The organism is Pantoea sp. DY-5, from assembly GCF_019795955.1.
Lineage (GTDB): Bacteria > Pseudomonadota > Gammaproteobacteria > Enterobacterales > Enterobacteriaceae > Pantoea > Pantoea leporis.
The window spans coordinates 228604-343600 of sequence record NZ_JAIMIE010000001.1; the positions used below are offsets into that span (position 1 = coordinate 228604).

The 114997-nt window shown below is 53.3% G+C and carries 111 protein-coding genes and 2 tRNA genes (2 of these 113 running past the window's edge); 63 read left to right on the forward strand and 50 right to left on the reverse strand.

Annotation, left to right across the window (positions count from 1 at the left end; translation table 11 throughout):
* The 3 genes from cmoB to K5Y30_RS01100 all read right to left on the reverse strand — a co-directional run.
* Positions 1–325 carry the 5' portion of a tRNA 5-methoxyuridine(34)/uridine 5-oxyacetic acid(34) synthase CmoB gene (cmoB, locus tag K5Y30_RS01090; RefSeq protein WP_110866314.1) on the reverse strand. It extends 644 nt beyond the left edge of the window, so the window shows 325 of its 969 coding nt (coding positions 1–325); it begins with the start codon at positions 323–325; its stop codon lies off the left edge, out of view.
* Positions 322–1050, reverse strand: coding sequence for a carboxy-S-adenosyl-L-methionine synthase CmoA (gene cmoA / locus K5Y30_RS01095; protein WP_097097065.1), 729 nt, complete (start codon positions 1048–1050; stop codon positions 322–324). The genes cmoB and cmoA overlap by 4 nt, the downstream gene beginning before the upstream one ends.
* A gap of 78 nt (positions 1051–1128) precedes the next feature.
* Positions 1129–1950: a DUF72 domain-containing protein gene (locus K5Y30_RS01100; protein WP_222210305.1), complete on the reverse strand. Its 822-nt coding sequence runs from the start codon at positions 1948–1950 to the stop codon at positions 1129–1131.
* 231 nt (positions 1951–2181) lie between these two features.
* Between K5Y30_RS01100 and aspS the strand changes: the two genes are divergently transcribed.
* From aspS to ruvB, 6 genes are all read left to right on the forward strand, one after another.
* Positions 2182–3963, forward strand: coding sequence for an aspartate--tRNA ligase (gene aspS, locus K5Y30_RS01105; RefSeq protein WP_222210306.1), 1782 nt, complete (start codon positions 2182–2184; stop codon positions 3961–3963).
* Positions 3963–4394, forward strand: a complete 432-nt coding sequence (gene nudB, locus K5Y30_RS01110) for a dihydroneopterin triphosphate diphosphatase (RefSeq protein ID WP_008110490.1) — start codon at positions 3963–3965, stop codon at positions 4392–4394. The genes aspS and nudB overlap by 1 nt, the downstream gene beginning before the upstream one ends.
* A gap of 241 nt (positions 4395–4635) precedes the next feature.
* Positions 4636–5379: a YebC/PmpR family DNA-binding transcriptional regulator gene (locus K5Y30_RS01115; protein ID WP_222182537.1), complete on the forward strand. Its 744-nt coding sequence runs from the start codon at positions 4636–4638 to the stop codon at positions 5377–5379.
* 37 nt (positions 5380–5416) lie between these two features.
* Positions 5417–5944 carry a crossover junction endodeoxyribonuclease RuvC gene (gene ruvC, locus K5Y30_RS01120; protein WP_008110486.1) on the forward strand — a complete coding sequence of 176 codons (528 nt, stop codon included), beginning with the start codon at positions 5417–5419 and terminating at the stop codon, positions 5942–5944.
* A gap of 91 nt (positions 5945–6035) precedes the next feature.
* Positions 6036–6650, forward strand: a complete 615-nt coding sequence (gene ruvA, locus K5Y30_RS01125) for a Holliday junction branch migration protein RuvA (protein ID WP_007889559.1) — start codon at positions 6036–6038, stop codon at positions 6648–6650.
* Between the two features lie 8 nt (positions 6651–6658).
* Positions 6659–7663, forward strand: coding sequence for a Holliday junction branch migration DNA helicase RuvB (gene ruvB / locus K5Y30_RS01130; RefSeq protein ID WP_007889560.1), 1005 nt, complete (start codon positions 6659–6661; stop codon positions 7661–7663).
* 7 nt (positions 7664–7670) lie between these two features.
* On the opposite strand, the gene znuB is transcribed toward ruvB, so the two are convergent.
* Both znuB and znuC read right to left on the reverse strand, forming a co-directional pair.
* Positions 7671–8456, reverse strand: coding sequence for a zinc ABC transporter permease subunit ZnuB (gene znuB, locus K5Y30_RS01135; RefSeq protein ID WP_222182535.1), 786 nt, complete (start codon positions 8454–8456; stop codon positions 7671–7673).
* A complete protein-coding gene (gene znuC, locus K5Y30_RS01140) occupies positions 8453–9208 on the reverse strand; it encodes a zinc ABC transporter ATP-binding protein ZnuC (RefSeq protein WP_222182533.1) in 756 nt (251 codons plus the stop codon). The genes znuB and znuC overlap by 4 nt, the downstream gene beginning before the upstream one ends.
* Before the next feature lie 77 nt (positions 9209–9285).
* On the opposite strand from znuC, the gene znuA reads away from it, so the two are divergent.
* The 3 genes from znuA (at position 9286) to lpxM (ending at position 12703) form a co-directional block, all read left to right on the forward strand.
* Positions 9286–10257: a zinc ABC transporter substrate-binding protein ZnuA gene (gene znuA / locus K5Y30_RS01145; RefSeq protein WP_222210307.1), complete on the forward strand. Its 972-nt coding sequence runs from the start codon at positions 9286–9288 to the stop codon at positions 10255–10257.
* A 13-nt stretch (positions 10258–10270) separates the two neighbouring features.
* Positions 10271–11599, forward strand: a complete 1329-nt coding sequence (gene mepM, locus K5Y30_RS01150) for a murein DD-endopeptidase MepM (protein WP_061718586.1) — start codon at positions 10271–10273, stop codon at positions 11597–11599.
* Positions 11600–11725: 126 nt separating this feature from the next.
* Positions 11726–12703, forward strand: a complete 978-nt coding sequence (lpxM, locus tag K5Y30_RS01155; protein ID WP_222182529.1) for a lauroyl-Kdo(2)-lipid IV(A) myristoyltransferase — start codon at positions 11726–11728, stop codon at positions 12701–12703.
* A 24-nt stretch (positions 12704–12727) separates the two neighbouring features.
* Here lpxM and K5Y30_RS01160 read toward each other — a convergent pair whose 3' ends face one another.
* The 3 genes from K5Y30_RS01160 to K5Y30_RS01170 form a co-directional block, all read right to left on the reverse strand.
* Positions 12728–13963: an MFS transporter gene (locus K5Y30_RS01160; RefSeq protein WP_222210308.1), complete on the reverse strand. Its 1236-nt coding sequence runs from the start codon at positions 13961–13963 to the stop codon at positions 12728–12730.
* A gap of 86 nt (positions 13964–14049) precedes the next feature.
* Positions 14050–15492: a pyruvate kinase gene (gene pyk / locus K5Y30_RS01165; RefSeq protein ID WP_101764163.1), complete on the reverse strand. Its 1443-nt coding sequence runs from the start codon at positions 15490–15492 to the stop codon at positions 14050–14052.
* A 107-nt stretch (positions 15493–15599) separates the two neighbouring features.
* Positions 15600–16454, reverse strand: a complete 855-nt coding sequence (locus K5Y30_RS01170) for a MurR/RpiR family transcriptional regulator (RefSeq protein WP_222210309.1) — start codon at positions 16452–16454, stop codon at positions 15600–15602.
* 372 nt (positions 16455–16826) lie between these two features.
* Here K5Y30_RS01170 and zwf point away from each other — a divergent pair, with 372 nt between their 5' ends.
* Both zwf and K5Y30_RS01180 read left to right on the forward strand, forming a co-directional pair.
* Entirely contained in the window at positions 16827–18302 is a 1476-nt protein-coding gene (zwf, locus tag K5Y30_RS01175) for a glucose-6-phosphate dehydrogenase (protein WP_064738913.1), read from the forward strand.
* Between the two features lie 187 nt (positions 18303–18489).
* Positions 18490–19131, forward strand: a complete 642-nt coding sequence (locus tag K5Y30_RS01180) for a bifunctional 4-hydroxy-2-oxoglutarate aldolase/2-dehydro-3-deoxy-phosphogluconate aldolase (protein ID WP_008110463.1) — start codon at positions 18490–18492, stop codon at positions 19129–19131.
* A 43-nt stretch (positions 19132–19174) separates the two neighbouring features.
* Here K5Y30_RS01180 and purT read toward each other — a convergent pair whose 3' ends face one another.
* Positions 19175–20353, reverse strand: a complete 1179-nt coding sequence (gene purT, locus K5Y30_RS01185) for a formate-dependent phosphoribosylglycinamide formyltransferase (protein ID WP_110866306.1) — start codon at positions 20351–20353, stop codon at positions 19175–19177.
* A gap of 161 nt (positions 20354–20514) precedes the next feature.
* Between purT and K5Y30_RS01190 the strand changes: the two genes are divergently transcribed.
* Both K5Y30_RS01190 and K5Y30_RS01195 read left to right on the forward strand, forming a co-directional pair.
* Positions 20515–21156, forward strand: coding sequence for a tellurite resistance TerB family protein (locus K5Y30_RS01190; RefSeq protein WP_137385935.1), 642 nt, complete (start codon positions 20515–20517; stop codon positions 21154–21156).
* A 139-nt stretch (positions 21157–21295) separates the two neighbouring features.
* Positions 21296–23359: a prolyl oligopeptidase family serine peptidase gene (locus K5Y30_RS01195; protein WP_222182525.1), complete on the forward strand. Its 2064-nt coding sequence runs from the start codon at positions 21296–21298 to the stop codon at positions 23357–23359.
* Here K5Y30_RS01195 and exoX read toward each other — a convergent pair.
* Both exoX and K5Y30_RS01205 read right to left on the reverse strand, forming a co-directional pair.
* Entirely contained in the window at positions 23353–24021 is a 669-nt protein-coding gene (gene exoX, locus K5Y30_RS01200; protein WP_222210310.1) for an exodeoxyribonuclease X, read from the reverse strand. The genes K5Y30_RS01195 and exoX overlap by 7 nt on opposite strands.
* A gap of 3 nt (positions 24022–24024) precedes the next feature.
* Positions 24025–24255, reverse strand: a complete 231-nt coding sequence (locus tag K5Y30_RS01205) for a DNA polymerase III subunit theta (protein ID WP_008110458.1) — start codon at positions 24253–24255, stop codon at positions 24025–24027.
* Between the two features lie 153 nt (positions 24256–24408).
* Between K5Y30_RS01205 and copC the strand changes: the two genes are divergently transcribed.
* The 7 genes from copC to K5Y30_RS01235 all read left to right on the forward strand — a co-directional run bounded on the left by copC (position 24409) and on the right by K5Y30_RS01235 (position 27941).
* Positions 24409–24786: a copper homeostasis periplasmic binding protein CopC gene (gene copC, locus K5Y30_RS01210; RefSeq protein ID WP_110866302.1), complete on the forward strand. Its 378-nt coding sequence runs from the start codon at positions 24409–24411 to the stop codon at positions 24784–24786.
* Between the two features lie 3 nt (positions 24787–24789).
* Positions 24790–25671, forward strand: coding sequence for a copper homeostasis membrane protein CopD (copD, locus tag K5Y30_RS01215; RefSeq protein WP_222182519.1), 882 nt, complete (start codon positions 24790–24792; stop codon positions 25669–25671).
* Positions 25672–25704: 33 nt separating this feature from the next.
* Complete coding sequence (locus tag K5Y30_RS01220) at positions 25705–26052, forward strand: YebY family protein (RefSeq protein ID WP_061718597.1); 348 nt, start codon at positions 25705–25707, stop codon at positions 26050–26052.
* 719 nt (positions 26053–26771) lie between these two features.
* Positions 26772–26984, forward strand: a complete 213-nt coding sequence (locus K5Y30_RS01225) for a cold-shock protein (protein ID WP_007889586.1) — start codon at positions 26772–26774, stop codon at positions 26982–26984.
* Positions 26985–26986: 2 nt separating this feature from the next.
* Positions 26987–27130, forward strand: coding sequence for a cold-shock protein (locus tag K5Y30_RS24805; protein WP_101764610.1), 144 nt, complete (start codon positions 26987–26989; stop codon positions 27128–27130).
* Between the two features lie 202 nt (positions 27131–27332).
* The gene (locus K5Y30_RS01230) at positions 27333–27653 is read left to right on the forward strand and encodes a hypothetical protein (protein ID WP_222182333.1); all 321 of its coding nucleotides are present in this window, start codon (positions 27333–27335) and stop codon (positions 27651–27653) included.
* A 120-nt stretch (positions 27654–27773) separates the two neighbouring features.
* A complete protein-coding gene (locus K5Y30_RS01235) occupies positions 27774–27941 on the forward strand; it encodes a hypothetical protein (RefSeq protein WP_167391209.1) in 168 nt (55 codons plus the stop codon).
* Positions 27942–27977: 36 nt separating this feature from the next.
* On the opposite strand, the gene K5Y30_RS01240 is transcribed toward K5Y30_RS01235, so the two are convergent.
* Both K5Y30_RS01240 and K5Y30_RS01245 read right to left on the reverse strand, forming a co-directional pair.
* The gene (locus tag K5Y30_RS01240) at positions 27978–28751 is read right to left on the reverse strand and encodes a hypothetical protein (protein ID WP_222210311.1); all 774 of its coding nucleotides are present in this window, start codon (positions 28749–28751) and stop codon (positions 27978–27980) included.
* Positions 28752–28865: 114 nt separating this feature from the next.
* Positions 28866–29597 carry a trans-aconitate 2-methyltransferase gene (locus tag K5Y30_RS01245; protein ID WP_101764176.1) on the reverse strand — a complete coding sequence of 244 codons (732 nt, stop codon included), beginning with the start codon at positions 29595–29597 and terminating at the stop codon, positions 28866–28868.
* Positions 29598–29852: 255 nt separating this feature from the next.
* On the opposite strand from K5Y30_RS01245, the gene K5Y30_RS01250 reads away from it, so the two are divergent.
* The gene (locus K5Y30_RS01250) at positions 29853–30500 is read left to right on the forward strand and encodes a metallophosphoesterase (RefSeq protein ID WP_137385928.1); all 648 of its coding nucleotides are present in this window, start codon (positions 29853–29855) and stop codon (positions 30498–30500) included.
* A gap of 3 nt (positions 30501–30503) precedes the next feature.
* On the opposite strand, the gene rsmF is transcribed toward K5Y30_RS01250, so the two are convergent.
* The 3 genes from rsmF to yebS all read right to left on the reverse strand — a co-directional run bounded on the left by rsmF (position 30504) and on the right by yebS (position 35853).
* Positions 30504–31928 carry a 16S rRNA (cytosine(1407)-C(5))-methyltransferase RsmF gene (rsmF, locus tag K5Y30_RS01255; RefSeq protein ID WP_222210312.1) on the reverse strand — a complete coding sequence of 475 codons (1425 nt, stop codon included), beginning with the start codon at positions 31926–31928 and terminating at the stop codon, positions 30504–30506.
* A 72-nt stretch (positions 31929–32000) separates the two neighbouring features.
* Positions 32001–34640, reverse strand: coding sequence for a PqiB family protein (locus K5Y30_RS01260; RefSeq protein ID WP_222210313.1), 2640 nt, complete (start codon positions 34638–34640; stop codon positions 32001–32003).
* Positions 34609–35853: a membrane integrity lipid transport subunit YebS gene (gene yebS, locus K5Y30_RS01265; RefSeq protein ID WP_137385925.1), complete on the reverse strand. Its 1245-nt coding sequence runs from the start codon at positions 35851–35853 to the stop codon at positions 34609–34611. Before yebS ends, K5Y30_RS01260 begins: the two co-directional genes overlap by 32 nt.
* A gap of 217 nt (positions 35854–36070) precedes the next feature.
* Between yebS and K5Y30_RS01270 the strand changes: the two genes are divergently transcribed.
* The 4 genes from K5Y30_RS01270 to htpX all read left to right on the forward strand — a co-directional run bounded on the left by K5Y30_RS01270 (position 36071) and on the right by htpX (position 40509).
* Positions 36071–36571 carry a GAF domain-containing protein gene (locus K5Y30_RS01270; RefSeq protein ID WP_101764180.1) on the forward strand — a complete coding sequence of 167 codons (501 nt, stop codon included), beginning with the start codon at positions 36071–36073 and terminating at the stop codon, positions 36569–36571.
* A 96-nt stretch (positions 36572–36667) separates the two neighbouring features.
* Positions 36668–37348 (forward strand): RNA chaperone ProQ, encoded by a 681-nt coding sequence (proQ, locus tag K5Y30_RS01275; RefSeq protein WP_222210314.1) that lies wholly within the window; start codon positions 36668–36670, stop codon positions 37346–37348.
* A 19-nt stretch (positions 37349–37367) separates the two neighbouring features.
* Complete coding sequence (prc, locus tag K5Y30_RS01280; RefSeq protein ID WP_110866293.1) at positions 37368–39407, forward strand: carboxy terminal-processing peptidase; 2040 nt, start codon at positions 37368–37370, stop codon at positions 39405–39407.
* A gap of 220 nt (positions 39408–39627) precedes the next feature.
* A complete protein-coding gene (htpX, locus tag K5Y30_RS01285) occupies positions 39628–40509 on the forward strand; it encodes a protease HtpX (protein WP_101764183.1) in 882 nt (293 codons plus the stop codon).
* 47 nt (positions 40510–40556) lie between these two features.
* Here the strand turns inward: htpX and K5Y30_RS01290 are convergent, their stop codons facing one another.
* On the reverse strand, positions 40557–41939 hold the full coding sequence (locus K5Y30_RS01290; protein WP_222210315.1) for an MFS transporter: 1383 nt from the start codon (positions 41937–41939) through the stop codon (positions 40557–40559).
* Positions 41940–42131: 192 nt separating this feature from the next.
* On the opposite strand from K5Y30_RS01290, the gene kdgR reads away from it, so the two are divergent.
* Positions 42132–42923 carry a DNA-binding transcriptional regulator KdgR gene (gene kdgR, locus K5Y30_RS01295; protein ID WP_222210316.1) on the forward strand — a complete coding sequence of 264 codons (792 nt, stop codon included), beginning with the start codon at positions 42132–42134 and terminating at the stop codon, positions 42921–42923.
* A gap of 36 nt (positions 42924–42959) precedes the next feature.
* Here the strand turns inward: kdgR and K5Y30_RS01300 are convergent, their stop codons facing one another.
* Entirely contained in the window at positions 42960–43196 is a 237-nt protein-coding gene (locus K5Y30_RS01300; protein WP_008110416.1) for a YobH family protein, read from the reverse strand.
* 216 nt (positions 43197–43412) lie between these two features.
* Here K5Y30_RS01300 and K5Y30_RS01305 point away from each other — a divergent pair, with 216 nt between their 5' ends.
* The 4 genes from K5Y30_RS01305 to rlmA all read left to right on the forward strand — a co-directional run bounded on the left by K5Y30_RS01305 (position 43413) and on the right by rlmA (position 45687).
* Positions 43413–43688 carry a YebO family protein gene (locus K5Y30_RS01305; RefSeq protein WP_222210317.1) on the forward strand — a complete coding sequence of 92 codons (276 nt, stop codon included), beginning with the start codon at positions 43413–43415 and terminating at the stop codon, positions 43686–43688.
* A gap of 683 nt (positions 43689–44371) precedes the next feature.
* Positions 44372–44446 (forward strand): DUF2627 domain-containing protein, encoded by a 75-nt coding sequence (locus tag K5Y30_RS01310; RefSeq protein WP_110866451.1) that lies wholly within the window; start codon positions 44372–44374, stop codon positions 44444–44446.
* A gap of 83 nt (positions 44447–44529) precedes the next feature.
* Positions 44530–44739 (forward strand): transcription antiterminator/RNA stability regulator CspE, encoded by a 210-nt coding sequence (cspE, locus tag K5Y30_RS01315; protein WP_008110414.1) that lies wholly within the window; start codon positions 44530–44532, stop codon positions 44737–44739.
* 141 nt (positions 44740–44880) lie between these two features.
* Positions 44881–45687: a 23S rRNA (guanine(745)-N(1))-methyltransferase gene (gene rlmA, locus K5Y30_RS01320; protein ID WP_222182321.1), complete on the forward strand. Its 807-nt coding sequence runs from the start codon at positions 44881–44883 to the stop codon at positions 45685–45687.
* Here rlmA and K5Y30_RS01325 read toward each other — a convergent pair.
* The 4 genes from K5Y30_RS01325 to manX all read right to left on the reverse strand — a co-directional run bounded on the left by K5Y30_RS01325 (position 45684) and on the right by manX (position 48925).
* The gene (locus K5Y30_RS01325) at positions 45684–46142 is read right to left on the reverse strand and encodes a DUF986 family protein (RefSeq protein ID WP_110866290.1); all 459 of its coding nucleotides are present in this window, start codon (positions 46140–46142) and stop codon (positions 45684–45686) included. The genes rlmA and K5Y30_RS01325 overlap by 4 nt on opposite strands.
* A gap of 92 nt (positions 46143–46234) precedes the next feature.
* Complete coding sequence (locus tag K5Y30_RS01330; RefSeq protein WP_008110411.1) at positions 46235–47080, reverse strand: PTS mannose transporter subunit IID; 846 nt, start codon at positions 47078–47080, stop codon at positions 46235–46237.
* A 14-nt stretch (positions 47081–47094) separates the two neighbouring features.
* Positions 47095–47895, reverse strand: a complete 801-nt coding sequence (locus K5Y30_RS01335; protein WP_064738889.1) for a PTS mannose/fructose/sorbose transporter subunit IIC — start codon at positions 47893–47895, stop codon at positions 47095–47097.
* Positions 47896–47953: 58 nt separating this feature from the next.
* Entirely contained in the window at positions 47954–48925 is a 972-nt protein-coding gene (gene manX, locus K5Y30_RS01340; RefSeq protein WP_222182319.1) for a PTS mannose transporter subunit IIAB, read from the reverse strand.
* 511 nt (positions 48926–49436) lie between these two features.
* Between manX and K5Y30_RS01345 the strand changes: the two genes are divergently transcribed.
* The gene (locus K5Y30_RS01345; RefSeq protein ID WP_101764189.1) at positions 49437–51002 is read left to right on the forward strand and encodes a TerC family protein; all 1566 of its coding nucleotides are present in this window, start codon (positions 49437–49439) and stop codon (positions 51000–51002) included.
* Positions 51003–51056: 54 nt separating this feature from the next.
* Here K5Y30_RS01345 and K5Y30_RS01350 read toward each other — a convergent pair whose 3' ends face one another.
* From K5Y30_RS01350 to pabB, 4 genes are all read right to left on the reverse strand, one after another.
* Positions 51057–52619, reverse strand: a complete 1563-nt coding sequence (locus K5Y30_RS01350) for an EAL domain-containing protein (protein WP_222210318.1) — start codon at positions 52617–52619, stop codon at positions 51057–51059.
* Between the two features lie 219 nt (positions 52620–52838).
* Entirely contained in the window at positions 52839–54203 is a 1365-nt protein-coding gene (locus K5Y30_RS01355; protein ID WP_101764191.1) for an L-serine ammonia-lyase, read from the reverse strand.
* A 322-nt stretch (positions 54204–54525) separates the two neighbouring features.
* Complete coding sequence (locus tag K5Y30_RS01360) at positions 54526–55095, reverse strand: CoA pyrophosphatase (RefSeq protein ID WP_222210319.1); 570 nt, start codon at positions 55093–55095, stop codon at positions 54526–54528.
* Between the two features lies 1 nt (position 55096).
* Positions 55097–56455 (reverse strand): aminodeoxychorismate synthase component 1, encoded by a 1359-nt coding sequence (gene pabB, locus K5Y30_RS01365; RefSeq protein ID WP_222210320.1) that lies wholly within the window; start codon positions 56453–56455, stop codon positions 55097–55099.
* Between the two features lie 110 nt (positions 56456–56565).
* Between pabB and K5Y30_RS01370 the strand changes: the two genes are divergently transcribed.
* A complete protein-coding gene (locus tag K5Y30_RS01370) occupies positions 56566–56760 on the forward strand; it encodes a YoaH family protein (protein ID WP_222210321.1) in 195 nt (64 codons plus the stop codon).
* A gap of 17 nt (positions 56761–56777) precedes the next feature.
* On the opposite strand, the gene K5Y30_RS01375 is transcribed toward K5Y30_RS01370, so the two are convergent.
* Positions 56778–57122, reverse strand: coding sequence for a RidA family protein (locus K5Y30_RS01375; protein WP_061718729.1), 345 nt, complete (start codon positions 57120–57122; stop codon positions 56778–56780).
* 124 nt (positions 57123–57246) lie between these two features.
* Here K5Y30_RS01375 and K5Y30_RS01380 point away from each other — a divergent pair, with 124 nt between their 5' ends.
* The 5 genes from K5Y30_RS01380 to rnd all read left to right on the forward strand — a co-directional run bounded on the left by K5Y30_RS01380 (position 57247) and on the right by rnd (position 63667).
* Positions 57247–59157 (forward strand): ATP-dependent DNA helicase, encoded by a 1911-nt coding sequence (locus tag K5Y30_RS01380; RefSeq protein WP_222210322.1) that lies wholly within the window; start codon positions 57247–57249, stop codon positions 59155–59157.
* A gap of 51 nt (positions 59158–59208) precedes the next feature.
* Complete coding sequence (gene tsaB, locus K5Y30_RS01385; RefSeq protein WP_222210323.1) at positions 59209–59907, forward strand: tRNA (adenosine(37)-N6)-threonylcarbamoyltransferase complex dimerization subunit type 1 TsaB; 699 nt, start codon at positions 59209–59211, stop codon at positions 59905–59907.
* Between the two features lie 60 nt (positions 59908–59967).
* Entirely contained in the window at positions 59968–60561 is a 594-nt protein-coding gene (locus K5Y30_RS01390; protein ID WP_176970028.1) for a Slp family lipoprotein, read from the forward strand.
* Between the two features lie 209 nt (positions 60562–60770).
* Entirely contained in the window at positions 60771–62447 is a 1677-nt protein-coding gene (fadD, locus tag K5Y30_RS01395) for a long-chain-fatty-acid--CoA ligase FadD (protein ID WP_222210324.1), read from the forward strand.
* 98 nt (positions 62448–62545) lie between these two features.
* On the forward strand, positions 62546–63667 hold the full coding sequence (gene rnd / locus K5Y30_RS01400; RefSeq protein WP_222210325.1) for a ribonuclease D: 1122 nt from the start codon (positions 62546–62548) through the stop codon (positions 63665–63667).
* A 55-nt stretch (positions 63668–63722) separates the two neighbouring features.
* Here the strand turns inward: rnd and minE are convergent, their stop codons facing one another.
* Genes minE through minC form a run of 3 tightly spaced genes read right to left on the reverse strand, consistent with a single transcriptional unit; the run spans position 63723 to position 65552 of the window.
* On the reverse strand, positions 63723–63992 hold the full coding sequence (minE, locus tag K5Y30_RS01405; protein WP_007889661.1) for a cell division topological specificity factor MinE: 270 nt from the start codon (positions 63990–63992) through the stop codon (positions 63723–63725).
* A gap of 3 nt (positions 63993–63995) precedes the next feature.
* A complete protein-coding gene (gene minD / locus K5Y30_RS01410; RefSeq protein ID WP_007889662.1) occupies positions 63996–64808 on the reverse strand; it encodes a septum site-determining protein MinD in 813 nt (270 codons plus the stop codon).
* Between the two features lie 33 nt (positions 64809–64841).
* Positions 64842–65552 carry a septum site-determining protein MinC gene (gene minC, locus K5Y30_RS01415; RefSeq protein ID WP_176970025.1) on the reverse strand — a complete coding sequence of 237 codons (711 nt, stop codon included), beginning with the start codon at positions 65550–65552 and terminating at the stop codon, positions 64842–64844.
* A gap of 153 nt (positions 65553–65705) precedes the next feature.
* On the opposite strand from minC, the gene K5Y30_RS01420 reads away from it, so the two are divergent.
* From K5Y30_RS01420 to K5Y30_RS01430, 3 genes are all read left to right on the forward strand, one after another.
* Positions 65706–65981 (forward strand): YcgL domain-containing protein, encoded by a 276-nt coding sequence (locus K5Y30_RS01420; RefSeq protein ID WP_110866280.1) that lies wholly within the window; start codon positions 65706–65708, stop codon positions 65979–65981.
* Positions 65982–66248: 267 nt separating this feature from the next.
* Complete coding sequence (locus tag K5Y30_RS01425; protein WP_101764202.1) at positions 66249–66908, forward strand: fumarylacetoacetate hydrolase family protein; 660 nt, start codon at positions 66249–66251, stop codon at positions 66906–66908.
* Between the two features lie 64 nt (positions 66909–66972).
* Positions 66973–67419 carry a YcgN family cysteine cluster protein gene (locus tag K5Y30_RS01430; protein ID WP_008110381.1) on the forward strand — a complete coding sequence of 149 codons (447 nt, stop codon included), beginning with the start codon at positions 66973–66975 and terminating at the stop codon, positions 67417–67419.
* A gap of 39 nt (positions 67420–67458) precedes the next feature.
* On the opposite strand, the gene dsbB is transcribed toward K5Y30_RS01430, so the two are convergent.
* The gene (gene dsbB / locus K5Y30_RS01435) at positions 67459–67989 is read right to left on the reverse strand and encodes a disulfide bond formation protein DsbB (RefSeq protein ID WP_222210326.1); all 531 of its coding nucleotides are present in this window, start codon (positions 67987–67989) and stop codon (positions 67459–67461) included.
* Between the two features lie 320 nt (positions 67990–68309).
* Between dsbB and fadR the strand changes: the two genes are divergently transcribed.
* Positions 68310–69029: a fatty acid metabolism transcriptional regulator FadR gene (gene fadR, locus K5Y30_RS01440; RefSeq protein WP_101764204.1), complete on the forward strand. Its 720-nt coding sequence runs from the start codon at positions 68310–68312 to the stop codon at positions 69027–69029.
* Between the two features lie 38 nt (positions 69030–69067).
* Here fadR and K5Y30_RS01445 read toward each other — a convergent pair whose 3' ends face one another.
* Positions 69068–70603, reverse strand: coding sequence for a SpoVR family protein (locus tag K5Y30_RS01445; protein WP_101764205.1), 1536 nt, complete (start codon positions 70601–70603; stop codon positions 69068–69070).
* A 493-nt stretch (positions 70604–71096) separates the two neighbouring features.
* On the opposite strand from K5Y30_RS01445, the gene K5Y30_RS01450 reads away from it, so the two are divergent.
* Together K5Y30_RS01450 and dadX are read left to right on the forward strand one after the other, a co-directional pair.
* Positions 71097–72398, forward strand: coding sequence for a D-amino acid dehydrogenase (locus K5Y30_RS01450; protein ID WP_101764206.1), 1302 nt, complete (start codon positions 71097–71099; stop codon positions 72396–72398).
* 21 nt (positions 72399–72419) lie between these two features.
* Positions 72420–73490, forward strand: a complete 1071-nt coding sequence (gene dadX, locus K5Y30_RS01455) for a catabolic alanine racemase DadX (RefSeq protein WP_222210327.1) — start codon at positions 72420–72422, stop codon at positions 73488–73490.
* On the opposite strand, the gene K5Y30_RS01460 is transcribed toward dadX, so the two are convergent.
* The 6 genes from K5Y30_RS01460 to yeaG form a co-directional block, all read right to left on the reverse strand.
* Positions 73483–74676 (reverse strand): multidrug effflux MFS transporter, encoded by a 1194-nt coding sequence (locus K5Y30_RS01460; RefSeq protein WP_222210328.1) that lies wholly within the window; start codon positions 74674–74676, stop codon positions 73483–73485. The genes dadX and K5Y30_RS01460 overlap by 8 nt on opposite strands.
* Before the next feature lie 113 nt (positions 74677–74789).
* Complete coding sequence (wbaP, locus tag K5Y30_RS01465) at positions 74790–76256, reverse strand: undecaprenyl-phosphate galactose phosphotransferase WbaP (RefSeq protein WP_008110368.1); 1467 nt, start codon at positions 76254–76256, stop codon at positions 74790–74792.
* Between the two features lie 377 nt (positions 76257–76633).
* Entirely contained in the window at positions 76634–76867 is a 234-nt protein-coding gene (locus K5Y30_RS01470) for a DUF1480 family protein (RefSeq protein ID WP_110866277.1), read from the reverse strand.
* 77 nt (positions 76868–76944) lie between these two features.
* Positions 76945–78672, reverse strand: a complete 1728-nt coding sequence (locus tag K5Y30_RS01475; RefSeq protein ID WP_101764211.1) for a potassium/proton antiporter — start codon at positions 78670–78672, stop codon at positions 76945–76947.
* 230 nt (positions 78673–78902) lie between these two features.
* Positions 78903–80180: a YeaH/YhbH family protein gene (locus K5Y30_RS01480; protein WP_222182295.1), complete on the reverse strand. Its 1278-nt coding sequence runs from the start codon at positions 80178–80180 to the stop codon at positions 78903–78905.
* Positions 80181–80270: 90 nt separating this feature from the next.
* Positions 80271–82205 carry a protein kinase YeaG gene (yeaG, locus tag K5Y30_RS01485; protein WP_008110364.1) on the reverse strand — a complete coding sequence of 645 codons (1935 nt, stop codon included), beginning with the start codon at positions 82203–82205 and terminating at the stop codon, positions 80271–80273.
* Positions 82206–82613: 408 nt separating this feature from the next.
* Between yeaG and K5Y30_RS01490 the strand changes: the two genes are divergently transcribed.
* The gene (locus K5Y30_RS01490) at positions 82614–83363 is read left to right on the forward strand and encodes a MipA/OmpV family protein (RefSeq protein ID WP_222182285.1); all 750 of its coding nucleotides are present in this window, start codon (positions 82614–82616) and stop codon (positions 83361–83363) included.
* A gap of 80 nt (positions 83364–83443) precedes the next feature.
* Complete coding sequence (locus tag K5Y30_RS01495; protein ID WP_370634168.1) at positions 83444–84295, forward strand: aldo/keto reductase; 852 nt, start codon at positions 83444–83446, stop codon at positions 84293–84295.
* 23 nt (positions 84296–84318) lie between these two features.
* On the opposite strand, the gene K5Y30_RS01500 is transcribed toward K5Y30_RS01495, so the two are convergent.
* A complete protein-coding gene (locus K5Y30_RS01500) occupies positions 84319–85191 on the reverse strand; it encodes a D-hexose-6-phosphate mutarotase (RefSeq protein ID WP_222210330.1) in 873 nt (290 codons plus the stop codon).
* A 75-nt stretch (positions 85192–85266) separates the two neighbouring features.
* Complete coding sequence (gene gapA, locus K5Y30_RS01505) at positions 85267–86265, reverse strand: glyceraldehyde-3-phosphate dehydrogenase (RefSeq protein WP_007889697.1); 999 nt, start codon at positions 86263–86265, stop codon at positions 85267–85269.
* A gap of 338 nt (positions 86266–86603) precedes the next feature.
* Here gapA and msrB point away from each other — a divergent pair, with 338 nt between their 5' ends.
* On the forward strand, positions 86604–87014 hold the full coding sequence (gene msrB, locus K5Y30_RS01510; RefSeq protein ID WP_110866272.1) for a peptide-methionine (R)-S-oxide reductase MsrB: 411 nt from the start codon (positions 86604–86606) through the stop codon (positions 87012–87014).
* A 2-nt stretch (positions 87015–87016) separates the two neighbouring features.
* A complete protein-coding gene (locus K5Y30_RS01515; protein WP_222210331.1) occupies positions 87017–87298 on the forward strand; it encodes a YeaC family protein in 282 nt (93 codons plus the stop codon).
* Positions 87299–87334: 36 nt separating this feature from the next.
* Here the strand turns inward: K5Y30_RS01515 and pncA are convergent, their stop codons facing one another.
* The 3 genes from pncA to sppA all read right to left on the reverse strand — a co-directional run bounded on the left by pncA (position 87335) and on the right by sppA (position 90917).
* Positions 87335–87943, reverse strand: coding sequence for a bifunctional nicotinamidase/pyrazinamidase (gene pncA, locus K5Y30_RS01520; RefSeq protein WP_222210332.1), 609 nt, complete (start codon positions 87941–87943; stop codon positions 87335–87337).
* Between the two features lie 15 nt (positions 87944–87958).
* Positions 87959–88972, reverse strand: coding sequence for an asparaginase (gene ansA / locus K5Y30_RS01525; protein ID WP_101764219.1), 1014 nt, complete (start codon positions 88970–88972; stop codon positions 87959–87961).
* Between the two features lie 85 nt (positions 88973–89057).
* A complete protein-coding gene (gene sppA / locus K5Y30_RS01530) occupies positions 89058–90917 on the reverse strand; it encodes a signal peptide peptidase SppA (RefSeq protein ID WP_222210333.1) in 1860 nt (619 codons plus the stop codon).
* Positions 90918–91086: 169 nt separating this feature from the next.
* On the opposite strand from sppA, the gene K5Y30_RS01535 reads away from it, so the two are divergent.
* From K5Y30_RS01535 to K5Y30_RS01550, 4 genes are all read left to right on the forward strand, one after another.
* Positions 91087–91638, forward strand: coding sequence for an NAD(P)H nitroreductase (locus K5Y30_RS01535; protein ID WP_110866269.1), 552 nt, complete (start codon positions 91087–91089; stop codon positions 91636–91638).
* Positions 91639–91791: 153 nt separating this feature from the next.
* Positions 91792–92835, forward strand: a complete 1044-nt coding sequence (gene selD, locus K5Y30_RS01540) for a selenide, water dikinase SelD (protein ID WP_222210334.1) — start codon at positions 91792–91794, stop codon at positions 92833–92835.
* A 21-nt stretch (positions 92836–92856) separates the two neighbouring features.
* A complete protein-coding gene (locus K5Y30_RS01545) occupies positions 92857–94779 on the forward strand; it encodes a DNA topoisomerase III (protein WP_210080754.1) in 1923 nt (640 codons plus the stop codon).
* A complete protein-coding gene (locus K5Y30_RS01550; protein WP_137386880.1) occupies positions 94779–95075 on the forward strand; it encodes a YnjH family protein in 297 nt (98 codons plus the stop codon). The genes K5Y30_RS01545 and K5Y30_RS01550 overlap by 1 nt, the downstream gene beginning before the upstream one ends.
* Positions 95076–95107: 32 nt before the next feature.
* Here K5Y30_RS01550 and xthA read toward each other — a convergent pair whose 3' ends face one another.
* The 5 genes from xthA to K5Y30_RS01575 all read right to left on the reverse strand — a co-directional run bounded on the left by xthA (position 95108) and on the right by K5Y30_RS01575 (position 97757).
* Complete coding sequence (xthA, locus tag K5Y30_RS01555; protein ID WP_222210335.1) at positions 95108–95914, reverse strand: exodeoxyribonuclease III; 807 nt, start codon at positions 95912–95914, stop codon at positions 95108–95110.
* A gap of 125 nt (positions 95915–96039) precedes the next feature.
* Positions 96040–96124 (reverse strand) — tRNA-Tyr (locus K5Y30_RS01560).
* A gap of 42 nt (positions 96125–96166) precedes the next feature.
* Positions 96167–96251: transfer RNA gene (locus K5Y30_RS01565), tRNA-Tyr, on the reverse strand.
* Between the two features lie 144 nt (positions 96252–96395).
* Positions 96396–97244, reverse strand: coding sequence for a formyltetrahydrofolate deformylase (gene purU / locus K5Y30_RS01570; protein ID WP_101764236.1), 849 nt, complete (start codon positions 97242–97244; stop codon positions 96396–96398).
* A 57-nt stretch (positions 97245–97301) separates the two neighbouring features.
* Entirely contained in the window at positions 97302–97757 is a 456-nt protein-coding gene (locus tag K5Y30_RS01575; protein WP_101764237.1) for a YchJ family metal-binding protein, read from the reverse strand.
* A 96-nt stretch (positions 97758–97853) separates the two neighbouring features.
* On the opposite strand from K5Y30_RS01575, the gene rssA reads away from it, so the two are divergent.
* From rssA to K5Y30_RS01600, 5 genes are all read left to right on the forward strand, one after another.
* The gene (rssA, locus tag K5Y30_RS01580) at positions 97854–98759 is read left to right on the forward strand and encodes a patatin-like phospholipase RssA (protein ID WP_101764238.1); all 906 of its coding nucleotides are present in this window, start codon (positions 97854–97856) and stop codon (positions 98757–98759) included.
* A gap of 102 nt (positions 98760–98861) precedes the next feature.
* Positions 98862–99878 carry a two-component system response regulator RssB gene (gene rssB / locus K5Y30_RS01585; protein ID WP_101764239.1) on the forward strand — a complete coding sequence of 339 codons (1017 nt, stop codon included), beginning with the start codon at positions 98862–98864 and terminating at the stop codon, positions 99876–99878.
* Positions 99879–100072: 194 nt separating this feature from the next.
* Complete coding sequence (galU, locus tag K5Y30_RS01590) at positions 100073–100981, forward strand: UTP--glucose-1-phosphate uridylyltransferase GalU (protein WP_101764240.1); 909 nt, start codon at positions 100073–100075, stop codon at positions 100979–100981.
* A 23-nt stretch (positions 100982–101004) separates the two neighbouring features.
* Positions 101005–102348, forward strand: coding sequence for a UDP-glucose/GDP-mannose dehydrogenase family protein (locus K5Y30_RS01595; RefSeq protein WP_210080753.1), 1344 nt, complete (start codon positions 101005–101007; stop codon positions 102346–102348).
* A gap of 10 nt (positions 102349–102358) precedes the next feature.
* Entirely contained in the window at positions 102359–103366 is a 1008-nt protein-coding gene (locus K5Y30_RS01600; RefSeq protein WP_222210336.1) for an NAD-dependent epimerase, read from the forward strand.
* Between the two features lie 95 nt (positions 103367–103461).
* Here the strand turns inward: K5Y30_RS01600 and hns are convergent, their stop codons facing one another.
* Entirely contained in the window at positions 103462–103869 is a 408-nt protein-coding gene (gene hns, locus K5Y30_RS01605; RefSeq protein WP_101764243.1) for a histone-like nucleoid-structuring protein H-NS, read from the reverse strand.
* A gap of 414 nt (positions 103870–104283) precedes the next feature.
* Between hns and tdk the strand changes: the two genes are divergently transcribed.
* The gene (tdk, locus tag K5Y30_RS01610) at positions 104284–104904 is read left to right on the forward strand and encodes a thymidine kinase (protein ID WP_222182268.1); all 621 of its coding nucleotides are present in this window, start codon (positions 104284–104286) and stop codon (positions 104902–104904) included.
* 55 nt (positions 104905–104959) lie between these two features.
* Here tdk and adhE read toward each other — a convergent pair whose 3' ends face one another.
* Positions 104960–107635, reverse strand: coding sequence for a bifunctional acetaldehyde-CoA/alcohol dehydrogenase (gene adhE / locus K5Y30_RS01615; protein ID WP_222210337.1), 2676 nt, complete (start codon positions 107633–107635; stop codon positions 104960–104962).
* Positions 107636–108081: 446 nt separating this feature from the next.
* Here adhE and K5Y30_RS01620 point away from each other — a divergent pair, with 446 nt between their 5' ends.
* The 6 genes from K5Y30_RS01620 to K5Y30_RS01645 all read left to right on the forward strand — a co-directional run.
* Positions 108082–108729 (forward strand): YchE family NAAT transporter, encoded by a 648-nt coding sequence (locus tag K5Y30_RS01620; protein ID WP_008106584.1) that lies wholly within the window; start codon positions 108082–108084, stop codon positions 108727–108729.
* Positions 108730–109302: 573 nt separating this feature from the next.
* Positions 109303–110937 (forward strand): ABC transporter substrate-binding protein, encoded by a 1635-nt coding sequence (locus K5Y30_RS01625; RefSeq protein WP_222210338.1) that lies wholly within the window; start codon positions 109303–109305, stop codon positions 110935–110937.
* A 159-nt stretch (positions 110938–111096) separates the two neighbouring features.
* A complete protein-coding gene (oppA, locus tag K5Y30_RS01630) occupies positions 111097–112737 on the forward strand; it encodes an oligopeptide ABC transporter substrate-binding protein OppA (protein WP_192234029.1) in 1641 nt (546 codons plus the stop codon).
* Between the two features lie 80 nt (positions 112738–112817).
* A complete protein-coding gene (gene oppB / locus K5Y30_RS01635) occupies positions 112818–113738 on the forward strand; it encodes an oligopeptide ABC transporter permease OppB (RefSeq protein WP_007892378.1) in 921 nt (306 codons plus the stop codon).
* Positions 113739–113753: 15 nt separating this feature from the next.
* The gene (gene oppC, locus K5Y30_RS01640) at positions 113754–114662 is read left to right on the forward strand and encodes an oligopeptide ABC transporter permease OppC (protein ID WP_222210339.1); all 909 of its coding nucleotides are present in this window, start codon (positions 113754–113756) and stop codon (positions 114660–114662) included.
* Positions 114663–114673: 11 nt separating this feature from the next.
* A protein-coding gene (locus tag K5Y30_RS01645; protein ID WP_222210340.1) for an ABC transporter ATP-binding protein crosses the window boundary here: on the forward strand, positions 114674–114997 show its beginning. 696 nt of this gene lie beyond the right edge of the window; 324 of the gene's 1020 nt are visible here — the first part of the coding sequence; the start codon lies at positions 114674–114676; its stop codon lies beyond the right edge, outside the window.

Sequence of the window (114997 nt, forward strand, 5' to 3'; positions counted from 1 at the left end):
TCCAGTCGGAACGCCATTCGGTATCGATCTCAGTACCGTACAGCGAATAAGGACCTTTGCGCCACGGCATCAGATTGCGCAGTAGATTCTCAATGCCAAGACGCTGACGATCGGTCAGATCCTCAACATCCGCGCTCACGCTGTGCAACAAATCCAGCTTCTGCGGCGTCAGCAGCGGCAGATAATCAACTGACTTCTCCCAGTCGCGGAACTTACCGTGCAGATTCTCACGCTGCCATGCGGCGACTTGCGCCGGTAACACTTCCAGCCAACTGGCGAGCGGGCCGGTGGCGATCTGCTGATAAAAACGGCCAAACTCAATCATTTCAACGCCACCAACGAACCAAAATTAAAGCACTGGAACCACAACTCCGCATGTTTGAAACCGGCGGTTTTCAGGCGCGCTTTATGCGCTTCAACGCTATCGGTCAGCATCACGTTCTCCAGCATGCTGCGTTTCTGGCTAATCTCCAGCTCGCTGTAACCGTTAGCGCGTTTGAAATCGTGATGCATGTTAAACAGCAACTCGCCGACATCGGCATCTTCAAAACTGAACTTCTCCGACAACACCAGCGCGCCGCCCGGATTTAATCCGTTAACAATCTTCTTCAGCAGCTCGAGACGTGCCGGTGGCTCAAGGAATTGCAGGGTAAAGTTCAGCACCACCAACGAGGCGTTCTCAATGTGGATGTCCTGAATATCTGCTTCGATCACCTGCACCGGCGTATCCGCGCGGAAGGCGTCGATATGGCGACGGCAGCGCTCCACCATCGCCGGCGAATTATCCACGGCAATAATCTGGCAGCCGGGCACATGAATATTGCGGCGCACCGACAGCGTGGCGGCACCGAGTGAACAGCCGAGATCGTAAACCTGGCTATTCGGCTGAACGAAGCGTTCCGCCAGCATGCCAATCATCGAAATGATGTTGGAATAACCCGGCACCGAGCGCTGAATCATATCGGGAAAAACTTCAGCTACGCGCTCGTCAAAGGTCCAGTCGCCCAGCTTATCGATGGGCGCGGAAAATAGCGTATCGCGATCAGACATAATGAAAGGTCCGGAGAGAAAACGGAAAGGGCGCTATTTTGGCAGAAACGCGGGCAGGCTGCACCCTTTGCGTTGCGTCTAGAACAGGCTCGATTGATGCGGCCAGTCGGGCAGATCGCGTAACCCTGGCTCCAACTGCTGCAACTGTGGCCACAATGCCTGAATCAGCGGAAACACCTCGCCCATATCCGGCGTATGAATAAACAGCAGCGGATCGCTATCCCGCTGCCACGCTTGCAGCTTGCTGTGCCACGGCTGAAACAGCGGCACGCTCTCCGCCACGCTATCACTGCCAATGAAACGCACCATCGGTTGCGCACCGGTACGCACCACATGCAGCGGCACGCGCGGCTTTTGCGATCGAGCGTGCACCGCTGCGGCCGACTGTGAGGTGGAGGCATGCACCGGACGACTATCCAGCATCACCCGATTAATTTGACGCTCCAGCAAACCGCGATTCAGCGCGCGTTCAGCATCTCCTTTGGCGAAAAATGCCTGATGCCGCACCTCAACGCCATAGCGGAAATTGCGCGGCAAACTGTCGAGAAAAGACCATAGATCGCCGAGCTGAGCCGGAGAAAACGCCGCCGGCAGCTGCAGCCAGTATTGACCAATGCGCGTGCTGAGTGGATCGAGCAGGCGGAAAAACTCATTCAGCAACTCATCACAGTCGCGTAGCGCCGCTTTATGGCTGATGCTTTCGGGAAACTTGAAGCAGAAACGGAAATCGTCGTGCGTCATGTCGCGCCAGCGCAGCACCACTTCCGGCTTTGGCAGCGCATACAACGTGGTATTGCCTTCCACACAACCAAACAGCTGCGCGTAATCGGCTAAGGTCTCAATACCGAACTGTTTCCATTGCGCGTGCTGCCATTGCGGTAATCCAATACGAAGTGTCAACGCGAACTCCTGAATCCTTTAGGGCGGGAAAGGGCGGCTTAATGTAACCTGTTTTGATGTCGGCAGGAAAAACAGCGCGATAAAGCATAATGTTTTGTCCGCTTTGATCGGGCTCCACTTATCCTGCCTGGGTTTTTCCATTATAATAGCCGCCTTTTTTGCGACAGCATCTCAGAAGGTTACGCGGCCTGATGTTGTCTGGCAGCAGCGGCGAAGTTAAAAGGATACGTTATGCGTACAGAATATTGCGGACAGCTCAATCTGTCTCACGTGGGTCAGCAAGTCACTCTCTGCGGCTGGGTAAATCGCCGTCGCGATTTGGGTAGCCTGATTTTTATCGATATGCGTGACCGTGAAGGTATCGCTCAGGTGTTCTTCGATGCCGATCGTCAGGACGCTTTCCAGCTGGCATCTGAGCTGCGTAACGAATTCTGTATCCAGATCACCGGCACCGTGCGTGCACGTGACGAAAAGAACAAAAACAGCGACATGGCGACCGGCGAAGTGGAAGTGTTTGCCCATGAGCTGAACATCATCAACCGCGCTGAACCGCTGCCGCTGGACTCTAACCAGGTCAACAGCGAAGAAGCGCGCCTGACTTATCGCTATCTGGACCTGCGTCGTCCGGAAATGGCTCAGCGTTTGAAAACCCGCGCTAAAATTACCAGCTTCGTGCGTCGCTTTATGGACGACCAGGGTTTCCTCGATATCGAAACGCCAATGCTGACCAAAGCCACGCCAGAAGGCGCGCGTGACTATCTGGTGCCAAGCCGTGTGCATAAAGGTAAATTCTACGCGCTGCCGCAGTCGCCACAGCTGTTCAAACAGCTGCTGATGATGTCGGGTTTTGACCGCTACTATCAGATCGTTAAGTGTTTCCGTGACGAAGATCTGCGTGCCGATCGTCAGCCTGAATTCACCCAAATCGACGTGGAAACCTCTTTCATGACCGCCGAGCAGGTGCGTGAAAAGATGGAACGTCTGATTCGTGAACTGTGGATCAACATCAAAGGTGTGGATCTTGGTGACTTCCCGCAGATGACTTTTGCGGAAGCGATGAACCGTTACGGTTCAGATAAACCAGACCTGCGTAACCCAATGGAGCTGGTGGACGTTGCCGATCTGCTGAAAAACGTGGAGTTCCAGGTGTTTGCCGGTCCAGCCAACGATGCCAAAGGCCGCGTGGCTGCCCTGCGTGTACCGGGCGGTGCAGCGCTAACACGTAAGCAAATTGATGAGTACGGCGAATTTGTCAAAATCTACGGCGCCAAAGGTTTGGCGTGGATGAAAATCAACGAACGCGCGAAAGGCTTCGAAGGCGTACAGAGCCCGGTTGCCAAGTTCCTCAGCGCAGAAATTGTTGAAGACATTCTCAACCGCACTGGCGCACAAGATGGCGACCTGATCTTCTTCGGTGCGGACCGCGCCAAAGTGGTGGCGGATGCGCTGGGCGCGCTGCGTCTGAAAGTGGGCCGCGATCTGCAAATCACCGATGATAAAGCCTGGGCGCCGCTGTGGGTGATCGACTTCCCTATGTTTGAGGAAGATGAAGAGGGCGGCCTGGCAGCGATGCACCATCCGTTCACGTCGCCGAAAGACATGAGCGCAGAAGAGCTGGCAACCGATCCAGTTCAAGCGGTGGCCAATGCTTACGATATGGTGATTAACGGCTACGAAGTGGGCGGCGGTTCCGTGCGTATCCACAGCGGTAAAATGCAGCAGACGGTATTCAGCATCCTCGGTATCACCGAAGAAGAGCAGCGTGAGAAGTTTGGCTTCCTGCTTGATGCACTGAAATACGGTACGCCACCGCACGCGGGCCTGGCGTTTGGTCTGGATCGTCTGACCATGTTGTTGACCGGCACCGATAACATTCGTGATGTGATCGCGTTCCCGAAAACCACCGCCGCAGCGTGCATGATGACCGAAGCCCCAAGCGAAGCCAATCCAGCTGCGCTGCTGGACCTCGGCATTCTGGTGGCGCCGAAGAAAGAAAAGACAGAGAACAAGTAATGGGCTTTAAACATCCGGTTTCGGTGTTGGTGGTGATTTTTGCCCGCGATACCGGCCGGGTGTTAATGCTGCAGCGACGTGATGACGACAGCTTCTGGCAATCGGTCACTGGCAGCCTGGAAGCGGGCGAAACCCCGCGCCAGGCAGCTCAGCGCGAAGTGTTAGAAGAACTCGCCATCGATATTGCGCACGAAAAGCTAGTGCTGGACGATTGCCACAAGCAAATCGAGTTTGAGATCTTCCCGCACTATCGTCATCGTTACGCACCGGGCACCACGCACAATCGCGAACACTGGTTCAGGTTGGCTATACCCGCAGAACGCGACCTGCTGCTCACCGAGCATCTCGCCGCGCGCTGGCTCGAACCCGCCGCTGCCGCAGCCCTCACCAAGTCCTGGAGTAACCGCCAGGCGATTGAAGAATTTATCTGAATGCTCGCCGCCGCGCGTTTTTCCGGTGGCGAATGCATTAAGTTTTATGAATCTGGTGAGTTTTCAATGAACGCACCGAACAATATCGAACAGTCAGGCGTAATCGGCGCCGCGAGGTTGTTCACCGCCAGCGCACAGCAACCGGAGCGTACTTATGCACGTGAGGATTGCGAGCACTGCCGGGGGACAAGATCGCAAGTAAGATAGCCTGCACCCAGTAAAAGATCGGAGAATATGTAAGATGGCTGGACACAGTAAATGGGCGAATACTAAGCATCGTAAAGCTGCTCAGGATGCTAAGCGCGGTAAAATCTTCACCAAAATCATTCGTGAGCTGGTCACCGCCGCGAAACTGGGCGGTGGCGATGCGGGTTCTAATCCACGTCTGCGCGCAGCGATGGATAAAGCGCTGTCTAACAACATGACGCGCGACACCATGAACCGTGCCATCGCACGCGGCGTGGGCGGTGAAGATGATTCCAACATGGAAACCATCATTTATGAAGGTTACGGTCCGGGCGGCTCAGCAGTGATGATTGAGTGCCTGAGCGACAACCGCAACCGTACCGTGGGCGAAGTGCGTCATGCCTTCACCAAAACCGGCGGCAACCTCGGTACCGACGGTTCGGTTTCTTACCTGTTCAGCAAGAAGGGCGTGATCTCCTTCGCGCCAGGTCAGGACGAAGATGCGGTGATGGAAGCGGCGCTGGAAGCCGGTGCTGAAGACGTTGTGGCCTATGACGACGGTGCGATTGATGTCTTCACCGCGTGGGAAGAGATGGGTACGGTGCGTGATGCGCTGGAAGCGGGCGGTTTGAAAGCGGACTCGGCTGAAGTCTCGATGATCCCGTCAACCAAAGCTGAAATGGATGCCGAAACCGCGCCGAAACTGCTGCGCCTGATCGACATGCTGGAAGACTGTGACGACGTGCAGGAAGTTTACCATAACGGTGAAATCTCTGATGAGATCGCAGAAACGCTGTAATGGCGTTGCTTAAAACCCCACTCACCGGAGACGCGCCGTGGCGATAATTCTCGGGATCGATCCCGGCTCGCGCGTCACCGGTTACGGTGTTATTCGCCAAACCGGCCGCCAGCTTACCTATCTGGGCAGCGGCTGTATCCGCACCAGCGTCACCGATCTGCCGACGCGCCTCAAACTGATCTACGCGGGCGTCAGCGAAATTATCACCCAGTTCTCACCCGACTATTTTGCCATCGAGCAGGTGTTTATGGCCAAGAATGCGGACTCAGCGCTGAAACTGGGCCAGGCGCGCGGTGCGGCGATTGTCGCGGCTGTGAATCATGATTTGCCGGTGTTTGAATATGCGGCGCGCCAAGTGAAGCAAACCGTTACCGGTACCGGCGGCGCAGAGAAAAGTCAGGTGCAGCATATGGTACGAACCTTGCTAAAACTGCCGGCCAATCCGCAGGCGGATGCCGCCGATGCGCTGGCCATCGCCATTACGCATTGCCATATGAGCCAAAATGCGGCGCGTATCAGCGATACGAAACTGGTGATGACGCGCGGGCGTATGCGATCGGGTTAGCGGAAACGAAATGCTAAGTTAGGCTGGATATTCATCCAGCCTTTTTTATGCTATAAACTCAGGCTTACTAACAGATTAAGGAACTGCTCAGGTGATTGGTCGTTTACGAGGCAACATTCTGGAAAAACAGCCGCCGCTGGTGTTGATTGAGGCGCACGGTGTCGGTTATGAAGTGCACATGCCAATGACCTGCTTTTACGAGCTGCCGGAGATCAATCAGGAAGCGATCATCTTTACGCAGTTTGTGGTACGTGAAGATGCGCAGCTGCTGTTCGGTTTCAATAACAAGCAGGAACGCACGCTGTTCCGCGAGCTGGTTAAGGTGAATGGCGTTGGGCCAAAACTGGCGCTGGCGATTCTGTCTGGCATGTCGGCCCAGCAGTTCGTGACCGCCGTTGAGCGACAAGAGATTGCCTCGCTGATCAAACTGCCGGGCGTGGGTAAAAAAACCGCCGAGCGTTTGATTGTGGAGATGAAAGATCGCTTTATCGGCATGCACGGCGATCTGTTTGGTGGTGATTCAACCTTTACGTTGACCACGCCATCCGCTGCACAAGACAATAACGATGCTGAAGCCGAAGCGGTTTCAGCGCTGGTGGCCCTCGGCTATAAACCGCAGGAAGCCAGCCGTATGATCAGCAAAGTCGGTAAACCGGATGCGGATTGCGAAACCCTGATTCGTGAAGCCCTGCGCGCAGCTATTTGAGGTAAAGCATGATTGAAGCCGATCGTCTGGTCTCGGGCAGTTCCTTTAACGAAGAAGAAACGCTCGACCGTGCCATTCGCCCTAAGCTGCTGACGGAATATGTTGGCCAGCCGCAGGTGCGCGAGCAAATGGAGATTTTCATCCAGGCTGCGAAACTGCGTGGCGATGCACTCGATCATCTGCTGATTTTCGGCCCGCCGGGATTGGGTAAAACCACGCTGGCTAATATCGTCGCTAACGAAATGGGCGTCAATCTGCGTACCACGTCCGGTCCGGTGCTGGAAAAAGCCGGCGATCTGGCGGCGATGCTCACCAACCTTGAACCGCACGATGTGCTGTTTATCGATGAGATCCATCGCCTGTCGCCGGTGGTGGAAGAAGTGCTGTATCCGGCGATGGAAGATTATCAGCTGGATATCATGATTGGTGAAGGTCCGGCGGCGCGTTCGATCAAGCTCGATCTGCCGCCGTTTACCCTGATTGGTGCCACGACGCGCGCCGGTTCTTTAACCTCGCCGCTGCGCGACCGTTTCGGTATCGTGCAGCGCCTTGAGTTCTATAACGTGCCCGATCTGCAGCACATTGTGGGCCGTAGCGCGGCCTGTCTTGGTCTGGCGCTGAGCGAAGAGGGCGCGTTGGAGATAGCGCGTCGTGCACGCGGTACGCCGCGTATCGCTAACCGCCTGCTGCGCCGCGTGCGTGACTTTGCGGAAGTACGAGCGAACGGCAACCTGAGCGGCGAAGTGTCAGCCAGCGCGCTGGATATGCTTAACGTCGACAGCCAGGGTTTCGATTACATGGACCGTAAACTGCTGCTGGCGATTATCGATAAGTTTTCGGGTGGTCCGGTGGGCTTAGATAACCTGGCAGCGGCGATTGGCGAAGAGCGGGAAACTATCGAGGATGTGATTGAACCCTTCCTGATCCAGCAAGGATTCATTCAACGCACGCCGCGTGGCCGAATGGCAACGCAACATGCTTACAAACACTTTGGTATCAGTCGCGAAGAGTAAAACGGCGTTATGCCGCCGGTTTTTTTGCCATGCTGATGATGAACAATACCGCCGCGCATAACACCACCGAAGGACCGGCTGGCGTATCGTAAGTGGCGGAGAAGGTCAGCCCGCCGGTCACCGCGATAATACCGGCAATCACCGCAAAACCGGCCATCTGTTCCGGTGAGCGTGAGAAGCGACGTGCCGTCGCCGCCGGGATAATCAGTAGCGATGTAATAATCAAGGCACCAACAAACTTCATCGCTACGCCGATGGTTAATGCGGTGACCAGCATCAACATCAAACGCGTGCGCTGAATGTTAACGCCATCCACCTGCGCCAGCTCCGGGCTGATGGTCATCGACAACAGCGAATTCCACTGCCACGCCATCACCGCCAGAACAATCGCCACGCCGCCGGCCATCATCCATAAATCATTGGGCGTCACCGCCAGCAGATCGCCAAACAGGTAAGCCATCAGATCGACACGTACGCCTTGCATCAGACTAACGACCACCAAACCCAGCGACAGCGCGCTGTGCGCCATAATGCCGAGCAGGGTATCGATAGCCAGATGCGGGCGACGCTCCAGCCATACCAATCCCAACGCCAGACACACGGTCACCAAAATCACCGCATAGTAAGGATTCACGTTGAGCAGCAAACCAAACGCCACGCCCAGCAAGGATGCATGCGCGAGAGTATCGCCGAAGTAAGACATGCGGCGCCAAACAACAAACGAGCCAAGTGGGCCGGCCGCCAGCGCCAGCAACACGCCGCCCAGCCAGCCAGGCAATAACAGTTCAATCATGACGGGCCATTTCCTTTGCGCAGAACAATACGTCCCTGTAAATCGTGACGGTGATTATGATGATGACGATAAATCGCCAGCTGCTGCGCGCCGCGTGGGCCAAACATCGCGATAAACTCGGGATGTTGTGACACCGCTTCTGGCGTGCCGGAACAGCAGATGTGATGGTTGAGACACAGCACTTCGTCGGTTTTCGCCATCACCAGATGCAGGTCGTGTGAAACCATCAGCACACCGCAGTTCAGTTCGCGGCGCAGCTGATCGATCAAATCGTACAGCGCAACCTGGCCGTTGACGTCAACGCCTTGTGTCGGCTCATCGAGCACCAGCAGTTGCGGGTCATTAAGTAACGCGCGCGCCAGCAGCACACGCTGGGTTTCACCGCCAGAGAGTTTTTGCAGTGTCGCATGCAGCAGATGCCCAGCTTGCACGCGCTTCAGCGCCGGTAAAATGGCATCGCGTTTGGTGCCGCGCGATAGGCGCATAAAACGTTCAACGGTGATCGGCAACGTTGGGTCGATGTGCAGTTTTTGCGGCACGTAACCGATACGCAAATCAGCGGCGCGCTTGACGCTGCCGCTGGTGGGTTTGAGCAGCCCGAGCACCGCGCGAACCAGCGTGGATTTGCCGGCGCCATTCGGGCCGAGCAGGGTGAGAATTTTTCCCGGTTCAAGTGCGAGGCTAATGCCTGCGAGCACCGGACGCTGGGAGAATTTCACAGAAATGTTTTCAAGTGTGACAAGTGGCGGCATGTTATTTACGGGTTGCATTGAATTTCGAATGTTATAATATCACATTCCATCAACGGGTCACGATGGAATGACGTATTATGTTACACAATAAAAAGTGCCTTATTTTCACCCTTACTGCTGCGGCATTTGCCGCCACAAGCACGTTTCCCGCGCACTCTGCGGTGGTTGCTTCAATCAAACCTCTCGGATTTATCGCAGCGGCTATCGCAGATGGCATTACGCCGGTTGAAGTATTGCTGCCCGATGGCGCCTCAGAACATGATTATGCTTTACGTCCTTCCGATGTAAAACGTATTAAAAACGCAGACTTAGTGGTGTGGACAGGCCCAGAGATGGAAGCCTTTCTCACTAAGTCAGCAGCGGAGTTGCCCGCTAACAAAAACCTCGAAATTGCAGCATTGCCAGGCATAAAACCGCTATTGATTAGCGGCGATGATGAAGATGAGGAACATGAGCACGGTCACGATCACGATCATGGCTCAGAAAATTCCGAAGTCCAAGACGGGTCTCATGCGCAGCACCATCACGGACAGTTTAATATGCATCTGTGGATGTCCCCTGACATGGCCTTACAATCTGCGGTTGCAATCCATGGAAAATTATTGGAACTTATGCCGCAAAGCAAAGCCAAACTTGACGCTAATCTGCAGGAGTTTAAAGCAGAATTAGCCGATGCAGACAAACACATCGGCGCGCAACTCGCGCCCGTGCGGAACAAGGGTTATTTCGTTTTTCACGACGCTTACAGCTACTTTGAAAAACATTACGGTTTGTCACCTTTAGGTCATTTTACCGTCAACCCTGAAATCCAGCCGGGCGCCCAGCGTTTACATCAAATACGAACACAGTTGGTTGAGCAGAAAGCCGTTTGCGTTTTCGCTGAACCACAATTCAGACCGGCCGTCATCGATGCCGTGTCCCGTGGAACTTCCGTACGAAAAGGCACGTTAGATCCGTTGGGGATGGACATCAGCTTATCCAAAGACAGTTACGTGAAATTCCTTTCACAGCTGTCTAGCCAGTATGCGAGCTGCCTGAATGGAGCATGAGGAATAGGTAAAAGTGCAGCAGATAGCCCGCTCTGTCGCCCTCGCATTTAATAATTTGCCGCGCCCCCACCGCGTTATGCTGGGTTCATTAACCGTTGTCACGTTGGCCGTCGCAGTATGGCGGCCTTACGTTTACCATCCGCGCGATGTCGCGCCCATCGTGAAAACCATCGCGCTGGATAAAGACGAACTGCGTACGCTATTGCCGGAAGCCAGTGAGCCGATCGATCAGACGACCGAAGAACCGGCCGACGATATTCCTGCTGACGATATTGATAAAGACGTTCCAGATAATCCTAACGTACATGATTACACCGTCTCTTCAGGCGATACGCTTAGCAGCGCGTTAAATCAGTACGGTATTGAGATGGGCGATATCAACGCATTAGTCAGCAGCGATAAAGATCTGCGTAACATGCGCGTTGGTCAGCAACTGAGCTGGACGCTGGATGCAGATGGACAACTGCAAACCTTCAGCTGGGAAATCGATCGTCGTGAAACCCGTACTTATCAGCGCGCCGACAATGGCAGCTTTAAGATGCAGCAGGAGCTGCAAAAGGGTGAGTGGCAAAACAACGTACTAAAAGGTGAAGTGCGCGGCAGCTTTGCTGCCAGCGCCCAGCGTGCGGGCTTGACCAGCGCAGAAACCAGCAACGTGATCAAAGCGATGCAGTGGCAGATGGATTTCCGCAAACTGCGCGCGGGTGATGACTTCAGTGTGTTGATGTCACGTGAAATGCTTGATGGAAAAAGTGCCCAAAGCCAATTACTTGGCGTACGTTTACGCACCGGTGGCAAAGACTATTACGCCTTCCGTGCGGAAGATGGCAAGTTCTACGATCGCAATGCATCTGGGTTAGCACGTGGCTTCATGCGCTTCCCAACTGTTAAGCAGTATCGTGTCTCTTCCAACTTCAATCCGCGTCGCCTTAACCCGGTAACCGGCCGCATCGCACCGCATAAAGGTGTCGATTTCGCTCTGCCCATTGGTACGCCAGTTTTAGCTGTGGGCGATGGTGAAGTGGTAATGGCGAAAAACGGCGGTGCTGCCGGAAATTACGTGGCGATTCGCCACGGTCGTCAATATATGACGCGTTACATGCACTTGAGTAAAGCGCTGGTTAAACCGGGGCAAAAGGTGAAACGTGGCGATCGTATTGCGCTGTCGGGTAACACCGGACGTTCAACCGGCCCGCATCTGCACTATGAAGTGTGGATCAACAATCAGGCAGTGAATCCGTTGACGGCAAAACTGCCGCGCATGGAAGGGTTGACGGGTAAAGATCGCAGCACTTACATGGCGCAAGTGAAAACCTGGTTGCCGCAGTTGACGTTGAAATAACGCATTATTGCGCGTAACACTTAAAAACCGACGGATTCTTCGTCGGTTTTTTGCTATCTGGCGCATGAAGATTGCAAAATTAACCATCGTCACTATTATTGACCGGTCATTGTCAGAGGCGAGTGCATGGAAACCCGAAAGAAAAATAACAGTGAGTTTATTCCCGTTTTTCAACGTTCTTTTTTAAAGCCGAAATACTGGGGAAGTTGGTTGGCGGTTGGCGCGCTGGCCGTCATGGCATTACTTCCTGCAAAAGTGCGCGATCCGATTCTGGGCGGATTGGGCAAGTTCGCCGGTAAGTTGGCGAAAAGTGCGCGCCGCCGTGCGCTGATCAATCTCTATTATTGCCTGCCGGAATTGAGTGAAGCGCAGCGCGAAGAGATTGCTGATCGTATGTTTGCCACCGCACCGCAGGCGATGGCGATGATGGCCGAATTGGGCATTCGTAATCCAGAGCATGTGCGTAAGCGTGTTGACTGGCACGGCCGGGAAATCATTGAGCAGCTGCAGGCCAATAAAGAAAACGTCATATTCTTAGTGCCGCACGGTTGGGGCGTGGATATTCCAGCGATGCTGCTGGCATCTGAAGGTCAGATGATGGCGGCGATGTTCCACAATCAAAGCGATCCGTTAATGGATTTTCTGTGGAATACTGTGCGACGCCGTTTTGGTGGCCGTATGCATGCGCGAAATGACGGGATTAAGCCGTTTATCGCGTCGGTGCGTCAGGGTTATTACGGCTATTATCTGCCGGACCAGGATCACGGCCCGGAACACAGCGAATTTGTGGATTTCTTTGCTACTTACAAAGCCACATTGCCCGCAGTGGGCCGCCTGATGAAAGTATGCCGCGCACGCGTTGTGCCGCTGTTCCCGGTGTATAACAGTGAAACCCATCGTCTGGAAATCTATGTGCGTCCGCCAATGGATGACTTGCTGGATGCCGATGACAATACGCTTGCGCGTCGCATGAATGAAGAAGTTGAAGTGTTCGTGCGACCGCATCCGGAACAGTACACCTGGATTCTGAAGCTGCTGAAAACGCGTAAGGAAGGGGATATCGAACCTTATGCGCGCAAAGATCTTTATCCTCGTAGGAAATAAACATGGGGCCGTCTGGCCCCTTTATCATTCTATTGCCGCCACGTGACTGCGACGTTTACGTTCGCGCAGGAACAGGGTCACCAGACCAAACCACAGTACGCCAGCGGCGAAGTTAATCCCGCTAAACCACGGTGTGCCGCCGCTGAAGTAGCCACTTTTTGCCAGCTCAATGCCTACCGCTAAGGTCAGAATACTGATCATACCGAGCATCGCCGCCACGCTGCCTTTACCTTCGTTGCTTGAGTAAAGCGTCAAACGGTAAAGACCGGCATTCACCATGCCTGCGCCGAAAGCGTACAAGCTTAACCCGGCGGTCAGCAGCAGATAGGTGTGACTATCGAGCAAATTAGCCAGCAGCGAAATACTCAAACCAATCAGAATCGGCCAGGCGGCAAACTTCACCGGCTGCTCAATCGGCACGCGTCCAGCCAGTTTGCCAAGCGTGATGTTGCCGGCAATCATCGCCAGAAACACCGGCAACTGCAGCAGCGCATACTGCATGCGTGACAATCCTTCATCGTGCATCAGAATCACTGGCGACAGCGCTACCCACGTCAGGATCGGAATAAACACTAAACCAATGGCAAAAGATCCGTACATCACCTGACGATCGCGCGCCAAACGCGCATAGCCGCGCGCCAGCTTTGGCAGGGCGATAGAGTGACTGCGATCGCCAGCGGTTTCCGGCATGACGCGCCATAGCAGGGCAAACGCAATCACGCTGCAGATGGCAAACAGCCAGAACATGCTGCGCCACTCGCCAACGGTGAGCCACGCGGCTCCGGCCAGCGGACCCGCGAGCGGTGCCAGCAGCGCGACGTTGGCCATCAGCGCCATCATGCGTACTGCCAACGCTTCATCAAAGGCTTCCTGCACCGCCGCGTAGCTGACGGCGCCAATAAAGCACAGGCTGATGCCCTGAACAAAGCGCAGCGCGACAAACTCTTCAATGCTGCTAACCCACGTTGTGAGAATGCAGGCGGCGGCAAAGAACAAGATGCCAAACAGTAGCACCGGCCGGCGGCCATATTTGTCTGAGAGCGGACCGAGCAGCCATTGCAGCACTACGCCGCCCATCAGATAAGCGGTCAGCGAGGTCGAAACCCATTCCGGGCCGACGCTGAATTCAGACGTCACCAGCAGCATGCCGGGCTGAATCATGTCATGCGCGATGTAGGTGGCGAATTCAAACAGCACCAGCGCGAGCGGAAACAGCAGCACGCGCCCGGTGAGTTGGGTAATAGGTTGATAGCGGGCCATCTGGCCTCCTTGTCAAAAAAATAAAAACGCGACTGCCAGGCAGTCGCGTTTGTCCATGTTGTTACAGCCGCTGTCGGTGCTGCGTATTAGTCTACGCGCAGAACACGGCTGGTGTTGGTGGTGCCGGTGGTCGACATCACGTCACCCTGAGTGACAATCACCAGGTCACCTGAAACCAGGAAACCTTTTTCGCGCAGCAGATTCACTGCATCGTGCGCGGCGGCCACACCATCATTGTTACTGTCGAAGAATACCGGCGTAACACCACGGTACAGCGCTGTCAGGTTCAGCGTCCGCTCGTGACGTGACATGGCGAAGATCGGCAAACCAGAAGTGATACGTGAGGTCATCAGCGCGGTACGGCCCGATTCGGTCATGGTGATGATCGCTGAAACCCCTTGCAGATGGTTGGCAGCATACATCGCCGACATGGCAATCGCTTCTTCGACGTTATCGAACTGCACTTCCAGGCGGTGCTTAGAAACGTTAACGCTCGGGATTTTCTCTGCGCCGAGGCACACTTTCGCCATCGCTGAAACAGTTTCAGCCGGATACTGGCCTGCAGCGGTTTCCGCCGACAGCATCACCGCATCGGTACCATCCAGCACGGCGTTCGCCACATCCATGACTTCGGCACGTGTTGGCATCGGGTTGGTAATCATCGATTCCATCATCTGCGTTGCGGTGATGATGGTGCGGTTCAGTTGGCGCGCACGACGAATCAACGCTTTCTGAATACCCACCAGCTCAGGATCGCCAATCTCTACACCCAAATCGCCACGCGCAACCATCACCACGTCAGAGGCGAGGATGATGTCATCCATCGCTTCCTGTGAGGCAACGGCTTCAGCACGTTCCACTTTCGCCACCAGTTTGGCGTCGCAGCCGGCGTCGCGCGCCAGACGGCGGGCATAATTCATATCTTCGCCGTTACGCGGGAAGGAGACCGCCAGATAATCCACGCCGATTTTCGCGGCGGTAACGATATCAACTTTGTCTTTCTCGGTCAGCGCATCGGCAGAGAGACCGCCGCCGAGTTTGTTGATGCCTTTATTGTTAGAGAGCGGGCCGCCGACGGTGACTTCGGTGAACACTTTTACGCCCTGAACTTCCAGCACTTTCAGCTGAACGCGACCGTCGTCCAGCAGCAGGATATCGCCGGGCACCACATCTTCTGGCAGACCTTTATAGTCGATACCGACTTTTTCTTTATCGCCTTCGCCTTTAGTTAAATCAGCATCCAGCAAGAAACGATCGCCGACGTTGAGGAACACTTTGCCTTCTTTGAAGGTCGATACGCGAATTTTTGGCCCTTGCAGGTCGCCAAGGATCGCCACGTGGCGACCGAGTTTCGCCGCGATTTCACGGACTTTGTTGGCGCGCTGTTGATGATCTTCCGGTGTGCCGTGGGAGAAGTTGAGTCGTACAACGTTAGCACCCGCCGCGATGATTTTTTCGAGGTTGTTGTCGCGATCGGTGGCTGGACCGAGGGTTGTAACGATCTTGGTTCTTCTGAGACGTCTGGACATGAAGGACTCCGTTAGCAAAGTATCGTGCCGCTCTCAAGTGACACGTAGTGTTCATCTATTCTATATGATCGATGGGCTGTGATTCGACTCACATTGTGAATGTGATGTTAATTATTTTCCTGCGCCTGTTTCTCCAGGCGTGAATCTTTCAGCGCTTCTTTCACCCGTTTCAAATTTTCACGGAAAGCAGCGCCGCGCTCAAGGGTAAACCCTGTCGCCAGAACATCAATCACGGTTAATTGTGCGAGGCGGGAAACCATTGGCAGGTAGATATCGGTATCTTCGGGTACGTCGAGCGTCAAAGCCAGCGTGGCTTCCGCCGCCAGCGGGGAACCCGGAGAAGTGATAGCCAGCACAGTGGAAGCGTTTACACGCGCCAGGCGAGCCAGTTCTACCATATTTTTGGTGCGACCAGTATGTGAGATGAGAACAAACACATCGTTTGGACCACTATTTATGCAACTCATGCGCTGGATCACAATATCCTCTGACCAGATGACCGGCAGATTAAATCGCAAAAATTTATTGGTGGCGTCATGTGCCACGACGGCGGAGGCACCAAGGCCGAAAAAGGCAATTTTATGCGCCTTTGACAGCGCCTGAACCGCCTGACGAATCACCTGAGAATCGAGTTGCTGGCGTACGCGGCTGAGGCCGGCTAACGCGGAATCAAAGATTTTGTAGCTGTAGCTTTCCACACTGTCATTTTCTTCCACATCGCGACTCACCCAGTTCGGGCTTTTGACCAGGCTCTGCGCGAGCTGCAATTTGAAGTCAGGGAAGCCGCGCGTGCCCATACGATGGCAGAAGCGATTCACCGTCGGTTCGCTGACGTCAGCGGCGCGTGCCAGCGTGGCGATGCTGGAGTGCATCGCCTGTTGCGGCGCGGCAAGAATCTGCTCTGCGACTTTACGTTCTGATTTGCTTAACGCTTCGAGTTGCGCCTGAATCTGTTCCAGCATGGTTTAACCTAATGAGCGTCAATCACTTTTTCGCGTTCATCAATCAATGAAATCGCTGCCAATTCACAAGAATATACCGTGTAATAGCCCCTCGCACGCAGCGGAGGACAAATGTAAACGCGATTTTTTTGCGATACTTTGATCGCTGACGTGTTTTGCCACGACAAATATCGAAACAGAAAATGTGCTCAAATGGCACGCTACAACACACTTAACACCTTTATTACGTTCACAGTTAACGCCAGCAAAACACTGCGTTCGGGTTGTCCTAAACCCGCTAAAAACGTACATTGTGCTGTAAGAAAATTACAATAAGGACCTGGCGTGATGAGAACGCTCAAGCCGGGTATATCCTGCAACGAGGAGAGGAAAATGGCGGTTACACAAACAGCCCAGGCATGCGATCTGGTGATTTTCGGTGCCAAAGGCGATCTCGCGCGCCGTAAACTGTTGCCATCACTGTATCAGCTGGAAAAAGCCGGTCAGATTCATGAAACCACTCGCATTATTGGCGTAGGTCGCGCGGATTGGGATAAAGCCGCGTATACCAAAGTGGTACGTGAAGCGCTGGAAACCTTCATGAAAGAGAAGATCGATGAAGCGCTGTGGGATACCCTCAGCAGCCGTCTCGACTTCTGTAACCTCGACGTAAATGACACCTCGCATTTCACCAAACTGGGCAAAATGCTTGACCAGAAAAACCGCGTCACCATTAACTACTTCGCCATGCCGCCAAGCACCTTTGGCGCGATTTGCGACGGTCTGGGCGCCGCCAAGCTGAACGCCAAACCGGCACGCGTAGTAATGGAAAAGCCGCTCGGCACCTCATTGGAAACCTCACAAGAGATCAATGACAGCGTCGGCAAATACTTCGAAGAAGGCCAGGTTTTCCGTATTGACCACTATCTCGGTAAAGAGACGGTGCTCAACCTGCTGGCGCTGCGTTTTGCCAACTCCATCTTCGTCAACAACTGGGACAATCGCACCATCGATCACGTGCAGATCACCGTGGCAGAAGAGGTGGGCATCGAAGGCCGTTGGGGTTACTTCGACAAAGCCGGCCAGATGCGTGACATGATTCAGAACCACCTGTTGCAGATCCTCACCATGATTGCCATGTCGCCGCCATCCGATCTGAGCGCGGATGCGATTCGTGATGAAAAAGTCAAAGTGCTGCGCTCACTGCGTCGTATTGATCAAACCAACGTGCGCGAGAAAACCGTACGCGGTCAGTACACCGCCGGCTTTGTGCAGGGCAAGAAAGTGCCTGGTTATCTGGAAGAAGAGGGCGCTAACAAGCAGAGCGCCACGGAAAGCTTTGTTGCTATTCGCGTGGATATCGATAACTGGCGTTGGGCTGGCGTGCCGTTCTATCTGCGTACCGGCAAGCGCTTGCCAACCAAATGCTCTGAAGTGGTGGTGTACTTCAAGAATCCTGAGATGAACCTGTTTAAGGATTCGTACGCTGAACTGCCGCAGAACAAGCTGACCATTCGTCTGCAGCCGGACGAAGGCGTGGATATCGAAATCCTGAACAAAGTGCCCGGACTCGACCACAAGCATAAACTGCAGACCACCAAGCTGGATCTGAGCTATTCCGAAACCTTCAACCAGTCGCATCTGGCCGATGCTTACGAGCGTCTGCTGCTGGAAACCATGCGCGGTATTCAGGCGCTGTTTGTGCGTCGTGATGAAGTTGAAGCAGCGTGGGGCTGGGTGGATTCGATCATTGATGCCTGGAGCGCCGATGCCGAAGCGCCGAAGCCGTATCAGGCGGGAACATGGGGACCGGTTGCCTCTGTCGCGATGATTACTCGCGATGGCCGTTCCTGGAACGAGTTCGAATAGAAACCTAATATTGAGCCCGCCAAATGTGCGGGCTTTTTTACGTCCAGAATTCATTTTTCTGAAAAGTGAACCAGAGTTTCAAAAAATTCTGATATCCGATGGACGCCGCTCCAGACGATCTTGTATGGTAGAGCCCAATTATTGACAGCGTGGCTAAACGCCGGGCTGATGCAACTAAGGAAACGTGATGAAGAACTGGAAAACAAGTGCTGAACAGATCCTGAAAACTGGCCCGGTCGTGCCGGTCATCGTGGTGAACAAGCTGGAACACGCGGTGCCGATGGCGAAAGCGCTGGTGGCTGGCGGTGTGCGCGTGCTGGAAGTGACGCTGCGTACGCCGGTGGCGATGGACGCGCTGCGTGCAATGATTAAAGAAGTACCGGAGGCGATTGTCGGTGCGGGCACGGTGATCAACACCCAGCAACTGAAAGAAGTCACTGACGCCGGTGCGCAGTTTGTCATCAGCCCAGGATTGACGGAATCGCTGCTGAAAGCCGCGGTTGAAGGTCCGGTGCCATTGATTCCAGGTATCAGCACGGTTTCAGAACTGATGACCGGCATGGATTACGGCCTACGTGAGTTCAAATTCTTCCCGGCGGAAGCCAATGGTGGCGTGAAAGCATTATCCGCGATTGGCGGTCCGTTCCCGCAGGTGCGTTTCTGTCCAACCGGCGGCATCTCGCCAGCCAACTATCGGGATTATCTGGCGCTGAAAAGCGTGCTGTGCATTGGCGGTTCGTGGCTGGTACCGAATGATGCGCTGGAAAGCGGTGACTGGGATCGTATTACGCGTCTGGCGCGTGAAGCGGTTGAAGGGGCACGCGCATAAGTTTATGAATTGGTCGCCATTGATGGCGACCACTTAATCTTACTTAACCTTCGACTTGTACCGCGGCCGCACTCGCCACGGCGCGCGCGATAGCGTCATCGGTGTTTTCACCGGTCGCCAAAGCCACGCCTAAACGGCGCTGACCGGCGATTTCCGGCTTACCAAACAGGCGCAGCTGCAATCCGGCGCCCAGCGCGGCTTCGATATTCCCGAACACAACGTTCTGGCTGTTCAGCTCAGGTAAAATCACTGCCGACGCAGCGGGACCGTATTGACGAATGCCGCCAATCGGCAGGCCGAGGAAAGCGCGCACATGCAGCGCAAACTCGGACAGATCCTGCGAAATCAGCGTGACCATGCCGGTATCATGCGGACGCGGTGACACTTCGCTGAACACCACTTCATCACCGCACACGAACAGCTCCACGCCAAACAGGCCGTATCCACCGAGCGCTTTTACCACGTTAGCGGCGATATCCTGCGCGCGTTGCAGCGCCAGTTCACTCATTTGCTGCGGCTGCCATGATTCACGATAATCGCCATCTTCCTGACGATGACCAATCGGCGCGCAGAAGTGAATGCCATCTACTGCGCTGATGGTCAGCAGGGTGATTTCGAAATCAAACTTCACCACGCCTTCAACGATCACGCGGCCCGCACCGGCACGTCCGCCTTGCTGCGCATAATCCCAGGCTTTTTCCAGCTGGCTGGCTTCGCGAATAAAGCTCTGTCCTTTACCGGATGAGCTCATCACCGGCTTAACGATGCACGGGAATCCAATCGCCTCAGCCGCGGCCACAAAATTCTCTTTGCTGTCAGCAAACTGGTAAGTCGAGGTTGGTAAGGACAACTCTTCCGCCGCCAGACGGCGAATGCCTTCGCGGTTCATGGTCAGACGTGCGGCGCGTGCGGTCGGCACCACTTTCTGACCTTGCGCTTCCAGCTCCAGCAGTTTTTCGGTGGCAATGGCTTCAATTTCTGGTACCACGAAGTGCGGCTTTTCCTCGGCAATCAGCGCGGCCAGCGCGTCGCCGTCCAGCATGTTGATCACATAGCTGCGATGCGCCACGTGCATCGCCGGAGCATCGGCGTAACGATCCACCGCGATCACTTCCACACCAAGACGCTGGCACTCAAGTGCCACTTCTTTGCCTAATTCGCCTGAACCTAACAGCATGACACGCGTAGCGGCAGGGCGCAGCGCGGTTCCGAGAGTCGTCATAATTTCACCTTAGCAGTCAAAATGCGCGCGCAGTATAAACGAAAACGTTTGCGTACTCACGCTTTCGCCGCGATCAGGTTTGCCATACTTTTCCCGCTCTGACGTTAACTGACACAGCCTGCGGCAGCATGGAGAACGGAAAAATAAACAGGAGTTAAACGATGAGCAATTGGCTGCAGCAAATTCAATCGGTGCTGGCGAAAAAGGGTGGAGACGGAAAATCGGGCGGTTTAAGTGACATGCTGGCCCCGGGCGCATTGGGCGGGCTGGCGGGATTGCTGGTAGGCAGCAAATCCACGCGTAAGCTGCTGACCAAATATGGCGGCAAAGCCTTGCTGTTGGGCGGCGGCGCGGCGGCGGGCGCGCTATTGTGGAACAAATACAAACAGCGCATACGTGAAACCCATCAGGATGATGCGGGCTTCGGCCAGCTGCAAACGCCGATGGATCAACGCGCAGAGCGTTTGGTCACGGCGCTGGTGTTCGCGGCGAAAAGTGATGGTCACATTGACGATCAAGAGCGTGCCGCAATTGAGCAAAACATCCAGCAGGCCGGCTACGGCGCACAAGCCGAAGCGCTGATTCAGCAGGCGATGAATCGCCCGCTCGATCCCAACTGGCTGGCCGCTGACGTCAAAAATGAAGAAGAGGCGTTGGAGCTCTATTTCCTCAGCTGTGCAGCCATTGATGTCGACCACTTTATGGAGCGCAGCTATCTCTCCGCGCTCGGCGATGCGCTGAAAATTCCCCAGGATGTGCGCGACGGCATCCAGCGCGATATCGACGCGGAAAAAGCCGCCTAGTCCCGTGCGAAGGTTGCATCCGCAGCCTTCGCTTTTCATGTTTGGCTTACCCTGCGTAAAGTGATGTTGCGTGCAGCTTGGCATCGTGCGTGATTAGTGCCACGCTTGCTGAATGTTGTCCTTCAGGGAGAAGAGCCTAATGAATCAGCCACACGCGAAAAAAATTCCCCATGCCATGAGTCTGCACGGTGAAACGCGCATAGATAATTATCACTGGTTACGTGATGACGACCGCGAGAATCCAGAAGTGCTGGCCCATCTGCACGCCGAAAATGATTATGGCCGCGCCATGATGGCGTCGCAGAATCCGTTGCAGGAACGGGTGTTGAAAGAGATCGTCGACCGTATTCCGCCGCAGGATCACTCGGTGCCCTATGTGAAAAACGGTTATCGCTATCAAAGCCGCTATGAAGTGGGCAATGAGTATCCGGCCTATTTCCGTCAGCCGACCGACGCACCGGCGGATGAACCTTGGCAGTTGTTACTTGATGGTAACCAACGCGCCGCGCACAGTGATTTTTACACCATGGGCGCGCTGGCGATTACGCCGGACAATCAGGTGATGGCCTTAGCTGAAGACTTCCTGTCGCGCCGCCAATACGGCATTCGCTTCCGTAATTTGCAGAGTGGCAGCTGGTATCCGGAAGTGCTGACTAATGCGTCATCCAGCGTGGCCTGGGCCAACGATTCCCGCACGCTCTATTACGTGCGTAAGCATCCGAAAACACTTCTGGCGTATCAGGTGTGGCGCCATGAGCTGGGCCATCCGCAATCTGACGATCAGCTGGTGTATGAAGAGAAGGATGACTCTTTCCACCTCAGCGTGCACAAAACCACCTCCGAGCACTTCATTCTGATTGCGTTGTACAGCACCAATACCAGCGAGATTCTGATGATCGACGCCGAATATCCGGATGCGCAGCCACAAACCTTTTGTCCGCGTCGACGCGACCATGAATACAGCATCGATCACTACAATCATCAGTTCTACATTCGCTCAAATCGCGACGGTAAAAATTTCGGCCTCTATCGCAGCGCGTGGCTGGCGGAAGCGCGCTGGCAATCGCTGGTCCCGGCGCGTGACAACGTGGTACTGGAAGATTTCCAGCTGTTCCGTCATTGGCTGGTGGTTGAAGAGCGTCAGCACGGCGTAAACACCTTGCGGCAGATAAACTGGGAGAGCGGCGAGAGCTTTGGTATCGCCTTCGACGACCCCGCCTATGTCACCTGGCTTGCCTACAATCCTTCGCCGGAAAGCGACACCTTGCGCTACGGCTACTCCTCCATGACCACGCCAACCACCTTGTTTGAACTGAACATGGAAACCGGCGATCGTCGCGTGCTGAAGCGTACGCCGGTGCCGGGCTTCAAATCTGAGGATTACAAAAGCGAGCATCTGTGGATCACGGTGCGCGATGGGACCGAAGTTCCGGTTTCGCTGGTCTATCACCGCAAGCATTTCCAGCGCGGCAACAATCCTTTGCTGGTGTACGGTTACGGCGCTTACGGCAGCAGCATGGATGCCAGCTTTGGCACCAGCCGCATCAGCTTGCTGGAGCGCGGCTTCGTCTACGCCATCATTCACGTGCGCGGCGGCGGCGAGCTCGGCCAGCAATGGTACGACGGTGGCCGCCTGAAGAATAAAATCAACAGCTTCACCGACTTTATTGATGTCACCGAAGCGCTGGTGGCGAAGGGTTATGGTCATCGCCAGCAGCTCTATGCGATGGGCGGCAGCGCCGGCGGATTACTGATGGGCGGCGTGGTGAACATGGCGCCGGAGCTGTTCCACGGCGTGGTGGCACAGGTGCCATTTGTCGATGTGGTGACGACGATGCTCGATCCGACGATTCCGCTGACCACCGGCGAATACGATGAGTGGGGCAATCCCGAACAGGCGGAGTTCTATCACACCATTCGCCAATACAGTCCGTATGACAACATCGAGGCCAAAGCCTATCCGCATTTGCTGGTTACCACCGGTTTGCACGATTCACAGGTGCAGTATTGGGAACCGGCTAAGTGGGTGGCGAAACTGCGCGAGCTGAAAACCAATGATTCGCTGCTGTTGCTCTGCACCGAGATGGATTCTGGCCACGGCGGCAAATCGGGTCGTTTCAAAGCGTATGAAGGTGTGGCGCAGGAGTTCACTTTCCTGATCGGCCTGGCGCAGGGCAGCTTGCCAGACCGCGTCGATTACTGATCGCTCTTCACGTACTTGCGCAGCGCCTGCCGTAACGGTGGGCGCAAATCGCGCACATTTTCCAGCACCCAACGCAGATAGCCGGGATCTTTACGCGCGATACTGCCAATACTCTGACCGCGATATTTGCCAAACGGGAACACATCGCCGCTCACGGGCGCAGGCTGGCACAAATTCGCCATCTGCTCGGCGTTCCAGCCGGAGGTTTCCATAATGCGGATCAGCAGCGCAGCGGTGACGTAGCAGTCATACAATGCGCGGTGCGCATGCAGTTCGGCCGGTGGCGTGACATCCAGCTTCAGGCTGTGACGCAGCGCCTGATTGCCATATTTAATGCCTGGCCACAGCTGACGCGCCAGCGTCATGGTGCAGATCCATTCGCCCGGCATAGTGGGCAACATGCGACGATCAAAACTGGCGTTGTGTGCCACATAATGCGGGCTGCCATGATAGCGGCCAATCGCTTCTTCAATGGTGGGTTTGCCCACTACCATCGCTTCGCTAATGCGATGTACCGCCATCGCCTGACGACTGATGGGGCGATCCGGGCAGATTAAATCGCTCATCGGATTGACGATCTGACCATCAATGACATCCACCGACGCAACTTCCACCACGCCGCCCTGCAGGCCGCAGGTTTCGGTATCAATAACACGTAACATAAATTACTTCTGCTTAGGTTCGTAGGGTAGGCGCGACAGGCTAAGCGAAGCCTGGCGATAGTTCATTAAGCGCTGACGAAACCAGTCACGCAGCGCTTCGGGTTGCTCGCGTTCCACCATTTCGGCAATCACCGGCATATTGTAGCGCTCTTTAAATGCAACGCCCGCGGCGGCCAGATCGACATTGACTTTGTCTTTCTCTTCCTGCGAGAGCAGGGCAAGGTTTTGGCTCATGCTTTTCTCCTGATAAACAGGGGCAAAAGTAATGGTTTCGGTCCCAGGGATCAAGCGGATTGGATCGCACCGCAAGTCTCGACACCTGCGGATCGGCGGCGTATCCTGCTGCCACGTTTGCGGTGGTTTGCCGTATTTAAGAGGGAAGAAGTCATGAAGAAAACTGCGTTCAACTCTGTCGTCGCGCTACTTCTGGCGTCATCAACGCTGGCCTTTAGCCAGGTTGCCATGGCGCATGCTCACCTGAAAACCCCGGTCCCAGCCGACAAAGCGGTGGTGGAAACCTCCCCGCAGAATTTAACGCTGACCTTTACCGAAGATGTTGAAGCGGCATTCAGTGGCGTGGATGTTCTCAATGCACAACATCAACCGGTAGCGGTCGGGAAAGCCAAACTCAACGATAAACAACACGATCAGCTGATTGTGCCGATCAGCCAGCCGCTGCCGTCGGGCAACTATCAGGTGAACTGGCATGTGCTGTCCGTGGATGGGCATAAAACCAAAGGTAGCTACACCTTCAGCGTGAAGTGATTGATGAGTTTGAGCACGTTGTGGATTGGCCTGCGGGCGCTGCATTTTTTGTCGGTGCTGCTGCTCGCCGGTAGCGCCTTCTATACCGCGCTGCTGGCGCCGCGCCGCTATCGTCCGCTGCTATCACAACGTTTAGGTTTAATTTTACGTATCAGCGCGCTGCTGAGTTTGTTCAGCGCCCTGTTGATGCTGGCAACGCAAACCGGCTTGATGAGCGGCGACTGGCGAAATGTCAGTGACAGCGCAACCTGGCAGGCGGTGCTCAGCACGCGCTTCGGCCAGGTTTGGCGTTGGGAAATCGCTTTCGCACTGCTGAGCACATTAGCGCTGCTGCTGCGTGGCACACTGCGGCAAAATCTGCTGCTGTGTAGCGGCCTGTTGCAGTTGGTGGCTTTAGCCGGTGTTGGCCACGCCGCGATGCGCGATGGCTGGCCCGGATTGCTGCAACAAGGCAATCACGCGCTGCATTTGATTGCGGCTGCATTCTGGGCGGGCGGATTACTGCCGCTGTTATTGCTGATGCGTGAAGCGCGTCAGATTGCCTTTCGCACCGATGCGATCCGCTGCATGATGCGCTTCTCGCGTTACGGACATCTCGCGGTAGCGTTAGCGCTGCTGACGGGCATGATTAATAGTCTGCTGATTGCCGGTTCACCGCTAAATTGGCAAGCCACGCTTTGGAGCGAGTTGCTGGTGGTGAAAGTGCTGATGGTCATGCTGATGATCGCTATTGCGCTGACCAATCGCTATCTGTTGGTGCCGCGCTTTCGACTGGCGGCCAGCAATACATCGCATCTGTTTATTCGCCTTACGCAGCTTGAGCTGCTGCTGGCCATTATTGTTATTGGGTTGGTGAGCGTGTTTGCCACGCTGTCACCGGCCTGAATGTGTCATTAAAGAAGATGAAATGAGGTCGATATTTTGCTGAAGAAACTGATTCCAGCTTGCGTATTGATGGCGCTGTGCAGCCAGGCGATGGCGGCACAGATTATTACCGTCAGCCGTTTTGAGATTGGAAAAGACAAATGGCCCTTCACCCGCGAAGAGGTGATGTTGACCTGCGAGAAAGACGGCGCGCTGTTCGCGATTAATCCAGGCACTTTGTTGCAGTATCCGCTCAACGATAAAGCCTTTGCGCGCAAAACGGCCGGGCAGGGCACGCTGCAATCGATCGACACCATTGTCGCCGTTGATAAAGCCCATCCAGGCCAGAAAATGAGTCTGCAACCGATCATCGATCGCGCGCAGCAACTGTGCGGCAAGTAATCCCTATATTCTCAGGCGTAGCGCACAATTCTGCCGCTACGCTTGCTCCCTCGTTCTGTCACCACGATCACAGAGTTGTCACCTTTCGCGACCAAACCGCATGATTGGCTGGAAAACCAGCAATCCTGGTCTACCTTTAAATGGCAAGGCGTCCTCGCCTGCAAAAATGCCAACTTTTAGCGCACGGCTCCCAAAGAGCCATTTCCCTGGACCCGATACAGGAATCGTATTGGGTCTTTTTTTATCTGCATAATAATGAATTGTCTGCACGCGCTAGGCTTACCTTTATGCCGGCATCTACACTTAATTCTCTAAGCAACTCAGGAGGATTTATGTCTGATAGACCGATCGAAGCGGATGAGCTTGAAGAAGATACTAAGGTGAAGCCGGATGAGCATGAAAAAGACGATGAGAGTCTGGCACCGGAGTCGGGCGACAAGCAGCCTGATTGATGATTAAACCCACTTCGGTGGGTTTTTTATTTTCTGCTTTTCTTTTTTATATGAAATAAAAATTTTTTTACCTTGCTACCTGGTAAGATAAATGCGTTAATGCGTCGTCGGTCTGAATAGCAGACAGTTAGAAGGTTAGTTCCCATTGTATTTCTCATCCCGGTTAGTGCCGCTTCAAGCCCTTTCTCTTTGAGTCTTATCCTAAGTTCTGATTCGTATCTGCAACTCGGCCCTTACGCCAATAGGCTCATTTAAAAGGTAAAAATTATGTCTAATAAAATTCTTGGAACGGTAAAATGGTTCAACTCAGAAAAAGGCTTCGGCTTTATTTCTCCTGAAAATGGCAGCAAGGACGTTTTCGTCCACTTCTCAGCCATTCAGGGCACTGATTATCGCTCACTTGATGAAGGTCAGCGTGTTGAGTTTTCAGTTGAAGATGGTCCAAAAGGTCCGTCTGCAACAAATGTATTAGGTCTGTAATTATTCGCATTTATAATCGTTTAAGATGTCCGCATTGCCAGAGTTCACAATATCGTACCTCCGCGTTCGATATTACGAAAATGAACCCACATGGCGCTAAATGTATTTTCTGCAAATCATCAATGATTGTGTTGAAAACTGCATAATAGCGGATATTCTGCCCTGATAATTATCAGGGCTTATCAGGCAATTGCCTGATATCAGAATCATTAGCACTGCTCAGGCAGTGCTTTTTTATTTTAAATACCCCCGCATATCTTCACTTATTCCCACGTTTACCATCTTACCCACATGCTACTTTTTCTCTTATTCCGAAATAAATTACCGTCATAGAGAGAATCTTGCGAGATGCACAAGCCCGTTATCCTGATCGCCTTGCTGCTGAGTGGTTGCGCACTGAAACAGTATCCGCAGTCCGCCAAAGTGAGCGATGCCGAAGCGCAAACCTATGACTGTGCAGCACTGAATCAGGAGATCGCTAAAAGCCAAAGCGTTCAGCAGCAGATTGATAAAACCGGCGAGTTTGATGCGTTAACGGTATTGGGATTCGTCGGGGATTTTGGTATCGGTAATGGCATTGCAAAGGCCAGCGCTAACAGCAAAGTGAAGGCGCGCCTGGAGCAGTTGCAGAAACTGCAATCAGTGCGTTGCGCGCACAGTGCAACTTAATAATTAGCCTTCTGAGCATCTACCCCGACAATTGTGCGGTCAAATAGCTGCAGCCAGCATGCATAAAAAATGGTATAAAGTTGGCGCATCTGTTTTATTGCCGGTTAATAAGGATCCTTCATGGCAAACACACAATATCTTCTTTGGGTAATGATTGGCACGTTAACTCTGCTTTGTATCTTTATTGGTGTGGTCGTTGGGCGGGCAAAAACGCCGCGGATTGGAACAATGACTTTTGCGGGTTTATTAGCCTTCTTCTTAGTGGCGATATTTTTAATTACTCGCTAAAGCATTGAACGCTGCAACGAGCAATATTTGCTGGGATCATTTCTGTACAGTGTCCCAGCGACTACCATTACGGATGTGCCCCCAGCGTGGGATAATCTCCTGTTCTAACTGATAAATTAGAGCGAGGATGAGATTAAGATTATATCGCGTGACTTCATTATGGTGAGTGATGCAAGGCGATGCTGATTCGATCAAATTGAAGTTTTGATATTTCTCAAGCAACTCCAGGTGAGGCAGAATCTCCTGTTCACGCTGATAATCAGCGAGAGCAGTAAATAGGTAAATATTCTTGTCCGTTTGGCGATCGCGTCGAATAGCGTTCGGCAAAAGCTTATTTAATAGCGAGATGGCTGCGGGCGTTGTCGAACCCATCATTGCGTCACCCACATTCGGCCACATTGTGGCTGCATAATCCCCGAGATAAAACTGTGGTACGGCAGTAATGATATTTTTAATATTATGCCGAACCCCGAAATAGAGCGCCGCGCTGCCACCTTTTGAGGCGCCAAGTATGGAAACGTTTGAGGGTGTTGTCAGCTCAATTACCGAGCGAATAAGCTGGCTTACCCCATGTTCAATTTCAAAATTCATATTGTTGCACAGATAGTAAGCGGGCAAGCCGTTGAAATCATCCTTGATCCACAACACCGCTGATTGAGTATGCTGTAAAAGGGTGAAATCGTAGATGGTGGGATCAGGAAGGTTAAACCCTGACATCACTATCAATAAATGCTGATTGTCTACTGAAGCCGGTTTATAGCGATAGTGGATATCGAGATAAGGACGAAAATTAAAAATGTAGTCAGTCACGGTCAGCAGCTCAGAGAAGGAATTCGCCCAAGACAGGCGACCAATTTGTCTGATAATTAAGAATGGCGATAGATGGAATAACGACGTGGCAGCATCCTGCCGCCACGAGAATATTCAGAGCGGTTTACGCGCGGCCAGCAAGAACATCATCGGGCGATCGCGTTCTTCCGCCAGCGCGGGATTGAGTGCAACCATCTCTTCGCTCGGGCCCCATTCATCAAGATGCACGATCTCAAATCCTGCGCCAATTAACGCATTGATCCAGGTTGCCAGCTTGCGATGTTGCTTCTTCACGCCATCGGCAAACCAGTTGCTGATGCGTTCCCCTTCCTGCTGGTAATGATTAACTGGCCAGCTGCGCTGCTGCTGTTCATCCACAATCCACTGCTGTTGAGTAGGTGCAGTGTAAATCGGATGCTCACAGGAAAACACCAGCGCGCCGCCCGGCGTTAGCGCCTCAAACACGGTTGCGAAGAGTGCGTCAATATTGCTGAGGTAGTGCAGCGCCAGCGAACTGTAGGCGAGATCATAGGATTCGTTCAGTTGCAGCGATTCTAAATCGGCGCGCTGATAGCGAATCCCGGTTCCCTGCGTCATGGTCGCGGCTTGCGCTAACATCTTCTCGGAAACGTCCAGACCCAGCACCTCACGCGCGCCTTGCTGCTGCGCGTAGCGGCAAAACCAGCCGTAACCGCAGCCGAGATCGAGAATACGTTTATCATGCAGGTCGGGTAGTAGCGCACGCAGTGCGGGCCACTCTGGCGCGCCGTCTAATCCCTTAACGGAACGTGGCAAGGTGGCGTAACCGGCAAAAAAAGTGGGGTTGTCGTAAATATTCTGGCTCATACAGGCTCCTTTATATGATGCGCAAAGGAGTTTAGGCGTTTAGCGCGGAATGTAAAGTCGCGTAATTATCCCACAAATAATAGATGTACCAGACGAGCGAGTGATTCCAGCAGCAGCAAGCTACCGATGAAAATAACGATTAATACACCAATGAATTGCTTCCGTCCGCTCATGCTGTTCCCTCCGCTGGCTAACGTTGCCGGACTATACTTTAAGCCGGGCTCACTAAACTTCCAGTCAACCGGGGAAGATTACATGCTTTACCAAAAGGTGAACGCGCAAATGTGGCGAAATATTTGGGTGGTTGGCGATCTGCACGGTTGCCGCGCCCAACTCGATGCGCAACTGCTCAAGCGGGATTTCGATAAGCAGCAGGATCTACTGCTGTCTGTGGGCGATTTAATCGATCGTGGCCCGGACAGCCCCGGCTGCTTAGCGCTGATGCAGGAGCCCTGGTTTCGCTGCGTGCGCGGCAATCATGAGCAGATGGCGCTCGCTGCGCTGGATGGGCGCGACCAAACCTTGTGGATGATGAACGGCGGCGAGTGGTTCTGGCAACTCAAAGGCGCAGCGTTGATTGCTGCGCGCCATGCGTTGAAGCGCTGTGCTGAGTTACCGTTGATCCTGCATCTGGATTTCGGCGATCGCGTGGTGGTGATTGCCCACGCCGATTATCCCGCCAGTCATTATGCGTTAGGGAAAGAGGTTGACTGGCAGCAAGTGGTGTGGAGTCGCGATCGACTGGGACGCCATCAACGCGGCAGTTCAGCCCGCATCGATGGCGCCAGTGATTTCTACTTCGGCCACACGCCGCTAGAACAACCGCTCAATGTGGCGAATCAGCATTATATCGATACCGGCGCGGTCTTCGGCAATCGCCTCACCCTGGTGCAGTTGCAGTAACGCTTAGCGGAACAGACGTCCGTCGCGCACCAGTTCACGCGGATAACTGTTTTTAATCCGATTACCCACTTTCTTCGCCAATCCCAGCGGCTGCTGCTGGTAAGTGACGATCACCTCATCCCGGCTGGGCAACGTGTCCGGATGAATATCCTGACCGCGATACCAGGTTTCCGCTTCTGCATCGGTGAGTTCGAAATCCAGCGCGCTGCCTGGCTGCGTCAACGCCACGACCGCTTCATGCTGCCAGCGATAGCCTTTCGGGAAGGTTTCGGCCAACTTGAGGCCGATGCGCGAGAAGCGCACTTTACCCAGCCAACTCTCTAGCGCCGCGGGGAACAGCCACAGCTCTTTATCGCGCTGCCACAGCGTGTGATTTTCATCCCAACGCAAGCCGACTATGGCCGCAGCCTGTTGCACTTCGGCGCTCAGCTTGCGGCTGGCTGGTGAGAAGGGCAGTTTGCCGACTTTGTAGGTTGGCTTTGGCAGCGCGGGAATGCTGGCGGTTTTACGCAGACGCGCGACGAAAAAACCTTCACTATCGAAAATCTGCGGGAATACGTGCAGGAAACCTTCGGCGGTTAACGCCTGATCGGCTCCGTCGAATAAACCGTTCAGCGGCACGATTTCAACCGCGTCGGGATAACGCTGCTGCAACCAATGAATCACCTGCTGATTCTCGATTTGATTCAATGTGCAGGTAGAGTAAATCAGCGTGCCGCCTGGCTGTAAGGCATGGAAAGCGCTGTCGAGCAGATCACGTTGGGTTCCCGCAATCGCTTCGGTGCTGGCCAGCGTCCAGTTACGCAACGCATCAGCATCTTTGCGCACCACGCCTTCGCCAGAGCAGGGCGCATCGAGCAGAATGGCATCGAAACGCTCCGGCAGCGCGGCGCCAAATACACGACCATCAAAATGGGTCAGCGCAACATTGCTGACGCCACAGCGGCTGATGTTAGCGTGCAGCACTTTGACACGGCTGGCCGAGTATTCGTTCGCCAGAATGGCGCCTTCATTGCGCATCAGCGCGGCCATCTGGGTGGTTTTAGAACCGGGCGCGGCAGCCACATCCATAACCTGACGTGCATCGGGTGCGGCGTCAAAAAGCGCGGTAACCGGCAGCATCGAGCTGGCTTCCTGAATGTAGAACAGTCCGCTCAAATGCTCCGCCACGCTACCGAGCGGTAGCGATTCATCGTCACGCTCGATCCAGAACCCTTCGGCGCACCACGGAATGGGCGATAAGCGCCAGCCATAATCGGCGGTTCGGGCGAGGAAATCATCCACGCTAATTTTTAAGGTGTTGACACGTAAGCTGCGACGCAGCGGTTGCTGGCTAATGGCGATAAAGCGTTGCAGTTCGGCGTCGTCAGCAAGGCTGGCGCGCATCAGCGCGAGGAAATCTTCGGGAAAGCGATCGGACACGGGCATCTACCGGGAAACGAAATGAGCGCGAAGTGTAACACGCGAAAAAGAATCGGGCAGCCAGGCTGCCCGATTTGCTTAAGGTTGATGAGGGTCCGGAATCGCCGTGCCCCAGTCGCGCCACGCTTTCGGCGCTTCATCCTGTAGCAGGAAGTGTTTGTTGGCGCCAGCCTGCGGTGCTAACGGCACCGTCGGCGGCGTGGCAAACTGTACGCCGCCGCGAATGAACTGCTGGAAGGTGCCGGTTTTCAACACGCCGCCGATCAGACCGAAATCGAAGTTATAGCCGGAAGCCAGCCAGAACACCGAGTTGTTGCGCACCAGATGTTGATACTTCTTGCTGATACGCAGCGCGATCTGCACGCGATCCGCCATATTACCCAGCGACGTTCCGGTGACGGTGCCCACTTCGACGCCACGGAACAGCACTGGCGTACCGACCGACAGCGATCCCGCGTCAGCGGCGTCGACATAAATCGTCAGGCCGTTCAGGTAGCGTGAATCGGTGATGGTGCTTTCCTGCAGTTCAAAGGTGCGCGCCGGAGAACCTTTGCCCGGGTCGACGTTGAGATAAGGCTGCAGCAGCGTTTCGATATGGTTAACGCCCGCCGCAGAAATCTCCGGCGACACTACCGAGAAACGGCTGCCGATACGTGCGAAGTCCTGCACGTATTCCGGATAAAGCACCGCTTTGGCGACAACCTGATTGTTATCAGAACTCAGCGCCAGTGATTCAACCTGACCAATATTGATACCGAGATAGCGAATCGGCATGCCCGCCGCCAGTTTGCTGGCATCGAAGGTGTGTAGCGTAATCTGGCTACCAACTGCACGCGCCGCGGTTTCTGACGAGTAGAGCAGGCGTTTCACGCCTTTGGCCGCCTGCGCGCCGGTGAGATTATCGAAACTGATCGCGCCTTTGAGCGCGCGGTTGAGCGGGGACGCTTGCACCGTCAAACCGCTGCCGTTGAGCTGCACTTTGGCGCCGCCTTCGGCCCAGAACACACTCTCGCTGGTCAGCAACTTGCGATACTGCGGCTGGATATGAATCGAGATTTCAAACGCATCCGCGCGCGGCACTACATCCACCACTTCACCGACCTGGAATTTGCGGTACAGCAGCACTGAACCGGCCTGTACATCCGGCAAGCTTTTGGCGGTAAGTTTCAGCGTGGTTGGCGGCTGTTCACCCACGATGCCTTCTTCGGCACGTTCCGCATCCGCATATAAAGGATAACGACTGGAAGGATTGCCTTTCGCGCCAGGAATCAGGCGAATGCCGCCATCTACCCACTCGCGCGCGCTGGCGCCCAGCACTTTCATCCCGTCAAGTCCAAACTTCACATCAAGGCGGCTATTCACCACAAACTTGCTGTCAGCATGCACCAGATTACGGTGCTCCGGATTGATGGCCGCCACAAAGCTGATGCCATTTTCATCCAGCGTGCGTGAAATCACCTGACCGATTTTCATGCCATACAACATCACCGGCTGGCCGGCATCGATACCGTAGGTTTCCGGCGCGCTGAGTTTTACCGTCAGCACGTCCGGTTTCTGCAGCAATGTTTCGCTGGCTGGTAACACGGTGAAGTGATCCTGCGGCTCGCCTTCGCCTGGCACCAGTTCAAAGGTATTGCCGGTTAACAGGCTGCTGAGATTGGTGTCGGTCAGGCTGATCTTCGGCGTGCGCATTTCAATGCGCGTCCCGCTGCGCATCAAACCGGTTACTGAAGGATCAACCGTCAGCTCGCCGGTGACTTTGCCGCCATCCAGCAGGTTGAGTTTGGTTAAGGTGCCGACTTCCAGTCCCTGATACATCAGTGGCGTGCTATCGGCTTTCAGGTTATCGCCGCTCGGCAGGTTAAGTTTCACTTGCACGCCGCGCTGACTGCGCGCCAAATCCGGATAAAGCTGGTAGTTGGCATCCACCTGAGCTTGCTCGCCGTCATTAGGTGAATCGAAGGCAATCGCGCCATTCACTAACGCGGCGAGGCTTTCCAGCTTCACTTTGGCACCGCTCAGGCTGACATCCGCATCAACGCCGGAAACATTCCAGAAGCGGCTCTGCTTTTTCACCAGATTGATAAAGCGGCGCTCAATCAGCACATCAATGGTGACACCGTCGGTGCTGTTGTTGAGGCTGTAATCGTAAACGCGACCCACCGGAATTTTGCGGTAATAAACCAGCGAACCGGTGTTGAGCGAGCCGAGGTCGGGCGCGCGCAAGTGGATAAGCAGTTCGCCGGTATTAACGCGATACTTCGGTTGGGTATCGAGTGCGGTGAAGTGATCGCTCTCTTTACCTTTACCCGGCATCATGCCGATGTAGTTACCGCCGACCAGCGCATCAAGCCCGGAGACGCCCGCCAATGACGCTTTCGGCGTCACCAGCCAGAACTGGGTGTCTTCACGCAGTGCATCGCGCATGTCGCTTTTGATGCTGGCTTTAATCTGGATGCTGCGATAGTCATCACTCAGCACAATGCCTTGTACCGTCCCCACTTCCACGCCCTGATAACGAATCGGCGTGCGGCCTGGCACAATCCCGTCGGCAGTCTGGAAGTTAATGGTGATCGTCGTACCGCGTTCCTGATAGTTGGTCCATAGCAGCCAGCCAGCAATCAGCAGGGCGATGATGGGCAATAACCAGAATGGCGAAATCTTGCGCTTGTTGCGCAGATTGGCGCTAGTCGGTGTAGTCGGCGTTTCCTGTTGCATGTGCATCCCAGATCAGGCGGCTATCAAGCCACTCTACAGCCATAATGGTCAGGACAACGGCGGCACCAAAATAGAAGGCGGCCGGTCCCATGGTGAAAGCCAGCAGCTGATCACGATTGACCAGCGACATGGTTACAGCAATGACGAACAGATCCAGCATCGACCAGCGGCCCACCCAGGTGACGGCGCGCAGCAGGCGAATGCGGGTTTTTAAGCCCTGTTCGCATTTAAAGTGAATGCTGAGTAACAGAGTCAACATCACTAACACTTTGGTAAAGGGCACCAGAATGCTGGCGATAAACACCACCGCGGCCACCGGTATATTGCCCGATGCCAATCCCAGAATGCCGGAGAAGATGGTGTCTTCACGGCGTGCGCCATTAACATAGACCACCGAAATCGGCAGCAAATTGGCGGGGATCAGCAGCACAATCGAGGCGATGAGCGCTGCCCAGGATTTCTGCAAACTGTGGCGTCGGCGGTAGTCAAGCGGCGTGTGGCAACGCGTGCAGCGCCCACGCTCATCGGCTACACCGGTTTGATGGCAATTCAGGCACACTTGCCACTCTTCAGGCGGGGAGGTGGGCATCGCTTGGGGATAATAGTGTTCCCACAGTTGCTCGACGTTCAGGTGGATCAGCGTCAGCAGGCTCAGCACCGTCAGCGCAATATAGGCCACTAAACCGTAGCCCACTTCCAGTGAAGCGTAATCCTGCACTTTGATCGATGCCACCGCCACGCCGACCAGATAGATATCCAGCATCACCCACTCTTTGAGCTTATCCATCATCAGCAGGACCGGGCGCAGGTTCATCCCGAGCGCGTTGCCCACCCACAGATAGAGAATGCCGATGACCAGCGTGACCGGCGCGCCAATGGTGCAAAACGCCACCATTGAAGCGGTGAGGATGTTGCCTTGCTGCGTCATTTGGATCACGCCCTCCAGCAGGCTGGCGTTAATGCGCATGCCAAGCAAACGAATATCAACTAACGGCAAGCTAAAGGCGAACGGCATCAACACGATCATGACCACCGCCATGGCGGTGAGTCGCGTCATCGACCAGTCACGACCGCTCTGAATTTGTGCATGACAGCGAGGGCAATAGGCTGTCTGATGCGATTTCACATCCGGTAAGGAAAAAAGGGTATCGCATTGCGGACAACGCTGATAACGTGCGTGGGGCAACGTCTGGCTGATAGCGTGAATTTTCATAGGTGACGCAAGTGCCCATCGTTCGTTACGTTTACCGGCATGCTGAGTAGCGCAAATTTGCCTGCAATATTCGGTGGTAGCAGAATACGCTTATCCACCGACTGCTAAGGGTATAGTAACTAACAGAATGATTCACCTTCTGCGCCTGGATTATTAGTGCTTATTTTAACAACTGAGTGACAACAAGGTCACCCCAGTGACGAGTTATGGTTGAACAATGAACAAAAAAGCTTTTTACGAGGATTTGAATCGCGATGTCCGCGCCCTGTTGGCGGGTGAAACCTCGTTCCTGGCCGCGCTCGGCAATTGCAGTGCACTGCTTTTCGAACGCCTGGAAGGCGTGAACTGGGCTGGATTCTATTTACTGACGGAACCGAACACGCTGGTGCTGGGCCCGTTCCAGGGCAAAATCGCCTGCGTACGTATTCCGGTTGGCAAAGGCGTGTGTGGAACCGCGGTAGCCGAGGACAAAGTGCAATTGGTGGAAGACGTGCACGCGTTCCCTGGCCATATCGCGTGTGACGCCGCCAGTAATGCCGAAATCGTGATTCCTCTGAAAGTAAATGGCACCCTCGTGGGTGTTTTAGACATTGATAGTACGGTTTATTCTCGCTTCGATAGCGAGGACGAAGCGGGGCTGATGGCCCTTACCGACGGGCTTTGTGAAGTGCTGGCGGGCAGCGACATCGTAAAATTTATTCAGCTGACGCACAGCTAATCGACTGGATCACATAGCATTTGGCGATGTTGTCATTATAATGTCGCCTGTTCATGCCTGCTCTGGTCGGCAAATCCGTTGTAATCAGGAAATTTCATGGAAAATCAACCTAAGTTGAATAGCAGTAAAGAAGTCATCGCCTTTTTGGCGGAACGTTTTCCGCAATGCTTTAGCGCCGAAGGCGAGGCGCGTCCGCTCAAAATCGGCATTTTTCAAGATCTGGTCGAGCGTGTTCAAGGCGAACTGAGCCTGAGCAAGACGCAACTGCGTTCTGCCTTACGTCTTTATACCTCTAGCTGGCGTTATCTTTATGGTATCAAAGCGGGTGCCATTCGTGTCGATCTCGATGGCAACGCCTGTGGCGTGCTGGATGATCAACACGTAGAACATGCGCGCAAGCAACTGGAAGAAGCGAAAGCCCGCGTTCAGGCGCAGCGCGATCAGCAGAAAGCGAAGAAGCGTGAAGCCGGTGAAGAGACCGCTGAACGTCGTCCGCGCAAGCCTGCTCCGCGTAAAGCTGCCGAAGGTGATGCAGCGCGTAAGCCACGTCCTCAGGCGCCGCGTGCGGCCGCGACTGAGCGTGCAGCCGCACCGCAGCCACCGCGGGCCAAACCTGTCACTGATACCTCAACGTTGCAGCCCGGCCAGAACATCAAAGTGACTGCAGGAAAAGGTGCAATGGACGCTACCATTCTTGAAATTACTAAAGATGGCGTTCGGGTTCAGCTCGCTTCCGGCATGGCTATGATTGTGCGCGCAGAACATTTGCAGTTCTGAAACGGAGGCTGACCCTGGCATGAACAACATTTTAAAGATCGGTATGATCGCGGGCCTGCTTTTAGCAGGCCCCACCTTTGGTGCAGATAATATTACCCGCGCCGACCAGATTCCCCAGCTACACGAAGAGCCACAGCATCCCACCGTCAGCGAACGCGTTACCTCGCGTTTCACCCGCTCTCACTATCGTCAGTTCGATTTGAATCAGGACTTCTCCGCGAAAATTTTTGATCGCTACCTGAATCTGCTCGACTACAGCCATAACGTTTTGCTGGCATCGGATATCGCGCAATTCGCCGATAAGAAAACCACCGTGGGTGATGAGTTCCGCAGCGGTAAGCTGGATGTGTTTTACGATCTCTACAATCTGGCGCAGAAACGCCGCTTTGAGCGCTATCAATATGCGCTGAGCGTGCTGAATCGCCCAATGAATTTCACCGGCAATGACACCATTGACATTGACCGGGCAAAATCGCCATGGCCAAAGAGCGTCGATGAGCTCAACGCGCTGTGGGATGCCAAAGTTAAATATGACGAACTGAGCCTGAAACTGGCCGGTAAAGATGAGAAAGAGATCCGCGAAACGCTGACCAAGCGTTACAACTTTGCCATCCGTCGTCTGGCGCAAAGCAACAGTGAAGATGTGTTCCAGCTGGCGATGACCGCGTTCGCGCATGAAATCGACCCGCACACCAACTATCTTTCGCCGCGCAACACCGAGCAATTCAACACCGAAATGAGCCTGTCGCTGGAAGGTATCGGCGCAGTGCTGCAGATGGATGACGATTACACGGTGATCAACTCGATGGTCGCAGGTGGTCCGGCGGCGAAGAGTAAAGCGATCAGCGTGGGCGACCGCATTGTCGGTGTCGCACAGCCGGGCAAACCGATGGAAGATGTGATTGGCTGGCGTCTGGATGATGTGGTTTCTAAAATCAAAGGACCGAAAGGCAGCAAAGTACGCCTCGAAATCCTGCCAGCGGGCAAGGGCACTAAAACCCGCACCGTCACGCTGACGCGTGAAAAAATCCGTCTGGAAGATCGCGCTGTGAAAGGCACCGTGCATAACGTCGGCAAACAGAAAGTTGGCGTTCTCGACATTCCTGGCTTCTACGTTGGTTTGACTGACGATGTGAAGGTGCAGCTGCAGAAGCTGCAGAAGCAAAACGTCGACAGCGTGGTGATCGATCTGCGTACCAACGGCGGTGGCGCGTTGACCGAAGCCGTTTCACTTTCGGGCCTGTTTATTCCAAGCGGTCCGGTGGTGCAGGTGCGTGATAACAATGGCCGCGTGCGTGAAGACAGCGATAACGACGGCATCGTCTATTACAAAGGTCCGCTGGTGGTGCTGGTCGATCGCTTCAGTGCTTCGGCTTCTGAGATCTTCGCTGCGGCGATGCAGGATTACGGCCGTGCGCTGATTGTCGGTGAGCCGACCTTCGGTAAAGGCACCGTGCAACAGTATCGTTCGCTGAACCGTATCTACGATCAGATGCTGCGTCCAGAGTGGCCAGCGCTGGGTTCTGTACAGTACACCATTCAGAAGTTCTACCGCATTAACGGTGGCAGCACGCAGCGTAAAGGCGTAACGCCAGATCTGCTGATGCCAACCGGCGTTGAAGCGGCAGAAACCGGCGAGAAGTTCGAGGACAACGCGCTGCCTTGGGACAGTGTGAATGCGGCAAGCTACACCAAAACCGGCGATATCGCGCCGCTGGTACCGCAGCTGACCAAAGAGCACGCCGATCGCATCGCTAAAGATCGCGAGTTCCAGTACATCATGAAAGATATTGCGCGTTTCGATGCGATGAAAGACAAGCGTAATATCGTGTCGCTCAATCTTGCCCAGCGTGAGAAAGAGAACCGCGAAGATGATGCACTGCGTCTGGAGCGCATTAACGCGCGCTATCAGGCGGAAGGTAAAGCGCCGCTGAAGAGCATCGAAGATCTGCCGAAAGACTATAAAGAGCCGGATCCGTATCTGGATGAAACGGTGAAAATCGCTAACGATATGGCGCAGCTGGAGAAATCTCAGCCTGCTGCCGCAAGCGCGAAGTAACCGTCTGGCTTGTGAAATAGCACCGCTTCGGCGGTGCTTTTTTTTACGCTAAAATCGTTGTTAAGCGCCGCTGATGCAGCGAGTTGCGCACTTCACTGCCTAATGTAAAGTTATGTCTTTTTAGGCACTTAAAGATTAAGGTTGCTTGAAATGCGCGGCGATGACCATAGGATAGATATCCGCGCATATGCGCGTGCACAACTGAGGAAGATTAACGTTTATGATGCGTATTGCTCTTTTCCTGCTCACCAACCTGGCGGTGATGTTGGTATTCGGACTGATTTTGAGTCTGACAGGAATCCAGTCAAGCAGTGTTATGGGTCTGATGATTATGGCAGGTCTGTTTGGCTTTGGCGGTGCGTTTGTTTCACTGCTGATGTCTAAATGGATGGCGTTACGATCCGTTGGCGGTGAAGTCATTGAACAACCGCGTAATGAGACGGAACGCTGGCTGATGGATACCGTCGGCCGCCAGGCACAACAGGCTGGCATTGCGATGCCGCAGGTGGCGATTTATCACGCGCCCGACATTAACGCCTTTGCGACAGGCGCACGACGTGACGCGTCGCTGGTCGCTGTTTCCACCGGCCTGTTGCAAAACATGAGCCGTGATGAAGCAGAAGCGGTGCTGGCGCACGAAATCGCCCATATCGCCAATGGTGACATGATCACCATGACGCTGATTCAGGGTGTGGTGAACACCTTTGTGATCTTCATCTCGCGCATTTTGGCGCAGATCGCTTCCGGCTTCCTGTCGGGTAACCGCGACGGTGAAGAGAGCAGCAACGGAAACCCGATGGTCTATTTCGCGGTATCGATGGTGTTAGAACTGCTGTTCGGCTTCCTCGCCAGCATCATCACCATGTGGTTCTCACGTCACCGTGAATTCCACGCCGATGCGGGTTCTGCCAAACTGGTTGGTCGCGAGAAGATGATTGCCGCACTGCAGCGTCTGAAAACCAGCTACGAGCCGCAGGAGCCAAGCAGCATGATGGCGTTTTGCATCAATGGTAAAAACAAATCGTTGAGCGAGCTGTTCATGTCGCATCCGCCGCTCGATAAACGTATCGAAGCGCTGCGTAGCGGTGAATACCTGAAGTAGTCGGTAATAGACAGAAAAAAGGGCGCCAGATGGCGCCCTTGCTGTTTCTAAGATTCGGCTGCCTGCCGTGACTGCGTCATGCGCGCCAGGCTCACCAAGGCAGCGACGCTGGCAAAGCTACCCGCTAACAGCAGTGAGGCGTGTGTACCGCTGTCGTTAAACAGATTAAACATTAGCGCCACTAGCGCCGCGCCGCTGCTTTGTCCCACCAGACGCGCGGTACCCAGCATTCCGCTGGCACCACCGCTGCGATTACGCGGTGCTGCGGTGATGATGGTGTGATTGTTAGGCGACTGGAACAGGCCGAAACCGGCACCGCACAGCATCATGCGCCAGATGATATCCACGTCAGTTGGCTGCGTCGGTAAAAGCGCCAGCAGGAATAGCCCGGCAGCGAACATCGCTAATCCCAATCCGCCTAATAATCCGGCATGGAACTTCTCGATAAGGCGACCTGCAATGGGTGCCATCACCATAGTTGCCAGCGGCCACGGCGTGAGCAGCAAGCCGGTTGCCACTTCATCCCGGCCCAGCACATTTTGCAGGAAGAACGGCAACGCCACCATCGCCAGCATCTGCGCGCAGAATGAGCAAATTGAGGTGCCGATCGACAGCGAAAAGATCGGAATGCGCAGCAAGTCCACCGGCAGCAATGGCACCGGCATCGCTAACTGGCGACGAACGAAAACAATGCCCACCAACACCAATGCTACCAATTCGGCCACAATCAGCCAGCCGTTTTGTCCCTGCGAGAAACCGCTCAGTGCAGATATGAGCAGGCCAAAGAACAGCGCATTCATCACGGCGCTTGGCACGTCGAATTTCTGTTGTTTGGCTTTCTGGGTGTTATCCGGCAGGAAACGCAACGCCAACCACAGCGCAACAATGCCGAGTGGAATGTTGATCAGAAACAGCCATTTCCAGCTGGCAACAGACAGGATCGCCGCCGCTACGGTTGGACCGGCCGCGCTGGAGACCGCAACAATCAGCGAATTGATCGCCATACCGCGCCCGAGGAAGCGCTGTGGATAGATGATACGGATAAGCGCCGTGTTAACGCTCATCAATGCGGCACCACCAAAGCCTTGCAGCACACGCGCCACGGTCAGCGTATTCAACGATGAGGAGAGGGCGCAAAACAGTGAGGTAGCGATAAACAGCGCGAGTCCAACCTGATAGACGCGGCGGTAGCCGAGCATATCGCCGAGAAACGACAGCGATAGCAGCGAAATAACGATGGCGATTTGGTAGGCGTTAACAATCCAGATCGATTCGGCTGGGCTGGCATTCAATTCACGCGCAATTGTTGGTAAGGCCACGTTGGCGATAGCTCCATCCAGCACCGCCATCATAATACCGAGCGCAATGGTGATGATCGCGCCATAGCGCTGTGGAAGGGGTAATCCATCCTGGGCAACAGTAGAAGGCATAAGTAAAGTAAGTAAAGAGAGTGAATATCATCATGCTAATCAATTCGCTGCCGAAAAGCACCGCATTCATTGACATAAAATTACGTGTGGATGTGTCACTTAGCGTCAGTCGTTGCCGCCATCAGGCTGAAACGCATATACTGGCGCTTCTGTTCCGTTTTTTTTGAAACACTGTCAAAAAGGATACGCGCCATGGCGAGCAGTGATAATGATAAACAGCCAGACTCGGTTTCATCAGTGATGAAAGTGTTTGGCATTCTGCAGGCGCTGGGCGAAGAGCGCGATCACGGCATCACCGAATTGTCCCAACGCGTGATGATGTCAAAAAGTACCGTTTATCGCTTTTTACAGACCATGAAATCGCTTGGCTATGTGGCGCAGGAAGGAGAAAGTGAGAAATACTCGCTGACGCTCAAGCTGTTCGAACTCGGCGCCAAAGCGTTGCAGAACGTCGATCTGATTCGTAGCGCCGATATTGAGATGCGTGAGCTGTCGCGTCTGACTAAAGAAACCATTCACCTCGGCGCGCTGGAAGAAGACAGCATCGTCTACATCCATAAAATCGATTCTCTTTATAACCTGCGTATGTATTCGCGCATCGGCCGCCGCAATCCACTGCACACCACCGCGATTGGTAAAGTGCTGCTGGCATGGCGCGATCGCGCTGAAGTGCAGGAGATCCTGAGCGAAGTGGAATTCCGCCGCAGTACTGCGAAAACCATTGTCACAGCAGAAGCGTTGCTGGCGGTGTTGGATCAGGTAAAAGTGCAGGGATATGGCGAAGATAATGAAGAGCAGGAAGAGGGCTTACGTTGCATCGCGGTGCCGGTATTTGACCGTTTTGGCGTGGTGATTGCGGGGCTAAGCATCTCGTTCCCCACCATTCGTTTTTCCGAAGAAGCCAAAAATGAGTATGTGGCGATGCTGCATCGTGCGGCGCGCAATCTGTCTGAACAAATGGGCTACCACAACTATCCTTTCTGAAATGAAAAACGGGCTGTTGCCAGCCCGTTTCAACGCTTAATTGTCGACCACTTCGCCACTTTTCTTCAGCAGTGGACAATCCGTTACGCCAACGATACCGCTGTCTGTGTGCAGATACTGTGCCGTAATCATACCGCGTGCGGTCAGATAACTGCATTGCAGCCCCAGTCCCGCCGCATTCTTATTGCTGCCGGTGAGTACGCCATAGCCGGTCAGCAGCATCGCTAACCAAATTAATGCCACCAGCATAATCGTCCGAATAAGTAGTTTCATCTTATCTCCTTGTGATACACAACGCAGCGCATCCAACGTTGCTGCGAATCTACTGTAGCAGCATGCCGCGCTTTAGCCATCTAATCGATCAGAGATAACTGAAAGAGAGGGCAGGCGGGATAATCTGCTTTCCGTCGCTACCCATTATCTTTTGCGTCGGCAGCGAGTAGAATCAGCGGCGGAGTAGATGTTTGATTTTTGACTATAGAGGCAGTTATGAACGAATTAGCCGCAAACACCAGCCCGCTGTTTAACTATGGCGTTCTGGCCATCATCATTCTTGTGGCCTTTATTGTCTGGTTCTTTGTCAACCGGGCAAGCGTGCGTGCCAGTGAGCAGATTCGTTTGCTGGAAGCCGTTATCGAAGAGCAAAAGAAACAGAATGCGCTCCTGCGCCGTCTGGTTGACGCACAGCCATCCACAGCAAAACCACCAGCGGATGAAGACGCGGATGATAAACGCGATTTTATTCGGATGATCCCGGAACGTTAAGCCGTTAAAAGGGGTGAAATAATCGCCATTATGGCAACCGCTGCGCACTGAAATGGTGCGTGGCGGGATAATGGCTTCTAGTAAATTCCCTTTTAAGCCAGGTATGAATAGCAACCATCCCTGCCCGAATGAATATCAACTAAGATTTATCCTAAGGAGTTTTTGTTAAATCAAGCTCTTCAATGTTCTTTTTAACATTTAATTGTTGGGTAGATAGTTAAAATTGAGATAAATGCCACCTAATGTTAATGCGTTTATATGGGGCGCATATTATTGGTTTCTCCTGATTTTGGTGCAAAGCAATTAATAACTTATACCTGAGAAAATTATTTGTACAAGATTTGAACGGCGCGCAGTTGTTGTGTCGCGAGCGAAGTTTTCAGTGGAATATTTTATTGATGCCATATTAGTGCAATATTTTTGTCGTACCGTTAACCCCTAAAATTGTACCAATATAGACATTACCGCTGCGCTTGACTAAGCGGCAATCTGGCGCTAACTATACTGACTGATAACCCTTTTTTGCGCACCTTCCGCGTTGGGTGTCAATATGTTGATTGATGAAGTGCCGCGCCAATTAACTAATTATGTGCGTCACGTCGATCACCGTTTAAAAATGGCTTGCCATTAATTTACGGATATGTGATAACAAATCGTAGGTCAAACGAGGTACAGTTCTGTTTATGTATGGCATCTTCAGTAAAGAAGTTACGAGTAAAGACGTTGACGTTGAATACCGCTTCCTTGCCGAACCTTAAATTAGTGCCTCATTCAGTAATGTCTCTGGTTTATCTGTAAGTCTGCCTGCGGGCAATATAATCATTGAAAGGAAATTTGCGAAATGGCAAAGATTAAAGGTCAGGTTAAGTGGTTCAACGAGTCTAAAGGTTTTGGTTTTATTACTCCTGCTGATGGTAGCAAAGATGTGTTCGTACACTTCTCTGCAATCCAGGGCAATGGTTTTAAAACTCTGGCCGAAGGCCAAAGCGTTGAGTTCGAAATCCAGGATGGCCAGAAAGGTCCTGCTGCGGTCAACGTTACCCCAATCTGATTTCGCCCTCAGGCTCGGTGCCATGCACCACTGAAACGAATCCTAAAGCCCCGTTCACTGAACGGGGCTTTTTCTTTTATTCTTTCTGTAGCCAGATGATCAGGGTAAACTGCGCCGCGAATTGCTAACCCGGAGTTGTCTATGTCTTTGATTTGCCCACTTTGTCATCAGCCTTTATTGCAGCAGGCGAATAGCTTCCGCTGTGATGCAGGTCATCAGTTTGATCAGGCGAAAGAAGGGTACGTCAATTTACTGCCGGTGCAGCACAAAGGTTCGCGCGAACCGGGCGATAGCGCCGAGATGCTGCAGGCACGACGCGCCTTTCTCGATGCCGGACACTATCAGCCGTTGCAAGAGGGTGTCGCCGGGATCCTCGCGCAGCATCTGAGTGAGCAAGGTGCGCAGCTGTTAGATATCGGATGTGGAGAAGGTTATTACACTGCGGCGATGGCAGATGCGTTACCGCAGGCGCAACTCTTTGGGCTGGATGTAGCGAAAGCGGCGATTCGCATGGCAGCAAAACGTTATCGCGAGGTGAAATTTTGCGTGGCGTCCAGCCAGCGTTTACCTTTTGCCGATGCTTCTCTGGATGGCGTGGTGCGCATCTATGCGCCCTGCAATGAAGATGAGCTGAGCCGCGTAATTAAAGCAGGTGGCTACCTGCTAACGGTGACGCCGGGACCGCATCACTTGCAGCAATTCAAGGCGCTGATTTATCGCGAAGTGCAGCTGCACGCGGCGGAAGAGAAGGTGTATGCCGGCTTTAAGCAGGTCGATCAACAAAACCTGACTTACAGCATGACGTTGAGCGGAAGTGAGGCGGTGAGCTTATTGCAGATGACGCCATTTGCCTGGCGCGCGCGCGAAGAAGTGTGGCAGAACCTGGCGGCATCCAGCGAGTTTAACTGTGATGCCGACTTCATGCTGACGTTATGGCAGCGCGATTAACGCGCTTCAACCAGCGTATTGTAGATTCGTTCCAGGTCATCAAGCTGTTTGACGGCAATCAGCAGGCGGCGCTGCTCCAGCTGCATCACCAGAATGCCGTCTTCAGATAGATTCATACTCTGAATGCGACCGTAGTCGATCCACACGCTGCCAAAAAACAGTCCATTTTCCTTCATCAACAGCTTCGGGCTGCGCACCCAGAATAGCCAAATCGCCATAAAGCACAGCACCATCAACAAATTGGTGGTGAGTTGTGTGCCATGTTTATCAATGTTGTTCCACAGCAGAATCAGCAGCAGCACCACAAAAATGGCGCTATCGATTTTATGGCGACGGCGCAGTGCGACGCGCAGTTTGGTAGGGCCATTGCGGCGCGGCAGAATCGCTTCATCATAGATGGCGAACAGAATGAAGCCTGCAATCAGCAGGGCGATCAGGGCGTCAGTCAGTGACATTAGGTGTTCTTCCTCAATCGAAATTACCTCAACGTGGGCGCTCAGGTAATGCCGCTCGAAAATAGCCGGGAGCAGGACTCCCGGCGGGATGATTACAGACCGAGCAGGCCGATCCAGTAACCGAAGATACCGAGGGCGAAGAAGCCGACGATAATCCACAACGCATTCACCTTACGACGCAGCAGCCACATACAGCCAAAAGTCAGCAGTAGCGGAATCAGGCCTGGCATCAGCTGATCGAGGATCGATTGCACCGTAGTAACCGTGGTTTTACCAGTTTGGTCGGTGATGCGCGACACCACCAGCGGCACATTCACATGCGTCCACTTGTTAACCAAGGCCCCCATGACAAAGAGGCCGAGAATCGACGCGCCCTCCGTCAGTTTCTGCAGGAAACCGCCGCCCATATCGCTGACGATATCCACGCCTTTACGGTAGCCATAAGCCACACCGTAATAACGCGTTAACAGACGCACAGCGTTAAACAGGATGAAGAACAGCAATGGACCCAGCAGGCTACCGCTCATCGCGATACCGGCACCCAGCGCAGCAAACACCGGACGCACGGTACCCCAGAAGATCGGGTCACCTACACCAGCCAGCGGACCCATCAGACCCACTTTGATGCCGTTAATCGCCGCATCATCAATTGGCGCACCGTTGGCACGCTGCTCTTCCATTGCCATGGTAACGCCCAGCACCGGCGCCGCTACGTAAGGATGGGTGTTGAAGAACTCGAGGTGACGTTTAATCGCCTGTTTACGTTCGTCGTTGTTTTCTGGATAGAGGCGACGAATCACCGGCACCATTGAGTAGCAAAAACCCAGCGCCTGCATACGTTCAAAGTTCCACGAACCCTGAAACAGGTTAGAGCGCAGGAACACACCGCGGACATCGCCGGGGGTGAGTTTCTTTGGAGTGTTAGTTGTATCAACCATGATTTCACCTGTTCCTAGTCGAGTTCGTTATCGAGGTCATTGTTTGCAGGACCGCTGGTTGCAGCACCTGCAACGCGGTTATATTTCGGTGCCAGCTGGATATACAGCACCGCCATCACCACGCCAATCACGCCAAGCGCAACCAGGTTAAAGTTGGTGAAGGCTGCAGTAACGAAGCCAAGGTAGAAGAACGGCATCAGGTAGCCCGCGCGCATCATGTTGATGACCATCGCGTAACCCACCACCACGATCATGCCGCCGGCGATGTTCAGGCCGTTGGTGACCACGTCTGGAATTGAGTTCAGCAGTTCCTGAACCACGTGAGTACCGACAGAAATCGCCACGATCAGTGCTGGGATGGCAATACGCATCGCCTGCAGTACCAGCGCGGAAACGTGGATCCAGCTGATCGCCGTCAGGTTACCTTTCTCGGCTGCCTTATCGGCGGCGTGCTGGAAGGCCACGGTGATGGTACGCACGATGATGGTCAGAACCTGACCGGCCGCAGCCAGCGGAATCGCCAGCGCGATACCGGCGCCCACGCTTTGACCACCGGCAATAACCAGAATGGTTGAGATAATCGAAGCCAGCGCCGCATCCGGTGCAACTGCCGCACCAATGTTCATCCAGCCCAGTGCAATCATCTCCAGCGTACCGCCGATGATGATACCGGTTTTCATATCACCGAGGACCGCACCAATTAAGGTACAAGCCACCAGCGGACGGTGGAACTGGAACTCATCAAGAATCGATCCCATCCCGGCAATACAGGCCACAATAAATATCAAAATGATTTGTAGCGTGGTTATCTCCATTGCATTTCTCCTCTGCAAGGTCTCTAAAATTCGCCCACGTATGCAGGCAAAGGGCGAACTACGGATTGACCTTGGCGATCAGGTCCATCATTTTCAGTCGCTGATCGCTGGACACTTTACGTACTTCCAGTTCGATACCGCGCTCATTAAGTTTGCGGAACGCCGTGATATCTTTTTCATCCACCGATACCGCGTTGTTCACCTGCGTTTTGCCCTGACGGAACGCCATGCCGCCAATGTTGACCGACTTAATGTCCACGCCTTGCTCGACAATCCTCACCACATCGGTGGGATTGGTGAACAGCAGCATCACCTTGTCATTGCCATATTTCGGGTTGTTCCACACGCGAACCATCTTATCGATATCCACCACGTGCGCGGTAACGCCCGGCGGGGCCACCTGCGTCAGCAGCGTTTTGCGCACATGATCGTTAGCCACTTCATCAGACACCACGATGATGCGGGTAACGTTGGTCTCTTTGGTCCAGCGCGTGGCCACTTGCCCGTGAATCAAGCGGTCATCAATACGTGCCAGGCCGATTTTCATGTGATCGCCTGCAGCCATTGGTTTTTGCGGCTGAGCAGGCGCTTTCGCTGCAACCGGAGCAGGCGCAGCTGCGGCTTGCGCTGGCGTTTCAGTTTTGAGGGCTTTAACGCCTTCACGACCGGCCTCTACCGCGATGTGAATCAGTTCTTCCAGCGATGGGTTGTCATCACGTCCCATCAAGGTTTCCACCAGCATCGGGATGTTGACGCCAGCGATGACATCATAGCCATCCTTATCCACCACAATGCGGCTGGCCGCATTAAATGGACTGCCACCCCAGGTATCGACCAGGAACAACACGCCCTTTGACGTGTCGAGATCGGCCAGCCGCGCCTGATACTTTTCGATTAGTGTTTCTGCATTTTCGCCGGGAACGAAATCAATCCATCCGACATTTTCCTGCTCACCCAACAGCATCTCTGCTGTTTTAAGCAACTGTTCTGCCGCCCAGCCATGTGTACCAATTACAATAGCAATGGTCACTTGCTACCTCCGTTCGCGTGAGAGATTCTCTGGCATTGCCGGGAATCATTGAATATTACCGTTAGTGTTTCAGGTGGATCGTTAATGATGTGATAGAGAAAAAGCATCAATAAATAAAACGCAACAATCCGCTGCACAGCGATAAGGTCGCGATTTATTTTAGTGATCGAAAAAATAAATTATGTGATGTTTGTCAGCTATTTCGCGCGTAACGGTGCTAATGTGCACTTTTGTTCGATATTCCTGCGTTAACGTAGATATTTGTAAATGTAATAAATTTTTTTGACGTCGTTGATGTAACTGATACATTAGCGTTCTGTTTTTTATTCAGGAGTAACGGGCTTCAGCTCACCTTTATGGACCGTCACCGACGTCGCTCAACATGTTCTCAGCGCTTTTCCGCGCCCGCTTCCACGCTCTTCAGCGTTATCACCGCCTGTAACGATCTCTCGTCTCGCCCTCTGGTGCAGACTCAATTTCGTGCGCCTTCACGTCCGGTAAGGAGTCATTGATGGAATTTCTCTTCGACCCCTCAATTTGGGCGGGTTTGCTCACGCTGATCGTGCTGGAAATTGTTCTCGGCATTGATAACCTGGTGTTTATCGCCATTCTCGCGGACAAATTGCCGCCGAAGCAGCGCGATAAAGCCCGTCTAATTGGTTTGTCGCTCGCCCTGGTGATGCGTCTTGGCTTGCTGTCGCTGATCTCCTGGATCGTGACGCTGACGCGGCCCCTATTCAGCGTAGGCGATTTCAGCTTTTCCGGACGAGATTTAATTCTGTTGTTTGGTGGTTTGTTCCTGTTATTCAAGGGAACCATGGAACTGCATGAGCGGCTTGAGAACCGCGGGCTCGAACATCAGGGCAATAAGAGCTACGCCAGTTTCTGGGCGGTGGTGATTCAGATTGTGGTGCTGGATGCGGTGTTCTCACTCGACGCGGTGATTACCGCGGTCGGTATGGTCAACCATCTGCCGGTGATGATGACCGCCGTGGTGATCGCCATGGGCGTCATGCTGCTGGCCTCGAAACCGCTGACGCGTTTTGTGAATGAACACCCAACGGTGGTGGTGCTGTGTCTGAGCTTCCTGCTGATGATTGGTTTGTCGCTGGTGGCCGAAGGCTTTGGTTTCCACATTCCCAAAGGTTACCTGTACGCCGCGATCGGCTTCTCGATCATCATCGAGCTGTTTAACCAGATTGCGCGCCGTAACTTTATTAAGCATCAGGAACATCGCCCGATGCGTGAACGCACCGCCGAAGCGATTCTGCGTTTGATGGGCGGACGCCAGCGTAAGCAAGCGACGACAACCGAAGAAACCTCGTTGACCGAAGCGATGCCGCAGGAAGCGTTTAAAGACGAAGAGCGCTACATGATTAACGGCGTATTGACGTTATCGCAGCGTTCAATCCGCAGCATCATGACGCCGCGCGGCAACATTTCGTGGGTCGATGTTTCGCGTCCGCTGGATGAAATCCGTATTCAGCTACTTGATACGCCACACAGCTTGTTCCCGGTATGTCGCGGTGAGCTGGATGAAATCATCGGCGTGGTGCGTGCCAAAGAGCTGCTGGTGGCGCTGGAACACGGAATGGATGTGGCGACCTTCGCCGCTAACACGCCGGCGATCGTGGTCCCGGAAACCCTGGACCCGATCAATCTGCTGGGCGTACTGCGCCGTGCTAAAGGTAGCTTCGTAATTGTCACCAACGAATTTGGTGTGGTGCAGGGCTTAATCACGCCGCTGGACGTGCTGGAAGCGATTGCCGGTGAGTTCCCGGATGAAGATGAAACGCCAGACATCATTGCCGATGGCGACGGTTGGTTGGTGAAAGGCGGTACCGATCTGCACTCGCTGCAGCAGCTGCTGGATCATCACGAGTTGGTGAAGGCCGATGAAGATCACGCCTCGCTAGCCGGTTTGTTGATTGCACAGAAAGGTCAGCTGCCGCTGCCGGGCGAAGTGATTGATTTGCCGCCGCTGCATTTCCAGGTGATTGAGGCGACCGATTATCGTATCGATCTGGTGCGCGTCACCAAAGATAAGCCATTCGATCACGAAGAACACGCCGGGTAAGTCATCGGACTGAAGTAAACAAAAACGGCCATCCCAAAAGGAGTGGCCGTTTTTTTATGCGCTAAGCTGCGCCTGATGCTGCTCCAGCCATTGCGGGAAATCTTCAATCGGCATCGGGCGCGCGTAGAAATAGCCTTGCAGATGGTCGACGCCGCGCTCACGCAGATAATGCGCCTGCTCGGCAGTTTCCACACCTTCCGCCACCAGCGAAATATTCAGGCGCTGCGCCAGCGAAATCACCATATCGGTGACGGTAGCGTTAATCGCATCGGTACCTATGGCGGCGGTGAAAATCTTATCGATTTTAAGCACGTCCGGTTTGAGGTCTTTCAGATAAGCCAGCGAACTGTGGCCGGTACCGAAATCATCAATCGCCAGACGCACGCCAATCTCATGCAGCTGCGACACCACCGATTGATCGATGATGGGCAGCGCATCACGCTCCGTCAGCTCAACCACCAGTTTTGGAATGGGATTGGCCGGCCACCAGATATTTTGCAGATCTTCCACAATGGCGCGATCGCGAAAATGGCTGGCGGCAACGTTAATCGCAATGTGGAACGACGGACATTGCGGCAGATTGGGCAGCTCAGCCACGACTTTCGCCAGCACGAAGCGGGTCAACGGCGCGATCAGATTTTGCCGTTCGGCCAGCGGAATAAACACGTCCGGCGCAATCCAGCCCTGACGCTGGTTATGCCAGCGCAGCAGCAGCTCCATACCGTCACACTCGCCGCTTTTGGCGTTAATCAGCGGCTGGCAATAAACCATAAATTCGTTGGCAGTGATGCCATAACTGATCTGCCAGCTGAGGCTCATACGGTTGGCGGTCGCCAGCCAGACGATGTAACCCATCAGCAGGCTCAGCATCAGCGCCAGCGGCAGCTGTGAAGGCAGCGTGTTAAGCGCCAGCCGGGCGGGAGAAGGGCCGTACAAGGTGATGCTAAACGGATAACGCAGTGATGCCTGATCGTACGCCACTTCATCTTCAGACGGTTCAGTTTGTTCAATCAGCGGATTACCGTATTCAAGGCTCTGACCACCCACGTTGAAAATGGCGCGCTCAACCCACGGCAACTGCGGCTCCAGCAGATAATTGGTCATCAATTCAATATTAATGACTTGCAGCAGACCTTCGCGATTATCCAGCGATTTTGGCGTCCACAGCAGCAGCACCGGCGATCCTTTCAACAGATCACTGTCCGTGGCCAACATCATGCGCTGATTATTGATAGCTAATTCAGGATAGGTTTGGCTGAAGGAGAGGTTTTGCGGGCCGAAAATGCTGGAGCAGTAGAGCGCGTCGTCCTTAACCAGCAGCACGGTGCGCACGGTTTGCAGCGCGGCAATTTTCTCAATCAGCGGATAACGCACTTGCGCACAAGGTACGCCAACCAGACCGAGTGTGTTGTTGGCGGAAACATCCAGCGGCGAGAACATACGATCAAAGCGTTCAATCGCGCGGGTTGCGAAATTCAGCGACTGCTGCTCAATGCGCGATTTCTCTTCGATATAACGAAAAGTTAGCGTCAGGACCAGAACCAGCGAGGCGATCACTAACGCAATAAGCAGTCGCTTACGGCGAAATTGACCCACAAATTGCTGGGGAATGAGCATCAGTAACCACCTTGCAAAACAAAGATTGAAGCCAAATTAACGTGTAGGTTATCGGCATTGAGGCGGCCAGGTTTAGCGCGGCTGAATAAAAAATACGGCACTAAAAAAAGCGCGGCCACAAAGGGCCGCGCTCGAAATCAATGTATCTGTTTTACTCAGTTGGAGGTAGCTACAGATGAATAAAAATAGCCAACTGTTGTTTAAATCACCAGCGAAGCGTTAATCGCACTGGACCTTTATCGCTAATCCGCCGCGAGAGGTTTCACGGTATTTAGCGTTCATGTCCTTACCGGTTTCGTACATGGTCTCAATCACTTTATCCAGCGACACGCGTGGTTCGCTGGTACGGCGCAGCGCCATGCGCGCGGAGTTAATGGCCTTTACGGAAGCGATGGCGTTACGCTCAATGCACGGCACCTGAACCTGGCCGGCGACTGGATCGCAGGTTAATCCCAGATTGTGTTCCATGCCGATTTCCGCCGCCACGCACACCTGTTCCGGGCTGCCGCCCAGCAGTTCCGCCAGACCGGCGGCTGCCATGGAACACGCCACGCCCACCTCGCCCTGACAACCCACTTCGGCACCCGAAATAGAGGCGTTCATTTTATACAGCACGCCAATCGCACCAGAAGAGAGGAAGTAGCGGATGAAGATATCGGGCGTAACGGGTTCGATAAAGTGATCGTAATAGGCCAGCACCGCTGGCACGATGCCGCAGGCACCGTTAGTAGGTGCCGTCACCACACGACCGCCGGCCGCGTTCTCTTCATTCACTGCCAGCGCAAACATATTCACCCAGTCGATCACATCCATCGGATCTTTCGAGTGCTTTGAGGATGACACCAGCAGACGGCGCAGTGAAGCCGCACGACGAGGTACGCGCAACGGACCCGGCAGCACGCCTTCGGTATTCAGACCACGATCGATACAGGCCTGCATGGTTTGCCACACGTTGCCAAAATAGGCGTAAATCTCGTCGCGAGTATGCAGCGCCAGTTCGTTTTTCATTACCAAACCGGACAGCGACAGCCCACTTTCGCGACAGTGGCTGAGCAGCTCTTTAGCAGAGTGGAAAGGCCATGGCACGGAAACTTCGTTCAACACCGGTTGGCCGAAATGCTCTTCATCGACGATAAAACCGCCGCCGATGGAGTAGTAGGTTTTACTCAGAATCAGCAGATCGCCCGCGAAAGCAAATACCGTCATGCCGTTTTCATGCAGCGATAGGTTTTCGCTGCGGAACACCATGCCGCCTTCACGGGGGAAATCCACTTCACGCGCGCCGTTGGCTAACAGCAGACGCTCGCGCTGCTCCACGTCTTTAATGAACGCAGGAATGCCATCAATATCGACGGTGGCCGGTTCGAAGCCCGCCAGTCCCATGATAATCGCGATATCAGTGTGGTGACCTTTGCCCGTGAGCGACAGCGAACCATAGACGTCAACCGCCACGCGCGTCACGTCCTGCAATTTGCCTTGTTCGGCCAGCAGATCAACAAACTGCTTGCCCGCTTTCATCGGGCCGACGGTATGTGAACTGGATGGGCCGATGCCCACTTTAAACATGTCAAAAACACTAATCACCGGTGACACTCCTCACAAATCTTATTCTGCACGGCATAAGCCGTTTATGCGGCTAATAGTAATCGCCCATGCCGTATAACGAGCAGCTTTTCGCATGAAATAAACTAATTATAAACCCCAGAAATAGTTATCCGTTTGTACAGTTGTGAAGCGGATCGGTTTTCCCGGCGAAAGGCTAACGTTCAGCGCTGCGGATTGCCGGCCCAAAAGGGCCCCGGCCTGCTCCGAAGCTTCAGTGTGTGCTGCTGAAAAGGGCACCTTTGCCAGAGCTCGCATCAGATCTAAAGCAAAAAGATATTTTAACTGGCAAGCATTAGGCGATTTACGGCAGGGCGATTTGTTGACCGAGCGCACGAATAATCCCGGCGGTCATGCCCCAGATAAAATAATCCTCGTACCAGGATAACCAAACCTGATGTTGGCGATGACCACGGCGCAAGGTGAGATCGCTGTAGCGGCTCAAACGCAATGCTTCCGCCAGCGGCATGGCAAAGGCGCTTTCCACTTCGTCCGGATTGAGCTGCAAAGCAAAATCAGCCGGAATAATGCCAACTACCGGCGTAACGGCGAAACCGGTGCTGCTGGTCACCGGCGGCAGAACGCCGATGATCTGCACCTGTTCCGGCTGGATTCCCACTTCTTCCTGCGCTTCACGCAGTGCGGTGTGGATCAGCGAGGTGTCAGTGGCATCCTGCATGCCGCCGGGAAAGGCGACTTGCCCGGCGTGTTTACGCAGGTGCGATGAGCGGCGCGTGAGCAGCAAGCCAGGTTCTGCGCCGTCGATCACCGGCACCAGCACCGCCGCACGGCGTCCGCTGATGGCGCTTTTCGGCACGTGCAGCGGCGGTTGCAGGACAAAGCGGCTGAGGAACTGCTCAAGGGTTAAATTCATTTCAGGTCCCATCACGCAGGCTGGGCAAAATACGGTTCACCTTATGGAAGGTTTCCTGATATTCGGCATCAAGGTCGCTGTCTGCCACTAATCCGCCACCGGCGGCGCAGTAAAGCTGATGGTTTTCCGCAATCAGCGTGCGAATGGTGATGCTGGTATCCATACGGCCACACAGGCTGATGTAGCCGATGCTGCCACACCACGCATTGCGGCGATGCGGCTCTAACTCTTCGATGATCTCCATCGCGCGGATCTTCGGTGCGCCGGTAATTGAACCGCCGGGGAAACAGGCGCGCAGCAGGTCGGTTGCACTCAGCGTCTCAGGCAAACGCGCACGCACGGTGCTAACCAGATGATGCACCGCCGGGAAAGGTTCAACCACGAACAGTTCCGGTACGCTGACGCTGCCGGGCACGGCCACGCGGCCAATATCATTGCGCAGCAGATCGACAATCATCAGGTTCTCAGCGCGATCTTTCTGCGAGTTGGCGAGCTTCTCTGCCTGCAAACGGTCGGCCTCGGCATCAGCAAGACGCGGCAAAGTACCTTTAATCGGACGCGTTTCTATTTCCTGCTGCTGTAAAGCGAGGAAGCGCTCAGGCGATAAACTCAGCAGCACGCTGTCCGGCAAACGCAGGAAGGCGCTGAACGGCGCGCGATTCGCCTGCGTAAGACGCAAAAATGCCTGCCACTCATCACCGCGATAGCCCGCCTGAAAACGCTGTGCCAGATTCACCTGATAGCAATCACCGGCTTGAATATAGGCCTGCACCGCGTGGAACCGCTGCGCATACTGGTCATAACTGAGGTTGGATTGCCACTCGCTGGTCAAGGCGAAAGGCTCGGCGGGCGGCGCGGTTTGTGCTTGCAGCCAGTGCCAGCGCTGCCCGGCATCGCTGAGCGAAACCAGCGTCAGTTTTTGCATATGGTGATCGGCGATCAGCGCCCAGTCATAAATGCCTACCGCCATATCCGGCGTGGTGAGATCCTGCAGCGCGCGCTGCGGCAGGTTTTCAAAGCGTCGTCCTAAATCGTAACCGAACAGGCCGAGGGCGCCGCCCTGAAACGGTAATCCGGCATCAAAAGCTGGCGTGAAGCCCAGCGCGGCACATTGCTGTTGCACCAGCAGCAGCGGATCGGCGGCGGAGTGAATGACGTCATCACCGCAGATAATTTCGGTGCTGGCACCGCGTGTAGTCAGCGTCGCGCGCGGATCGGCGGTGAGGATATCAAAGCGATTATCCGCGTGATCGGCCTGGCCGGAGGTCAGCAACATCGCCCAGCGTTGGTGGGCTAGCGGAGCAAAAAGGTCTAACAGCGTTTCGGGCGTATACTTCAGAACGAGGCTTTTTACCATCATGGGACAAATCACTTCAGCAAGCAGGTCGCTAGCCTGACATATTTTTTTGTTGCTGGCACCCGTTTGTTCCACGTGGTAATAATGCGTCCCCCATGCACCAGGAGTGAATTATGTTTACAGGTCTTCCAGCGTTATCCCATGAGCAACAGCAGCAAGCGGTTGAACGCATCCAGGAATTGATGGCGGGCGGTATGTCGAGCGGACAGGCGATTGCGCAGGTGGCGCAGGAGATTCGTCAAACCTATAAAGGTGAAGCCATTCGGGCGATGTTCGAAGACGACGAGGATGAAGAAGACGACAACTAATAACGCCCGAACGGATTTTACAGCGCGGCGATGATTTTAATTTCGACTTTGTACTTCGGGTTCATCAAACCGGCCTGCACGGTGCAACGCACCGGCGCATTGCCTGGCGAAACCCACGCATCCCAGGCGCGATTCATCGCCGGAAAATCGCTTTTCTCCACCAGAAAAATGGTGGCGTCGAGGATCTTGCTCTTATCCGATCCCACGCGCGTCAGAATGGCGTCAATCACCGCCAACGCATTGGCGGTTTGCGCTTCCGCATCTTCATCCAGGTTTTCCGGTACGCTGGTGTAATAGACGGTTTGGTTATGCACCACGGCTTCCGACATACGGTGCTCTGGATCAATACGCGTAATGGTCATGCTGTTCTCCTTTAATTTTGCTGCGCTAGCCTGCCATATCCCAGGGGCGCATGTCATCTGTTGTGGTTGCCCGCCGGGAATCCTGACATAATTACAGTGGTTTTAATTTTTGATGTGAGGAAGTGTGGCAGACGATTTTGCAGCTGATGGCGCACTGGCGCAGGCAATTCCGGGCTTTAAACCGCGTGAAGCACAGCGCCAAATGGCCAAAGCGGTAACCGAGGCGGTGAAAACAGGCGGCGAGCTGGTAGTAGAAGCGGGCACCGGAACCGGTAAAACCTATGCCTATCTGGCGCCGGCATTGCGGGCAAAGAAAAAAGTCATTGTCTCCACCGGTTCCAAAGCGTTGCAGGATCAGCTCTATAATCGCGATCTGCCTACCATCGCGCGTGCCCTGAAGTTCAGCGGCAAAACTGCGCTGCTGAAAGGGCGCTCCAACTATTTATGCCTCGAACGTCTTGAGCAGCAGAATCAAACCGGCGGCGATCTCAGCGTTCAGGCGCTGGGCGATTTGATCAGCGTGCGCGGCTGGTCGTCAGAAACCACCGATGGCGACGTCAGCAACTGCAACGGCGTGGCCGAAGACAGCCCGATCTGGCCGTTCGTCACCAGCACCAACGATAACTGCCTCGGCAGCGATTGCCCGCTGTATAAAGATTGCTTCGTGGTCAAAGCGCGCAAAAAAGCCATGGACGCCGATGTGGTGGTGGTGAACCATCATCTGTTTCTTGCCGATCTGGTGGTGAAAGAGGGCGGCTTTGGCGAACTGATTCCGGAGGCCGATGTGATGATCTTCGATGAAGCGCATCAGCTCCCCGATATCGCCAGCCAGTATTTCGGTCAGCAGCTGTCGAGCCGTCAACTGCAGGACCTCGCCAAAGACATCATCATCGCCTATCGCACCGAAGTGCGGGATGTGCAGCAGCTACAGAAATCTGCCGATCGTCTGGCGCAGTGCGCGCAGGATTTTCGTTTGACGCTCGGCGAACCGGGTTTTCGCGGCAATCTGCGCGATCTGCTGAGCGATAACAACATCATGCGCATGTTTACCTTGCTGGATGATGCGCTCGAACTCTGTTACGACGTGATCAAACTGTCGCTGGGGCGCTCCGCGCTGCTGGACGCCGCTTTTGAGCGCGCGGCGCTGTATCGCACGCGCCTGAAACGGCTGCGCGCCATTGACGAGCCCGGCTTCAGCTATTGGTATGAGTGCAATAGCCGCCATTTCACGCTGGCGCTGACGCCGCTGTCGGTGGCGGAACGCTTCCGGGAAGTGATGGATAACCGCAAAGCCGCGTGGATTTTCACGTCTGCCACGCTGGCGGTGAATGAGCAGATGAGCCATTTCTCCAGCCGCCTTGGCGTGGATAACGCTACTACGATGATCCTCGATAGCCCGTTCGATTACACCCAGCAAGCGCTGTTGTGCGTGCCGCGCAACATGCCGGAACCCAATCATCCCGGCGGCGCGCGCCAGCTGGCGCGCATGATGAAGCCGCTGATTGATGCCAACAAAGGCCGCTGCTTCTTCCTCTGCACCTCGCACAAGATGATGCGCGAGTTAGCCATCGAATTCCGTGCTTCCATGACGTTGCCGGTACTGCTGCAAGGTGAAACCAGTAAAGGACAGCTGCTAAAGCAGTTCCTGGAAGCCGGTAACGCGCTGTTGGTCGCCACCAGCAGCTTCTGGGAAGGTGTTGACGTACGCGGCGATGCGCTGTCGTTGGTGATCATCGACAAGCTGCCATTTACCTCGCCGGAAGATCCGCTGCTCAAAGCCCGCATGGAAGATTGTCGCCTGCGCGGCGGCGATCCCTTTAATGATGTGCAGCTGCCCGATGCGGTAATCACCCTGAAACAGGGCGTGGGGCGTTTGATTCGTGATACCGAAGATCGCGGCGTACTGGTGATTTGCGATCAGCGCCTGGTTTCTCGCCCCTACGGCGGCCTGTTCCTGAACAGTTTGCCGTCCACGCCGCGCACCCGCGATATTGCGCGCGCCATCGAATTTGTCCGTCAGCCAGTGGATCACTAATTGTGCCAGGCTGTGATAAGATGCGCGCCATTTTGACTCTCTGAGGTTGTTATGTCCGCCCGAATTTTAGCCCTGGACACGGCGACAGAAGCCTGTTCTGCCGCGCTGCAAAATCTGCAGCAGATTGATGCCCGCTTTGAAATCGCCCCGCGCGATCACACCCAACGTATTCTGCCGCTGGTGCAGGAGCTGTTGCAGGCGCAGCAGCTGGAGCTGACCGCGCTTGACGTGCTGGCGTTTGGCCGTGGACCGGGCAGTTTTACCGGTGTGCGTATCGGCATTGGAATTGCTCAAGGGCTGGCGCTTGGCGCGAATCTGCCGATGATTGGCGTCTCCTCGTTAGCGACCATGGCGCAGGGCGCGTGGCGTTTGACCGGCGCGACGCGCGTGCTGGCCGCAATCGACGCGCGCATGGGCGAACTCTATTGGGCTGAATATCAGCGCGACGAAAACGGTGAATGGCAGGGTGTGGAAACCGAAGCGGTGATCAAACCCGACGTGGCGCAGCAACGTATTGCCGCATTAGGTGGCGAATGGACGGCTGTTGGCACCGGCTGGCAAGCCTATCCGCATCTGCTCACCTCGCCAGGCGCGCAGCTTATTGCCTCAGAGGTATTGTTACCGGCGGCGGAAGATATGCTGCCGCTGGCGCTCAGCGCCTGGCAGCGTGATGAAGCGGTTGCGGTGGAGAATGCCGAGCCGGTTTATCTGCGCAATGAAGTGGCATGGAAAAAGTTGCCGGGACGCTAGGCCGCGCGCAACTTATCTTCGCGTGCTCAGTCTAATCAGAGAAATAACAGGAGAAGTGCTATGCCAATAAGTCGTAAAGGGATGTCTGGCGCTCTGTTAGCCTGCGCAATGCTGCTCAGCGGCTGTGTTTCGGTGCCAGATTCAATTAAAGGAAGTTCTGAGCTTCCACAGCAAGATTTACTGCGCGTGATGAACGCGCCGCAACTGTTTGTCGGCCAGGAATCACGCTTCGGCGGGAAAGTGGTGAAAGTCACCAATCTTAACGGCTTAACGCGCGTGGAGATTGCGACCCAACCGCTGGATGAGAGCGCGCGTCCGCGTTTAGGTGCAGCCTCAGTTGGCCGCATCTTTGCCGACATCCGCGGCTTTGTTGATCCGGTGGATTTGAATAACCAATACATCACGGTGCTGGGCAACATCAAAGGCATCGAGAAAGGCGATATCGGTAAGGCCAGCTACAACTTTGTGGTGATCGATGTGCGCGGCTATCAGCGCTGGCATTTGACGCAACAGGTGATGACGCCGCCGCAGCCGATTGATCCCTACATCTGGTATGGCCCAACGCGCCATCGTCCCGGATATTGGGGACCCAATCCGTACTGGGGCATGAACCTCGGCCAACCGGCGCAGGTGCAAACTATCCTCACCGAGTAAGCTATTAATTGTGTTATTTACGGCCCGGTCGCGGTGCTTGCGAACGGGCCTTTTTATTGGGCGCGCAACCGATGCGCGAAATTTAGTGATGCGCTTCGCAACCTGAAAATGCCGAAACAGGCAAACTGGTACAATCAGTTAAAATATTGTTAACAACATTGATTGTCGAGGCGGCGATGGCTACGCAACAGGATTATCGGGGTGATTCTTTGAATAAGGTTTGGCTCAAACGCTATCCGGCAGATGTCCCTGCGGAAATTAATGCGGATCGTTACGCTTCTCTGGTCGATCTTTTCGAGCACGCAACAGAGCAATACGCCGATCAGGTGGCTTTCATCAATATGGGCCAGCCGATGACCTATCGGCAGCTGGAAAAGCAGAGCCGCGCCTTTGCCGCCTGGCTGCAGCAAGGTTTAGGGTTGAAGCAGGGCGATCGCGTGGCGCTAATGATGCCCAATCTGCTGCAATATCCCGTCGCGCTGTTTGGCGTACTGCGCGCTGGCATGGTGGTGGTCAACGTCAATCCGCTCTATACGCCGCGTGAACTCAAGCATCAGCTCGTTGATAGCGGCGCCAGCGCCATAGTGATCGTCTCGAACTTTGCCCACACGCTGGAAAAAGTGGTGGCCGAAACGCCGATCAAACATGTGATGTTAACGCGTATGGGCGATCAGCTGGCGCCGGTGAAAGCCACGCTGGTGAACTTCGTCGTTAAATACGTGAAAAAGCTGGTGCCAAAATACCATCTGCCGGGCGCGGTCCCGTTCCGCAGCGCCTTGTCGCAGGGCGAAGAGATGACCTATCAGCGCCCAACCGTGACCAATGACGATCTCGCTTTCCTGCAATACACCGGCGGTACCACCGGCGTGGCCAAAGGCGCGATGCTGACGCACCGCAATATGCAGGCTAATCTGGAACAGACTAAAGCTACTTACGGCAAGCTGCTGCGTCCGGGCAAAGAGCAAGTGGTGACCGCGCTGCCGCTCTATCACATCTTCGCGCTGACGGTGAACGGGCTGTTGTTCCTTGACCTTGGCGGCACCAACCTGCTGATCACTAATCCGCGCGATATTCCCGGCTTTGTTAAAGAGCTCAGCAAGTTCCCGTTTACCGCCATTACCGGCGTGAACACCTTGTTCAATGCGCTGCTGAATGATGCCAATTTCAATAAGCTCGATTTCTCTACGCTGCGCCTGTCAGCCGGCGGCGGCATGGCGGTGCAAAAAGCGGTTGCCGAGCGCTGGGAAAAACTCACCGGACACTATCTGCTGGAAGGCTACGGCCTGACCGAGTGTTCGCCGCTGGTGTCAGTGAATCCGTATGACATTACCTGTCATACCGGCAGCATCGGTTTGCCGGTGCCGTCCACCGATGTGCGCATCGTTGATGATGAAGACAAGGATGTGGCGCCAGGCGAACCGGGCGAGCTGTGTATTCGCGGACCGCAGGTGATGACCGGCTACTGGCAGCGCGCCGACGCTACCGATGAAGTGCTGAAAAATGGCTGGCTGCATACCGGTGATATTGTTACCGTTGATAGCGAAGGCTTTATTCGCATCGTCGATCGTAAGAAAGACATGATTCTGGTGTCAGGCTTTAACGTGTATCCTAACGAGATCGAAGATGTGCTGATGCAGCATGAGAAAGTGCGTGAAGCCGCGGCGATTGGCGTTCCCAGCGATCTGTCGGGCGAAGCGGTAAAGGTGTGCATCGTAAAGAAAGATCCTTCACTGACGAAAGAAGAAGTGCTGGATCATTGCCGTCGCCAGCTCACCGGCTACAAAGTGCCGAAGATTATCGAGTTTCGTGACGAGTTGCCGAAGACCAACGTGGGCAAAATTTTGCGTCGCGAATTGCGTGATGAGGCGAAGCGAGAAGGGCAGTAACGCGCCATTCTCCTCAGGTTAACGCCGGCACAGTCCGGCGTTTTTATTGCTTTTAACATGGAGCGCTGCGCGTAGTTTGCCGCAGCGAGAAAGACAACGTGAATTACACCCTGATCGACCAAAATGACCAACTGGCCGCCGTGTGCGAGAAAGCACGCCAGCATGCCGCCGTGGCGCTGGATACCGAATTCGTGCGCACACGCACCTACTATCCGCAGCTCGGCCTGATTCAGCTGTTTGATGGCGACCAGTTGATCCTGATCGATCCGCTTAATATCAGTGACTGGACGCCGTTTGTGGCGCTGCTGCAGGACAAGCAGGTCACCAAATTCCTGCACGCCGGTGGCGAAGATCTGGAAGTGTTCCTGCATCGCTTTAAATGCCTGCCCGATCCCATGATTGATACGCAAATTCTGGCGGCATTTACCGGCCAGGCGTTGTCGTGGGGCTTTGCCTCGATGGTGATGCATTTCAACCAAATCGAGCTGGATAAAAGCGAATCGCGTACCGATTGGCTGGCGCGTCCGTTGACCGAACGTCAATGTGAATATGCCGCTGCCGATGTCGCCTATCTGCTGCCGATTGCCCATCAGCTGGTGGCGCAAACTGAAGAAGCCGGCAACATGGCGGCGGCGTTAAGCGAATGCAATATGCTGTGCCAGCGCCGCCTGGATGTGCTGCAACCGGAAGAAGCCTGGCGCGACATCACCAATGCGTGGCAACTGCGTCCGCGTCAGCTGGCGGCGTTGCAGCGCCTGGCCGCGTGGCGTTTAAACCTCGCGCGTCAGAAAGATATGGCGGTGAACTTCGTGGTACGCGAAGAGAATCTGTGGAAAGTGGCGCGCTTTATGCCGGGCAGCCTTGGCGAGCTGGATCATTTAGGGCTGAACGGCCATGAAATCCGCTTCCACGGTAAAGCGATGGTGGCGCTGGTGGCTGAAGCGCAGGCGCAGGATGAAGCGACCTTGCCGCAGCCGCTGCCCAATCTGATCGACCACCCACACTACAAGCAGGCGTTTAAAGCCATTAAAGCGCTGGTGCAACAGGTGAGTGAAGAGAGTGGTTTCAGCCAGGAACTGCTGGCATCACGTCGCCAGATTAATCAGGTACTGAGTGTGTATTGGGGATTGAAAAACGCGTCGCGCACACCTGAGTTACAGACAGGTTGGCGGGGCGATTTGCTGAAAGTAGGTATCGACGAGATTTTGCAGGCACTTTAACGCGAGCATTTTCCCCTGCGCAACACCGCAGGGGAAAATCAGGATACCGCTTTAATCATTTAGGAACGTCTTCCGGCTCCGGCAGCGTTACGTTGAGCTCGAGGATAGAGATATCATCCCCTTTCTGATCCAGCTGAACGGTCACCATATCCGGGTCAATTTTTACGTATTTACAGATCACTTCCAAAATATCGCGCTTCAGCTGCGGCAGATAGTGGGGCTCGCTGTCGCCCCTTCTGCGTTCGGCTACGATAATCTGCAGCCTTTCCTTGGCTATATTGGCTGTGTTCTTCTTACGGGATAAAAAGAAATCAAGTAATGCCATTGGTTATCCCCCGAACAGGCGTTTAAGGAAACCCTTCTTCTCTTCTTCGATAAAGCGGAAGGGGCGTTCTTCGCCAAGCAGGCGATCTACGGTATCAGCATAGGCTTTACCGGCGTCAGCGTTTGCGTCGAGGATCACCGGCTCACCCTGGTTAGAGGCGCGCAGGACAGATTGATCTTCCGGGATGACGCCAACCAGAGGAATGCGCAGAATTTCCAGCACATCTTCCATGCTCAGCATATCGCCACGGGTTACGCGGCCAGGATTGTAACGGGTCAGCAGCAGATGCTCTTTCACCGGATCCTGGCTGTTCTCTGCACGACGGGATTTCGAAGAGATAATGCCGAGAATACGGTCGGAGTCACGTACTGAAGAGACTTCCGGGTTGGTGGTGATGATGGCTTCATCGGCGAAGTACAATGCCATCAGCGCGCCAGTTTCGATACCTGCTGGTGAGTCACAGACGATAAAGTCGAACTCCATCGCCGCCAGATCGTTCAGCACTTTTTCAACGCCTTCACGCGTCAGTGCATCTTTATCGCGCGTCTGTGAAGCCGGCAGAATGTAGAGTTGCTCTGTGCGCTTGTCGCGAATCAGCGCTTGATTCAGCGTTGCATCGCCCTGAATGACGTTTACAAAGTCATACACCACGCGGCGTTCACAGCCCATGATCAAATCCAGGTTACGCAGACCGATATCGAAATCGATGACGACGGTTTTTTTGCCTTTCTGCGCTAACCCGGTAGCGATGGCCGCGCTTGACGTGGTCTTGCCAACGCCCCCTTTACCCGATGTAACTACAATAATGCGTGCCATAAATGTTGATTTCCTTAACGAAAGAAAAGGGGCTTAATTAAGTGTCTGAATGGTAAGCGCGCCCTCTATCAGGCTGAGGCGCGCCGCTTTACCAAAGAATTCCGCCGGGATTTGATCGATCATCCAATATTCCCCGGCAATAGAGACCAACTCTGCGGCGAGGTTGGTGCAAAAAATCTGGCTGTCGCGTTGTCCGCCGACGCCGGCCAACGCGCGACCGCGCATCATGCCGTAAATATGGATGTTACCGTCGGCGACCAGTTCGGCACCGGCGCTCACGCTGCTGGTGACGATGAGATCGGCATTGCGCGCATAAATCTGTTGGCCCGAACGCACTGGCGTATTAATGATGCGGGTTTTACTGGCGGCATCAGCCACCACCGCCGGAACAACTGGTGCGGCTACAGCGACCGGCGCAGCGGCTTGTTTGCGGCTCTCTTTACCTTCAGAAAGGACCGGCAAACCTGCGCGGGCAATCATTTTTTTCAGGGCTTCATCTTTGCAACCGCTGACACCCACGATACGCAGACCGGTCGCCATCACCGCTTGTTGCATCTGTTTCCAGTTAATGTCGCCGGTTAACGCTGAAACATTCAGCACCACCGGCGCATTCAGCAAAAAGGCCGGTGCCTGATCGATTTTGTCCTGTAGCGCCTGACGAATCACCTCGGGTTGCGAATGATGCAGATGAACGACTGACAGGGTAAAACTGCTTCCCTTGAATTCGATTGGCGTTTGCGACATCTGTGCTGACTCAGTCCTGTTTTACGACCCTTAAATGCTCGCCGATAAAATCGGCAATAACATCAAACGGTCAATATTCGAAGTTCTGCAAGCATGTTATAGTTACTGCTATATTCAGGCAAGTGACGCCATCGGTTAATTCGAGTAAAAAATATGTTTTGTGTGATCTACAGAAGCCCGCAACGTGAACAGACTTATCTCTATGTTGAAAAAAAAGACGATTTCTCACGGGTGCCGGAAGAACTGCTGCGTGGCTTCGGCAAACCCCAGCTGGCCATGGTGCTGTCACTGGATAAACGTGACAAGCTGGCTAACGCGGATATCAATAAAGTTAAGCAAGGTTTAAGCGACCACGGTTTTTATTTGCAAATTCCACCGCCGGTTGAAAGTCTGCTCAACATTCATCTCGATCAGGGTAAAAAAGATTAATTCAGATTCCTCTGTAAATATATCCTGTAGAAATAATCAGTGCTATTTGCGTTAATTAACTGCCCGCTTTAACCTTTTATTGCGGGCAATTATCCGGGCGTTTAGCTGATTTTGTTGTACACGATTAATGACTTTTGACAATTTCCGCCACGCCTGCCGCCATAAACCCGCTAATATATTCCACCTCAGCCTGCCGCGTTCCGGCACTGAGCCAGACTTCATCGCCAGATGCACTGGCGGCAAACACAACCAAAGCAGGGGAATAGCATGTATCAGCATCGTAACTGGCAGGGCGCTCTGTTGGATTATCCGGTCAGCAAAGTGGTTTGCGTCGGCAGCAACTATGCAAAGCACATAAAGGAAATGGGAAGTGCCACGCCAACCGAACCGGTAGTGTTTATCAAACCGGAAACCGCGGTGTGCGATCTGCGCCAGCCGCTGTCAATCCCGGCAAATTTTGGTGAAGTGCATCATGAAGTTGAGCTGGCGGTGCTGATTGGCTCGACGCTGAAGCAGGCGAGCGAAGAGCATGTGGCGAAGGCGATTGCCGGTTATGGCGTCGCGCTGGATTTGACCTTACGTGACGTGCAGGCCGGTTTGAAGAAAGCGGGCCAACCGTGGGAAAAATCCAAAGGTTTTGATAACTCGTGTCCGCTGTCCGGTTTTATTCCGGTTGCCGAGTTTAGCGGCGATCCCCAGAACACCGAACTGAAGCTGATGGTTAACGGCGAAGTGCGTCAGCACGGGACGACCGCCGATATGATCCACAAAATTCTGCCGTTAATTGCCTACATGAGCCAGTATTTCACTCTGCGCGCGGGCGATGTGGTGCTGACCGGTACGCCTGAAGGCGTTGGCCCGATGCGTTCTGGCGACAAGCTTGAAGTGTCGCTGGCGGGTCACGGTATTTCGACGCGCGTTCTGTAAAACTTGCATCACCGCACCTGAACCTTTATAAGGTGCGGTCTCTTTGCTAACCCGGACCGCCATCATGACTGAACAACCTTTCTGGCAGACTAAACGCCTTGACCAAATGAACGACGCAGAGTGGGAATCCCTGTGCGACGGCTGCGGCCAATGTTGCTTGAATAAGTTGCAGGATGCGGATACCGACGAAATCTACTTCACCAACGTGGCCTGCAATCAGCTGAATATCAAAACCTGCCAATGCCGTAACTACGAGCATCGTTTTGAGTTAGAAGAGAATTGCATCAAGTTGACGCGTGAAAACCTCACCAGCTTTGAATGGCTGCCACGTACCTGCGCCTATCGCGTGTTAGGGGAAGGCAAAACCTTGCCGGCCTGGCATCCGCTGATCGCCGGTTCTAAAAAGGCGATGCATGCGCAGCGCATTTCAGTGCGTTTTATTGCGGTGCGTGAGAGTGAAGTGCGGGATTGGGAAGAGCATATAATCGATCGACCGGATCGCAACGGTTAAATATAAAACAGGCAGCCAAGGCTGCCTGTTTTTTTGGTGTTAACGTCCGAACAGATCGCGGCGTTTCGGTTTGAACAGTTGTGAAATCAACACCAGCAGCGCCACCAGCAGATAAGCGCCGAAAATCACGATCATCCACTGCGGCATGCTCCAGGTCAGGAAAGTCCAGCCGCGCTCGGCGCAGTCACCGCTGGCCACAAACACCGAAGGCAACCATTTATCCAGTGGCAACCAGGTTGGGAAACGAGCGGCAAAGTCGCAGGTGACAAACGGATTGGGATGCAACTGAATCATGGTGTGATCGTAAGAGAGGCGAGTGCCTTCAATCGCGCTATAAATCCAGATGAGGATCGCCGCCCAGCGCAGCGGGGTTTTTGGCGCAATCGCACCCACGATGCCCGCGCCCATCACGCCAAACAGCGCGCAACGCTCATAAATACACATTACGCAGGGTTGCAGCCCCATGACATACTGAAAATACAACGCCGTCAATTCAAACGCTAGCGCCGTTAGGGCCAGCAGAAGCCAGGCACCGCGTCCACGCGAGCATTGATTCAAATATCGCAACATATTGCTTTTCCTGTAACCGTTAATGTTTCGCAGTGTAAACCAAAAGCGCAACCGTGCCAGCCAGGTAAAGGGAAAAAATCATGTACAAAAATGACTTAAGTCGCGTTGAGGCCAAAAAAGATCCGGTCATGCGCTTCATCCGATAAGTGCAAGCCGCAGGCGCAGCGCAAACGTGTGCTTGCCAGCGTCGTTTCGTCTGAATTCACGGCTGAATTTTGCGCCAGCGCGCGCTTTTAATCGGTTGGCAGGCTATTTCCGCTATAGCCGCTCTGGTATGATGAGTCGCATTACGATAAAGAAAGCAACGAGAAATAAATGCTATGGTGATTAAGGCGCAGAGCCCCGCGGGATTTGCTGAAGAGTATATTATTGAAAGCATCTGGAACAGTCGTTTTCCGCCGGGATCCATTCTACCTGCCGAACGTGAGCTTTCTGAACTTATTGGCGTGACCCGCACCACGTTGCGTGAAGTGTTGCAGCGTCTGGCGCGCGATGGCTGGTTAACCATTCAACATGGCAAACCGACGCGCGTTAACGATTTTTGGGAAACCTCCGGTTTAAACATCCTCGAAACCCTGGCCCGACTCGATCACGATAGCGTTCCACAGTTGATTGATAATCTGCTGTCGGTGCGGACTAACATCTCTTCGATTTTTATCAGCCGTGCGCTGCGTCATCATCCTGATAAAGCGCGCGAAGTGCTGGAAAATGCACTGATCGAGGAAGACAAAGCCGAAGCCTATACCGAGCTGGATTATCGCGTGTTCCGCGGCCTGGCGTTTGCATCAGGTAACCCGATTTATGGTCTGATTTTGAATGGCCTGAAAGGGTTGTATACCCGCGTGGGTCGTCACTACTTCTCCAGTCTGGAAGCGCGTGAACTGGCGCGTAACTTCTATCGCCAGCTGGCTGACCTGTGCGTGGCTAATCCTTCGCAGGAGCAGATTGTCGATAGCGTGCGTGAATACGGACGCCGCAGCGGTGAGATTTGGCACAAGATGCAGAAAAGCATGCCGGACGATTTAGCCAGCAAGCGATAAAAGAAAAACCGGACTTCGACAGTCCGGTTTTTTTTGCCTTACAACGTTGGGCCGCGCGTGGGCGAACGATCCAGCAACTCGACGCTGCCGTCTTCATTCTGCTGTTCCAGAATCACATCAAAGCCCCACAAACGATGCACATGCTTCAACACTTCTTTGCGGCTCTTATCAAGCGGCGCACGCTGTTGCGGCACATAACGCAGCGTTAGTGAGCGGTCGCCACGCAAATCCACGTTGTAGACCTGAATGTTAGGTTCCAGATTGCTCAGATTGTACTGCGCCGACAGCTGCTGACGAATGGCGCGATAACCTGCTTCATCATGGATCGCCGCAATTTCGAGGAAATTGTTACGGTCATCATCCATCACCGTGAACAAGCGGAAATCACGCATCACTTTTGGTGACAGGAACTGGCTGATAAAGCTCTCGTCCTTAAATTCGCGCATGGCGAAATGCAGGGTTTTCAGCCAATCCGAACCGGCAATGTCCGGGAACCAGTAGCGATCTTCTTCGGTCGGTGTCTGACAGATGCGTTTGATATCCTGGAACATCGCGAAGCCCAGCGCATACGGGTTGATGCCGTTATACCACTGGCTGTTATACGGCGGCTGATACACCACGTTGGTGTGGCTGTGCAGGAACTCCATCATGAAACGTTCCGAAACTTTGCCTTCGTCATACAGATGATTAAGGATGGTGTAGTGCCAGAACGTGGCCCAGCCTTCGTTCATTACCTGCGTCTGTTTCTGCGGATAAAAATACTGACTGACCTTGCGAACAATGCGCAGCACTTCACGTTGCCAGGATTCCAGCAATGGCGCATTTTTTTCCATGAAATAGAGCAGGTTTTCCTGCGGTTCAGAAGGGTAGCGCGATGCCTCAACGTGCACCGACTCCTTCTCTTTACGCGGCAGGGTACGCCACAGCGTATTCACCTGACTCTGCAAATACTCTTCGCGGCTCTGCTGGCGAGCTTTCTCTTCCTGCAGCGAAATTTTCTGCGGACGCTTATAGCGATCCACACCGTAGTTCATCAACGCATGGCAGGAATCGAGCAGACGCTCAACCTCCTCTACGCCATAGCGCTCTTCGCAATCGGTAATGTAATTTCGCGCAAACAGCAGGTAATCCACAATCGAACTGGCATCGGTCCAGCTGCGGAACAGATAGTTATTTTTAAAGAAAGAGTTGTGACCGTAACAGGCGTGCGCCATTACCAGCGCCTGCATGGTCATGGTGTTCTCTTCCATCAAATAGGCGATACACGGATTGGAGTTGATGACGATCTCATACGCCAGGCCTTGCTGACCATGCTTGTAGCGCTGTTCCGTTTCGATGAATTTCTTGCCGAACGACCAGTGCGCATAGTTGATCGGCATACCCACGCTGGAGTAGGCATCCATCATCTGCTCGGAGGTGATCACTTCAATTTGGTGCGGATAGGTTTCCAGTCCGTAACTTTTGGCTACGCGGTCAATTTCCGCCAGATAATCATCCAGCAGTTCGAAGGTCCAGTCGGGACCATCACTGAGTCGTTTACTGTTGCGGGTTGGCTCGTCAAAGATTGTCGTCATAGCGCACCTCTGTTTTGCAAGCGGCAGGAGTTACCTGTCACGATCGTTTAAGGCCTCATCCTGAGTAAAGATGGCCCAAAAAACTGAGCGAACACTTCAATGATAGTCCACTGTCGCCTATCCGAAACTGAATCTCAATCGAATTCTTTTGGCAGAAAATCATTCAAAAAGCGTTAGTTAAGCCAATACTGATGGCAAATGTTGGATATTATTCATTTAGCAGAATAATGCTCTGTTTATAAGTGGATTGTATGACTGCGGCGCTTTCTCCTGAAAAAAGTCAAAACCGCTCCCTTCCGCATAATAAATGGCTGATTAAGGGATTTAAGGCATAAAAAATCCTGATTTTGCCGCTGTTGCATGATTTCAGTGTGCAGTCAGGTAAAAAACATGTGAAATAAGTCGGTCGAATGTAAGATTTCAATAGCGGTCGGGTTATGCTGTGTTGGGCTGGGTTAATAGTTAATTATTCTTTTGCTGCGACGAGGGGCTTATGCGCGTAGTGATTCTTGGTAGTGGTGTGGTTGGGGTAGCGAGCGCATGGTATCTGGCGCAGGCCGGACATGAGGTCACGGTTATCGATCGTCAACCTGCCGCCGCGCTGGAAACCAGCGCCGGTAATGCGGGACAGATTTCACCGGGCTATGCTGCGCCTTGGGCGGCGCCGGGCGTTCCGCTGAAAGCGGTCAAATGGATGTTCCAGCGTCACGCGCCGCTGGCAGTTCGTCTCGATGGCAGCAAGTTCCAGCTGGAATGGATGTGGAATATGCTGCGTAACTGCGACATGCAGCACTATCAAGAGAATAAAAGCCGCATGGTGCGCATCGCGGAGTACAGCCGCGACTGCCTGAAAACGCTGCGCGCCAGCACCGGCATTGCCTATGAAGGTCGGCAGGGCGGCACGCTGCAGCTCTTCCGCACGCAGCAACAGTTCGAAAGTGCCAGCAAAGATATCGCCGTGCTGCGCGATGCGGGCGTGCCCTATGAGCTGCTGGAAGCGCATCAGCTCAAAAATGTCGAACCTGCGCTGGCGGCCACGGCGCATAAACTCACCGGCGGTTTGCGTCTCCCTAACGACGAAACCGGCGACTGCCAACTGTTCACCCAACGTCTGGCTGCGATGGCAGCGGCGGCGGGCGTAACCTTCCGCTACAACACCTCGGTTGATCAGTTGTTGCGTGAGGGCAATCGCATTTATGGCGTGAAGTGTGGCGATGAAGTGATCAAAGCCGATGCTTACGTGGTGGCATTCGGTTCCTATTCAACCGCGCTGCTGAAAGACATTCTGGCCATCCCGGTTTACCCGTTGAAAGGCTATTCGCTGACAATTCCAATCAAGAATGCCGATGCCGCACCGGTTTCCACCATCCTCGATGAAACTTACAAAGTGGCGGTAACGCGCTTTGACGATCGCATTCGCGTGGGCGGCATGGCAGAAATTGTTGGTTTTAACACCAAACTGTTGCCGGCACGACGCGAAACGCTGGAGATGGTGGTCCGCGATCTCTATCCTGAAGGCGGTTTTGTCGAACAGGCCACGTTCTGGACCGGATTGCGTCCGATGACGCCAGACGGTACGCCGATTGTCGGGCGCACGCCGCTCTCCAATCTCTATCTCAATACCGGTCACGGTACGCTGGGATGGACGATGGCTTGTGGTTCCGGTCAGCTTCTGGCTGATTTAATTTCTGGTCAGAAACCGGCGATTGCCGCAGATGATTTGTCAGTGCTGCGCTACCTGCCAGGTTTTGAGCCACATTCTTCGCCACTGCGTAACGCCAGCGCGGCGCGCTGAGACCTCAGGGAGAGTAAAAGCATGTCACGTCCAACCGGTGCCACCATCAATCAACAGGCACTGCGTCATAATCTGGCCGTTGTTCGCCGGGCGGCCCCGCAATCACGCGTCTGGTCGGTGGTAAAAGCCAATGCTTATGGTCACGGTGTGGCTCGCGTGTGGCAAAGCCTGGCAGAAACCGATGGTTTCGCGCTGCTGAATATGGAAGAGGCGATCCTGCTGCGTGAGCAGGGCTGGAAAAAACCGATCCTGCTGCTGGAAGGTTTCTTTCATGCCGAGGATTTAGCGCTAATCGATCGTTACCGCCTCACCACCAGCGTGCACAGCAACTGGCAGATTCAGGCGCTGGCAAAAGCGCAGCTGTCGGCACCGGTCGATGTGTACCTCAAAATCAACAGCGGCATGAACCGGCTTGGTTTCCGTCCTGAGCAGGCTCATGCGGCGTGGCAAAAACTGCGCGCTTTGCCGAACGTCGGTGCAATGACGTTGATGGCGCACTTCGCTGATGCAGAGAATCCGCAAGGATTAGTTGAGCCGATGAAGCGCGTCGAACTGGCGGCGGAAGGGCTCGATTGTCCGCGTTCCCTGTCTAACTCTGCGGCTACGCTGTGGCATCCTGAAGCGCATTTTGACTGGGTGCGTCCCGGCATTATTCTCTATGGCGCGTCACCGAGCGGCGACTGGCAGGATATCGCCAGCACCGGATTGCAGCCGGTCATGACGCTCACCAGCGAAATCATTGGCGTGCAGCAGCTGAATGCCGGTGACGGCGTGGGTTACGGTTATCGCTATCACGCCAGCGGCACGCAGCGTATCGGCATCGTCGCCTGTGGTTACGCCGACGGTTATCCGCGTCACGCACCCACCGGCACGCCAGTCAGCGTGGATGGCATACGCACGCAAACGCTGGGCGCCATCTCCATGGACATGATGATGATCGATTTGGAACCTTGCCGGCAGGCCGGCATCGGTTCGAAGGTGGAGCTGTGGGGCAATCAGGTGAAGATCGATGAGGTGGCAAAAGCCGCCGGAACGGTGGGCTACGAGCTGATGTGCGCGCTCGCGCCACGCGTTCCGGTTGAGGTTATTTAAGCGCGGTCACGCGACCGTGCATTTTCTTACTGCAGCGCCAGGCAGTCATCGCCAGCGCTGCACCCAGCAGCATCATCAAGGCCAGTGACGACTTCTCCGCAACGGGCAATGCCACGATTGCCATGCTGCCGCCCGCACCACACGCCATCTGAATAAATCCCTGCAGTGCTGAGGCCACGCCCGCTTGCTGCTGATACGGCTCCAGCGCGTAGCTGGTGGCGGGACCGACCGTGAACGCCAGGCCGGCAACGGAAACCGCCACGGGAATCATGTACAGCGCCCAATGGTTTTGCCACGTCGCCGGTAACAGCGTGGTGCCCATCATCAGCAGAATCGCGCCAATCAACATGGTGGCGAAACCCATCGCCAGGCAGAACGGGCGTCCCGCTTTGCGAATGGTTTTGTTCACGAACGCGCTGACCAGCATGATCCAAAAACCGTTGGCGCCAAAGGCGAAGGAGAATTGCAGCGGCGTCAGGCCGCCTTCGGTCATCAGCACATGTGGTGCCAGCGACACATAGGTCAGCACCATGCCCAGCGCGCCGGCATTCGCAAAGGCAAAGGCGAGAAAGCGCGGTTCACGGGCGATGGCAGCGTACTGCGCCAGCGGTAAACCTTTAACGCGTAAGGTGTCCGCTGGACGCGTTTCCGGCAGCCACAGCAGCACAATCAGCCCAATCACCACCGCATAGCCGCACAGGAACCAGAACGGCATCCGCCAGCCGTAGGCTTCGGCGAGGATCCCACCCAACAGTGGCGCCAGCGCGGGAACGATATTCAGCGCACCATTGAGAAAGCCGTAAGCGCGTGCGGCATCCTCGCCACTGAGACGGTCACGCACGCCGCTGAAGGCCACCACCGCAGTGCAGCACACGGCACAGCCCTGAATGATGCGGGCGAGGAAGAACACTGGCCACAGCGTGCTGGTGGCGGCAATCGCGCTGCCAATGATATAAAGCGCGAGGCCAATCAACGCAAGCGGCTTACGACCAAAATTATCCACCAGCGGACCGGTGATCAATTGGCCAATGCCCATCACCAATAAAAACAGGGGAATAGTGATTTGGATGAGGCTCACCGGGCTGTTAAGACCTTCGGCGATTTGCGGCAATGTCGGGAGGTAAAGATCAATGCCAAGCGGCGCCAGCAGCACCAGGCTAAGAAGTATTAAGGTGAATTTTTGCATTACGAACCGGACGACCTGTTAAACAATCCGGAAGGGTAATGACTCTTAGGGGAAAAAGAAAGGGATAATAAAAGCGATGCCTGCCGAAGTGCACAGGCACCGCCTCGAGGGTATTAGTAAGCGCCGTCGCGACGAACCACTACGCCAGCGGTTTTGAACAGAATTGCAATGTCAGTCCATAACGCCCAGTTTTTCACGTACCAGGAATCGAAGTAGACGCGCGTATCGTAGTCGATGTCGTTACGTCCGCTGACCTGCCACAAGCCGGTCATGCCCGGTTTCGCCATCAGGTAGTAATCCACATCACCGGCATAACGCTCCAGTTCTGCTTCAATCACCGGACGCGGACCGACCAGACTCATTTCGCCACGAATCACGTTCCACAGTTGTGGCAGCTCATCAAGGCTGGTTTTGCGCAGGAAGTTACCAATTTTGGTCACACGCGGATCGTTTTTCAGTTTGAAATCGCGGTCCCATTCGGCACGCGCTTCCTCGCTGGTCGCCAGCAAATTTTGCAGCACTTCCTGCGAGTTGGTCACCATTGAGCGGAACTTCAGGCACTTAAACTTCACGCCATCTTGCCCAACGCGTTCATGACCATAAATCGCATTGCCGCCGTCACGTTTCACCATCGCACACAGCAGTCCAAATACCGGTCCGAGGAACAGCAGCAGCATGGATGCCACCACGATATCGAAGGTGCGTTTCAGGAAGCGCGAAGAGCGTTTCGCCAGGTTATTGCTGACGCGCAAAATCATCACTTCATGGCTGAAGATGAATGACATATCGGTGCCATACAGCGGCACGCCGCGCAGCGTTGGGATCACGGAAATTGAACGGCACTTCATTTTGGACAGGAACTTCAGCCATTTATCGCGCACCACTTGCTGCTCAAATTCGGTGGCGACGATAAATTGCGTGTTGTCACGGTCCATGGTTTGCCAGTTGATGTCTTTCCAGGTGATCACCGGAACGCCATTAACCTTCTCATGCTGTTGGTCATCATCCAGCGAGATAAACGCCTGCACGTTATAACCGAGGATCTCCTCGCTCTGCAGTGCCGCATAGGCTTCCATGGCATTTTTACCGGAACCAATGATAATGGTTTCCTTCTGCCACTGACCGGCGCGGTTGATGGCGCGTTTTACCACGGCACGCATTAGCGGCAGCAGCAGCAGGGCGTAAGTCCAGCTGAACACCCAAACCATGCGCGAGAAGTCCCATTTTGAAAAGGCAATCAACGCCAGATCAAGCAGAGAGAAGACGAACAGGGTTTTAATCACTTCTTTCAGTTCAAACCAAAACGGCTTGCGATAAGTGTAGTGACGCATACGCACCCAGAACCAGGCGGTGCAAAGAATAGAAAGGCTAAATTGGGCAATAAACCGGTATTCAATCTGCTGGGGCGGAATAAAGGTATCCAGTTCGCCCCAAATACCTTGAACGGTGGCGGCAGATAAAAACAATGCCAGATTTAATGCAATTAAATCCGAGAAACTAAGTGCGACTTTTGCGATGAGGTTTTTGCGCAGTCCGCTCCACGAGCGGGTTGCATCATTCATTATCAAAGTACTTGCCATAAAACCTGCTCTCTTTTCTTAAGTAAAAGATGGCCTGACCAGAATCAAGTACGCGCTCAGGAGTGGTCCGCTGAAAAATGGAAAGAATAATTCTTTCAGCGAGATATAAGTCAGTGCTGCCATAAGCGCTGCAAGGAAAGGACCGTTTGAGACGTGATGAACGTCACGAAAAGCTGCAGCAACGTTTAAGAGTATGCAGGAGTTATTTGACAGAGTTAATATGGAAATAGTCTGAAAAGGAAATAAATGACTAAAGAAATAATTGGCTATTTAATTGAAATGTATGGTTAAAAGTTAATTAATCGCGAATATTACGCTTCATTTTAAGACAGCTTTTCGGAATGACCGCCATTCACATCAATGGCGGCGCCAGCCAATCAGGCGGGTTTTTTTAATACCCACAGGTCCTGCTGCTTGTCATAGTGTCCGATTTGCAGATCGACAGCCTCTTCATCAATCCATGCCGGTACACTGGTATCCACATCCCAGCCGTCGAGTTGGTCACTCAGGCCGGGATTGGTATGGCAGGGAATACTGACAGTGTCGCCATTGTCACTATTGAACTCTGCATCAACGATTTCATATTGACCAATCTTCACCACGCGTCCCATTACATTCTCCCGTATTTGCTGGGTTGAATAGTGAGCATAGTCGTTCACACGCAGTTTACGAGCGATAAAGCCTCGGATTAATCCTTGTCTTCGCTGACGCGCACACCGACCTTCACAATCTGGTTATCTTCTTTCTCTGCCACCGTCCAGGTTAACTGCTTCCATTCCACCTGATCGCCAACCACTGGCGTGCTGCCGAGCAAACTCATTACCAGCTGTCCAAGCGACTGCTGATCGTTGGTCTGTTCATCTAACTCCAGGCCGTAAATTTGCGCCACGTCGCGCAGGCGCGCCTCGGCATCCAGAATAAAGTCGCCGAAGAAGCGTTGATCCAGCGATACCGGCGGCGATTGACTAAACATTTTGCCCAAGGCGGGGAGATCACGTTCACGGCCAATCACACACAGCACATCGCCTTCTTTCAGGCGCGTATTGCCGTTGGGATGCATTAACGCGTTATCGCGGAACAGGGCGGCGATGCGGGTTTCGCGCGGCATCTGCAAATCACGCAGCGCTGCGCCGACGCACCATTTGTCGGCGCTCAGCTGATAAATAAATTGTTCCCACGGATTCTCCGGATGGATATCCAGCCCAACCCGGCTAATCGGCGAGGCGGTTGGTGGCACCACCACTTTGGCGCGTTTGGCGGCATAGCCCAGCGAAGTGCCTTGCAGCATCAACGACACCAATACTACAAAGAAAGCGATGTTGAAGTAGAGCTTGGCGTTCTCCAGCCCGGCCATCATCGGAAATACGGCGAGGATGATTGGCACTGCGCCACGTAAGCCCACCCAACTGATGAAGATACGTTCGCGTCCGGTGAAGCCTTTGAACGGTAACAGACCAACCAGAATCGACAGCGGGCGCGCTACCAGAATCAACCACAGCGACAGAATCATCGCCGGCACCGCGATGTGCCACAAATCGGAGGGTGTCACCAGCAAGCCCAGCACAATGAACATGCCGATTTGGCTCAGCCATGCCATACCATCAAAAGTTTGCAAAATACCGTGGCGGTTGCGAATCGGGCTGTTGCCCAGCAGGAAGCCGCAAAGATAAACCGCCAGAATGCCGCTGCCTTCCATCACGGTGGTGAGCGCAAACACGATGATGCCGCCACTCACCGCCAGCAGCGGATATAAACCCTGCGCCAGATTGATACGGTTAATCAACTGCTGCAGCGCCCAGCCGCCGCCCAGGCCTAATACGATGCCAAGACCAAACTGCTGCACCAGATGCACCACAAACATCCAGCTCAGGCCGGACTGGCCTTGCTGAATCATGTCGATCAGCGTGATGGTGAGAAACACCGCCATCGGGTCGTTGCTGCCGGATTCAATCTCCAGCGTGGAGCTGACACGTTCGTTGAGGCCTTTATCACCCAGCAGCGAAAATACGGCGGCGGCATCGGTAGAACCGATAATCGCGCCAATCAGAAAGCCCTGCATCAGATCGAGCTTAAAAAGCCAGGCAGCGGCAACGCCGGTTAACCCTGCGGTGATCATCACGCCAACCGTCGCCAGCGATAATGCCGGGCCGAGCGCCACCTTTAGCGAAGACGCTTTGGTACGCATTCCGCCATCGAGCAAGATGATGGCTAAAGCCAGGTTAGAGACCAGATAGGCGACGGGATAGTTATCAAAGGCGATGCCACCGATACCATCAATCCCGGCCAACATGCCGAGAGCGAGGAAGATCACCAGAATCGGAATGCCAAGGCGTGATGAAAAGGAACTGAGCAAAATACTTGCTGCTACCAGCACGGACCCAATAATGAACAAACTGTAAATCATGCTGGTATTCAACGGCGTTCTCCTGCGGTGGGGCAAAAAAGACAAACTGCGGGCGATTCACACAGACAAGGTGGAAAGATAATGCCTTATCAATAGCTTGTCAGCGCTTAATTGCACATTTTTTCATTCTGCGGGGCCGCATCCCATACACAGCTAAATTTGTATGAAAAAACAACAGGAAATGGCGCGAAGTGAGTGGGGCTGCTGCAAAGAAAAAGCCGGTCAGTGACCGGCTTATAAAATCAGGCTTCTGCAGCCTGTTTGTGGAAAAGTTCTCTAAATACCGGATAGATGTCTTCTGGCTCGCGAATATGTTGGATTGCGAAGTTATCAAACATTGCCTGCAGATGTTCATACTCGCGCCATAAGGTCTGGTGCGCGCGGCGCGTGATCTCGATATAGCTGTAATAACGCACAACCGGCAGAATATGTTTGGCTAAGATCTCGTGGCAGAGCGGTGAATCATCGGCCCAGTTATCACCATCCGACGCTTGCGCCGCATAGATGTTCCACTGTGACGGGTCATAACGCTCTTTAACTACTTCATCCATCAACTTCAGTGCACTGGAAACAATGGTGCCGCCCGTTTCCTGTGAGTAGAAGAATTCCTGTTCGTCGACCTCTTTGGCTTGAGTGTGATGGCGAATGTACACCACGTCGACGTTCTTGTAGGTACGGCTCAGGAACAGATACAGCAGAATGTAGAAACGCTTCGCCATATCTTTGGTGGCTTGATCCATCGAACCAGACACGTCCATCAGGCAGAACATCACGGCCTGGCTGGAAGGTTCTGGTCGCTTCTCGAAGTTTTTGTAGCGCAGGTCAAAGGTATCGATAAACGGTACGCGGTCGATGCGCGCGCGCAACTCAGCGATCTCTTTACGTAAACGCTCCTCTTCCAGTAACTGCGCCGGTTCGCTGTTTTCCACTTCGGATAGCGTAGCTTCCAGTTCGTTTAACATGCGGCGTTTACCCGCCGTCATCGCCGTACGACGAGCCAGCGAGTTCTGCAGCGAGCGCACCACACTGATATTAGCCGGCGTACCGTTTGAGGTGTAGCCCGCGCGATGGGTTTTGTACTCGTTTAACTGCCGATGTTGATTCTTACGCAGGTTCGGCAACGCCAAATCTTCGAACAGAAGATCGAGATATTCATCTTTAGATATCTGGAAGCTGAATTCGTCCTGGCCTTCACCATCCTGACTGGCGTTGCCTTGGCCGCTACCGCCGCTGCCGCCGCCACCTTGCGGACGTTCAATGCGATCGTTTTGCACGAAATGGTCATTCCCAGGATGCACGCGATGGCGACTGCCGCCGCGGCCCTGATGGAAGCTCGGTTCGTTGATATCGTCAATTGGAATCGAGACCGATTCGCCGCTCTCGACATCGGTCACCGAACGCTTGTTGATGGCCTCGGAGATCGATTGCTTAATTTGCGACTTGTAACGGCGCAGAAAGCGCTGCCGATTTACGGCGCTTTTGTTCTTACCGTTGAGACGCCGATCGATAAAATAGGCCATAAAAATCCCCCAAACTGCATTGCAAGCTTAGGCCGGGAAACCCGGCCTCCTGTTGCAGCACCGTAGCGCCGCAACGCTTACAGATAACGATTATGAAGATTTACGCACGCGCAGATACCACTCGCACAGCAGGCGTACTTGCTTGCGGGTATAGCCTTTTTCCATCATGCGATCGACAAAATCATCGTGTTTTTTCTGCTCGTCCGTTGAGGTTTTGGTATTGAACGAAATCACCGGCAGCAACTCTTCGGTGTTCGAGAACATTTTCTTCTCGATGACCGTGCGCAGTTTTTCGTAGCTGGTCCAGTTCGGATTGCGTCCGCTATTCTGCGCACGGGCACGCAGCACAAAGTTGACAATCTCGTTACGGAAATCTTTCGGGTTACTGATCCCGGCAGGTTTCTCGATCTTTTCCAGCTCGGCGTTCAGCGATTCGCGGTCAAACAGCTGTCCGGTGTCGGGATCGCGGTACTCTTGATCCTGAATCCAGAAATCAGCGTAGGTAACGTAGCGATCAAAGATGTTTTGACCGTATTCCGAGTAGGACTCCAGATACGCGGTCTGAATCTCTTTACCGATAAATTCGGCGTATTTTGGAATCAAATAGCCTTTCAGGTGCTCCAGATACTTCTCGGCTTGATCCTGAGGGAACTGCTCGCGCTCAATTTGCTGCTCCAGTACGTAGAACAGATGCACCGGGTTGGCCGCTACTTCGGCATGGTCGAAGTTAAACACGCGCGACAGGATTTTAAACGCGAAGCGGGTTGAAAGACCGTTCATGCCCTCATCAACGCCCGCGTAATCGTGATACTCCTGCCAGGATTTGGCTTTTGGATCGGTATCTTTCAGGCTCTCGCCATCATAAACGCGCATTTTCGAGTAGATGCTGGAGTTTTCCGGCTCTTTCAAACGCGACAGAATCGAGAAGCGGGCCAGGGTTTCCAGCGTGCCCGGCGCGCATGGCGCCGTGGTCAACTCACTGTGATCCAACAGTTTGTTGTAAATCTTAATCTCTTCAGAAACGCGAAGGCAGTAAGGCACTTTGACGATGTAAACACGGTCAAGGAATGCCTCATTGTTTTTGTTATTACGGAAGGTGACCCACTCTGATTCGTTGGAGTGCGCCAGAATGATGCCGTTGAACGGCAGGGCAGAGATTCCTTCGGTACCGTTGTAGTTACCTTCCTGCGTGGCGGTCAGCAGCGGATGCAGCACTTTAATCGGTGCTTTAAACATCTCCACGAATTCCATCACGCCCTGATTCGCGCGGCAAAGTGCACCTGAATAGCCGTAAGCATCAGGATCATTTTGCGCGTGATTTTCCAGCTTGCGGATATCCACTTTACCGACCAACGCAGAAATATCCTGGTTGTTCTCATCGCCCGGTTCTGTTTTGGCAATCGCTACCTGCTCCAGAATCGACGGCCACACTTTCACTACTTTGAAACGGGTGATATCGCCGCCAAACTCATGCAGGCGTTTCGCCGCCCAGGGCGACATGATGGTGCCCAGATAACGCCGCGGCACGCCATACTCCTTTTCCAGAATATTGGCGTCTTCCTGCGGGTTAAACAGGCAGAGTGGATGATCGTTTACCGGGCTGCGCTCGCCGTCGGCGCTCAGCACATAGATCGGCACACGCTGCATCAGCGCTTTCAGGCGCTCGGCCAATGAGGATTTACCGCCACCCACCGGGCCCAGTAAGTAAAGGATCTGTTTCTTCTCTTCCAAACCCTGCGCGGCGTGTTTCAGATAGGAGACGATTTGCTCAATCGCTTCCTCCATACCGTAAAACTCTTCGAAGGCCGGGTAGCGTCCCATGACACGGTTGGAAAAGATTCGGGAAAGGCGAGGCTCTTGCGCAGTGTCAACCATCACCGGCTCACCGATGGCCATTAATAGTCGCTCGGCAGCGTTGGCGTATGCACTGCGATCCTGTTTACAGATGGCGAGGAATTCCTGCAATGAGAACTCTTCGTCCTTGGCAGCTTCATAACGCTGACGATAGTGATCGAATATATTCATAGCGATGCCCGTCCTTTCGTTTTTAGCACAGGTAAAGGAGCGTAATAAAAGTTTGTAGCAGCTCCCGGAAGATATTCTTTATTGAGTACAGCAACCCTTATGCCAACCTGACGTTTTTTTATCGGGATACACAATTCTTATGGTTACTCTGCTCGTACAAAAAAGTCTCGTCTTACATTTAACTGTAGAAGGCATTCAGAAAACCTGCAGCCACTTTTCTCCTTATTCAGCGATATATCAATAACAAAGTCTCATAAGCACTGAGGCAATCAACCTAAGCCGTGAGAGCGATGAAGCTACTGAGAATATTTCGCTATGCTGATTAGAGAGCATCATTAAACGTTAACCGATAGCAAAAATTTGGTTAGACTCTGCGTGTGATTGTTATATTAATGGACTGAATAAATTGTGAACCAATTCAAACTTAAAGCGCTTGCTCTGGCTGTACCTTGTTATTTTGCGGCGTTCGGCACTCATGCAGAACCCTTATCTCTTGGCGCTTCGGTGATTTATGCGCAGTCACCTTATCGGGGCGGACAAGACCGCTATCTGCCGATTCCGGTGATTAATTATGAAGGTGAAAACTTCTGGTTCCGTAGCCTGCAAGGCGGCTATTACCTGTGGAAAGACCCGCAGAATCAGCTGTCGCTGACGGTGCTGGGATCGCCGCAGCAGTACGATCCGAAAGACAACGATTTGGGTGACATGAAAGCGCTGGATAAGCGCCGTATGACGCTGATGGCCGGCGCCAACTATCGCCATGTTGCCGATTGGGGTATCGTGCGCACCGCTCTGCTGGGTGATGTGCTCAATAACAGCAATGGGTTAATCTGGGATCTCACCTATCTATATCGCTTTGATTTCGGCGCATTCAGCCTGACGCCGGGCATTGGTGCCATGTGGAACAGCGCCAATCAGAACCGTTATTACTACGGTGTTTCATCCCATGAAAGTGCGCGAACCGGCATCGCTGAGTATCATCCAGACGACAGCTGGTCGCCGTATGTCGAGATGAATGCCAGCTACCAAATCAGCCAAAGCTGGAACGCCAGCTTGTCTGGTCGTTACACGCGCTTCGACAGCGAAATCAAAGACAGCCCGATGGTCGATAAGAGTGGCCAGTTCACACTCTGGACCGGCATCAGTTACAGCTTCTGACGATTAAATAAACGCCTCGTAATGAGGCGTTTTTCTTACATTGCACCAATTCAGAGCCCCATTTCAGCGCAACAGGAGGAGTGATGAAGACTATCCAATTTCACGGTGAATCAGCTTTACCCGCTATTGGCCAGGGAACCTGGTATATGGGTGAAAATGAAGCGCTGCGCAGCCAGGAAGTGGCGGCACTGCAGGCGGGATTAGATCTTGGACTCAAGGTTATCGACACGGCAGAAATGTATGCGGAAGGCGCTGCCGAAGAGGTGGTCGGCGAAGCGTTACGCGGCCGTCGCGATCAAGCCTGGCTGGTATCGAAGGTGTATCCCTGGAATGCCGGTGAAGTCGATGCTATCGAGGCCTGCGAGCGCAGTCTGCGTCGTCTGCAAACCGATTACCTCGATCTCTACCTGCTGCACTGGCGTGGCAATGTGCCCTTGGAAGAAACCATTCGCGCGATGGAATCCTTGCAGCAGCAGGGCAAAATCCGCCACTGGGGCGTCTCGAACTTTGACCATGACGATATGCTGGAACTGTGGAATGAGCCCGGCGGCAAGGCCTGTTTAACTAATCAGGTGCTGTACCACTTAGCGTCGCGGGGGATTGAGTATGATCTGTTGCCGCAGTGTCAGCAGCGCGAGATGCCGATTATGGCCTATTGCCCGTTAGCGCAGGCTGGACGACTGCGACAAGCGCTGTTTGACGATGCGCATCTTCAACAGATTGCACAACAGAAGGGCATCAGCGTGGCGCAAGTGCTATTGGCTTGGGTGATCCGTCAACAAGGTGTTTTGGCCATTCCTAAAGCCAGCAGCGTTGCACATGTGCAGCAAAACGCGGCCGCGCTTAGCATCAATCTGACTAATGAAGAGCTGAGCATCATTGATCGGGCGTTTCCTGCGCCTCAATCTAAAACTTCATTAGATGTGGTTTAGCGGCGCAACGGCGCCGCATCTTATTACTTATTAACGATACGAATTGTGGTACTCAAACGCGCAGGGGATTCACCCGCGCTTTTTAACGGCTTGCTAATGCGCGCCGTTTCCACGCACACCATGGTTTTATAGCCTTCATTTGGCATGTCCCCCATGCTGCATGATAACTCCGGACCTGGATTCCACGTGACAACGTCACTCTGATAGTGGTGATAGACTTCAATCTGGCGTTTGCCCGCTTTATCGTGAATCACGCTGCAATCATCCGCCGCGGTGTGAATACGATCCACGCGGTTTGGATAGGTCTGCTTGTCGTCTGATGCGCCAACCGCATTATCGTTAACCTTATCGATAAAGCTGTTACCCAATCCGCTCACTTCGACCTGCGCGATATCCGCAATTCGGAAGTAGCTGTGCAGCGCTGCGGTGGCTTCATAGTCGCCGTAGGCTTCCAGCTCAATTTCACAATGCTCAGCAATCCGGAAGCGAGCAAGCAGGGTGAAATCGTGCGGCCAGAGCTTTTTGGTTTGTGCGTTGCTTTCCAGCGTAAAAGTCAGCATTACCGCATCTTCGTTTTCGTCATGGGCGGTCAGCGTCCACGGCATATTGCGTGCAAAACCGTGCGCCGGTTCACCTGCCGGACCAAACCACGGCCAGCAAATCGGCACGCCGCCGCGGATTGCTTTACCTGTGGTAAACGGGGTTTTTTCACTGAGCCAAATCACCGGTTTTTGGCCGCTAGGCTGCCACGAAAGCAGATGCGCACCTTGCAGGGCAATCGCCGCACGCACTTTAGGATGGCTGATTACCACAATCGGCAAATCACCCTGCTGGCGCTGTGACAGATAAGGGGTGATTTGATTCACTACCGGAAGGGTATAAAGCGTATCTTGCATGGTCAGACCTTCTCTTTTATCCAGTCGAAAAAAAGGGGCGACCGAAGTCACCCCTTGTCTATGTAGCCGGTTAGCTTACTTTGAAGCAACCAGTGCAATCAGATCCAGAACTTTGTGTGAGTAACCAGTTTCGTTATCGTACCAGGAAACCAGTTTCACGAAGTTGTCGTTCAGAGCGATACCTGCTTTAGCATCGAATACTGAAGTCAGGGTTTCGCCGTTGAAGTCGGTAGAAACCACGTCGTCTTCGATGTAGCCCAGAACGCCTTTCATTTTGCCTTCTGACTCAGCTTTGATCACTGCACAAATTTCTTTGTAAGTCGCTGGTTTTTCCAGGCGAACAGTCAGGTCAACAACAGACACGTTTGGAGTAGGAACGCGGAACGCCATACCGGTCAGTTTGCCGTTCAGCTCTGGCAGAACAACGCCAACTGCTTTAGCTGCACCGGTAGAAGATGGGATGATGTTCTGCGCTGCGCCACGGCCGCCGCGCCAGTCTTTGTGAGACGGGCCATCAACGGTTTTCTGAGTAGCGGTAGTCGCGTGAACGGTGGTCATCAGACCTTCAACGATACCGAAGTTGTCGTTGATAACTTTAGCCAGTGGAGCCAGGCAGTTGGTGGTGCAAGACGCGTTAGAAACGATGTCCTGACCAGCATATTTGTCAAAGTTAGCGCCACGTACGAACATCGGGGTGCTGTCTTTAGATGGACCAGTCAGAACCACTTTCTTCGCGCCAGCGGTGATGTGTTTACGCGCAGTTTCGTCGGTCAGGAAGATACCGGTCGCTTCAGCAACAACGTCAACACCCACTTCGTCCCACTTCAGGTTAGCCGGGTCTTTCTCAGCGGTAACACGGATTTTCTTACCGTTAACAATCAGTGCACCGTCTTTCACTTCTACAGTGCCGTCAAAACGACCGTGAGTAGAGTCATACTTCAGCATGTATGCCATGTAATCGGCGTCGAGCAGATCGTTGATCGCGACGATTTCGATGTCAGAACGCTGCTGCGCAGCACGGAAAACGATGCGACCGATACGGCCAAAACCGTTAATACCTACTTTGATAGTCATATATTCCACCAGCTATTTGTTAGTGAATAAAAGGTTGGCTGTAAAATTACAAAAACCTTACCAAGCGTCAAGCGGAATCGTGTCAATTGTTGCGACAGGTCAATTCCAACACCAGGAATAATTCGTTGCGCAATCGCTTACGCAGCACCCTTATTGCGCGCCTATGTTACGCCGAATGCGGGCTGAAAAGGGATGACTTTTACAAAGGGTGATCGCCATCACAAAATCGTGCTGTGGAACAGATGTCGGAGGCGTTAGCACGAAAAAAGACCCGATAGATGTTGTACGTTTGTTAGAATACTAGTCGATTTTTTCAGAATGACACTCCGGAACTCAAAATGGCTAAAGACACCGCACCCGACGCAAAAATTGCGCAGCTTTCCGAAATGCAGCGCTATGTCACTCAGCATCGTGGAACGGAGCCCCCTTTCTCGGGCGCCTTGCTGCACAACAAGCAGGAAGGGATTTACCACTGCTTAGTTTGTAATTCGCCGCTGTTTCTCTCCGAAACCAAATACGATTCAGGCTGTGGCTGGCCAAGTTTCTATCAGCCTTTCAGTGACGACGCTATCCGCTATCTGGAAGATGATTCACACGGCATGCACCGGGTTGAGATTCGCTGTGGCAACTGTGATGCGCATTTGGGACATGTGTTCCCGGATGGCCCACAGCCGAGCGGCGAGCGCTACTGCGTGAACTCCGCCTCGCTAAACTTCACTGATGAGCAGGGCAATCAGCAAGAGGGCTAAGCATGAAACAGGAACTGGAAGCGATGCTGGAGGCGATGACACCGGAAGTATACGAGCGACTCTCCACGGCGGTTGAAATCGGCAAATGGCCAGATGGCGTCGCGCTGACGCCAGAGCAGAAAGAGAATTGTCTGCAGCTGGTGATGTTATGGCAGGCTCGCCACAATGACGATCCGCAACATATGACCATCAGCAAAGGTGGGGATATGGTGATGAAATCGAAGAAACAGCTTAAAGAAGAGTTTGGCATTGAGCCCGAAGTCACGCGCATCAACCTGCACTAACAATCAAAAGGGCTGGTTCTCACCAGCCCCTAATTTTCAGATTAATACCGCACCTTGTGCTTCCATCTGAGCGAAAGCAATTTCACTGTCATCCGGATTCAGGTTCACACCGCGGCAGCCCTCTTTAACCACCTCCACGTTGTAACCTAACTCCAGCGCATCCAGCACGCTGTATTTGACGCAGTAATCGGTCGCAATACCCAACATCACTAAATCGTTAATGCCGCGCTCGCGCAGCCAACTGTCGAGTTCTGTCTTGCGTCGATGGCCGTTATCGAAGAAGGCGCTGTAGCTATCCACCTCAACATCGCCCCCTTTATGAAACACGGCATCAATCAGAGAGCGATCGAGATCGGGATGAAAATCCGCCCCGACAGAATTCTCAATACCGTGATCGGGCCACCAGATCTGCGCTAAACCGTTTAATTCGCCAAGCGTGTAGACCGGCTCGCCGGAGATCGAGGCGAAGCTGCCGTGATTGGCTGGATGCCAGTCTTGCAATGCCACCACACATTCACCCCGCTCGTGAAACTCACGCGCAAATCGATTGGCGACGGCAACCGTTTGGTCACCTTCACGCACCGCCATTGGGCCGCCGGGGCAAAAATCGTTCTGAATATCGATGATTATCAATGCCCGCTTCATTGGTTTCGCTCCGTATCAATCTTCGGTCAGTTCGCCGCGTAAATTCTGCTGCATTTTGGCACGAATTTCCGCGCTGGTAAGGTTCTGACTCAATAAAAAATGCAGTTTGGTTAATGTGGCCTCAACGGTGAGATCAAAACCGCTGATCACACCCGCATGCTCAAGCGCATTGCCGGTGGCATAGCCGCCCATATTCACTTTGCCGGACATACACTGCGTCAGATTCACCACCACAATGCCGCGATCGCTGGCCTGTTGCAGTTCCGAAAGAAACTCAGCATTTTGCGGCGCGTTGCCAACGCCGTAAGAGCGCAGGATCAAGGCTTTCACCGGTTGACGCAGGAAATTACCCACCACGTCGGCAGAGATACCCGGATAAATCGTTACCACGCCAATCGGCTGTGGTGTTATCGGATGCACAATCAGCTCGCCGTGACCTTGCGGTGCGGGCGGGGTGTTTAACCGGCGGATATGAATACCCGCTTCCAGCAAGGGCGCCAGGTTTGGCGATGCGAAGGCATTAAAGCCGTCAGCATGTGCCTTAGTGGTACGGTTGCCGCGGAACAGCGTGTTATTGAAAAACAGGGCAACTTCACTGATCGGATAATTGGCCGCCACATACAGCGAGTTCAGCAGGTTTTGCTGCCCATCAGAACGCAATTCTGCCAGGGGAATTTGCGAGCCGGTGACAATCACCGGCTTAGCGAGGTTCTCCAGCATAAAGGAGAGCGCCGAAGCGGTGAAGGCCATGGTGTCGGTACCATGCAAAATTACAAAGCCATCGTAACGATCGTAGTTTTGCTTAATATCGTTCGCAATCGATTGCCAATCCTGCGGCGTCATGTCCGAGGAGTCCATCAGCGGCTGATATTCATGGATGGTGAAATCCGGCATTTCAGGCCGATGGAATTCGGGCATGTTTGCCAGCTGCTGTTGCAGATGACCCGATACCGGAATATAGCCCTGCGCAGAGCGCTGCATCCCGATGGTGCCGCCGGTGTAGGCTACGTAGATATTTTTCTTTTGCATGAAGGAACTCAGACTTGCCGTAAAACGCGCAGTATAAGGGGATTGCGAACGAAAAGCAGCCCGACCAGCGGCCGGGCTGTAAAGATTAGCGTACGTTGCCGCAGTTCAGGCAGAAAGCGTAGCGATTTTGCGGATCGTTGAGGTTATTCAGTAAGCCAGGTTGCTGTTTCATTGCGCTCATTACGTCCAGCATTGGCGCAGGCAGCCAGACTTTCAGCGCAGCCGGCAACACCGCCTGAACCGACGCGTTCATCTGATTCAGCAGCAGATCGATCATGCCCGGATCGTCCTGATACCAGCTCAACTCCGGCTTAGCGACTTTCGCCAGCTCAGCAGCTTTCGCCACGGCATCGTCAAAGTCACCCAACGCATCGACCAAACCATTGGCTTTCGCATCGCTACCGGTCCAGACGTGACCCTGCGCAATCGCATTGATTTCCTCAGGCGTTTTGTGACGCGAGGTTGCCACCAGGCCCACGAAATTACGATAGCCGTTCTCAATGGTCAGCTGCATCAGCTGCTGCACTTCGGTTGGCAGCGCTTTGGTGGTGGCGACGTCCGCCAGCGGTGATGTGGCAACGCCGTCAGTATGCACACCCACCGAACTCAGGCTGTTTTCAACGGTGTTAATCACGCCAAAGATACCGATGGAACCGGTCAGCGTGCTGGGTGCCGCCACGATGTAATCAGCTGGCGTTGAAATCCAGTAACCGCCCGAAGCCGCCATGCCGCCCATCGAGACCACCACCGGTTTACCCGCATCGTGGGCTGCCGCCAGCTCTTCACGAATGGCTTCAGATGCCGTGACGCTGCCGCCTGGGCTGTTGACACGCAACACAATGGCTTTGATTTTAGCATCCAGGCGCGCATCGCGGATTTGCGACGCCGTGGTATCACCGCCGACGTTTCCGGCGCTCTCTTCACCGTCCATAATCGCACCGCTGGCGAGGATCACGGCGATATTGCCATCCTGACTCTGCGGCGGCTGTTTAACGGTGTAATCGTAGATACTGACGCTACGGTAATCGTTATTCGCCTTATCCCAGCCGAAGGTCTTTACCAGTTCCTGATCGGCGGCTGCTCGCGTATCCAGCACATCCACTAACTTATTGTTCAGCGCATATTTCGCGGTATCACCTTGCACCGCTTGCAGGCCGCTAATGATGCCGGCTGCACCTGGGAACAGCTGTTCTGGTGTGATCTGACGATTGGCTGCCACAGTATTCAGGTAATTCTGCCATAGCTGGCCAATCCAGCGCCCATCAGCGTCGCGTGCTTCTGGTGACATATCGTCACGCAGGAACGGCTCAACCGCAGATTTATAAGTGCCTACGCGGAAGACATGCGAATTAACTTTCAGCTTTTCCAGCAAAGTCTTGTAGTACAGGCCGTTGGTGGCGAAACCGTGCAGATCGACCGTGCCCTGAGGTGAGAGATACACCTTGTTGGCGTAACTGGCGATGTAGTATTGCGCCTGGCTGTAACTGTCGCCGACTGCATAAATAGGTTTGCCGGCGTCACGGAATTCGCGCAGTGCTTTACCCACATATTGCAGCGAAGGTTGATCGCCACCAGCAAAGTCACGCAGCTCCAGCACGATGCCAGTGATGTTTTTATCAGTTTTTGCCTGGCGGATCGCATCGACGACATCGAACAGGGAATTCTCCTGCAGGCGATCGCTATTGGCGCCCAACAGTTGACGGCTGATACGACTCAGACGATTGCTGACGGAAGGTTTATCGACCAGCACTCCGCTCAGATCGATTTTCAATGCGCCTTGCTGTACAGGTTCACTGCTATTGGAACTGGAAACCTGCAGCCAAATCCCGACGCCCGCCAGGATCAAAACAATAAGAAATAAATTAAGAATAAATTCCCGAATAAAATTCAGTACCCGCCAGGTCCAGCGGAACAGACCGGAAATAATTCGCCACAAAGTGCGCATAAACTCTCCATATTCACGTAGCAGGGCAGCCAGCACGCGGTCTGCCCCGATGTCGGGTTCATCCTAAAGAGCGGCGTGCGAAAAGTCAGCAGGAAATCGCGCCAGACTGTTACAAAAGATCGTGCTGTGCCAGGATTAGCCCACGCTTTTTATTCACGGGAGAAGAATAATGGATGCATTGGATTTATTAGTTAATCGCCGCTCGGCGTCTCGTCTGGCAGAACCGGCTCCGGCAGGTGAAGCGTTGCAAAATATTCTGCACGCCGCGATGCGCGCCCCCGATCACGGTACGCTGCAGCCATGGCGTTTCATTATTGTCGAAAATGAGGGGCGCGAGCGCTTTGCTAACTTGCTGGAACAGGCCGCGCGTGACAGCAATCTTGAGCAGAAGGCGATTGACAAAGCAGCCTCCGCGCCTTATCGCGCGCCGATGATCATCACCGTGGTGGCGCATTGTGAAGAGAACGCCAAAGTGCCGCAGTGGGAGCAACTGGCGTCTGCCAGCTGTGCAGTGATGGCGATGCAGATGGCCGCCGTGGCGCAAGGTTTTAATGGCATCTGGCGCAGCGGTCCGTGGACCGATCATCCGTCCGTGCGCGAAGCCTTTGGCTGCCGCGAGCAAGATGCGATTGTCGGTTTCCTCTATCTCGGCACGCCGCAGTTGAAAGCCAACACCACCGTGGTTGCGCCGGACACCGCGCAGTTTGTCAGTTATTTCTGACAGACAATGCTGGACTTTTGCGGCAGGTTAGGCGCCGTTGCAAAGATTGCACAGAGCCTGTGCGAAAGATCGAGGTTAGGTCGTGCAACACTTACTCCCAACTGACAGCCAGGCTAACATAGCGCCTTCTGTTCATCGCATAAGGAAGTCGCCATGAGTGAACCTGTTCGTTTAACGCAATACAGCCACGGTGCGGGTTGTGGGTGCAAAATTTCGCCGCAGGTGTTGGAAACCATTCTGCGCAGTGAGCTCAGTCCGTTTCACGATCCGCAACTGCTGGTTGGCAATGAAACGCGTGATGATGCTGCAGTCTACGATCTCGGCAACGGTACTGCGGTGGTAAGCACCACCGACTTCTTTATGCCGATCGTCGACGATCCTTTTACCTTTGGTCGTATCGCCGCCACTAACGCCATCAGCGATATCTACGCCATGGGCGGGAAACCAATCATGGCGATCGCTATATTAGGCTGGCCGGTGAATCTACTGAGTCCGGAAGTGGCGCAGCAGGTGGTCGAGGGCGGGCGTGCCGCTTGTCAGGCGGCGGGAATCGCCCTGGCGGGCGGTCATTCGATTGATGCGCCAGAGCCGATCTTCGGCCTGGCCGTAACCGGTATCGTCGATGTGGCACGGGTGAAAAAGAACAGCGCGGCGCAGGCCGGTTGTCAGCTTTTCCTCACCAAACCATTAGGCATTGGCATTCTCACTACCGCGGAGAAAAAAGGCCTGCTGCGGCCTGAACACCAGTCGCTGGCCGCCGACGTAATGTGCCAGCTGAATAAAGCCGGAGCGGAGTTCGCCAAACTGGCGGGCATCAGCGCGATGACCGATGTCACCGGTTTTGGCTTGCTCGGCCATTTAAGTGAAATCTGCCAGGGTTCAGGATTGCGTGCCGAAGTGATTGCAGCGCAGGTACCGCGCCTGGCGGGCGTCGATGACTATATCGCTGCGGGAGCGGTGCCCGGTGGCACCAGCCGCAACTTCGCCAGCTATGGCGAGCAGGTTTCACCCTTAGATGACGCCACCCGCGCGTTGCTGTGCGATCCACAAACCTCCGGTGGTCTGCTGGTGGCGGTTCAACCCAGCGCCATTGAGGCATTCCAGCGCTGCGCCTCTGCAGCAGGCGTGCAAGCAACGTCTATTGGCGAACTGTTTGCCGCTAGAGCCGATCGTCCACTGATTACCGTAGTTACCTGACGTTAAGGAACGACGCCATCCATGCGTTTGTTTATTGCCGAAAAACCCAGCTTAGCGCGTGCGATTGCCGACGTGTTGCCAAAACCGCATCGACGCGGAGACGGCTATATTGCCTGCGGGAATGACCAGGTTGTGACCTGGTGTGTTGGGCACCTGCTGGAGCAGGCGCAGCCCGACAGTTATGACAGCCGCTATGCGCGCTGGAATCTGGCTGATTTACCGATTATTCCGGAAAAATGGCGCTTGCAGCCACGTCCATCCGTGGCTAAGCAGTTAAAAGTGATTGAAGGCCTGCTGCAACAAGCCAGCATGGTGGTGCATGCGGGTGACCCCGATCGTGAAGGTCAACTGCTGGTGGATGAAGTGCTGGATTATCTGCAGCTCGCACCAGAGAAACGTAAAGCGGTGCAGCGCTGCCTGATTAACGATCTTAATCCTTCGGCGGTTGAACGTGCGGTTGGGCGCTTACGTGAGAACCGCGAATTCATTCCGCTGTGTGTGTCTGCGTTAGCGCGTGCGCGCGCCGACTGGCTGTACGGCATCAACATGACGCGCGCCTTTACCTTGCTGGGCCGTAACGCCGGTTACGACGGCGTGCTGTCGGTTGGCCGCGTGCAGACGCCGGTGCTGGGTTTAGTGGTGCGCCGCGATGAAGAGATCGAAAACTTTATCCCTAAGGACTATTTCGAAGTTAAAGCGCACATCGTCACGCCAAAAGACGAGCGTTTTGTCGCGACATGGGTGCCAAGCGATGCTTGCGAGCCGTGGCAGGATGAAGAGGGGCGTTTGCTGCATCGTCCGCTGGCGGATCACGTGCTTGAGCGCATTAATGGTAAGCCGGCGCTGGTCACCGGATATAACGACAAACGTGAATCCGATACCGCACCGCTACCATTTTCGCTTTCTGGCCTGCAGATCGAAGCCGGTAAGCGCTTTGGCCTCAGCGCGCAGAACGTACTGGATTGCTGTCAGCGGCTTTATGAAACCCATAAGCTGATCACCTACCCGCGTTCCGATAGCCGCTATCTACCCGATGAGCACTTTGCCGGCCGCCATGCGGTGCTGAACGCCATTCAGGCGCATCAGCCCAATCTGACACCGCCAGCGGATTTCAATCCCGATCAGAAGAACCGCTGCTGGGACGACAAAAAGGTCGATGCGCACCATGCCATCATTCCCACTGCGCGTGCCAGTAAGGTTAATCTGACCGAAAATGAGGCCAATATTTACGGCCTGATCGCCCGCCAGTATTTAATGCAGTTTTGCCCGGATGCGGTGTTCCGCAAATGCGTTATTGATCTTGATATCGGCGGCGGAAAATTTATCGCCAAAGCGCGTTTTCTGGCTGAAGCCGGCTGGCGTGCGCTGCTCGGCAGTAAAGAGCGTGACGAGGAGAACGATGGCACGCCGCTGCCGGTCGTCGCTAAAGGTGATGAGCTGCTGTGCGAGCGCGGCGAAGTGCTGGCGAAGCAGACTCAACCGCCGCGTCCGTTTACCGATGCGACGCTGTTGTCTGCGATGACCGGCATCGCCCGCTTTGTGCAGGATAAAGAATTAAAGAAAGTGCTGCGTGCAACCGATGGTTTAGGTACGGAAGCGACGCGTGCGGGCATTATCGAATTGCTGTTCCGCCGCACTTTCCTGGTGAAAAAAGGCCGCTATATTCATTCGACGGATGCGGGCAGGGCGTTGATCCATGCACTGCCAGAAATGGCCGCCCGGCCCGATATGACGGCGCAATGGGAATCGACGCTTACCCGGATTAGCGAGAAGTCTTGTCGCTATGATGAGTTTATGCAGCCGCTGGTCAGCACCTTGATTGGGCTGATTGGTGAAGCACGCCAGCGACCGTCGTTACAGGCCTTTCGCGGATTGACAGCGCCTGGGGCCAAAAAGAAAGCCAAACCGAAAACGGCTCGTCGCAAAACCAAGGAGACAGAGTGATGCGTTATGCAATGATGTTGCTGGGCGGATTGTTGTTATGCAGCACCTCGGCGCTGGCCAACCGCCAGCCGGAAAACAATCGTATGGGCAATACCGATGTGGTGGTGGATCTGCCGCCAGAAGCTTGGACACAAGGGCAAAACAATCGTCAGAGCAATTGCATGCAGTGCTGTACCTATGAGAACCGCAGTTATTCTGAAGGTGCGGTGGTCAAAGCAGAAGGCGTGTTATTGCAGTGCGGCAGGGATGAGAAGGTATTAGGAACCAATCCGCTTATCTGGAAGATCATCAAATAAAAGCGCGTGGCGCTAGACGCCACGCTGCTTCATCACAGCTTAAATGTCGACCAAACCGGGGCGTGATCCGACGGTTTCTCCATGCTGCGGATATCGTAATCGATGCCACTCTCAATGCAGCGCGAGGCAAGCGGTTGGCTTGCCAGCAGCAGATCAATGCGCAGACCACGGTTGTCGTCAAAGCCTTTCGAACGGTAGTCAAACCATGAGAAACGATCGTTGGTTTCCGGGAACTTAGCGCGCCAGGTATCAACTAAACCCCACTTCAGCAAGCGATCCATCCACTCGCGCTCCTCAGGCAGGAACGAGCATTTTCCGGTACGCAGCCAGCGTTTACGATTGTCTTCACCAATGCCGATGTCAAAATCGGTGCTGCTGATGTTCATGTCGCCCATGATCAATACCGGTTTATCCACGACTAGCTGTTGCTCAAGATAGCTTTGCAGATCGCGATAAAACTTCTCTTTCGCCGGGAACTTGGTGGGATGGTCGCGGCTTTCACCCTGCGGAAAATAACCGTTGATCACCGTGATATCACCAATCGGACTCGGGATTTCCGCCATGATCAAACGACGCTGCGCATCTTCCTCATCGCCAGGGAAACCACGGTAGACGTTAACAGGCTCAGCTTTGGTCAGCAGCGCGACGCCGTAATGACCTTTCTGTCCATGATAAAACACGTGATAACCCAGTTTGCTGACGTCTTCGAGCGGGAACATATCGTCATGCACTTTGGTTTCCTGCAAGCCGATGACATCGGGTTGATGCTGTTCAACCAGCGCGGCTAATTGATGAGGACGCGCACGCAAGCCGTTGATATTGAAAGAGACAAATTTCATTTCGCTGCCATTTTTATCCGCAAAAGTATGGCGCGATGGTAACGAGTTTTTGGGCAAAAGTCATGGTGTGAATCAGGAGGTTACAACGATTAAAACAAGTGGGAAAAACAGGAGAATGGTATTGATGGTGGTGGGAGAAGGATTCGAACCTTCGAAGTCTGTGACGGCAGATTTACAGTCTGCTCCCTTTGGCCGCTCGGGAATCCCACCGGGGATATGACATATTGTGGCTTCAGGCAGAGACGATTCAGATGGTGGTGGGAGAAGGATTCGAACCTTCGAAGTCTGTGACGGCAGATTTACAGTCTGCTCCCTTTGGCCGCTCGGGAATCCCACCACTGGCCTGAATCATTGCGTCTTAAAGCGGGGCGCATCATAACAAATGCGCTCAGCCTGTAAAGCGCCGTCACTGAAAATAAAAACTGTTTGCCCACTTTTTATGCGTGGCGCTGAAGAGTTGTGCAGTTCAGCGCCGAAGTGGTTAAAGAATGATCGTGCGGTTGCCGTAAACGAACACGCGCTGGCCTAACACTTTATACAGCGCGCGGCTCAGCACATTCTTCTCAACGTCTCGTCCTGCACGCATCATCTCTTCTGCGGTGTAGCTATGATCGACGTTGATCACGTCCTGCATGATAATGGGACCTTCATCGAGGTTATCGTTCACGTAGTGCGCGGTGGCGCCGATGATTTTCACGCCGCGCTCATAAGCCTGATGATACGGACGCGCGCCAATGAACGCCGGCAAGAAGGAGTGGTGAATATTGATGATCTGGTTTGGATAACGTTGCACAAAGGCGGGCGTCAACACGCGCATATATTTTGCCAGCACCACATAATCAGGCTGATAACGGTCAATTTCATCCGCCATGCGGTTGTCGTGCTCTTCACGCGTGTGGCCTTCGTGGCTCACCATCACAAACGGAATATCGAAACGTTCAACCAGTGAGCGCAGCGTTTCGTGGTTACCGATGACTGCAGCAATCTCCATATCCAGACCGCCAAACGCGCTTTTCATTAGCAGATCGCCCAGGCAATGCGCCTCTTTGGTCACCAGAATCACGACACGGCGACGACCGGCACTTTGCAGTTCACGCACTGAACCGACGGGCAGCGCGCTATCGAGATCGGCCAGCAAGGTGTTGTCGTTGAAAATGCCTTCCAGCTCGGTGCGCATGAAAAAGCGTCCGGTGCGGTGATCGACAAACTCATTGTTCTGCACAATGTTGAGTTCGTGCTTGTAGCAAATGTTGGTGATCTTGGCGATCAAACCTTTCGCATCAGGGCAAATGGTTCGTAAAACTTTTCGTTGGATGGTTTGCGCTTGCATCTCGATCAGAGTCCTGTCAAAGCGATGAATGGTAAAGCCGTTGTGTATCTGTCCAGATTACCCACAACATTTTTTGTATTTTTTATCGGCGCCACAAGGACAGCGATCGTTACGTCCCAACTCAGGCGTTGTTCCGTCGACATAGTACCAGCGTTGATCCTCGCGAAGAAAGCGCGAACATTCATAGATGGCTGAAGTGCGGCCTTTTTCGAGGTAACGCGCAAAAAACGTCACGAAGGCTTCATTCTCATGGCTTCCATGATTACAACGAGTTACATTCAAGCCCAGCCATTCAGTACCGGCAAAACTTTCGGATAATAACGTCTCAAGGTCGGCCACGCGTTTACTGGAGTGCCAGGTTTTCGCCAGCCACGCGGCATCTTTCACGACGTAAGCGGTGTAACGTGAGCGCATTAATTGTTCCGCGCTGGACGGGTTCGCTTGGCCATTCAGAAAGGGTTGGCAACATACGCTATACTCCTTTCCGCTGCAGCAAGGGCACTTTTCAGACACGTCATCTCCTGGAAGTGATTAAAGTAAATTTAAGCGTGCGCTATGGTAGCCGACTGTCAGGCGTGATGCTACGTACCATGCCAATCATGAGGTGAGATGAGAAAGGTCAGGATTGGGCTGGCACTGGGTTCAGGTGCTGCCAAAGGTTGGTCGCACATCGGCGTGATCAATGCGCTGGAACGCGCAGGGATTGAAATCGATGTGGTGGCCGGATGTTCTGTTGGCGCGTTGGTCGGTTCGGCTTACGTGAATGGACGGCTGGGCGTGATGGAGAAGTGGGTGAGTGCATTCCGTTATTGGGATGTCATTCGATTAATGGACCTGTCGTGGCAGCGCGGTGGTTTATTGCGCGGCGACCGGGTGTTTAGCCACATCCGCCAGCTGATTCCCAACGACCTCATCGATGAGTGCGATAAGCCATTTGGCGTCGTCGCGACCAATCTCAGTACCGGACGAGAAGTGTGGTTGACCGAAGGCGATTTGCATCAAGCTGTGCGTGCGTCCTGTAGTATGCCAGGCTTATTGCCACCCATTGCTTACAATGGATACTGGTTGGTGGATGGCGCGGTGGTGAATCCCGTGCCGATCTCATTAACCCGCGCATTGGGTGCTGACATCGTTATCGCCGTGGATTTACAGCATGACGCACATCTGATGCAACAGGATTTATTGTCAGTTACGCCGCAGAGCGGTGAAGAAGCGGCGGCAGTAGAAGCGCTGAGCTGGGGAAAGAAACTGCGTCAACGCTTGATTGGCCTGACGCATCGCCGTGCTAATCAAACGCCGGGTGCGATGGAGATTATGTCGACATCTATCCAGGTTCTGGAAAATCGCCTGAAACGTAACCGCATGGCGGGCGATCCGCCGGATGTGCTGATTCAGCCGTTTTGTCCACAAATTTCCACACTGGACTTCCATCGTGCAGAAGAAGCCATTGCGGCTGGCAAGGCCGCCGTTGAGAAAAAAATGGATGAACTATTACCGCTGGTCCGTGGCAGATAGTCAGGTTGTTCATTCACAGGTGTTGCGACTTCAGCCAATTCTGAAAGGCGCAACGGCATTTTATGAACCACTATTGAATTATCTGGTACGCAGGGGGAGAGAATGGAAAAACCGCTAATCGGCAAAAAGATACTCATTGTCGAAGATGAGGTCGTTTTCCGTTCATTGATAGACAATTTATTAACCAGCTTAGGTGCAACAACGCTTGAGGCAGGTGATGGTGTTGATGGCTTAACCTTGTTGTCGGCGCAGTCAGTGGATCTGGTTATTTGCGACCTTGAAATGCCGCGTATGGGCGGTATCCCGTTCGTTGAGCGTCTTCGCACGCGCGGCAACAATGTGCCCATTCTGATTATCTCCGCCACACAAAATATGGCGGACATCGCGCATGTGTTGCGTCTGGGCGTGCAGGACGTATTGCTAAAACCGCTCAAAAATATGGAACGTTTCCGTGAAGCGGTGTTTGAGTGTCTCTATCCATCAATGTTTACCTCCAAAGTCGAGGAGGATGAACAACTGTTTCAGGATTGGGATGCGCTGGTCAGCGATCCGCTGGCGGCCTCTAAATTACTTAAACAGCTCCAGCCGCCGGTGCAGCAAACCATTGCCAATTGCCGTATCAATTACCGTCAGCTCACCATGGCGGAACAGCCGGGCTTAGTACTGGATATCGCGGCGCTATCAGATAACGATTTGGCATTCTATTGCCTTGATGTAACGCGCGCTGGCGATAATGGCGTGTTAGCCGCGCTGTTACTGCGCGCACTGTTTAATGGTTTGCTGCAGGAGCAGCTCTCCGGCCAGAAGCAGCGACTGCCTGAGTTGAATGGGCTGCTGCGTCAGGTCAACATGCTGTTAAGGCAGGCGAATCTAAGCGGGCAGTTCCCGTTGCTGGTGGGCTATTATCATCGCCAGTTAAAAAACCTAATCCTGGTTTCTGCAGGGCTCAACGCGACGTTGCATGTCAATACTCATCAAATCCAACTCAGTAATGGTGTGCCGCTTGGTACTATGGGCAGCACTCATCTTAATCAAATCAGCCAACGTGCCGACGCCTGGCAGTGTCATATTTGGGGCGCCGGAGGCAGGTTACGTTTGATGCTTTCAGCCGAAGAATAACCGGTTAGATTTAATTTTTCCGTGGGTTAAAGACAGGACCAGGAGCAAGCTTTACACTTGGGTAATAGTCCTAAATTCCGTGGATTAACTTCTTCCAGGATAATTCCACCTGATAGTAACTGATATACTCATTTCGTTTTTAAACCGACATATCAAGTATTAACTTGAACGGCCTATTAAGAGAGGTATTTTTGATGTCTGCCTATAAGACTAAAGTTAAAAAAGCGGTAATCCCAGTTGCAGGCCTCGGCACGCGTATGCTGCCTGCGACCAAAGCTATTCCAAAAGAGATGTTACCGTTGGTCGATAAGCCGTTGATCCAGTATGTCGTAAATGAGTGCATTGCAGCAGGCATTAACGAGATTGTGCTGGTTACGCACTCTTCTAAAAACGCCATCGAAAACCACTTTGATACCAGTTTTGAGCTGGAATCTATGCTGGAAAAACGTGTTAAGCGTCAGCTGCTGGACGAAATCCAGTCAATCTGCCCTCCACACGTCACCATCATGCAGGTTCGTCAGGGTATCGCGAAAGGCCTGGGCCACGCAGTAATGTGCGCACATCCGCTGATTGGTGATGAGCCGTTCGCTGTAATCCTGCCAGACGTAATCATCGACGAATACGAATCTGATCCAACCAAAGACAACCTGGCAGAGATGCTGGCTCGTTACGAAGAGAGCGGCCGCAGCCAGATCATGGTCGAGCCGGTTGCTGATGTAACCGCTTACGGCGTAGTTGATTGCCAGGGTGCTGAACTCTCTGCAGGTCAGAGCGCGCCAATGGTTGGCGTGGTTGAGAAGCCTAAAGCTTCAGAAGCCCCATCAAACCTGGCCGTTGTGGGACGTTACGTGTTGTCTGCTGAAATCTGGCCGCTGCTGGCGAAAACGCCTCCAGGTGCAGGTGGCGAAGTTCAGCTGACTGACTCCATTGCGATGCTGATGGAAAAAGAGACCGTTGAAGCTTATCACCTGAACGGTGTCAGCCATGACTGCGGTAACAAACTGGGTTACATGCAAGCGTTTGTTGAGTACGGCGTTCGCCATCCAGTGCTGGGTAAAGATTTCACCCAGTGGCTTGAAGGCGCGGTAGGCAACAAAAAGTAACTCAATAAACACAGGATAATTCAATGAAAGTCACTGTATTTGGTATCGGCTATGTCGGTCTGGTTCAGGCTGCGGTGTTGGCCGAAGTCGGACATGACGTTCTCTGCATTGATGTCGACGAAAAGAAAGTCGAGAACTTAAAGAAAGGCAATATTCCGATCTTTGAACCAGGCCTGACGCCGCTTGTTATGTCTAATTACGAGTCGGGTCGCCTGAAGTTCAGTACGAATGCGGAAGAAGGCGTTAATCATGGCGTGATGCAGTTTATCGCCGTGGGTACGCCACCGGATGAAGACGGTTCTGCCGATCTGAAGTATGTGACTGCCGTTGCGCGCACGATTGCGCAGCACATGAACGATCACAAAGTTGTTATCGACAAATCTACTGTACCAGTGGGTACCGCAGATCGCGTGCGAGCGGTAATGACGGAAACCCTGCAAAAGCGTGATGTAAACATCGCCTTTGACGTGGTTTCAAACCCGGAATTCCTCAAAGAAGGTGCGGCAGTCAATGACTGCATGCGTCCTGAACGTATCGTTGTCGGTACCGATAATGATGAAGTGGTTGAGCTGTTACGCGAGCTGTACGAGCCGTTCAACCGTAATCATGATCGTATGATTTTGATGGATATCCGCAGTGCAGAGCTGACCAAATATGCGGCTAACTGCATGCTGGCAACCAAAATCAGCTTCATGAACGAGATCTCTAACCTGGCAGAACGTCTGGGAGCCGACGTTGAGAAAGTTCGCCAGGGTATTGGTTCAGATTCACGTATTGGTTATCACTTCATCTATCCAGGCTGCGGCTATGGCGGTTCTTGTTTCCCGAAAGACGTGCAGGCGCTGATTCGCACTGCTGAGTCAATTGGTTACACTCCGCGTCTACTGCAGGCGGTTGAAGACGTCAACGATTCGCAGAAGAACAAGCTGCCAACCTTTATCAAACGCCATTTTGGCGACGATTTGCGCGGCAAAACCTTTGCTCTGTGGGGACTGGCGTTCAAACCGAACACTGACGATATGCGTGAAGCCTCCAGCCGCGTGCTGATGGAGACGCTGTGGGAAGCAGGGGCAACGGTTCAGGCGTTCGACCCAGAAGCGATGGACGAAGCGCAACGCATTTACGGCCATCGTAACGATCTGAAGTTGATGGGTACCAAGGAAGCAGCGCTGCAGGGTGCGGATGGCTTAGTGATCTGTACTGAGTGGCAAAACTTTCGTGCGCCAGACTTTGACGTCATCAAAAGTGCGTTAAAAGAACCCGTGATTTTTGATGGTCGTAACCTGTATGATCCTGAGCGTATCAGCAAGCGCGGTTTCACGTACTATGCAATCGGCCGCGGAGCGTCAATTAAAATCGTAGAATAATGAGGGATGTATGAAGTTTCTGGTCACCGGCGCGGCAGGTTTTATTGGATTTCACGTCAGTCAGCGTTTGCTGGCCGCTGGTCACCAGGTTGTCGGCATCGATAACCTGAATGACTATTATGATGTCAGCCTGAAACAGGCTCGTTTAGACCAGAACACCCAACATCCTAATTTTATTTTCGTAAAAATGGACCTGGCGGATCGCCAGGCCATTTCCTCTTTATTCGCTGAGCATGCGTTTGAACGCGTTATTCATTTGGGCGCTCAAGCCGGCGTGCGTTATTCAATCGAAAATCCCCATGCTTATGCCGAAGCAAATCTAATCGGCCACCTCAATATTCTTGAAGGTTGCCGTCATCATAAAATCGGCCACCTTTTGTATGCCTCATCCAGTTCAGTTTATGGCCTGAATCGCAAAATGCCTTTTTCAACGGACGATTCCGTTGACCATCCGGTTTCACTTTATGCGGCCACAAAAAAAGCCAACGAATTGATGTCGCATACCTATTCACACCTTTATCAATTGCCCACTACGGGATTACGTTTCTTCACCGTGTATGGCCCATGGGGCCGTCCGGATATGGCATTGTTCAAATTTACACGCGCGATGTTAGCGGGTGAGCAAATTGACGTCTATAACAACGGACAAATGACGCGTGACTTTACGTATATCGATGATATTGCTGAAGCAATCGTGCGCTTGCAGGATGTGATTCCTCAACCGGATGAAAAGTGGACGGTGGAAGCAGGTTCTCCCGCCAGCAGCTCGGCTCCTTACCGCGTTTACAACATTGGTAATAGCCAGCCGACCAGCTTAATGACGTATATTGAGTCGCTGGAAAAAGCATTGGGCATTGAAGCAAAAAAAAATATGCTGCCCATGCAACCTGGCGACGTACTGGGCACCAGCGCTGACACGCAACCTTTGTACGAGGCGATCAATTTCCGTCCTCAAACTAGCGTAGAGCAGGGTGTGCAGTATTTTGTTGATTGGTATCGCCGCTTCTATCAACAATAATTAAGCATGAAAAAAGGAAGCCATTGGCTTCCTTTTTCATACCTGGTTAAAGTGAATTAGCGATGAGCTAATTACAAAGCTGAGCGCTGGAATGATTACAGTAGGAAATCGTCGAGTTGTTTACCTTGTTCTTCAATTGCTTTTTTAATCACAGCAGGAGTGCGGCCCTGGCCAGTCCAGGTACGGTTTTCACCGTTTTCATCAACGTAAGAATATTTAGCCGGACGCGCAGCGCGCTTAGCTTTGCCCGGAACTTTCGTTTCAGATAATGCCTGTAACAGATCATTTGGGTCAATACCATCGGCAATCAGCATCTCGCGGTATTGTTCAAGTTTGCGTGTGCGTTCTGCATTTTCCGCTTGTGCATGAGTATCATCTTCACGACGCTCATTGACCACAACCTCGAGTTTTTCTAGCATCTCTTCCAATGTTTCCAGAGAGCATTCCCGAGCTTGTGCGCGCAATGTACGGATATTATTAAGAATTTTAAGTGCTTCGCTCATTGTCCTAATCTCAAAATATAATAAATGGGAGTTGTTCTGCCGAATCATAATAATGGTGCAAAAAAATAACTGCAATAGCCAGATTTAAAAGCAAAACGCAAAAATAAAAAAGAAGTGCAAATTTATAACGCTCTTCAGAATATATTTACTTATTTGGTAATCTTTTCTAACTTGCTGACCAGACTGAACGCTGAATCTTACGCTAAACCTGACGCTTCGGCTTTAATTTAAATGAATAAAATATAGGCTCAATCGCTATTTTGTCAAAACGTGCTTTCTTTCAATGGGTACTATGATGTCCATCTTAATGGTGATGTTATTTTGAGCAGATGATAAAAATAATGCATCGCTACAGCTATACAGGTTTATGGTAAACTGCGCCGCAACAGATATAGGCTGCGATGAGATTTTCTAATGGCTCAACTTTATTTTTATTACTCTGCGATGAATGCGGGTAAATCAACGGCTTTGCTACAGTCTTCTTATAATTATCATGAACGTGGTATGCGATCGTTGGTTTATACCGCCGAGATCGACAACCGCTTTGGTGCAGGCAAAGTCAGTTCACGTATCGGGCTTTCGTCTCCTGCATTTTTATATAACGATGAGACAAAGCTCGATGAGGAAATAGCTGCAGAACATGCGAAGCAACCCGTGCATTGCGTGTTAGTCGATGAAAGCCAGTTCCTTACGCGCGAACAGGTCAAAGCATTATCTGATGTTGTCGACAATCTGGATATTCCGGTGCTTTGCTATGGCCTGCGCACCGATTTCCGTGGAGAGCTGTTTGTTGGCAGCCAATATTTACTGGCATGGGCGGATAAGCTGGTTGAGCTTAAAACCATCTGCCACTGTGGCAGAAAAGCCAGTATGGTGCTTCGTCTTGATGCAAAGGGTAAACCTTTCAGCGAAGGCGAGCAGGTGGTGATTGGTGGCAATGAGCGTTATATATCGGTCTGCCGTAAACATTATAAGCAGGCAATCGATCAGGGTTCACTTCAGGCGATATATGGCTCACAATCGCCGCAGGTTTAACTCATCAGCAAGCCATAAAAAAACCCGCCGTAGCGGGTTTTTTGTTCAAAGCGGTTTAGGCTTTTTTCGTTTTCTTGTCAATTTTCACTTCGGCTTTAACTTCTTGAGCATTCTCAATCAATGACTCAGAGAATTCACGACCGTAGAAGGTATCCAGCATGATTTGTTTTAACTCAGCAATCAGCGGATAGCGTGGGTTCGCACCGGTACATTGGTCATCGAATGCATCCTCAGCCAGTTTGTCCACTTTCGCGAGGAAATCAGCTTCCTGCACACCCGCTTCGCGGATTGAGGTTGGGATGCCCAACTGCGTTTTCATCTCTTCAAGCCAGGCGAGCAGTTTTTCAATTTTCTGCGCGGTGCGGTCGCCAGCGGCGGAGAGCCCCAGATGGTCAGCAACCTCAGCATAACGACGACGTGCTTGTGGGCGGTCGTACTGGCTGAAAGCCGTTTGCTTAGTCGGGTTGTCATTGGCGTTATAGCGAATGACGTTTGAAATCAGCAGGGCGTTTGCCAGACCGTGTGGAATGTGGAACTCAGAGCCCAGTTTATGCGCCATTGAGTGACACACACCCAGGAAGGCGTTTGCGAACGCAATCCCCGCGATAGTTGCCGCATTGTGAACGCGTTCACGTGCTACCGGATTTTTTGCGCCATCGCGATAACTGGCTGGCAGGTTCTCTTTCAGCAGTTTCAGTGCTTGCAAGGCCTGGCCATCAGAATACTCATTCGCTAATACGGAGACATAGGCTTCGAGTGAGTGCGTTACCGCATCGAGGCCACCGAAGGCGCAAAGTGAACGCGGCATATCCATCACCAGGTTGGCATCAACTATGGCCATATCTGGCGTCAGCGCATAATCCGCTAATGGATATTTCTGGCCGGTCGCATCGTCCGTCACCACGGCAAACGGCGTTACTTCAGAACCAGTACCGGAAGTGGTAGTGATGGCCACCATACGCGCTTTAACACCCATTTTCGGGAACTTATAGATGCGTTTACGGATGTCCATAAAGCGCAGTGCCAGTTCTTCGAAATGCGTCTCAGGATGTTCGTACATCACCCACATGATTTTTGCTGCATCCATCGGTGAACCACCGCCGAGTGCGATAATCACATCAGGTTTAAAACTGTTCATCTGCTCTGCACCTTTACGGACGATGCTCAGCGTTGGGTCAGCTTCTACTTCGAAGAAGACTTCGGTTTCAATACCGTGAGATTTCAGTACGCGAGTCACCTGATCGGCATAGCCATTATTGAACAGGAAGCGGTCGGTAACGATAAAGGCGCGTTTGGCACCATCAGTTGCCACTTCTTCCAGAGCAATCGGCAGTGAGCCGCGACGGAAGTAAATAGACTTCGGAAGTTTATGCCACAACATATTCTCAGCTCGCTTGGCCACGGTTTTCTTGTTGATGAGATGTTTTGGTCCCACGTTCTCAGAAATGGAGTTACCGCCCCATGAACCACAGCCCAACGTCAGTGATGGAGCCAACTTGAAGTTGTACAGGTCACCGATACCGCCTTGTGACGCCGGCGTGTTAATCAGAATACGCGCGGTCTTCATTTTGTCGCCGAAGTAGTGCACACGCTCAATCTGATTATCCTGATCGGTATACAGACATGAGGTGTGGCCGATACCGCCCATGGTTACCAGTTTTTCAGCTTTATCGACCGCGTCGTGGTAATCCTTCGCCCGGTACATCGCTAAGGTTGGAGAGAGTTTTTCATGCGCGAAAGGCTCTGATTCATCAACCAGTTTCACTTCACCAATCAGAATCTTGGTGGTTGCCGGCACGCTAATTCCCGCCAATTCGGCAATCTTAGTCGCCGGCTGGCCGACAATCGCCGCATTCAGCGCGCCATTCTTCAGAATGATATCCTGAATCGCTTTCAGCTCTTTACCTTGCAACAGATAGCCGCCGTGGCTGGCAAAACGCTCACGTACCGCGTCATAGGCCGAATCAACCACAATTACGGATTGCTCAGACGCACAAATCACACCGTTATCGAAGGTCTTCGACATCAGGATGGATGCGACAGCACGTTTGATATCCGCTGTTTCATCAATTACGACTGGCGTGTTACCGGCACCAACACCAATTGCGGGCTTACCGGAACTGTAAGCGGCTTTGACCATGCCCGGACCGCCGGTTGCAAGGATCAGGTTGATATCAGGGTGATGCATTAACTGATTAGAAAGTTCGACAGATGGGGTGTCGATCCAGCCGATGATATCTTTTGGCGCACCCGCCGCAATCGCTGCCTGCAGCACAATGTCAGCCGCTTTGTTAGTGGCATCTTTCGCACGTGGATGCGGAGAGAAGATAATGCCGTTACGGGTTTTCAGGCTGATCAGTGCTTTGAAAATCGCCGTAGAAGTTGGGTTGGTGGTAGGAACGATGCCGCAGATCAGGCCAATCGGTTCAGCAATAGTAATCGTGCCAAAGGTGTCATCAGTGGCGAGAATACCGCAGGTTTTTTCATCTTTATAAGCGTTATAGATGTATTCAGAAGCAAAGTGGTTCTTGATGACTTTATCTTCAACAATACCCATACCTGATTCGGCAACGGCCAGCTTGGCCAGTGGAATTCGTGCGTCTGCAGCGGCGAGGGCGGCAGCGCGGAAGATTGCATCAACTTGTTCCTGACTAAAATTAGCGTACTCACGCTGTGCCTTTTTTACACGTTCAACCAGTGCATTAAGTTCGGCAACATTAGTAACGGCCATAGTGCTCTCCTGAAGGAAGTTAAACTCTTTTAGTAAACAAGCCTGAATCCAGAAGTATAGTCACGCTATGCTTATATATTGGTCAGGTTGGCGTCTGTTTTGCCGTTGCTTACTAAAAGGGTTTCCTGGTCAAGATACTTAAGCGTCAGGAAGTTGTTTCGACGGGGTAAGATTACCCCTGATGAGGTAGCTAAATTTTGATTCAGATCAATCCTGATCTAAGCTGACACCTTTCAGCACTAACTTTCGCAAGTAAAGTTAGCGCGATGTGCCACATATTCTGCACGCATCGGCTGCATCGCAATAACCAACGGTTAACAGCAGTTGAAAAAACTGGCTCAAAGCCAGACGTATAGCATAAATTTCTGCCGTCACCTCTGGTTTTTCGCCCGGCTTATGCACTACATTAAGCGCGCTTTTCTACTCAGACTTTACCGGAGCCTACTTTGAATCCCGTGCTACTCGATCTTTCCGGCTACATTAAGTTTTTTGTCGGTTTGTTTGCCCTGGTAAATCCGGTAGGTATCATCCCGGTCTTTATCAGCATGACCAGCTATCAGGCGGTGGTTGAACGTAATAAAACCAATCTTACCGCCAACCTGGCCGTGGCCATCATCCTCTGGACGTCACTGTTTCTTGGCGATGGCATCCTGCATCTGTTTGGCATTTCGATAGATTCATTCCGTATTGCTGGCGGTATTCTGGTGGTCACTATCGCGATGTCGATGATCAGCGGCAAACTGGGTGAAGATAAGCAGAACAAGCAGGAGAAGTCAGAGAGCGCTATTCGCGAAAGCATTGGCGTGGTTCCGCTAGCGTTACCGTTAATGGCTGGTCCCGGTGCAATTAGTTCAACCATTGTCTGGAGTACGCGTTATCACAGCTGGCAGAACTTAATTGGTTTTAGTATCGCGATTGCCATTTTCGCCTTTTGCTGTTGGCTGCTGTTCCGCGCAGCACCGTTGATGGTGCGAGTGCTTGGACAAACCGGGATTAACGTGATCACCCGTATTATGGGCTTGTTGTTAATGGCATTGGGCATCGAGTTTATTGTTACAGGTATGAAATCTATTTTTCCTGGTTTGCTGAATTAAACGAAGTTATTTTTTTCTTTTAAGAGATTTCACGATCCAAAATGGTGCATATCTTCATTTTATTGCACCATTTTGGTTAATTTATTCATTAGCCTTAACTGCAAACGTCCAGCATCACTTTTACTACTATCCTCTTCCCATCCGAGTAAAACCTCACACTAAACTGTGATAATTGTCACAGATAATTGTTCTGCACATATCTTTGAAATTAGCATTTGAGAAAAGTTGATAAGTTAATCGATGACTCTTTATGCGGATAATGGCTATTTTTATAGTCGAATTCGTAAAAATCATATTGAAAGAACAATAACGAGTAAATTACATGCAGTCATCCTACAAATAACTTTAAAATCATTTGGTTAATCGATAATTCAATAAAAGAATTAACACTTTTCCTATTCACCCGAACGTGATAAAAGAGAATCTGCTAACATTTTTGCAGTTTAGCTTTGGCGTGCGGGCATCTGTTCTGATAATTTTCGGCACATCACAAATTTTTTATCTGATAGTGACAAATGTGTACGCTTCTTGCTTACAGGCTATCAGGCTTATGATTAAGGTTGATATTTGTTGATGAAATGCATGGTAGCGAAAACGGCCATACGTTCAGTGCTTGCCTTCTGCCTTACAGGCGCACTGGCAGCAAGCCAGGCAGCCCAAATTCCCGCGGGCACGCAATTATCAGAATTACAGCGTATCGTGATCAATAATGGCAGTGAGGTGGCAACGCTTGATCCGCAGAAAGCAGAAGGCGTGCCGGAATCCAATGTCATGCGTAATTTGCTGGAAGGCCTGGTTGAAACCAATAATAACGGTCAACTGGTCCCCGGTGTCGCTAAGCAATGGCAAAGCGAAGAAGGGCGCATCTGGATTTTCACGCTGCGTGACGATGCGCGCTGGAGTAACGGCCAGCCTGTTACTGTTCAGGATTTCGTCTACAGCTGGCAGCGCCTGGCCGATCCTAAAACTGCTTCGCCTTACGCCAGCTACTTACAGGCTGCGCATGTGGCGAACGTTGACGCCGTTCTGTCTGGAAAAGCCGTACCCTCTGAACTCGGCGTTAAAGCCCTCGATGATCGTCATCTGCAAGTCACCCTTTCTGAACCCGTTCCCTACTTTGTTGCCATGCTGGCTCACAGCGCGATGAAACCGGTCTATCGTCCGGCGATAGAGCAGTGGGGCGAGCAGTGGACACAGCCGCAACACTATGTTGGCAATGGCGCTTTTACACTCGCGGAGTGGGTGGTAAATGAAAAAATCGTGGTTAAACGCAATCCACAGTATTGGGATAATGCCCACACGGTGATGGAAGAGGGCGTATTTTTACCGCTCTCCTCAGAGAACAGCGATATCAACCGCTATCGCAGCGGTGGCACCGATATGACCAACAGCGTAGTGCCGCCGGAAATGTTCAAAAAGTTACAGCAGGATCTCGGCGATGAGGTCAAAATCAGTCCGCTGCTGTGCACCTTCTATTACGAAATCAATAACAAAAAAGCGCCATTCGATGACGCGCGCGTACGCGCCGCGCTAAAGTTAACCCTCGATCGCGACATCATTGCGCAGAAGATCATGGGCCAGGGCCAGATTCCTGCCTACGGATTGACGCCGCCGTTTACCCACGGTATTACGCTTTCCCCTCCGGCCTGGGCGCAACAAACGCAGTCCGAGCGTAATGCCAGCGCCAAACAGTTATTAGCCGATGCCGGCTTTAATCAGCAAAACCCGCTGCGTTTTACGCTGCTGTACAACACCTCCGAACAAAACAAGCGACAGGCGATTGCTGCGGCCTCGATGTGGCAAAAAAATTTGGGGGCGGTGGTGACATTGCAGAACCAGGAGTGGAAAACGCTGCTGGAGACGCGCCATCAGGCGCAGTATGACGTGGTGCGCGCCACATGGTGCGCGGATTACAATGAACCTTCTACCTTCCTGAATATGCTGTTGAGCGGTTCGTCCAATAACACCGCGTTTTACCACAGCCCGGCGTTTGACCAGTTGATGAAGCAAACATTAACCAGCGCAGACGAAGCAAAGCGCGCCTCGCTTTATCAGCAGGCGGAAGCGCAACTCGATAAAGACTCGCCAATCGTACCGGTCTATTACCGCGTTAGCGTGCGGTTGGTAAAACCCTGGGTGGGTGGTTTTACCGGCAAAGATCCACAGGACATGCTGGCGTTGAAATACTATTACATAAAGAAACATTGAGTAATGGGCCGATCCGGCGCTACAGTCGGGCGGCACTTTACCGTGGTAAACCCTGAAGGGTGATTAGGGTCTTCGTTCAGACACGCGAAGATCACCTGGAAACGGGGTACGCCGGGCGTTAAATCGACCCGGTAAAGATAATAAAACTGGAGCGTAATAATGAACAACATCACAAAAAAAAGCCTGATTGCCGTGGGCGTATTAGCCGCAATCGGCGCGCTGGCAGGGAATGCCGCGCTGGCAGCAACAGTGCCAGCAGGCGTTGAATTGGCAGCAAAACAGGAACTGGTTCGCGGTAACGGCGATGAAGTACAGTCGCTGGATCCCCACAAGATTGAAGGTGTACCCGAAGACAACATCGCGCGTGACCTGTATGAAGGTTTAATCACCAGCGACAGCGATGGCAAACCGGTACCGGGCGTGGCGGAAAGCTGGGAAAACAAAGATTTCAAAGTCTGGACTTTCCACCTGCGCAAGAACGCTAAATGGTCCAACGGTGAGCCGGTCACCGCACAAGATTTCGTTTACAGCTGGCAGCGCCTGGTCGATCCGAAAACCGCATCGCCATACGCCAGCTATCCGCAATACGGCCATATCGTCAATGTCGACGACATCATCGCCGGTAAAAAGCCAACTTCCGAGCTGGGCGTAAAAGCCATCGACGATCACACGCTGGAAGTGACGCTGAGCGAGCCCGTGCCGTACTTCTACAAGCTGCTGATCAACTCCGTGATGTCTCCGGTGTATAAGCCGGCGATCGACAAGTTTGGCGATCAATGGACCCAACCGCAAAACTGGGTTGGTAACGGCGCCTTTAAACTTGAATCCCACGTGATCAACGAACGCGTAACGCTGGTGCGTAACCCGCAGTATTGGGATAACGAGCACACCGTGCTGAACAAAGTCACCTTCCTGCCAATTAACTCTGAAGTCAGCGACGTTAACCGTTACTTCTCTGAGAACGGCAGCGATATCACTTACAACAACATGCCTATCGAGCTGTTCAAAAAACTGCAGCGTGATAACGGCAAAGAGTTGATGGTGAAGCCATACCTGTGCACCTATTACTACGAAATCAATAACCAGAAAGCGCCATTCACCGATCCACGCGTACGTACCGCGCTGAAACTCGGTCTGGATCGCGACATCATGGTGAACAAGGTTCTGGCGCAAGGTCAGCAACCGGCTTACAGCTTCACCCCGCCAGCCACCGATGGCATGGAACTGCTGCCGCCGGATTGGTTCAAGTGGGATCAGAACAAGCGCAACGAAGAAGCGAAAAAGCTGCTGGCTGAAGCCGGTTACACCGCAGATAAACCGCTGACCTTCAACCTGCTGTACAACACCTCCGATCTGCACAAGAAACTGGCGATCGCGGCCTCTTCTATCTGGAAGAAAAACATCGGCGTCAACATCAAGCTGGAAAACCAAGAGTGGAAAACCTTCCTCGACACGCGTCATCAGGGCAACTTTGATGTCTCTCGTGCGGCATGGTGTGCGGATTACAACGAACCGACTTCATTCCTGAACATCATGCTGTCTGACAGCAGCAGTAACACCTCGCACTACAAGAGCGCTGACTTCGATAAAGTTATCCACGATGCGGTTAAAGCCACAGACGATAAAGCGCGCGTAGCGGATTATCAGAAAGCTGAGCAGATCCTGGATAAAGACAGCACCATCGTGCCGGTTTACTACTACGTCAACGCGCGTTTGGTGAAACCTTACGTGGGCGGTTACACCGGCAACGATCCGCTGGATAAAACCGTCGATAAAAACCTGTATATCATTAAACATTAATAGCACTCAGGCTATCGATAGTGGCGGTGCTGCGGCACCGCCTTTTTACTTTGTGAAGCAACAGCCTGGTAGGTACGGCAATGTTAAAATTCATCCTGCGTCGGCTCCTTGAAGCCATCCCGACGCTGTTTATCCTCATTACCATCTCTTTCTTTATGATGCGACTGGCACCCGGCAGTCCATTTACCGGCGAACGTGTTCTCTCGCCGGAAGTGATGGCGAATATCGAAGCGAAGTACCATCTCAACGATCCGATTGGCAAACAGTACCTGAGCTATCTGGTGCAGTTGGCACATGGCGACTTTGGCCCTTCGTTTAAATATAAAGACTACTCGGTCAATTATCTGGTCGGCCACGCCTTCCCGGTGTCAGCCAAACTTGGTCTGGCTGCCTTCTTCCTCGCCGTGGTGCTGGGCGTAACGGCTGGCGTGATCGCCGCCCTGAAGCAGAACAGTTTGTGGGATTATGCCGTGATGGGGGTCGCGATGACCGGCGTGGTGATCCCCAGCTTTGTCGTGGCACCGTTACTGGTGCTGGTGTTTGCGATTACCTTACGCTGGCTGCCAGGCGGCGGCTGGAACGGCGGCCAATGGAATTATATGTTGCTGCCGATGGTGGCGCTGTCGCTGGCCTACATCGCCAGCATCGCGCGTATCACCCGTGGTTCGATGATTGAAGTGATGCACTCAAACTTCATCCGTACTGCGCGCGCCAAAGGTCTGCCACTGCGCCGTATCGTGCTGCGTCACGCGCTGAAGCCTGCCATGTTGCCGGTGCTTTCCTATATGGGACCGGCGTTTGTCGGCATCATCACCGGTTCCATGGTGATTGAATCCATCTATGGTTTGCCGGGCATCGGCCAGCTGTTTGTTAACGGGGCATTGAACCGTGACTACTCGCTGGTGATGAGCCTGACCATTCTGGTTGGCGTGCTGACCATTCTGTTTAACGCGATCGTTGATGTGCTGTACGCCGTGATCGATCCGAAAATCCGTTATTGATTGTGGAGCTCGCCCATGATGTTAAGTAAGAAAAACAGCGAAGCTCTGGATACCTTCAGTGAAAAACTGGAAGTCGAAGGGCGCAGCCTCTGGCAGGATGCGCGTCGCCGCTTTATTCACAATCGAGCGGCATTTATCAGCCTGCTGGTGCTGCTGGTGATCACACTGTTCGTGGTGTTTGCCCCGATGCTGTCGCAGTTCAAATATGACGATACCGACTGGGCGATGATGTCTGCCGCGCCGGATACCGTCTCCGGTCACTGGTTTGGCACCGATTCATCGGGTCGCGATCTGCTGGTGCGCGTTGCGATTGGTGGCCGTATCTCGCTGATGGTGGGCATTGCCTCCGCGCTCATCGCGGTGCTGGTCGGCACGCTGTATGGCTCACTGGCGGGTTATCTGGGCGGTAAAATCGACTCGGTGATGATGCGTATTCTGGAGATCCTCAACTCCTTCCCGTTCATGTTCTTCGTCATTCTGCTGGTGACCTTTTTTGGTCGTAACATTCTGCTGATCTTTGTGGCGATCGGCATGGTGTCGTGGCTGGATATGGCGCGTATCGTGCGTGGGCAGACGTTGGGCCTGAAGCGCAAAGAGTTCATCGAAGCGGCGCAGGTCGGCGGTGTCAGCACCTTCAAAATCGTGCTGCGTCACATTGTGCCGAACGTGTTGGGCGTGGTGGTGGTGTATGCCTCGCTGCTGGTGCCAAGCATGATCCTGTTCGAATCTTTCCTCAGCTTCCTTGGCCTCGGCACACAGGAACCGCTGAGCAGTTGGGGCGCATTGCTGAGCGATGGCGCCAACTCGATGGAAGTGTCGCCGTGGTTACTGATGTTCCCGGCAGGTTTCCTCGTGGTCACGCTGTTCTGTTTTAACTTTATCGGTGATGGCTTGCGTGATGCCCTCGACCCGAAAGATCGTTAAGGAGTTTCCCGATGACCATTCATGAATTTCAGCCTGCCATGGCTGCACGTGCGGGAAACAATAACCTGCTGCTTGATGTAAAAGACCTGCGCGTCACCTTCAGCACCCACGATGGCGATGTCACCGCTGTGAACGACCTCAACTTTTCACTGCATGCGGGTGAAACGCTGGGCATTGTTGGCGAATCCGGCTCGGGGAAATCTCAAACCGCGTTTGCCTTGATGGGGCTGCTGGCAAAAAATGGGCGCATTGGCGGTTCAGCGAAATTTAACGGCGCAGAGATCCTCAATCTGCCGGAAAGCAAGCTCAACAAACTGCGCGCAGAGCAGATTGCG

Excerpts from the sequence above, each read along its gene's own strand:
- cmoA (WP_097097065.1), bottom strand. The coding sequence starts at position 1,050 with ATGTCTGATCGCGATACGCTATTTTCCGCGCCCATCGATAAGCTGGGC.
- aspS (WP_222210306.1), top strand. The coding sequence starts at position 2,182 with ATGCGTACAGAATATTGCGGACAGCTCAATCTGTCTCACGTGGGTCAG.
- nudB (WP_008110490.1), top strand. The coding sequence starts at position 3,963 with ATGGGCTTTAAACATCCGGTTTCGGTGTTGGTGGTGATTTTTGCCCGC.
- K5Y30_RS01115 (WP_222182537.1), top strand. The coding sequence starts at position 4,636 with ATGGCTGGACACAGTAAATGGGCGAATACTAAGCATCGTAAAGCTGCT.
- ruvB (WP_007889560.1), top strand. The coding sequence starts at position 6,659 with ATGATTGAAGCCGATCGTCTGGTCTCGGGCAGTTCCTTTAACGAAGAA.
- znuB (WP_222182535.1), bottom strand. The coding sequence starts at position 8,456 with ATGATTGAACTGTTATTGCCTGGCTGGCTGGGCGGCGTGTTGCTGGCG.
- znuC (WP_222182533.1), bottom strand. The coding sequence starts at position 9,208 with ATGCCGCCACTTGTCACACTTGAAAACATTTCTGTGAAATTCTCCCAG.
- znuA (WP_222210307.1), top strand. The coding sequence starts at position 9,286 with ATGTTACACAATAAAAAGTGCCTTATTTTCACCCTTACTGCTGCGGCA.
- lpxM (WP_222182529.1), top strand. The coding sequence starts at position 11,726 with ATGGAAACCCGAAAGAAAAATAACAGTGAGTTTATTCCCGTTTTTCAA.
- K5Y30_RS01160 (WP_222210308.1), bottom strand. The coding sequence starts at position 13,963 with ATGGCCCGCTATCAACCTATTACCCAACTCACCGGGCGCGTGCTGCTG.
- pyk (WP_101764163.1), bottom strand. The coding sequence starts at position 15,492 with ATGTCCAGACGTCTCAGAAGAACCAAGATCGTTACAACCCTCGGTCCA.
- K5Y30_RS01170 (WP_222210309.1), bottom strand. The coding sequence starts at position 16,454 with ATGCTGGAACAGATTCAGGCGCAACTCGAAGCGTTAAGCAAATCAGAA.
- zwf (WP_064738913.1), top strand. The coding sequence starts at position 16,827 with ATGGCGGTTACACAAACAGCCCAGGCATGCGATCTGGTGATTTTCGGT.
- K5Y30_RS01180 (WP_008110463.1), top strand. The coding sequence starts at position 18,490 with ATGAAGAACTGGAAAACAAGTGCTGAACAGATCCTGAAAACTGGCCCG.
- purT (WP_110866306.1), bottom strand. The coding sequence starts at position 20,353 with ATGACGACTCTCGGAACCGCGCTGCGCCCTGCCGCTACGCGTGTCATG.
- K5Y30_RS01190 (WP_137385935.1), top strand. The coding sequence starts at position 20,515 with ATGAGCAATTGGCTGCAGCAAATTCAATCGGTGCTGGCGAAAAAGGGT.
- K5Y30_RS01195 (WP_222182525.1), top strand. The coding sequence starts at position 21,296 with ATGAATCAGCCACACGCGAAAAAAATTCCCCATGCCATGAGTCTGCAC.
- exoX (WP_222210310.1), bottom strand. The coding sequence starts at position 24,021 with ATGTTACGTGTTATTGATACCGAAACCTGCGGCCTGCAGGGCGGCGTG.
- K5Y30_RS01205 (WP_008110458.1), bottom strand. The coding sequence starts at position 24,255 with ATGAGCCAAAACCTTGCCCTGCTCTCGCAGGAAGAGAAAGACAAAGTC.
- copC (WP_110866302.1), top strand. The coding sequence starts at position 24,409 with ATGAAGAAAACTGCGTTCAACTCTGTCGTCGCGCTACTTCTGGCGTCA.
- copD (WP_222182519.1), top strand. The coding sequence starts at position 24,790 with ATGAGTTTGAGCACGTTGTGGATTGGCCTGCGGGCGCTGCATTTTTTG.
- K5Y30_RS01225 (WP_007889586.1), top strand. The coding sequence starts at position 26,772 with ATGTCTAATAAAATTCTTGGAACGGTAAAATGGTTCAACTCAGAAAAA.
- K5Y30_RS01230 (WP_222182333.1), top strand. The coding sequence starts at position 27,333 with ATGCACAAGCCCGTTATCCTGATCGCCTTGCTGCTGAGTGGTTGCGCA.
- K5Y30_RS01235 (WP_167391209.1), top strand. The coding sequence starts at position 27,774 with ATGGCAAACACACAATATCTTCTTTGGGTAATGATTGGCACGTTAACT.
- K5Y30_RS01245 (WP_101764176.1), bottom strand. The coding sequence starts at position 29,597 with ATGAGCCAGAATATTTACGACAACCCCACTTTTTTTGCCGGTTACGCC.
- K5Y30_RS01250 (WP_137385928.1), top strand. The coding sequence starts at position 29,853 with ATGCTTTACCAAAAGGTGAACGCGCAAATGTGGCGAAATATTTGGGTG.
- rsmF (WP_222210312.1), bottom strand. The coding sequence starts at position 31,928 with ATGCCCGTGTCCGATCGCTTTCCCGAAGATTTCCTCGCGCTGATGCGC.
- K5Y30_RS01260 (WP_222210313.1), bottom strand. The coding sequence starts at position 34,640 with ATGCAACAGGAAACGCCGACTACACCGACTAGCGCCAATCTGCGCAAC.
- yebS (WP_137385925.1), bottom strand. The coding sequence starts at position 35,853 with ATGAAAATTCACGCTATCAGCCAGACGTTGCCCCACGCACGTTATCAG.
- K5Y30_RS01270 (WP_101764180.1), top strand. The coding sequence starts at position 36,071 with ATGAACAAAAAAGCTTTTTACGAGGATTTGAATCGCGATGTCCGCGCC.
- proQ (WP_222210314.1), top strand. The coding sequence starts at position 36,668 with ATGGAAAATCAACCTAAGTTGAATAGCAGTAAAGAAGTCATCGCCTTT.
- prc (WP_110866293.1), top strand. The coding sequence starts at position 37,368 with ATGAACAACATTTTAAAGATCGGTATGATCGCGGGCCTGCTTTTAGCA.
- htpX (WP_101764183.1), top strand. The coding sequence starts at position 39,628 with ATGATGCGTATTGCTCTTTTCCTGCTCACCAACCTGGCGGTGATGTTG.
- K5Y30_RS01290 (WP_222210315.1), bottom strand. The coding sequence starts at position 41,939 with ATGCCTTCTACTGTTGCCCAGGATGGATTACCCCTTCCACAGCGCTAT.
- kdgR (WP_222210316.1), top strand. The coding sequence starts at position 42,132 with ATGGCGAGCAGTGATAATGATAAACAGCCAGACTCGGTTTCATCAGTG.
- K5Y30_RS01300 (WP_008110416.1), bottom strand. The coding sequence starts at position 43,196 with ATGAAACTACTTATTCGGACGATTATGCTGGTGGCATTAATTTGGTTA.
- K5Y30_RS01305 (WP_222210317.1), top strand. The coding sequence starts at position 43,413 with ATGAACGAATTAGCCGCAAACACCAGCCCGCTGTTTAACTATGGCGTT.
- cspE (WP_008110414.1), top strand. The coding sequence starts at position 44,530 with ATGGCAAAGATTAAAGGTCAGGTTAAGTGGTTCAACGAGTCTAAAGGT.
- rlmA (WP_222182321.1), top strand. The coding sequence starts at position 44,881 with ATGTCTTTGATTTGCCCACTTTGTCATCAGCCTTTATTGCAGCAGGCG.
- K5Y30_RS01325 (WP_110866290.1), bottom strand. The coding sequence starts at position 46,142 with ATGTCACTGACTGACGCCCTGATCGCCCTGCTGATTGCAGGCTTCATT.
- K5Y30_RS01330 (WP_008110411.1), bottom strand. The coding sequence starts at position 47,080 with ATGGTTGATACAACTAACACTCCAAAGAAACTCACCCCCGGCGATGTC.
- K5Y30_RS01335 (WP_064738889.1), bottom strand. The coding sequence starts at position 47,895 with ATGGAGATAACCACGCTACAAATCATTTTGATATTTATTGTGGCCTGT.
- K5Y30_RS01345 (WP_101764189.1), top strand. The coding sequence starts at position 49,437 with ATGGAATTTCTCTTCGACCCCTCAATTTGGGCGGGTTTGCTCACGCTG.
- K5Y30_RS01350 (WP_222210318.1), bottom strand. The coding sequence starts at position 52,619 with ATGCTCATTCCCCAGCAATTTGTGGGTCAATTTCGCCGTAAGCGACTG.
- K5Y30_RS01360 (WP_222210319.1), bottom strand. The coding sequence starts at position 55,095 with ATGAATTTAACCCTTGAGCAGTTCCTCAGCCGCTTTGTCCTGCAACCG.
- pabB (WP_222210320.1), bottom strand. The coding sequence starts at position 56,455 with ATGATGGTAAAAAGCCTCGTTCTGAAGTATACGCCCGAAACGCTGTTA.
- K5Y30_RS01370 (WP_222210321.1), top strand. The coding sequence starts at position 56,566 with ATGTTTACAGGTCTTCCAGCGTTATCCCATGAGCAACAGCAGCAAGCG.
- K5Y30_RS01375 (WP_061718729.1), bottom strand. The coding sequence starts at position 57,122 with ATGACCATTACGCGTATTGATCCAGAGCACCGTATGTCGGAAGCCGTG.
- tsaB (WP_222210323.1), top strand. The coding sequence starts at position 59,209 with ATGTCCGCCCGAATTTTAGCCCTGGACACGGCGACAGAAGCCTGTTCT.
- K5Y30_RS01390 (WP_176970028.1), top strand. The coding sequence starts at position 59,968 with ATGCCAATAAGTCGTAAAGGGATGTCTGGCGCTCTGTTAGCCTGCGCA.
- minE (WP_007889661.1), bottom strand. The coding sequence starts at position 63,992 with ATGGCATTACTTGATTTCTTTTTATCCCGTAAGAAGAACACAGCCAAT.
- minD (WP_007889662.1), bottom strand. The coding sequence starts at position 64,808 with ATGGCACGCATTATTGTAGTTACATCGGGTAAAGGGGGCGTTGGCAAG.
- minC (WP_176970025.1), bottom strand. The coding sequence starts at position 65,552 with ATGTCGCAAACGCCAATCGAATTCAAGGGAAGCAGTTTTACCCTGTCA.
- K5Y30_RS01420 (WP_110866280.1), top strand. The coding sequence starts at position 65,706 with ATGTTTTGTGTGATCTACAGAAGCCCGCAACGTGAACAGACTTATCTC.
- K5Y30_RS01425 (WP_101764202.1), top strand. The coding sequence starts at position 66,249 with ATGTATCAGCATCGTAACTGGCAGGGCGCTCTGTTGGATTATCCGGTC.
- K5Y30_RS01430 (WP_008110381.1), top strand. The coding sequence starts at position 66,973 with ATGACTGAACAACCTTTCTGGCAGACTAAACGCCTTGACCAAATGAAC.
- dsbB (WP_222210326.1), bottom strand. The coding sequence starts at position 67,989 with ATGTTGCGATATTTGAATCAATGCTCGCGTGGACGCGGTGCCTGGCTT.
- fadR (WP_101764204.1), top strand. The coding sequence starts at position 68,310 with ATGGTGATTAAGGCGCAGAGCCCCGCGGGATTTGCTGAAGAGTATATT.
- K5Y30_RS01445 (WP_101764205.1), bottom strand. The coding sequence starts at position 70,603 with ATGACGACAATCTTTGACGAGCCAACCCGCAACAGTAAACGACTCAGT.
- K5Y30_RS01450 (WP_101764206.1), top strand. The coding sequence starts at position 71,097 with ATGCGCGTAGTGATTCTTGGTAGTGGTGTGGTTGGGGTAGCGAGCGCA.
- dadX (WP_222210327.1), top strand. The coding sequence starts at position 72,420 with ATGTCACGTCCAACCGGTGCCACCATCAATCAACAGGCACTGCGTCAT.
- K5Y30_RS01460 (WP_222210328.1), bottom strand. The coding sequence starts at position 74,676 with ATGCAAAAATTCACCTTAATACTTCTTAGCCTGGTGCTGCTGGCGCCG.
- wbaP (WP_008110368.1), bottom strand. The coding sequence starts at position 76,256 with ATGGCAAGTACTTTGATAATGAATGATGCAACCCGCTCGTGGAGCGGA.
- K5Y30_RS01470 (WP_110866277.1), bottom strand. The coding sequence starts at position 76,867 with ATGGGACGCGTGGTGAAGATTGGTCAATATGAAATCGTTGATGCAGAG.
- K5Y30_RS01480 (WP_222182295.1), bottom strand. The coding sequence starts at position 80,180 with ATGGCCTATTTTATCGATCGGCGTCTCAACGGTAAGAACAAAAGCGCC.
- yeaG (WP_008110364.1), bottom strand. The coding sequence starts at position 82,205 with ATGAATATATTCGATCACTATCGTCAGCGTTATGAAGCTGCCAAGGAC.
- K5Y30_RS01500 (WP_222210330.1), bottom strand. The coding sequence starts at position 85,191 with ATGCAAGATACGCTTTATACCCTTCCGGTAGTGAATCAAATCACCCCT.
- gapA (WP_007889697.1), bottom strand. The coding sequence starts at position 86,265 with ATGACTATCAAAGTAGGTATTAACGGTTTTGGCCGTATCGGTCGCATC.
- msrB (WP_110866272.1), top strand. The coding sequence starts at position 86,604 with ATGGCTAAAGACACCGCACCCGACGCAAAAATTGCGCAGCTTTCCGAA.
- K5Y30_RS01515 (WP_222210331.1), top strand. The coding sequence starts at position 87,017 with ATGAAACAGGAACTGGAAGCGATGCTGGAGGCGATGACACCGGAAGTA.
- pncA (WP_222210332.1), bottom strand. The coding sequence starts at position 87,943 with ATGAAGCGGGCATTGATAATCATCGATATTCAGAACGATTTTTGCCCC.
- ansA (WP_101764219.1), bottom strand. The coding sequence starts at position 88,972 with ATGCAAAAGAAAAATATCTACGTAGCCTACACCGGCGGCACCATCGGG.
- sppA (WP_222210333.1), bottom strand. The coding sequence starts at position 90,917 with ATGCGCACTTTGTGGCGAATTATTTCCGGTCTGTTCCGCTGGACCTGG.
- K5Y30_RS01535 (WP_110866269.1), top strand. The coding sequence starts at position 91,087 with ATGGATGCATTGGATTTATTAGTTAATCGCCGCTCGGCGTCTCGTCTG.
- selD (WP_222210334.1), top strand. The coding sequence starts at position 91,792 with ATGAGTGAACCTGTTCGTTTAACGCAATACAGCCACGGTGCGGGTTGT.
- K5Y30_RS01545 (WP_210080754.1), top strand. The coding sequence starts at position 92,857 with ATGCGTTTGTTTATTGCCGAAAAACCCAGCTTAGCGCGTGCGATTGCC.
- K5Y30_RS01550 (WP_137386880.1), top strand. The coding sequence starts at position 94,779 with ATGCGTTATGCAATGATGTTGCTGGGCGGATTGTTGTTATGCAGCACC.
- xthA (WP_222210335.1), bottom strand. The coding sequence starts at position 95,914 with ATGAAATTTGTCTCTTTCAATATCAACGGCTTGCGTGCGCGTCCTCAT.
- purU (WP_101764236.1), bottom strand. The coding sequence starts at position 97,244 with ATGCAAGCGCAAACCATCCAACGAAAAGTTTTACGAACCATTTGCCCT.
- rssA (WP_101764238.1), top strand. The coding sequence starts at position 97,854 with ATGAGAAAGGTCAGGATTGGGCTGGCACTGGGTTCAGGTGCTGCCAAA.
- rssB (WP_101764239.1), top strand. The coding sequence starts at position 98,862 with ATGGAAAAACCGCTAATCGGCAAAAAGATACTCATTGTCGAAGATGAG.
- galU (WP_101764240.1), top strand. The coding sequence starts at position 100,073 with ATGTCTGCCTATAAGACTAAAGTTAAAAAAGCGGTAATCCCAGTTGCA.
- K5Y30_RS01595 (WP_210080753.1), top strand. The coding sequence starts at position 101,005 with ATGAAAGTCACTGTATTTGGTATCGGCTATGTCGGTCTGGTTCAGGCT.
- K5Y30_RS01600 (WP_222210336.1), top strand. The coding sequence starts at position 102,359 with ATGAAGTTTCTGGTCACCGGCGCGGCAGGTTTTATTGGATTTCACGTC.
- hns (WP_101764243.1), bottom strand. The coding sequence starts at position 103,869 with ATGAGCGAAGCACTTAAAATTCTTAATAATATCCGTACATTGCGCGCA.
- tdk (WP_222182268.1), top strand. The coding sequence starts at position 104,284 with ATGGCTCAACTTTATTTTTATTACTCTGCGATGAATGCGGGTAAATCA.
- adhE (WP_222210337.1), bottom strand. The coding sequence starts at position 107,635 with ATGGCCGTTACTAATGTTGCCGAACTTAATGCACTGGTTGAACGTGTA.
- K5Y30_RS01625 (WP_222210338.1), top strand. The coding sequence starts at position 109,303 with ATGAAATGCATGGTAGCGAAAACGGCCATACGTTCAGTGCTTGCCTTC.
- oppA (WP_192234029.1), top strand. The coding sequence starts at position 111,097 with ATGAACAACATCACAAAAAAAAGCCTGATTGCCGTGGGCGTATTAGCC.
- oppB (WP_007892378.1), top strand. The coding sequence starts at position 112,818 with ATGTTAAAATTCATCCTGCGTCGGCTCCTTGAAGCCATCCCGACGCTG.
- oppC (WP_222210339.1), top strand. The coding sequence starts at position 113,754 with ATGATGTTAAGTAAGAAAAACAGCGAAGCTCTGGATACCTTCAGTGAA.